The sequence below is a fragment of the Tolypothrix campylonemoides VB511288_2 genome (assembly GCF_045999855.1).
In the GTDB taxonomy this organism is placed as follows: Bacteria; Cyanobacteriota; Cyanobacteriia; order Cyanobacteriales; family Nostocaceae; genus Scytonema; species Scytonema bouteillei_A.
In genome coordinates this window covers 173015-288357 of the sequence record NZ_JBFPMW010000004.1, presented here as the reverse complement: position 1 = coordinate 288357, position 115343 = coordinate 173015, and the positions used below count along the sequence as shown (strand labels likewise).

Below are 115343 nucleotides of genomic sequence, written 5' to 3'. Positions count from 1 at the left end.
GAACGTATGGAAATAAGTTTAAAGAGATTTATAGACGATTTCCCCAAAGAACTTTTGAGCCAAGAACCATTTAGTAAAGTTTTTAAGAAATTAGAATATTATCAACAAGATATGTTCGGCAATCCCCAGCAAGCCATGTTAATTGGAGGATTGCAACCCAATATTGATGAAGTGGTTGGAATTATTAATAAAAACAGTGCGATTTATCAGGAAATTAAGACAATTTTTAAGACTAAAGACGGAGCGGCGTATCAAGAAATTCAGAAATTGATTGAGAACTTACCTCAATCCGTCGTTGATAATATTTCAGTTTTAGCAAAGCGTGCTGGAACAAAAATAGAAAGTACACGCGAAGGCATTGATAGATTGCGACAAGAAATTGAACTAGCTTTTGATAGCTCTATGGAAAGAGCTTCTGGAGTGTACAAGCGCAATGCCAAAGGTGTCGGAATTTTAATTGGCTTGTCACTTGCTGTTGCAGCTAACGCTGATGCATTTCACATGATTAATAGATTATCAAAAGATTCAGCACTCAGAACTATCATTGTTCAAAATGCTGAAAAATTATCAAATCCTAACGTTAATAATTTTTCAACAGTAGGAGATATAAAAAAGCTGACTAATGATGCTGACAGTATTCTTACAGCAGTTTCTCTACCAATTGGTTGGACTTCTGCTAATTTATCACAACAGTTTCGCTTAACATCATCAGAAGAACCCGTTATTACACCTCCTAGAATTTTAAGAATGATTCCTGGATGGATAGTCAGTGGTTTTGCCATTGCAATGGGTGCGCCCTTTTGGTTCGATGTACTCAGTAAATTTATGAATGTACGAAATGCAGGTAAACGTCCGCAATCTGCAAAAAGTGTAAATGATGCTAATGGCTAATGGCTAATGGCTAATTGCTGATTGCTAGTGGTTGATGTAAGCAGCCCTTGGATATAATTTGTATGTTCTAAAATTTGGGAAATTAGTCAAACGCTCCCCTCTCTTCCACTTACCCCTCTTTCTCTCAGTCAACATGAGAAAATAAAAGTCAGCACAACTGATAGATATTGTACTTCATACTTTCTTTTATGTAGTAATGATGTTCCTGCCCGTATGGAATTAGAAAATGCGCGAGGACACGCACCCTACAAGAACTAAATTTACTAAGGCAGTACAATTTCTAAAATTATTAGCTTACTAAATTGACATAATTTCTTAACTATTAGCCATTAACCATTAGCCATTAGCCATTAGCCATGTTAAAAAATAAAAATAACTCGTAATTGCCAATCTCGATCTTCACGAACAATCTCAATTTGCCGAATAAACTCACGAAAGTAAAACCTTCGTTCCGCTTCAGACAAATCCAACCAAAATTGAGGAATAGAAACTGCTTGAGCAACGGAACGTAAATTTACTGGTGGTAGAGTTGCCAACTTCGCTTGAAGTTCCGATATTTCTACACGGAGTTTATATGCTCTTAAGCGACTTGTTTCTGCATCCAAAACACCAGCTTCCACTAAATTAGGTAGCTGTTGGAGTATTTCTTGTTGGCGCAAAATTGCTTCATCTAAATTATTTTTCACTGTGTTTAGCTGAGGAGAATCTATTCGAGCTACCGCAACAGGTAAATCCTGACAGACAATTTTAATAGTCCGATCTAATACCTCTTGATATGGTATTGCACGACACTTGGGACTTTTGGAACAGCTAATTGGGCGTAGATAGAGGTATTCTTTATCTTGGTTGCGTATGGTAACACGGGTAATTGTCATGCGTGACTGACATTCGCTACAAATCGCTAAACCCGCTAAAGAACGTGGTGCGCTAGCTGTTCTTCGGGGTAGACGGTTGTTGCGGCGCAATAGGCGATCGACTTGAGCTGCTTCTTCTCTACTAATGATGGAAGCATGAGTATCGGAAATAATTTCTCCATTGTGATACGCTGTATCGCCACGGTAAACGGGATTTGTTAACCAACGGCGTCCTGTAGTGACAGAGATTTTTTTGCCATATTTTTTTGCTAGGTAACGGACTGCGCCTCGTAGGGAACCGTAAAGTAAGTAGTTATCAAAAAAATCTTTGATCACTGGGGAAGTACTGCGGTCTAAAGTGTATTTTCCTTTTCCTCTCCGGTAGCCGTAGGGCGCTTTTCCGGGAGGGGGTGCGGCTTCTAAACGTTTGCGGGCGTGTCCTTGACGTATGCGGCGGCTCTTTTGCTGATGTTGTATCTCGTAGAGGAGTTTGAGCAAGTCAGCACGGATGTTGGGACTTTTTTGTGAGGAATTATAATTTTGTTCAATTGCAATGAGTGTAACTCCCATTGTTTCTAGTTCTGTAAGGTGGGAAGTCACTTCTTCTATAGTGTCTCCTAATTCTTCTAAGCGGCGAATAAGGAGGTAAGTGGGGGTTTCGGTTTTGCAATCGTTAAGTAGTTTTTGTAGTTCAGTCCTTTTTCCTAGATCTTGGTATATTTGTTCTATCTCCCATCCCCAGGTTGTGGGATCGGGGGTTTGTTCTAGTATGGGATCGCTGTAGGTGTAGGCGAAGGTTTTCATTTATAAACCGCAAAGAAGCAAAGTGCGCGAAGGGAAGATGGAAAGATAAAGTTCTATGGGCTGGGTTGAGGAAGTTTAAAAGGTACTCTTAGCTTTTATTGCTGGCTGAGTTCAATAATGTTACCATCTGGATCTTTGGTAAAGATGGCTGGACGTCCGGAAGCACTGGGTTGAATGGGAAAGCTGTTATCTATAAGTTGCTGTTTTGCTATGTCTAAGTCAGCGACGGAGAAGGCAATATGGGCGTTGCGTCCCCATTTTTCGTTTTGGGCTTCAAATATGGATGGAGCGGCGATGAGGTGAATTTGGTAGTTTCCTATTTGATACCATGCACCTGGAAATTTTAAGGAACGTTCTACTTTGGGTAATCCTAGCACTGTTCCGTAAAAATGCTCGGCTTTTTCTAGATCGGTGACAAGAATGGCTGTATGGAGGTATTGAGTAATCTGCATTGTGGGAGGGTAATAAAACTCGACTATATTGTATCAACATTCATTTTGGGTGTCTGCGAGGCTAACTCGTGCTCCTAGAAGTTGAAGCGAATTCTGTACGCTTGCGAATATCGCTACATCCAGACATCAATCCCAAAAGCTCGTGCATAGCAACTACAAGCCGATCGCATATTCGCTTTCTAGCAATCTATTAAACTCTACAAAAAGTAAATCTATCATTAGATGTATTTTAAAATCTGTCAATATGAGTATTATATAGTTGGGGTTAAAGTCTAACATAACAGTACTAAAGCCTTGAAACGACGTTCATTGTTTGTGAAAGATTGCAGATATAGTGAATGAGAGCCGTAAATACAAGCCCAATTCACTTTATAATTACTAGATGAAGTTGCAACAGCAATCATAGTAAAATCATTAGTGGTGCCAAATTAGGAGTGGGGGTAAGCAATTGTTTGCCCGTATAAGAGGGGCGAATGGTTTTATGCCCAAACGCCCGTACAGGAGTTATTTCTTAAATTACCCGTTAGCCTCTCTGTACGATTTATGAAATACCAGGCACCCAATCAAAGCTTAAAAGACTATAAAACTATAAATCGCAAGTTTGAACGCTTGGATTTAGATCGTCGTTTGTTGATTTTGTATGCATCCAAACAAGTGCAACGGTTTGCTGCTAACCCTAAAGAGGTTATGCCAGGAAAAGATATTCGTTTGGGCTTTCCTGAATTTATAGAGCTTGAAGATATTTTGATTCCTATCTTAAAAGGAGAACAGGAACTCTGTGAATTAAAATCTCTGGTTAGAACATCTAGTAGATCGGGTCATCTATATTTCGACATATATATTCTGCGTCATAGATGTGAAAGTCATAATGAAAATAAGCTAATAGTACTTTTTGAAGATACAACAGAGACAACCATCGCCAAACTACAAAAAAAGAATATAAAAATCTTATATAATGTTCTAGTGTCATATAAAAATTACATGGAAAAAGTTATCGCTGCAATGGCAGAAGCCTTGTTAGTGACAACTAAATCGGGAAAAATTAAGAAAGTCAATCGTGCTGCATTAGAGTTATTTGGCTATAACGAGGAAGAATTAATAAATCAGCCTATCTCTTTATTATTTGATGATAATAAATTATTGCAAAAAGCCATTCAGCAAAGATACTTATTGAAAAATTACTTTCAAAAAATAGAAATTATTTGTCGAAATAAAGAGAAAGAAAAGCTGTTAATAGCGTTTTCTTGCTCGATGATTCATTCTAAAACAGATGGCTTTACAGATATAGTTTATATTGGGAGAGATATTACTGCCCAAAAAAGCAGGCAGCAACGAATTGGTACGCAGTACACTATAACTCGGATTTTGTCAGAATCACAAAGTATCAAACAGGCTATTCCAAAAATTTTACATGCTATATGTGAGTGTTTGGGGTGGGATTTGGGAGAACTTTGGACAGCAAATGAATACATAGCACTAGCGTCACAGCAAGATTGCGTTCATTCAATACTGAGATGTGTAGAAATTTGGTCGAGTCGAACGGTTGCAATCCGAGAGTTTAAAGCAGTGACTTGGCAAACGACTTATACTCCCGGTACTGGTTTTCCCGGTCGAATATGGTCAACTCAATCGCCTCTATGGATCGAGAATATCTCGCAGCCAGAAAATTTTGGTCGGGGGTGCGATACGGCTTCAGTTGATAAGCCTTCGGCGTATCGCAACGCATCTTTGCATGAAATACCAGAGTTTGGTGATGTGCGATCGCAAGCGGCTGTAGAATCGGGATTGCGATCGGCATTTGGCTTTCCCATTTTGGATAATGGAGAAATTTTAGGAGTGATGACTTTCTTTAGTCAGGATATACAGCCAAAAGATACCGAATTATTGCAAATGATGGTTTCAGTCGGTCATCAAATTTCTCAGTTTATTAAAACTAAACTATCTCAGGAAGCACTCATTGAGAGAGAACAACGCTATCGAGATTTATTGGAAAATGCAGATGAATTAATTCAATGCGTCACTCCTTGCGGTCAGTTTGAGTATGTTAACCGTACATGGCTCAAAAGTTTAGGATACTCAGAGTTGGAAGTCAATCAGCTTAATGTGTTAGATATCATTCATCCCGATCATCGAGAACAATACCGACATATTCTTTATGAGGTGATGTCGGGAAAAAAGCTCAACCAAGTGACAATTGCATTTGTCTCTAAAGATGGTAAAAAAATTTTTGTAGAAGGAAATATTAACTGCAAATTTATCAAGGGAAAACCCGTTTTAATGCGCGGTATTTTTCGGAATGTGACTCAACGTGTTGCATTAGAAGAAGCACAGCGCCACCAGCAAGAACAAACCGAGCGTTTGTTACTGAATATTTTGCCAGAAGTCATTTTCAACCGTTTAAAAGAGGAACCCGGTACGATCGCAGAACACTTTACTGATGTGAGTGTTCTGTTTGCCGATATTGTTGGCTTTACCGAAATCGCTTCTCAAATTAGCGCCATTCAGCTTGTTAAGATATTAAACCAAATTTTTTCCGTGTTCGATCGCCTGACCGAACAGTATAGTTTAGAGAAAATCAAGACTATTGGTGATGCTTACATGGTAGTTGGCGGTTTACCAGTGCGCTACCCAAATCACGCCCAAGCCATTGCTTGTATGGCTTTGGATATGCAAACAGCAATTGACGAGTTTAACTCTGAAAACAAGCAAAACTTTAGTATCCGAATTGGAATCCATAGTGGACCTGTGGTAGCAGGAGTAATTGGTATCAAAAAAGTTAGCTACGATCTTTGGGGAGATACTGTAAATATAGCCCATCGCATGGAATCCCAAGGTTTGGCGGGCAAAATTCAAGTGACAGAAGCTACATACCAAAAGTTGCGTAATGAATTTGTGTTTCAAAAACGGGGTGAAATTGAAGTTAAAGGGAAAGGTAAGATGACAACTTATTTGATGATTGGGCGGAAATCAGGCTGAGGGATTGGGGGAGACACGGTAGATGGGGGAGACACGGTAAAAAATTCTGCCTTGTCCCCCTTTTCCTCCTTGTCTCCCTTGTCTTCCTTGTCTCTACTCTCCTCCCCCAGTATTAGGGATCAGCCTTCCGACAGGATAAGTGGCAGATTCTTGAGCACCACTCTGAGTCATAGCAGCTGGTATTTGTTCTGAAGAACGAGTTTTGGCGGCTAAATAATCTGTTCGCAATTGCTCTAGCATTTTTTCTCGCTTGTCATACAGCCGTTTTAAAGTACGGGGCTTACACTGGTTCATGACATAAGCTGTGACTAATGGTAAGGCAATGGTACTGTCAGTGTAACAAACAATTGTACTGGGTAATTCATTGGGGTCAATCTTACCCCAACTGACTGCTTCTGAGGGTGTTGCTCCAGATAAACCGCCAGTGTCTGGACGAGCATCTGTGAACTGTATAAAGAAATCGTGTCCCCGTTCTTCGAGTCCGAGCACTTCATGCAGTTGCGGTTGGGTTTGTAATAAAAAGTTTTTGGGGCTTCCACCACCAATAATGAAAGCTGCGCTTTTCCCTTCAGATCCTCGTGCATAATATGCGATCGCAGCTGTTTCATTCACATCTATTGACGGGTCTAGTACCAGCTCAGAGCCTTCTAACGATAGGGCTGCAACATTCATTCCTATAGAACTATCACCAGGAGAAGACGTATATATTGGTACGCCATACTCATAAGCTGTTGCTAGCAAGCTGGAATTCTTCACTCCAACTTGCTTTTCTACTTCTCGAACATATTTACCAAGTAGATAGTGAAACTCTGCTGTTCCCATCCTTTTTTGAAAAGCTGGTGCTTGTAAAATCTTACGAATGAAAGCGTCTGTTTCTAGTAAGACATCATAGCTAAATATAATGTCATAAATACGGATGGTTCCTTCCTGTCGCAACTTCACGTCATTTAAAAATGGATTACCAGCAAACAGTTCAAAACCCAAGCCGTAGTGCATATCGTGGTAAAGGTTGGCACCAGTACTAATCATCCAATCAATAAATCCATTGCGGATGAGAGGTGCAAGCACGGACACTCCATATCCTGCAGGTGTCATAGCACCGGAAAGGCTAACTCCCACCGTTACGCCTTCTTGCAGTACATCCCGGCTCAGCAAATAGCATATTTCCCGCAATCGTGCCGAGTTATATGCTGTAAAGTAGTTATCAATCAAATCGACGACTCCAATGTCTGTCGGCATTGGTGCAGGTGCAATTTTTTTACCTAGCTGTTTTGACATTCTTGATAGTCCCCTGTAAATCCATACGTGAATGAGCGGACAGGATACAATGTTAAACGTATTTGACTTTTTTCTCATCTTTAGGTAGGGCTAAAGGCTACCGTTCAATGTTGATGGGCTTTAGCTCTTCCTACGCGTACTTAAAATTCAATATTATTTTTATAAAGTTATCTTTAATACTTATGTTATTTTAAGACAGCAGCAAACAGTTTCTGTTGCGACCTTGTTCCTTAGCGGCATACAGTGCTTCATCTGCAAGTTCAATGAGATTTTCAGGTAAGCTTTCTGAGTTTGGTACTATAGTAGCAACTCCCATACTTAAGGTAAGATATCTACCAATTGGAGAACGGTCGTGAGCAATTTGAGCTCGTCTGATGGATAATTGGATTTGTTGGGCGATGGCGATCGCATCATGAGAAGTTGTCTTCGGTAAAATTACGGCTAGTTCTTCTCCTCCATAACGAGCGAGCAAACAAGGGAAACTCTGAACAACGTCTTTGATCGCTTGAGCAACTTGCTTCAAACACTCATCCCCAGCTTGATGACCGTAGTAGTCGTTGTAAAGTTTAAAATGATCGATGTCACACATAATCAAAGATAAGGGTGTTTGCTCTTCTTGGTGTTGTTGCCACTGTTGGTGAAGATACTTATCGAATTGACGGCGATTTGCAACTTTAGTTAAATGATCCTCTGTAGCTAAGTGTTGTAGCTTAGTATTTGCTGTACATAATTGACTGTATTTCTCTACTTGCTGTTTTAACTCTGTATTGAGCCGTTGCAGTGCTTGTTCCGTTTGAGAAAGATGCCAATCCAAATCGTTAAGACGGTAAGCAATCCAACAAACTAATCCTGAAAATACCATGATATTTAAAACACCTTCTATGGTGAATTGTATTTCTAAGGTACAGACAGAGTATCGATAACCAATCGCACATATACCTTTTACTAACACTGGTAAGAAGATCCCTATTGGTAGGAGTTTCCGCGCCATGAGGCTACCCGCACCATTTCCACCGATCAATGCTTTAAGTCTGTACCACAGCCATAATGATGCTCCTGCCATGATACAGCTAATAACAGTGGCTGCTTTAAATGTAGGTATTCCCAAGCTTGTACTCTTCAACTGTAAAATGTTGAATTCCCAGTTCAGCAGAACTAGTCCTCCAATAAAAAAGAAGGCAATCATAGCTTGTTTAACGAGAAACTGGCGAGAACAGCTTCCAGGTAGAAACTGGAAGTTTTCTGAGTTTCCAGGAATACCTATAATTCTCATAACTTTATATTACGTATCAATCGACTAATCTACTTTTGGTATGAATGCTTCTTTGTTTGGAAATGTTTTTGTGTTTTCTCTGACTTCACTCAAACATTAGAAAACTTAGAGCTTTCTACCGTAATAGTTACGATGTCACATCTAGCCTCCGATTCAACATCGTAAAATTACTTAGAACGCATTAAAAAAGACTTAAGAAAAGCTGTGTAAAACCAGTATACTTAGAGATTTTTTGGGTTTTTACAGAATCCACATAAATAAACACAGTAATATTACTGATATCGCTTATCAAAATTTTATATAAATACTAGATTCTTAATAATCTCTTACAAACAAGACAGCCGCAATGAATAAAGACCGGAAAATCAAAATTTATAAAAATGTGTAACAACTTGTAGACAAATTACTTGTTGTGTAGAGATTTTAGAATATGTATAGGACTCACATCAGTTTGTTAAGCAATGAAATAATGCAGCATACAATATTTGTGGGTGTCGGAATGAACAATGCAAATCCTTTCTATATCTGACCAAGTTATTCATCACATACCGTTTATTACCCACTCGCCTAACGGGGTTGGCGTGGTTAATAAAGCGCTACCTGTTTTATTAGCTCATGTTGACTCACTACCGGATGGGTTGGAGGCGATTGTTGCAACGAGCGATTTGCAAGGTATCGATCGAGAAAACCAACGCCTTCTTGGTCATCTTGTCAGTGAAGAATTAGATAAGTTGGCTGATTTGGGAAGAATTCCTTCACTAAAATCAACAGGTATCATCTTGGCGGGAGATTTTTACGCAAAGGTAGATAAGCGTGGTGGTGTAGGTGATGTACGTGATGTGTGGCAAGCATTTCGCCAGCGTTTTCGCTGGACGGCTGGGGTAGGGGGCAATCACGATAGTTTTGGTAGAACACAACAGGAATTTAGAGCCTTTCAGGACGCAAAAGGTATAAATTATTTAGATGGTAATATCACCTGTCTTGATGGATTGCGTATTGCTGGGATTTCTGGTATTATCGGCAAATCAACTAAGCCTTTTCGTCGTTCAGAAAAAGATTTTAGAAAACTGCTCGTACAACTCCTCGATCGCTCGCCGGATATTTTTGTACTGCATGAAGGTCCTAACGACGTGGAAGCTAAGTTAATGGGCAATGAATCTATACGTGCTGAACTGGTTAAGGGAAATGATTTGTTAGTGATTTGCGGTCATTCTCATTGGAAAGTGCCTATGATTGCTTTGTCTAAAGGAATTCAAGTGTTGAATGTGGATACTCGGGTTGTTGTTATGGTAGCAGAGTGAGCGATAGCTAACTCTTGGTGCTGTTGTTGGGCGCGTCTTCCCTTTCCACGATATGTTGCTCCGGATGAATCCTCGCTCGATTCTGCAACAGCGCAAAGAGGGCTCACAGCTAGTACTGCTGTGAGTGCAATTGTCAGGTAAAATTTCATGGGTTAATTCACAGTGCAATAAATAAGCTAGGAGACAAACACCACGGTTGTGCAGTCCGTGACGATCTCTCTTGGCTACTTATTTATTCAGTGATTTTTTTCTCTATCTGGTAATTTTTAATTTACGCAATGACTGCTATGCACTCCATTTCCACTCGTGCATCTAAAATCAGTTTGCTAGCCTCAAAGGCGGTTCTTGCAGGAAGTCGGTCTTTAGAAAAGTAGGTGAGGTAAACTTCATTCACTGCGTTCCATTCTTTTATATCTGCAAGTATCACTGTTACTTTAACGACTTGGTTGAGAGATGACCCATATCTTTCAAGAACGCGTTTGATATTTTCCATAGTTTGCTTTGTTTCGGCTGTGACTCCTCCAGGAACCAGTTCTTTCGCACCGGGGATGTTACCAATAACCCCAGATAGATAAAGCATATTACCAACACGTACCGCTTCAGGAAACGGAAGATTGAGAGATTCTGTCTCTGTAGAAGCTAGATAATGGATAGAATCGGAAAGAGATGTCATGGTTGTTGGGATTAGCTAAGATTTAATCTGAATTCTGCTATTTTCCCTTTGTTAGGAAAATTTTCTAATAAAGTCTACAGATAGTGTACAACTGTGGCTTGTTAAATTAATACACCAAGTCGGTAAAGTCGATGACTTCTTGCTCCTAACGCACCACCTTTGAGTGGTTTGCCCATTTTACTTTTTAACAAACAGCAACTGTCTGATGAAACTGTGGCTTGTCGTACTTCTATTGAACAAACACGAACGCTTGACAGTGTTGCCAAGTTTTCTGTTACAATCGCATCTCTTGCGAACTGAATTAAACTGGCTACGTGCGATCGCATTCGTGAATCTAAGGTAGTGTTGGGGTTGTAATTCACAACTACGGATGCTGCATTACGATTGATACGAATGCTTGTCACTCGGTTATCTGCTGTCAATAATTCTTCTAACTGCTGCGCGTATTGAAAATCTTTCGCTATCAAGGGAATGTTAAATCTGATTCGTCCTGCGATCGCATGAACAACACTGTAAATCACCTTGGAAGGGGGTGATGAATTTTGCTGACCCTGACTGACTCTAGGTTTAGGAGAAATTACTTGACGAGTTGCACCTACTATCATTAACCAGGCTAGAATTGCTACCCAACTATTAATTCTGAGAATCCTCATAACAAGCAGAAACGTTAGGATAGCAAGGAAATCCCATCCTCTTTTTTGGAAAAAACTATCTGATTTTTCAACAGCAACAAGTTCTGCTTGACTCGCTGCTTTGAGCAAATCACTTTGTATCCACTCAGTAATTGATTCAGGAGACTGGTTTAGTTGAGTACTTAAATCGCTCCTTTTGCTGATAGTAATTGTCATTTATGACAAAGTTAATGAAGGTGGGTCATAAGTTAAATATAATTCACCTTGCAAATGGGGGGATCGATCTTTAGACTGAGTATTTTTAACTATGCATGCAATGCTTTTTGTCCTGGTAATTGGAACTCGAGAGGCGTCGATCGCAGACACCTCAAATAAAAAGCCTTTCACACCACTGATAAAAAAAATGTAAAAAATCTTGCTTAAATTTTGGCAATAGATCTCTAAGTATGTTAGGCTTGGCTCATCTTTTGCACAATGAAAGCTTTATTGCTTTTTCTAAATTACCGGAAAGCTTGCCCTATATGCTGTTGCTATGTAAGGCAAGCATCGTTATGGGAGATGAAATTATGAAATGTCCGCTACCAGCCTTACTTGCGCTCGTAAGTGCGATCGCTATAGCTTATCCAGCCCATGCTAATGAAGAAAATGTTTCGACCCAGACAACACCAGGTCAAGCTTCTCTTCTGATTGTCAAACCAGCCACTATAGAAAATCAGATAGGTAATACGCGAATTAACAATCGAAGACCATCTTCTACCTCCATCAAGCTAGTACGTGAGAAAAAATGTAAAGATATCGATCCCCTAGACTTTCTAAAAGATCCCGCAGCTAATCTCAAGCTCTGTTCTAAACTAAAACAGCCGCAAGAGGAAGAATCTAAACCTGTTGAAGCAGCTAATTACTATAAAGTACCTCCCCTTGAATCCGGTATTCGCGTACCAGTTTCCAAGTTTTAAAGTTGTTTGCCAAGCTACTCAGTTCCCTGCTTCTGTTTTCAGTCCAACTTAATTATTCAACACTTAATAACAGATAGCTGTCGTTAAGATTTATGTGCTTGTAATGTGACTGTAAACTCCGAACCCTTATTAGGCGAACTGTCAAATTTTAAAACTCCGCCCAAACCTTCTACTTGGAGTTTAGTCAACCATAATCCCAAACCGATGTTTCCGCGATCGCTTTTGGTTGTAAACCCAAGTTGAAAAATCTCGTTGAACTTCTCTGGTGCGATCCCCAAGCCTGTATCAGAAACTTTGACTTCTACCCAAAGCTTGCCTTCTAATTCTTAATTTGAATCCCCTATATTTTGTTATAAAATGAGCACTGTTCGCATTATGTTGTAAGTAATATTATGGGAGGAAAAAAGTGAGTCGATCGCACTTAGATAGTACTAACTAGTATAAAAAGCATCAAATATTGTAGTCCCTATAAGTTGTTTGTCGATAAACAGACAATCATTCATTCAAAACATTCAATTTGTAATTTTTAATTGAAATTTTAATTTTTAAATTGCCTATGATGAAAGCGTGAATCTAGACTGTCCGGAGCAGCCATGCCAAAACGCCTCATGACAGGATTAAATTATTGGTTTCAGCGAGATAGGATTGTACGTAACTTAGAATTCTTTCAAGATATTATTGTTATTTCTCTCTGCCTTGGTTTATTCTGTGTAATGCTTATACGCTTGGGAGCTATGTTTTTCTCCCTAGTGCATCCTTTGGATTTACGGGAAATAACCTCTGATATCTTGTTTATTTTGATTTTAGTAGAATTGTTTCGCCTGTTAATTGATTACCTTCAAGAACGGAGAATATCTGTAGGTGCAGCCGTAGAAATTACCATTGTTTCTGCATTGCGAGAGGTCATTTTACGTGGCGTTCTGGAGATTCCCCGCGACCAGATTTTTGGAATTTCTGTATTTTTAATCGTGTTAGGGGGAATACTTGCTGCTTTACCATGGATGTCTCGCTTTCTCGAACATGTCAAAGTACCCGATCCTGAAGAACCGGAGGAAAGCACTCAATTGCTAGCTGATTAATACCGGGCTTCAGCCGACACAAATAACATTCCTGGTTTGCAGTTGCAACGTATATGCATACGTCGCAACTACAAACGTCGTATTTTTAGGATTGGTCACTGCTTGCTGATTCCACCAAAACGGTTACAGCAGCAACTGCAATTAACATTTCATCATTTTTGTCCTTCAGTATCGGAATGGCTTTGCCCTGAACAACCATTCCCCCAGATTCTACTGTCAGTGTTTTCCGCCCAAAAGGTAGCACAGCTAAAACTTCTTCTTCTCTCACCTGTTCGGGATAGGGAACAGCAACTTGTACCTCAACTATCATTTCATTGGGATCGCTCAATCCAGCAACTTCCCAAACTCCAGGTAAGGCATTGTGCGCGATCGCATTTCTCACAGCCCTTGCGGCTGCAACAGTTGGTTCTTGTCCGTGTTGGTCAATACCCATCCCCATTTCAATAATTAGGCGTTTGCGTGCCATTGCGACCTACCTTGCAAGTTAAAAAAATGCTGGATTTTTTTCTCCAAACCAGCCTACCATAGCAATCTTCTTTGAGGACACAGGCGATGGATCTGATTTTTCACCGGATGTGGGATAAGATCGGTTCACGGAAAATCGCTGCGAACCATATTCTGAAAAATTTGACCGTTAGAGCTAAGGATGACTGACCGAACCCAACCGATGTATTCATCTTTTTTCCACTCATACATCAAAAAAGAGGCAACTCCAACTGTCCCGGTGAAGTATTGGAGCGCTTACCAGCACGGCTGTGTAAAGCAATATGGCATGGGGCGCATAACGGGATAAGATTTTTTGGGTTGTTATTTTCTGGAGTGAAGTCTGAATGGTGTACTGAGAGCGTCCTCACAGTCCATTCAGAACGTGATAAACTTTTCGGTTTCTCGCCGGGGCGCAAACACTGCTGACCGCAATGCTGACAGCGCCATCCTGCTGCTGTCTTCACTTGTAGCGCGACTTCTTGCCAGTTTTTCCCGTATCTTTGTCTGTCTATTGGCATATTTACTGAGTAGAAATTATGCACCACAACCGAGTTTACACGCTTTCTGAAATGAAGGCGATAAGTTCTCTGGAAAATTCATACCTAACCTTTGACATTGTTTTTCTGTCTGCTTGCTATCGCAACGCCAATTTTATAGCTCTCCAACCCAGTACGTATCAACTTCGGTTGCTATGGGGTATTCCTCCAAATGATGGTGAAATAATGTAATATACGTAGTATCTTGTAAAAACATCTCAATTCCATCTATTTTGCTATGAAAAAGTATCGCTTTCAACACTCTTTTCAGAGCGATCCGACCTTAAGCAAACACCTTTTTAGCTTGCTAGAGATTGTTTTTCCCGGTTTTGGAATTACTGATGCAGCAGAATCCGCTCTCAGGCTCGGTGCTTCTTGGGAATCGGCTTCAACTCCGTTTATGCGCTTTGAGGGGAATCTTGCTGTCACTCATGTTGGTGTTCTGGAAATACCGATGTCTCTGATGGGGGAACTAGTGACAGTGGGAGGAATCCACGGAGTCGCTACCCATCCTGAATTTCGGAGACGGGGTTATTACCGAGATGTGATGGAAGAAGTTTTGGATTACTGCGATCGCCATTATAAAACTTTAGTATTGACTACCTCTGAGCCCGAATTATACGAACCTTTTGGCTTCCGCTATGTTAGAGAACACGTGTTCGTTGCTCAGTGCAATTCAACAGGTGGTACTCATGGCTTCCGATTGCTAGATACTAACAATGATAATGATATCAATCTGTTGAACAGACTTTTAGAGACACGGGAACCTGTGTCTTACATTCTAGGAGTTGTGAAGGCAAAAGCACTTTTCTGTGTGATTGAAAGTCGCAGTCCCCTATTTTATGCAGAAGATCTAGATGTTCTGGTATGCATGAATATAGAAGGTAGCACACTCAAGCTTTTTGATTTGGTGGGAACAAAAGTTTGCTCTCTACAAGCTCTTGTGGACAGGATACCCCATCCTATTGAGGATGTGGAAATTTATTTCAGCCCCGATCGTCTTCATGTTAAGGCTCAAGCACTTCCTCACCAACTCAACGGCGATGACTGTCTTATGGTTCGTGGTGAGTTTGCTCCTGAAAATAGGACATTTATGTTACCGCGTTCAGCACGTTGTTGATCGGCGATCGGCAAGCAATGGCGATCGAGACAAGCAAGCCATTAGTGATTAAAATATATCATACCATTTTGGATTTTCGATTTTGGATTGAGACAGTCCCCCTTAGACTGAACTTCATCCTACTATCTGTCGCATTCTTGTTTCAAATTGGTAATAGGTTAAATGACAATTATTGAATCGCTAATATGTTTGCTAGAATTCGCCGTCTTTTAGGACAATTTTTTACAAGGTCAAGAACAATCAATAATGAACCTTTAAATAAAGTAAGTTTGATTGTCATCATTTTAGTTGATATATTCATATTAATTAATGTTTTTACAGGGCTGGATGATATTAGTAGATGGTATCTCAACCCTTCGCAAGTTTATCCGTGTTATGCCGAGTGGAAGAACTATCGAACACAAACCAATAGAGATAAAGACTATGAAATTATTAAATTGTCATTATCAGAAATATATAATTCTCCATCATTTCAACGCAATTATCAGCAAATCCCAGAAGGGCATTTAGGTAAAGTTTCTGAACTCTGTTTGAACTATGCTGGATACAAAGATAAGATTTATACCTCAGAAAACAGACAAACTATAACAACTATTAACCAAAAACAAGCAAACATCGGTTCACTCGAACGGGCTAATCGTAATATTCGCGCTCAATATGATTCTACACTTTTGGAAAAACTGGCAGGGCAACCTCGCGAACAATCTATCAATCAAATCGCTGCTGAAAAAGCCAAGCAGACTTTAGATCAAAATATTAACAAAATTTCTATACTTGTCAGGGATATTTCTAATTTAAAAAATCAGCTAATTACCAAATCAGAAAGTGTCAACTTTCTAAATTTTCTGAAAGATGAAAGTATCTTTAGTACGGTAGAAAGAGGTTATCAACAAGCATCCTTTTGGTATCCAAGCATTCAATTCGCTTTTCAAGCTATCTTTCTCCTACCACTGATTCTCATCGCCTTATTAGTTCATAGATTTGCGGGAGCGAGAGGATACGGGCTGATCTCGTTAATTAGCTGGCATTTGTTAGTTATCTTTTTTATTCCTCTGATTCTCAAAATCTTTGAATTCTTACAATTTGGTGCTCTATTCCAGTTTCTTTTTGATATTATTGCTGCTATTTTTGGTGGCTTGCTTTTCCTTATCAGTTATATTTATATATTGCTGATACCGTTGATTGGTTTTGGGCTGATCAAATTTTTCCAAAAGGTAATCTTTAATTCCAAACTTCAAGCAGCAAATAGAGTTCAAAAATCACGCTGTATTAAGTGTGCAAAAAAAATCCGTCATAGTGACATTCACTGTTCGCATTGCGGTTACCATCAATATACTGAATGCCCGAACTGTCATAACTTCACATACAAACATTTGCCGTACTGTAGGGAGTGCGGGCATTCTCAAAATTCCTCTCATTTGTAATCGCTCGTTTAATACCTCGCTATGGATCACCGCTCATTGATGACTCGTCATCATTTCTTCTGTGCTACTGGCTGATTTTTACTGCTTCCCTTATTTGTCCCTCTGATACTGTAGAAATAAAAACCGCCTACAGTCAGTAAAAACATAGTATAAAAGAGGGCTTGTATAAAATAGAGATACTGAGTGTAGCCAAATAAAGCATTAAGAATAATACCAGGAAACTGGTCATCAGGCAGGACATTAGAGGTATTCCAAACCATTGGTCCGAGAATACAAGAGTGGATTTTAGTAAACCGTTCATAATAGAAACACAAGCTTTCTGAAGCACGATTGCTCAGGGAAAGGGTTGCAATAGCTTGGTCAAATTTGTCTAAGGCTGTAACAACTAATCCAGCAACAATCAATACTAACAAAATGCCCATGACTTGAAAAAACTGCCGGATGTTGATTTTGATCCCCCATTTAAATAAAAGCAAACCTATTGCAACTGCAGCTAAAATTCCAGCAAGAGCACCGATAGCAGGTACTAGTCCTTGCTGAAAATTAGCAGCAACGAACAGAACAGTTTCAAAACCTTCGCGTACAACAGCAATAAATATCAGAGTAAAAACACCCCAACCCGTGTTTGAATTTTGTTTTAAAGCACCTGTGACTGCTCCTTCAACCTGAGCTTTCATGAATTTGGCTTGTGTCGTCATCCAAAGAAGCATCCAACTCAGCATGAAGATTGCGAGGATGCTAAAAATACCTTCTAGAAGTGGCTCCACTACAGATGAGTATTGAGGATTTAGTGCGCTAACGACTTGGATTATCCAAGTAAACAGAACACCTATTAACGCACTCACAGCAATTCCAACACCAACTCCAGCATATACCCAAATGTTGAAACGGGATTGTTTGGCTTTTTTGAGCAAAGCTAGCACAATACCCACCACAAGAGCAGCTTCTACTCCTTCTCGGAGTGTAATGACAAAAGTAGGAATAGCAGCACTAAAATTCATTGTGATTTGTCATTGGTAATTTGTTATCGGTCTAGAATTATGAGTCAATAATTCTGTTTTTACTTTTGATGTTGAACTATTGACTCTTAAATAAGGCAAAGCTTTTTAATCTAAAATCGATAGAGCTTATCGTTGTGCTTGAGTACTAGAACTATCAACCACTTTTTGGGAATTTTGTTCAATGGTTTTTACTAGCTTGGTAACATCATCAGGCGATTTTACAGGTTTAAGGGGTGGAATGGCAGAGGGCCAAACTTTCACTAGTTCAGTCATATTGGTTTCAATTGCTTTGTGTTCTTGGGGATACTCTTTTGCCATTTGGCTAGAAATCCCTTTGTACAATTCGTTGGCGTAGATGACGAAGCCACGAGAGTCCTGATACTCAATAGCTGCAGAGATTTTTCCATCTGCAATTGCCGCACCATATTCTGAATTGGACGCATCTAATAACCCATTAATGACTTGTAGAACGAAGCGGGGTTGAGTGCGTTGTTCTGCGGGTAAAGCGGCGATCGCAGTATCAATAGATTGCATGGAAGAGGCAAAATCAGTTTTAACTTTGGCGTCTTTTGGCTTGGCTTTTACAAAGTCTTGCAAGCTTATCAAACTTGTCTTAAATTCTTTGACTTTGCGCTCGTTTAATTGGTCTTCTACATCCACGTAAATCTCTTCTACTGGATGTCCAATATGGGGTTCTGCCTGTTTGGGTTCGTTTTTATCTAACAATTCTTTTGCTACCAAAAGATGTCCTTTCATCAACCCTAGCTTGGTCATATAATCAACATCTTTTGCCTCACCACTCAGTACTATTTCCTGGACTGTCACCTGGTCTTTTATTTGGTCAAATTGCTCTTGACTGACAACTTTTTTAGCAACTAAGTCTTCAGGGTTAGCATAGGGGCGATTTGCTTGAATTTTGTGTGATAGAGCGGGAACACCCAGCTGTGCCTCAAACTTATCCAATTCTGAGAGAATAGCATTGTTAATGTTGATTTGCTTTTTGCCACCGTGTCCGCTATGACTGACTCCCTCTGTCTTTTGGGAACTTGTGTTAGTCACTGGTGCTGGTGAAGGATTTTCTGTGGTTTGTGTTGATGTACCGTTACAGGAACTTAATGCGACTATTGCTGCGGCTGCGACAGCTAAACAAACGTATTTATATTTTTTCATTTTTGCTTGTTAGAGGATGTTTTAAGAAGTCAGCTCGGTCAGATTCCCGATTTATAAAAAGTCAGGGTTCTGAATAGCGCAAACTTATCTATGTAATTTCCCATAAATGAAACTTTTTATCAACTAGTTACTGAATTTTTAACCTTTATGTAAAAATTATACTTTTCTTGTTGACAATTGTAGCAATTAGCTTGAATGGAAACTAGTACATGAAGGCAGCCCCGAACGCTCGCTACTGGGGCAGAAGGCGCAAAAGTTTTATTGTCAGCGTTTTGTTTGTGACTTACGTTGCTTTATTTCCGCTATGCTGTACTGGGGAGCGAGGAAGGTGGTACTCCTCTGGGGATAAGGGGTAATGGGGACTGACAAACCAACTGCTAATCGCCAATCCTCATTCCCCAATACCTATGCATTCTTCCCAATGACTTCAAACGATCCCATACAGCCATTTTCTGCAATCCAATCTTGATGGGGGTGAAACATATACTTACCCGGATAGCGAAAGGAAAATTCTAAGATATGCCTTTCTGCAATACCCATCGTAATCACATCAGTTTTCTCACTGGGAGTTCGGCTCATTCCAAATCGGTAGACGTCAAAGAAGTTGGCGTGGAGGTGGAAAGTGACTGCGGGATCGAATTCAATGATGTTGAGAACATAGAGCCGAATTAACTGATTTTGATATATAGGAATAGGAGAATCCATATAGTAGTGAGGCAAACCGTTGAAAGCGTAATACTCGTTACGGTTGTCATCATTCACATCGTACCCAGCCATAACGAGTACAATTTCATCGGCTGGGGGGCGCGGAGTAGGTGGATCGATGATAAACATCCCGTACAACCCTTTAGCAATGTGACGGGTTACTGGCTCAACATGACAGTGGTAAAGGTGAACGCCATAGGGTTCTGCATCAAATTCGTAAATAGTTGCTGAACCGTGACGAACCGGGCGAATACCATCCATATCAGCAGGGTGAGTACCGTGAAAATGCAAAGAGTGAGAATGCCCTGCTTGATTGTAGAACACAACGCGGACGCGATCGCCTTGCTTTGCTCTGAGAGTTGGTCCCGGTATGCGACCATTGAGATCCCAAATATTGAAAGAAACAGCACTACTGAGCTGAATAACAGAGGTATCCGCAGTCAACCGAAATTCTCGTATGGTGCGCCCATTTTCCCGCTTGAGCGTGCCATAATCAAATTCCCGTATCATTTTCATCGGGTTCGCAACCTCCTTAGCAGGCGCTTTTATCTCCAAGGGCGGTACTTTGACAGTAGACTTACCTTGTACATTAAAGCTGTGCCACAGCAACCCTGCACCAGTTAAACCACCACCAGCCAAACCTATTTGTAGCAACCGACGGCGGCTCCACAGTTTTTCTTTCTCGAAAACAAAGTTGTTGGGCATAGCATTAATGAGAGTTAGCAGCAAAAATCAAATTTCTCAAAATTGCAAATATTTTTCGACTAAAGATAACTTTATTGTACTAAATCAATTTATATAAATTAGTAATTATTGTCAATAAGATAATCTTTACTCAATAATGTAGATGTAGGAGCCCGTGTAGGATTTACAAACACCTCTCCCTTTTCTCCGTTGCTCTCCTTGTTCGGATCTCAAATAGGATTGCTATATTAGGAGTTAGAAATTAATGACATAGGAACGAATCCCCATTGCTCCTTATCCTCAGTATTAGCTGAGAAGTAGCCCGGTTGATAATTAAAGATACGCCGTACTTCTAGCAAAATTGATGTAATAATCAATTCAGACTTCGCCTTTTCCGTACTCATGCTAGCAGCTTAAGTCTAGAGTCTGATTGTAAATAATTAAAATGATATTTTTAAAAACCTCCAAAAATCTCCCCATACGACTGCTTCTTTTCTCCACATTACTCCTCATCCTCATTCTCGCCTTTCTACTCGACATAGCCCTTGGTTCAGTTCAAATCCCTCTCAATCAAATCATCAAAATCCTACTAGAACAGCAATCAGAAAAAAACACTTGGACTAACATCATTCTCCAATTTCGCTTACCTAAAGCATTCACTGCAACTCTTGCAGGTGCAGCATTAGGAATCAGTGGCTTGCAAATGCAAACCTTATTTAGAAACCCCTTAGCCGGACCCTTCGTTCTGGGAATTAGTTCTGGAGCAAGTCTGGGAGTCGCATTAGTTGTCCTCACAGCTACCGCTACAGGGACGCCAACGTTATTAAAAGATTTAGGCATAATTGGTGACTTTGGTTTAGCTATATCAGCCAGTCTTGGTGCAGCATCAGTTTTAGGGATAATGTTAATTGTTGCTCGCCGAGTCCGCGATACAATGACACTATTGATTTTAGGTTTATTATTTGGCTACGCTACCAGCGCTATTGTAAGTATCTTACTCAATTTTAGCTCCCAAGAACGAATTCAAACTTACCTCATGTGGACTTTTGGAAGTTTTGCGGGTGTGACTTGGACACAAATGATTATTTTAGCTCCTGTCATCCTTTTGGGTTTATTGATGGCGTTCTTGCTGTCAAAACCACTCAATGCACTGTTACTTGGTGAATCCTATGCGCGTAGTATGGGCTTAACAGTACAAAAAGCCAGATTTTCAATTATTACTAGTGCATCTGTCTTAGCTGGAGCAATAACTGCTTTTTGCGGTCCCATCGCCTTCTTAGGTGTCGCAATTCCCCATCTATGTCGCAGTCTATTTAACACTTCAGATCATCGCGTATTAATTCCAGCAGTCACAATAATGGGTGCTATTCTAGCATTAATTGCAGATTTGATTTCCCAACTTCCAGGAAGTCAAACAGTTTTACCATTAAATGCGATTACTGCTTTAATAGGAACGCCTGTAGTCACCTGGGTCATTCTCAAACGCAACTCGCAAAAATCTTTTCCCACATGAGTGATGCCATTCTCACAACTCACAACCTGACTATTGGTTACAGAACATCGCGAAGAACTTTCCGAAACGTTGCATCTAATATTTCGGTGTCGCTTCAAACAGGAGAACTCGTTTGTTTGCTCGGTCCTAATGGAGCGGGTAAGTCAACCTTACTGCGAACACTTGCGGGAATGCAACCTCCTATTCAAGGGGAAGTGCGATTGCTTGGAGAAAATGTTTATAAATTACCACCGCAAGAATTAGCAAAACGTCTCAGCTTGGTACTGACAGATAAGATAGATGTAGGAATGCTATCATCTGAAACCTTTGTAGCTTTAGGACGCTATCCTTATACTGATTGGTGGGGAAAGCTAACACCGCAAGACGAAACCATTGTTAATTGGGCAATAGAATCTGTAGGTGCAACACATTTATCCCAACGTCATGTTAGCGAACTCAGTGACGGGGAACGGCAAAAAATTGCGATCGCACGAGCCTTAGCACAATCACCTGTTGTCATGCTACTCGATGAACCTACAGCATTTTTAGATTTGCCCAGACGTGTGGAAATTATGCAATTGCTGCGCCAAATTGCTTGGCAAAATCACCAAGCAATTCTTTTATCCACCCACGATCTCAATCTCGCTTTACGCTTAGCAGATAAAGTTTGGTTGCTTGCTAGTAATGGAACTTTGCACGTTGGCGCACCGGAAGATTTGGTTTTGAGCGGTGCGTTTGCCGAAACTTTCCGCACTGAAGGAGTGGAATTTGATATTGCTTCTGGAGAGTTTCATCTCAATTCACCAGTGCGTGGTACGGTCGATTTAATAGGTGAGGGAGTAGAAGCTTTATGGACACAACGCGCCTTGCAACGAGTGGGATTTCTCGTTCAGACTGAGAGCAAATCCTCTCCCATTTGCATAGAAGTGATACCCACTCAAAAACAAGTTGTTTGGCAGGTCATACGCGATCGCGAAATGTTCTTGTACTATGAGGTACAAAAACTTATTCAATTCTTGAATCAACTTTTTCCAATGTAAAGATCTCTACTTTAGTTAGAGGCTTAGTTATACACTTACCTTCAACCACAATCCTAGAAACACTTTACTTTAAATTATTAATTGCGCTCTTCCACGAGAATTGCTCGGACAGAATTCTAATAGAGCTTTCGCCGACCTTTTCGAGCAGCATTACAGCAAGCAGTTTTCATTTCAAAGTCGATACAGCCGATTGCTTCAGGCGAACAAGCTTTTTTAGGATGTACCGGACATTTCAATCGATAGTCATTGGTGAAATACTCACAACCTACACAGGAATTTGATGCAACATCGTAACTACAGTTCAACAGTAGGATTTACAAAGATGCTTTACAAACATCTTTTTACACTTTTTCCTTTAATTTATTCAAACACTAATGAAAATCTATGTCAACTAACTCGAGCAAAATAATTAAACTAGGCAGATATACTAGTACAGATCGGTGGAAATAAGGCAACTATTAGTTACAGGTAAAAAGTTTACAATAAGAGCTTTTGCTCCTTCTGCCATCTAATAAGCATACTTCTGCCTTCACGTACTAAAGTATTGAAGGGTAAAGAGCAAGAGCGCGATCGCTTCAGTACATGAATTAATAACCAAAGACATTTAGGGTAGGCATCAAAAACTAACTAAAGATAAAATAGAAACAAACAGACCAAAGGCGGTGTGTATGGTAACCCAACTTGGTGAAACCAAATTAGCTTATGAACTGGTCATATCGTGGGAAGCCTTGCCCAAAGATTTTCAATTAGAGGATGAACCAGTGGAAAACACAGGTCAGCCATTGTTGGCTGGTGCATTACGTGAAAGTTTAGAAATCGGTGATTTCATCCAACCTCAAATGTTAATTGCGTCCAATTTTGGTCTGTGCGCGACGGTGAACGGGCAATTGATTGTGAAAGCGCCAGATTGGGTTTATGTTCCCTCTGTCAACCAAGTGATAGGAGAACGCAGAAGCTATACACCCAATTTAGAGGGGGATATACCTGCAGTCGTCATGGAATTTTTATCTGAGGAGCAGGGAGAAGAGTATTCGGTAAAGCGAACCTATCCACCAGGAAAATGGTTTTTTTACGAGCAAATTTTACAAGTACCTGTGTATGTTATTTTTGATCCAGATGGTGGGTTGTTAGAATTTTATCAACTGGAAAATAGACGCTACGAATTAAAGCAACCAGATGAAAATGGTCGTCATTGGATTGATTCAGTAGGTTTATACTTAGGGACGTGGCAAGGAACAAAAGAAGCCAGAACTGGATATTGGTTGCGGTGGTGGGATCGGACAGGTAATTTGTTACCTTGGGCAGTGGAAGTGATTGAACAAGAGCGTCAACGCGCCGAACAAGAGCGTCAACGCGCCGAACAAGAGCGTCAGCAAAAAGAACGGCTGCTTGCTTATTTGCAATCTCAAGGTATCGATCCAAATAATTTGCCCACAGATTAAAGATCATTCAAATCCCCTACCTTAAAGTATGGGGATTAACCAAAACGATGCAGTGTCATTAGATTCTATATCTTTAAACTGCTAGACACTGAATTTGATAGGTGTAAAGATTTCCAAAAATGGAGAACTTGCTCTGCCACAAGCTGAGGTTGAAAGAAATGAAAGAAATGCTTTCCTTCTGGGCATTTCCACAAGCGATCGCCCTCTTTCAAATAAAGTTGCCATCCACACAGATCGTCGATTTCTACAACGATGTCGTCTAAACTTCCACAGACCATTAAAGGAACAGGAACAGAACTCCGAGGAACACAAAGTCTTTGAAATAGCGAGTGTGGTGAAAGAGAGGAATTCAAATCTTGCCTTAGTATTTGTGTTAGACGTTTATTGGTAAATTCTGCATGATATCCAAACAAGTTGTAAGCCATGGATCTAAGAATTTGCTGGCGACTAGAGAATGGGAGATGAGCATAGTAATGAACGTGCCAATTAACAGCTGCATCAACGCCTACAGCCAATAGAGTGAGAGATTTTACTTTTTCAGGATATCGATCTGCATAAAACAGTCCTAACAATCCTCCCGTACTATGACCGATCAGATGTACGGGTTGAGTGCAAGATTGGAGATAATCATGCAACAACATCACTGCAAATGAAAGTGGGCTTGCTTCGTCCTCAGTTTGAGAGTAATCCCAACTAGCAATTGTCATGTGATGTGACAAATAAGATAGCAGTGGCTGAGAAAAGCATTGCAAACTAGGGCTTGTATTTAACCAAACGACATCGGGCGATTGAAACATGAGATTTGCCTGCAAGTAAATTATCACAAGAATTGTGAGTGGTTAGTTGTTGATTGCTCGTTCTTCCACTAACCACTGACCCTTCAGGTATCTCCTGTGTCCCCTATGTCCTATGCCCTTCGGATACACTACGCGATGCGAAGCTTTGCCCGCAGGACTATACGCCAGTTGGGCACAGGAGAAAAACGCTCCTATGGCAATGAGGGTGCCACGTGCTATCAGCACTGGTCTCACTACCTACTTTCTTTGGACTCACCACTCACTACTAACCACTATCCATGACACACCACACTCTTTCTTCAGTTGACTGAGCAAACTTTAATGCGCTGGTCTGTCATGTTAGAGTGATTATCTTCATCAAGAGCTAAACGTACACCTTCGCCTTGCCACGGGGAGGGTTGGAGAAGGTGTACTTCATTGAAAGGCAAAGCGCTGTGTGCTGCATCTTCAATTAAATTGAAGTATTAGCTTGCAGCTAAAGTATTCAGCCTATTCAACACTAGATAGGCAAAGATAGCTCTACCAATTTCATCAATCAAAAAGCCTCCGGTAAATTGGCTCTATCTTTGGGTAGTTCGGAGAGTCTCTAGCACTCCAAAAACTACTTCCACTAAAGTGAATTGCGTAGTTATTTGCGTTTGCTTTTGATAAGAAGCACTACTGTCAATCGATAAGCTCATGGTCAATTTAATAATTTACCCGTTAGGTTGGCTGAGCGGTTGACTGAGCGAAAATTGCCAGCCCACCAAGGAGTGCCAGCAAAGCCATGCTTCACGGACAGCAAACTCGTAGAAACAATTGCCATTTTACTTAAAATACCTTTCTTGAGAATTTTATTCAACAACTATAAGTGACAGTTTACTATAAAATCTCTATTAATGAAAGATATTTTCATTAATATTTCCTCATGCTGAGCTATTCTTGCGTTGAGTTAGCAGTTAGTTGTGTCAAAACCTTCCTCAGTATTCCGCAATGGGTTATGACACTCTAGAACAAGTTCTAAATTTAGAAGTTTGACCGTAAATTAGGTTGAAAGTAGTGCAAAAGGGCGATCGCCTGACTATTGAAGTGCAATCACAAAGTAGCAACACCTTTGCGCTATCAGCACAAGTAGCAAGAATTAGGCGATCGCCAACCTATACTAAAAATTACCTGGGATAAATGTGCTGTCTGGGTGCTATTCCTGGATTGACGATCGCAGCCAACTCTTCTTCAGACAACTTGCTTAGCTCATTTTCCAATTCTTCCACTGTGAAGTCATAGCCACGCTCTTTAGCAATTTTAATAAAAACTGCTGGCTCAGATGCGGCTTTGATTCTTTCCTTTAACGCTCGATCTTGTTTGACGATACTTAAAAATCGGGTTGCATTGTTCTGTGACATGACAGTCCATCCCCTGGTTTCAATTTCAGATTTCCGTGTAATTAATTTAGCGTTTTTTGTTTCGGCAAATTTTAGCTAACCCGTCAAAAGCCCCCCACTTACTCCGAAACAAAAGTGTGTGGAGTCGTCACTTGAATTGAACGACTAGCTTATACGTGTACTTTCATCTTTAACCAAAAAAGAGAATGTACGATCGATGTGTGACAAAAGTTCACCTATTTTCGGTAGGAGGCGTTGGCTGTTATTTGGAAGCAAAAACACTAACGAGCTTTTATTACTTCAATTTTAGACTATAAGTTCTTTCTTGCTTAGGTCATGTTCCTCTAAAGCTGTCATTGACTGTGCCTGAGTTGAAAACATTTTCGCTAATTCTAACAAGGAGCATCTTAAAAGTGCAAAAACTCGACTGACCTCTTGCCCCTAGAGCGATCGCTCCTCACAGTGCTCGAGATCCACTACCACGAACTTTGCCATCATTGCAGTATGTGGAAGTCCAAGGGTTCTGCTAGTTACTATTTTTACTCCATCCACTCCGTGACTGCGGGTGTTGTACGAGATAATAATTTTCCTTTAGAAATAACATAGCGAGGAAAAGAGCGACAGCGAATAGCATCATAACGATCGCTAGCCTCTAAAACTATCAGTGAAGCTTTTTTGCCAACTTCTATCCCATACTCACTTTCTAAGTGGAGTGTTTTTGCTCCATTTACAGTAACCATATCGTAACAAGCATTAATTTCAGGCGCTCCTGTCATTTGACAAACATGTACCCCCATGTGAGCCACATCCAACATACTACCCGTACCCAAGCTGTACCAAGGGTCTTGAACGCAATCATGTCCAAAACTGACGTTAAGCTTTTGCTGCCAAAGTTCTTTCACTCTGGTGACTCCTCTCCGTTTTGGATAGGTATCAGTTCGACCTTGGAGTGTAATATTAATGAGGGGGTTGGCAATAAAGTTTATTTGGGCTTGTTGGAGAAAACCCATTAATTTGAAAGCATAGGCATTGTTGTAAGAACCAAAAGCTGTTGTATGGCTGGCGGTAACTCGCGCACCTATGCCTGTGCGAATGGCACAAGCAGCAACAACTTCTAAAAATCTCGATTGGTCATCATCAATTTCATCACAGTGAATGTCAATCAAGCGATCGTACTGCTGCGCTAACTCAAATATACGATTTACCGATCGCACTCCGTCTTCTCGCGTGAGTTCATAATGAGGTATTCCACCAACAGCATCAGCACCCATTTTTAAAGCCTCTTCCAAAAGGGCTTCGTTTTCTGGTTTGGAATAAATGCCATCTTGGGGAAATGCCACTACCTGTAGAGTCATCCAATCTTTGACTTCCTCTCTGACTTCTAAAAGCGCTTGTAGGGCAATCAGTTGTGGTTCGCTAACATCAGCATGAGTACGGACATATAAAATTCCCCGTGCTGCTTGTTGTTTGAGCATGGCAACTGCACGAGTTTTAACATCTTCTAAGGAAAGATTTTGCTTGCGTTCTCCCCAAATTTGGATACCTTCAAATAAAGTACCGCTTTCATTCCAACGCGGTTCCCCTGCAGTCAGTACTGAGTCTAAATGAATGTGGGACTCTACAAATGGAGGTGAAGTCATTTGCTCAAGAGCATCAAGTTCTACTTGCGCCGAACCGCTTAGATGAGATGCGATCGCGCTAATGTGACCGTCTTTAATCCCAATATCGACGAGTTCTTCAGCTAACCCAACTAATTTACAGCGACGCACTAATAAATCGTAAGTTTTGTTTGTCATTGGTAAGCGTGTCATTTGTTATTTACTTCGTTCCCAGGCTGAGCTTGGCAATGCCTTTACAAGAAGTTCCGCTTCCAGTATAGACTCGCTATCCAAAGCAGTGTCTTTGGATTTTTTTCTTGGCGTTTATGTTCGGTTTTTCTTATCAAGAACTTAGATAACAATGACAGTGTGGTTTTTCAATAAGTGACTCAACCAAAGCATTTAAAGCAGTCGCAGCTAACAAACCACCTCCTAATGTCCCTTCAATAGCGATCGCACCCACAGATAATTGCATCAATTGCCTTTTAGCCGCTGGAGCGTGACTAAAACCAATGGGCATACCGATGACTGAGGCAGGGTGAATTTTCTGCTTTTGTATAGCTTCACAAACAGATAAGAGTACACTGGGGGCGTAACCAACTACAATGATGCAACCATCAGACACTTGCAGTAATTTTTCTTGCCATTTCTGGTGTTGCCAAAATTCTTTCTCCGCCTCTATTGCAGAGGTCACATGAGCATTATCGATAAGTATTTCAACGTCACAACCCAAATGCACTAAGCGTGTTTTATCCAAAGCAGCAGCTACTGTTGGGATATCTACAACAATTTTACAGCCACACTTTAAGGCATCACGGCTAGACGCGATGGCTTGTTGATTCAACCTCACAAATGATGCCAAGCTAACATCTCCGCAAGCTAAAATAAGTTTAGAAATTAAGTCTTGTTCTATTTCAGATCTGTTGGACAGATCGGGGAGTAAGTGTTGTAGCGATTCTTGAAAAGCTTCCGGATGAGCATGAACCCGAGCATCTAATCCACTCCAAAGTTTTTCGAGTCCAGACAAGCCCGTCTTTGTTTCCACCTCCAGTAACTTTAGTTGTGCTAAAACCTCAGCTTGCATAATTTGGCAATTGCGATCGCGTCCCAATAGTCCCTCCAATGCAGACGCCGTTTGTCGCAGTTGAGAAATTTGTTGCATCACTGACTGATATTGCTGCTGGAGTTGCGCCATAAAGCTAGCAGTCATGTCCATTTCTGGTTCCACTTCCAAAATGTGACGGATGTGGTTGAGTTGGAATCCTTGCTGCTTGAGTGCTACAATGCGTTGCAGTCTGATAACATCTTTATCCGTGTAAAGACGATAATTGCTCGAAGAACGCTTTGGTTGTGGCAATAATCCCAATTGATGATAGTGACGTACCATCCGTGGAGTGATTTTGCCACCAACTGCATCGGTCAGTTCTTTAATGGTTAAACAAGATGTTTTCATATTTGCGGTAGCAAGTTTTGCACGCGAATGTCACCGCTCGATAAAGTCTACTCAGATCTACTCACAAGTGAGCCAATCTCTTCAACCGGAAAGATAGCGGTCAATCAAACCTACCTTAAAGGGTTTACGCCTTCACAGATTTGTAAGTAGAGACAGAGGTTTTTAACTTTATTGTAGCTCTTTCCAGGTTACTATCGCTTTTGTATAGTTGAAATTCAACGTAATATTGATATTTTATGTCTGCTGAAACTACCGCTCGTATCATTCAAACCATCATTGCTCCTACGGTACTGATTACAGCTTGCGCGATTATCCTTAATGGAATCATAGGACAGTACAATACCATTGGGAGTCGTTTAAGTTCGTTGGCACACGAGCGCCTGGAATTGTTGCAAAAAAATGCATTTGAAGATTTCCTGGGACGCGAGCGCTTGCAAGAAATTGATATTCAATTACCAACTTTAGGTCACCGATATCGATTGCTACAATATACAGCGCTGATTATTCACGCTTCAGTCATGATTTTTCTCTTGACAATGGTTGCGATCGCTATATCTGTGTCTCTCAGTTCTCAATGGTTTGCATCAAGCGCTGTCATACTGTTTTTCTCTGGTATTTTAGTTCTCATTTTGGGGTTATTGTTGATTGCTATAGAAATTCGTATTTCCCATAAAGCGGTTTGTTACGAAGTCAAAAGAATTTCAGCACTGTGTAATTCAATGAATTGGGATTCGAGCTATTCAGCTAAGGAATGAATTTGAGGGACAGGGGAGATAAGGGGGACAGGAAGTTTTTTGTCTAATTACCTGTAGAAGGGTTGACATTGACATTAATGTTAAGGTTTAGCGTGAGAGAGTATATGTGGATTTCACTCTCATGCTTTACCAACAGCGTTTAACCGAACTCACCAGGGAACACGCAGATACCCTACCTGCAATCTTTTGCGGAGTCTTATTACTTTTCGGATGGTTCGCCCTGCATCTCGGCTTTTTGGGATGGGCGTTGTTGCTGTTACCTGCAGCATATGTCATTGGTGGTTATGAAAGTGCGAAGGAAGGACTGACAACTCTTGTTAAAGAGAAGGAACTAGATGTCGATTTACTGATGATTGTGGCAGCATTAGGGGCTGCTGCTCTGGGATTGTGGCAAAGAGAGTACCACTTAATTATTGATGGCGCTGTCTTAATCCTGATTTTTGCCATTAGTGGTGCTTTGGAAAGCTATGCTATGCGCCGAACAGAACGAAGCATTCAAAGTTTGATGAAGCTCACGCAAGACACAGCAACTGTTTTGCGTTTTGGCAAAGAAGAAGTGGTTTCCATCAGCCAACTTAAGGTGGGAGATGAAATTATTGTCAAACCAGGAGAGATTGTTCCGACTGACGCAATGATTGTTTCTGGTTACAGTACTCTCAATCAAGCAGCTATTACGGGAGAGTCTATACCTATAGAGAAAACAGTAGGAGATGAAGTCTTTGCAGGTACGCTCAACGGCTATGGTGCGCTGAAACTCCAAGTCCACCAACCACCTGAAAGTAGTTTAATTCAACGCGTGATTCGTTTGGTAGAACAAGCACAAGATTCAGCCCCTCCATCCCAACAGTTTGTCGAGCGATTTGAACGGGGATATGCAAAGTTGATTGTTATCGCTGGATTGTTGCTAGCTATTTTGCCACCCTTTATCTGGGGCTGGAATTGGGAAGTTACAATTTATCGTGCTCTGACTTTCCTCGTTGTCGCTTCTCCTTGTGCATTGATGGCAGCAATTATGCCTACTTTACTTTCTGGAATCGCTCATGGTGCAAGACAGGGGATTTTGTTTAAAAATGGTGCTCAATTAGAAACGATCGCTAAAGTCAAAGCCATCGCTTTTGACAAAACTGGTACGCTGACAACAGGACAAGTACAAGTTTCTCGGGTTATTCCTGCTAGTGGATACTCGGAATTGGATGTATTAAAAATAGCTGCTTCTGTAGAAGCATATTCGGAACATCCTATTGGCAGAGCGATCGTTCTAGCAGCAAAAGAGTTAGATTGGATACGTGCAATTGAGGTAAGAGCTATTCCCGGACAGGGAATAGAGGGAAGAGTGGAACCCTCAAGTGGAAATGAGTTGGAATCTCAAGTCATAGTGGGTAAAGAAAATTTTATACATCAGTATGTATCTGAGTTACCCAATGAATTGAAACAATTAGCTCGCATCTTAGAGGAAAAGGGAAACACTGTTGTTTGGGTAGCAACAGTTTCTCAGATAAGTGTTTCCCCGACTTCCTCCCAACCTAACATTATTGGTGCGATCGCAATTGCAGATGAAGTCAGGTTGGATGCAGCAATAGCAATTTCCCGTTTGAAAAAGCTGGGAGTTGAACAAATCGTCATGTTAACTGGCGACAACGAAGCAACTGCACGCAGTGTTGCTCAAGCAGTTGGACTTGACCAAATCCATGCAGAATTACTCCCTGAAGATAAGCTTCACATTATTCGCCGTCTGCAACAAGAGTATCAAACAGTAGCAATGGTAGGGGATGGCATCAATGATGCACCAGCCCTAGCTCAAGCATCTGTAGGTATTGCCATGGGAAAAGTAGGTACAGATGTAGCTTTAGAAACCGCAGATATTGTCTTGATGGCAGATAAGTTGGAGAAGATTGAAGTCGCAATCCGTTTGGGTAAAAGAGCGCAGGTCATCGTCAGACAGAATATTGCGATCGCTCTAACTTCCATTGCTTTGCTCTTAATTGCTAACTTTGTGGGAAGCATCAACTTACCCACGGGCGTGATCGGACATGAAGGGTCTACTGTAATTGTTACCTTAAGTGGTCTGCGGTTGCTGAGAAAATTATGAATTATGAATTATGAATTATGAAATTTTATCATTCATAATTCATAATTCTGAACTTAAGTTTCTTTACTACTAGATTGGTAGCGATGACGCCGACGGCGTTGATTGCGTAAAGCTTCAGCTTTGCGTCTCCGCTTTTCGATAGGTGTTTCAAAATGTCTCTTTTTGCGTAAATCCGGCAAAATTCCTGCTTTAGAAACTTGCCGTTTAAAACGACGTAGGGCTGAATCGATCCCTTCCGTTTCTCCCAAGATGACTTGAGTCATTGGTTCTCCTGTACCATTGTCTAACTGCGCGGTTTGTGTGTGGCGAGTTACTTAGTTCGCCAGATCTTAGAGCTAAGTTGGTGTTGAGTTGACCCCCTCAGCCCCAATCTATAATAATAAAATTTTTTATGACCAGTCACGTATACAGTAATTCCACCATTATTATATTTAATGAAAAAAAGAAGTTAATTCATTATTCACCAATCACTGGTCACTGGTCACTGATTACTGGTCACTAGTTATTATTTAATAACGGTTGCGGAAGTTGTTCCGGTTACCACCGAAAGGTTTCTTATCTTCACGTGGTCGAGCTTTATTAACTTTCAGGTCACGTCCCATCCATTCAGCGCCGTCTAGACCTTCGATGGCTGCTGTTTCTTCAGCTTCGCTTGACATTTCTACAAAACCAAAGCCACGTCGCCGACCGGTTTCGCGATCGGTAGGAATCTGAACGTCTTTGACTGTTCCGTATTCTGCAAACACCTCTCTCAAGTCATCTGGTGTAACTTCGTAGGAAAGGTTGCCTACATAAATTGACATGATTGTCTCCAAAATCATCAAGTTGTAGAGAGCAATATTTCGGAGACAAGGCTGTAAAGTCGAGAAGGCGAAGCCTGTAAATTCTAATAACAAACATTGCAACCGAAATGGCACTCACTTATTAGCCTAGCATAACTAAAACTGACAAGGGTTACATTGAGTGCTAAAATCAGAGCAAAAATCAGACCCCCCAAACCCAACATCCTCTCAAAATGTTTGGGGGATCGTCCTTTCTCTGTTTCATGACAACACTAGAATGTTTGTCCGGCATAAATTGAGCGAACTTCACCGTTACGGCGAATCACAGCTTCTCCATTAGTGACTTCCACAAGTGTCCAACCACTATAACCGATTGCTTCACCGACTTCAACGCGTTTAGTCACACCGTTAATTTTAAATAAAGCAGCAGATTTGTTGCCTAATTCCATCAAACCTTCCAAGGTATGAGCGCTCACAGGACGATTTGGAGCCGAGACAGTTGCTACAATTTCTTGCTCTGCAATTGGAGTAGTCGATGTGGGTGCTGTTGCTGTCGGTGATTTTGGTGGTGCAGAGTTAGAGGAAGTGACAGATAATATGGGTAAAGCAGCCTTTGAAACTGGATATACTGTAACTGGCTTTGTTTGCATTGCTACAGGTTTAATATCATTGCGTACAGCAGCAAGAGCAGTGACAGTCATGGGCTTGGTAGCTAGCTGCGTTTTGATTGCAGCTGTTTTCACGGGTGCGAGTTTAGAAGTATAACCTAAATTCTTTTTAGGAGATGCTGCAACTGGCACTTGGGGCAAAGCTCTCAAATTGGCGAGCATGGGTGGAGGTGCGTAACGCATGGGTTGTGGTGCTTGGTACACCGGAATGTAAATTCGTCGTTCGACAACAGTGGTTGAGCGACCGGGGGCTAGAGAAGTGTTATTAGCAGCAGGTATTAGCAAATTACCAGCAGGGGGTTGATAAGCAATATTCGCTTGGTTAGATGGAACACTCGCTACTGTTGCTGGTTTAGTAGATCTAAGGTGCTGTGTTGTTTCCTGTCTGTCGATCGCGGACAGCGCACCGAGCATATAGCGAACCAAATCTTCTTCAACTTGTGCTTTTGTTGGTAACTTTGGCTGAACTTGCTGTGGCAATAAATTTTTCTGTAATGATGTGGAAGCCAAACGGTTGACTAACCCAGAGTTTGAGAGCCAAGCCAAACATGCCATTGCAGCACCTACACCAACTCCCAACCACAGCACGCTGCTGAGGAAGGAACGGGATTTTTGTTTGCTGGGTTTGGGAGGTGGTTGGTTTGTCGCTGTAGCACCCACAACTACAGTACTGAGTGGGTTGTGTCTTACTTTAGGAATAGGCTGTGTCTGTGGAATTTGTCTGTCTTGGAAGACAATTTGCGGTATTGTAATTGTTTGAACGCGGTGGAAATGTCCGCCGTGCTGAACCGTTTGGCTGGGTAGGGTTTCTTGTCCATCCAAAATGTCGTCAATTTCAGCAAAGAGTTCATCCATTAAGCCATCAGCGTAGGTTTCGATAGACCAGGGTTGTTCGCTGACTATTAGATCTTCTGATGGTTCTGAAAGTATGAGATAAGTACTAGCTTTTTCTGACATGGCTATTTTAAATAGTAGCGGTTAGCTGTTAGTGGTTAGTGGTTAGCGGTTAGGGATTAGGGGTTAGGGGTTAGGGGTTAGTGGTGAATACTTTGACTTATCAGCATTTTCCTACTATCAACTAACGACTATCAACTAACGACTAACTACCATCGACTAACTACCAAGTACTAACGACTTAACTTTAATCTGGAATTGATGATGCCTATTAAATCATGCCGTCTGTCATATCAACCTCCATAATTTCACCAAAGTTTTCAGAATTTCTGAACGATGAAGGATGAAATAGGCGCAACCTGTCATTTTCTGCTTGATACTTTATAGTTCATACTTCATCCTCTAATTCGTTAGTACTGACAAATCAATTTGGTTTTTATTTTTACGTACTTCCAGGTAGATTAGCAAGGCATTGATATCTGCTGGATTAACTCCACCGATACGTGCTGCTTGACCGATACTCAGAGGTCTGACTTTGCTAAGTTTTTCCCGTGCTTCTTTGGAAAGCGTGTCAATAGCATAGTAATCCAAATCCGCAGGTAATTGGCGATGCGCCTGACGGGCAATTTGATCGATCTGAGTTTGCTGTCTGTGCAGGTAACCAGAATACTTGATGTCTATCTCCACCCCTTCTTGTTCGCTGCGATCGAGACTGGTGTTTGCCAAAGAGTGCTTGTTAAGATCTACGTAGTGAAATCCCGGACGCCGCAACAAATCGGCGAGGGTTATGGAACCTTTGATTGCTTGTCCGGTGCTCAGCGCGATCGCCCGCCCGATTTCATCGTGTTCTTTCACCCGTGTTGAATACAACCGTTCTTTTTCTGCTGCTATATTCGCTTGCTTGCGAGTAAACAAATCCCAACGACGGTCATCAATCAAACCAATCTCACGCCCCAAGGGAGTCAACCTCTGGTCGGCATTATCAGACCGCAGTACCAGTCTATACTCCGAACGACTCGTCAGCATCCGGTACGGTTCCCGTAAATCCTTAGTACAAAGATCGTCAACGAGGGTACCGATGTAACTTTCTTCTCGCGGGAAAACAATCATTTCCTGAGAGCGAACAAAACGAGCCGCATTAATTCCTGCGACTAATCCCTGAGCTGCTGCTTCTTCGTAACCCGTTGTTCCGTTCACTTGTCCGGCGCAAAACAGTCCTTCTATCTTCTTTGTCATCAAAGTAGGAAAACACTGGGTAGCAGGTAAATAATCGTACTCAACTGCATAAGCTGGGCGCAGCATGGTACAGTTCTCCAAACCGGGAAGACTGCGTAACATTTGCAGTTGCAAATTTTCCGGTAGCCCTGTGGAAAATCCTTGAATGTATAGTTCGGGAATATCGCGCCCTTCTGGTTCAATAAAGATTTGATGGCTTTCTTTGTCAGCAAAGCGCACAATTTTATCTTCAATACTGGGACAATAACGAGGTCCCTTGGCATCTACCCAACCCCCATAAACGGGTGACAGGTGCAAATTTTCCCGAATTAAGCGATGGGTTTCGGCTGTAGTGCGGGTAATATAACAAGGTATCTGGTCCCTTTCTACCCATGCTTGTGGGTCAAAGCTGAACCACCGCACGTCTTCATCTCCAGGTTGGGGTGCCATCTTATTAAAATCGACTGACCGTTTATCGACTCGTGCAGGAGTTCCTGTTTTCAATCGTCCTGTTTCAAATCCCAGGCGATTCAGGGTTTCTGTCAAACCTTCCGCTGCAAATTCGCCCGCACGTCCGGCTGCCATTGATTTGTTGCCAACCCAAATCTTTCCTCCCAAAAAGGTACCTGTCGTTAAAATCACCGCTTTGCACCCGAAGGCAACACCAAAGTAAGTTTGAACGCCCGTAACTTCATCATTAGCACCCAACACTAAATCCGTAACCATACCTTCGCGAATCGTTAAGTTCTCCTGGTTTTCAACGATTCCCTTCATAACTGCTGCGTATTCTCTTTTATCTGTCTGAGCGCGTAATGCCCAAACTGCGGGTCCTCGCGAAGAGTTGAGAATGCGCTTTTGCAGGTACGTTCTATCTGCCATTTTGCCAAGTTCCCCGCCTAGGGCATCCACCTCATGAGTGAGTTGAGATTTTGCCGGACCGCCAACTGCAGGATTGCAGGGTTGCCAAGCAATTTTATCTAAGTTGAGGGTTAACAGCAGGGTACGACAGCCAAGGCGTGCTGTCGCAAGGGCTGCTTCACAACCGGAGTGACCGGCACCGACAACGATAACGTCAAAAGCGTCTTGGAATTCAATGGAAGTGAGCGGGATCATGGACTTAAACAGAGCAGCAAGAACTCATACTTATTCTAACTGTTGTTAACACTTCTGTTGATTATTGGTATTTGAGTTTCAAAGGTTTTAAATTCCGCTCTGTACTCTTTGGTAATGTATACAAGCATGAGTTGCAAGACAAGAGCGTTTTTTTCTGATACGATTGTCTTCTTGATGAAGCTTGTGAAATAATTAGTGATTATTCTAAATATATATTAAAATAATATATACAGTTTCAACGATATTTAATTGTTAATTGGAAAACAAGTATGCTGAAAATAATCAAGAGTAATGCTCGGTATCAAAATCTATTAAAATCTGAAATCAAGTCAATATTTTAACTGTTCTTTAAAAAAAATGAAAATTAATTATTTTAGATATTGCAACCGTCAATATGAATGGAAATTAGAACCAGTATTTTTATCTGATTTAACTCTTTTAGTTGGTGCTTCAGGAGTAGGTAAAACTCAGATCCTAGAAGCTATTATGAATTTACAAAAAATCACTAAAGGAGCTTCGTTAAATGGTATCCAATGGGAGATTGAATTTGTTGCAAAAAATAATAATTACAAATGGAGAGGAGAATTTGAAAAACAAGCAATGTCTTCATTTCTAGAAGAAATTGAAAACCCAGGGAAAAACAGATATAGAGTTTTTGTTGAAGAACTTTATTGTAATGAAAAGCTTCTAGTAAAAAGAAGACTTAACGAAATTATATTCAACCATAACAGATTGCCAAAACTATCCCCTTATCAAAGTATTATAGAAATTTTGAGAGAAGAAGAAGATATTGGACCTGTTAGAGATGGGTTTAGTAAAATTATTTATAATAATCGCTTGACAGAAAGTTCTGAAAATGATTTTGCTTCTTTGTTTATTGCGTCTATTCTAAGTAGAAACTTGTTTTCATTGGAGGAAATACAAAAAAGCGATTTCCCGATTCAAATAAAGTTAGCGTTAGCTTATAAATATGTACCAAATATTTTTAACACAATCAAAGAAAGGTTTATAAATATATTTACATCAGTAGAAGATCTAAAAATAAATTTGATAGAAATTGAGCCTGATAAGGATATATCTGAAAATTGGGTGAAAAATGTGTTGGAAAGAAAAAATCATCAATCTTTTATTTATATAAAGGAAAAAGGAGTAAGTCATTGGATTCATCAAGGGCAAATATCTTCTGGAATGTTAAAAACTTTGTTACATATTAGCGAACTATATTTATCTACTCAAGATACTGTCATTTTGATTGATGAATTTGAAAATAGTTTGGGTATTAATTGTATTGATGTTGTTACCGAACTATTACTAGAAAATAGAAATATGCAGTTTATAATCACCAGCCACCATCCATATATTATTAATAACATTCCAATGGAGTACTGGAAGATAGTAACTCGTCGGGGGGGTGTAGTAACTGCCACTGATGCCAAGGAATTTAATTTAGGAAAATCCAGACATCAAGCTTTTATGCAATTAATTAATCTTGATGTTTATAAGGAAGGTATTACAGTAGGATGAACATCTACTTTCTTGTGGAAGGCAAAAGAACTGAAAGAAAAGTTTATCCTGCTTGGCTTAGTTATATATTGCCAGAACTCAAACAAGTTCAAAGAGGAATACTATTTGGAAGAACTCTTGAAAAGAATTCAGTATAAAAGTGAGGATTTGCCTAGTTTTCAAGAATTTATAAAATTTTGTAATTCAATTAAATTGGAAATATCGAGATAAGTTATAAATTCACCCATTGAGTAGCAGGAAGTCTTATACATATTATAATTGATATCTAAGAAAAAATATTTCAAATAGCACAAACTTTCAGCATATTCTCGTTCCCAGGCAGAGCCTGGGAATGCCTTTTTAGAGGCTTTGCCTCCAGTGGCACTGTCGAGGCAGAGCCTCGAACTATGCATTACCAGGCTGAGCCTGGTAACGAGTAACGAGACTAGTTAACTTTATGGATGGCGCAGGTTCAGCGTTATTATTCTAAATGAAGCGAAATATAAAGAATTTAGCCTTTATTGCTATAATTACCTTTCTAGCTTGTACTCTGGTTGCAAGTCATGGAATTAACCGATATCAGTTGCGTGCAAGCCGTCAGTCTGTAGAAAATTGCGCGAGCGCACCTTCAAGCAATCCCGGAGAGCAAAAGCCATCTTGTACAAATGCGCCTCCACTCAAGATCGTTCCTACCATCGCTCCTCCGCCCACACCCAATCTCAGTTTGCCTGAAAAAGATCGTTTTTTAGCGTTAGTCACATATAAGTTACCTACACTTCCGACACCCAATACTTATGAATACACCTTATTACGTGCTTATGGTGCTGCATTTATAATTCAAGAAGCAGGGATTAAACTACCGCCAAAAGTGGTCTTTACTAGCGAGCAAGAAACAAAACAGTTTCAATCGAGCTTGAACATGAGTAAGGTCAATAACACTAACGACTGTTATTTACAAAAATCAGCTGCAGATGCTTTAAATAGAGCAAAAGCACAAGTGAAGATTCCTTTAAAATCTGGTTACGGCGCGAGTGACTGTACTCGCAGTTTTGCTACCAATCTCAGATTTTGGAATAAATATGCAACTGCTACGACTTTACAACGAGTGCGACAGGGTGAAGAAACAAATATTCTTGGTGTTGTTGCGCCACCGGGAGCGTCACAACATCTTTGGGGACTGGCAATTGACTTAGGTGTTAGTAATGCCTCTCAGGAATATACTTTAAATCAAAATGGCTGGTTTCGGACAGTAGAAAGAGATTCACCTCATTGGACTTATCTTGGTTTACCTCCAGAAAGGCTAGCCGATTTTGGTTTTACGAACAAATTGGTTGGGGGTGTAGCTTATTGGTTAACACCCCTCTAGCCAGATTCAGTTTGTGAGGGGTGTTTTGACTCCAAACTTTGCTGTAGAATCTGATTCTCCATCCACTTTAACTCAGATTGGAGCCAATCAATAATTCTTGGCAAATCTATCAGTAGAGTATTTAAATTAATTTCTTCAATAAATTGCTGAACTGTTGGAACTGGATTTGGATAATTTTGATTGTAAATTTGTACGAGATGAATTAAATTTTGGCAATATTTGCGGGTTAAGGATAGATGTTCGAAAAAATATTGAAAATTATGAATTTTGGGATGCAGGTCTTCTGCTATCAATTGCTCAAAAGTAGATTGCGTTTTTAGTTGTAATAATTCCGATTGAGTGCTTTTTAATTGCTCAATAAGGATCTCTAGTTCTCGTATTTTTTCGCTTTCTCTTGCTTCAGACTCTTGCCGTTCGCGAATTTCTTTTTGCAGCAATGCATTCTGTTTTTTCAATTGTTGTGCAAGCGATCGCAAAGTCAATTGATTGTTCACTCGAACTAAAATTTCTTCAGCTTGAAAAGGCTTGATAATGTAATCTACACCACCCACTTCAAAAGCTTTAACTTTATCAGTCACATTATCAGAAGCACTAATAAATATAACAGGAATGTCCTTTGTTTCCGACATGGATTTTAATTTTTGACAGACATCATAGCCATTCATTTCCGGCATATAGACATCCAGTAAAATCAAATCTGGTTGTGCCAGCTTCACCCCTTGTAAAGCAAATTGACCACTAATTGCTTTCTTCACTTGATACCCTTGAGACTCAAGCATAACAGATAAAACCTGTAAATTATGTGGGGTATCATCAACAATCAGAATAGTGGCTAATTTTTTTGAATTCATACGTATTTGTTGGAATTGGGAATAGGGTAAGGTAGGAGTTAGCTTTGGGGATAAGGAGAATTGGGAATTGTGAACTGGTCTTTATGTAGTGGGAATTGATTGTTCTCCTCTAACCCCCAACACCTCCTAATATCAGGTTCGCCTAAGTAATTACGATAAGAATGACGCGGAGAAGCAAAGACGCGGCGACACGCTTAATTTTGAATCTTAAGCCATTATCCGAACACCATATAACCCTTAACTCCCGAGCCTTTCCCCCTAACCGTCGTTACAATCTTCCCCAACATAAGCTGGAGTGACATTGGCAATTATATCTAAACGAAAGCTTTCCACCAATCTGCTTAAAGTTTGAGCAAGAGACGAATGTTCTGCCGGAATTTCTTTAATCAGATTCAAAACAATAGCATCATCTACTGCCATTGCTGCCCAATGCAGCCTTTTCACCCATTCTATAGGCATGACCTGAAGAGCATCTGGTGCTAAATGCAAAGGCTGTGCTAGTAACTGAGGCGAATCCAGTTGATTCTCTTGTGCATAAACATATTTCACACCTAAATATGTTGCCATCTTTTCAAAAAGTATCTCCTCTCGCAAAGGTTTGGGTATAAAATCATCACAACCTGCTTCTAATACCGCCGATCTTTCCTCAGAAAAAGCATGAGCAGTAAGAGCAATAATGACAGTTGCTTGACCTTTTAATGTGGCTTTAATTCTTTTGGTAGCATCATATCCATCCATCACTGGCATAAGCATATCCATACAAATCAGATGTGGTTTCCATTGTTGCCAGACAGCAACAGCTTCTGCTCCATTCACTGCTGAACGAACTTCAAAACCAACTGACTCTAAAAGCCGCTCAAGTAATAAGCGATTTTCTTCTACATCTTCCACCACTAAAATACGATACTGTGGTTGATTGGGCTGCAAACTTATAACTCGTTTGGGTTTTGATAATTTCAAGTCATCCGTTTTCTTTGGAAAGCTGACTCGAATATCAAACCGAAAAATAGACCCTTCACCTGGAATACTCGTAACTGAAATATCTCCCCCCATCAGACGCACAAATTGCCGACTGATTGGTAAACCCAAACCAGTCCCTTCCATTGATTGACGACCTGTAGATGCTTGAACAAAAGGATCGAATATGGTTTGAAGTTCATCGGTCGCCATTCCATCACCCGTATCACGAATTTCAAAAATGAGGGATTGGTGATTGGCAATTGAGGGAAACATTCCCAGTACTTCCCTCCTGTCCTCCTCGTCTCCCTTGTCCCCCATATCGCCCTTATCCTCAGTCTCTTGTTCCCACTCCCCTGTCCCCAGTTTCACACATAACTTTACATTACCGAATTGCGTAAATTTAATCGCATTTTCCAGCAAATTAATTAAAACTTGACGTAATTTGCCTTCATCAGCAATAACATATCGAGGAACATCTGACACACCTTCAAAGACAAGTTTTAATCCTTTCGCAGAAGCTTTAAGTTGCAGCATTTCTTTGATTGATTCAACGACCCAGTGTAAATCAAATCTGTGTTCGTTGAGAGTAACTTTACCTGCTTCAATTTTGGACATTTCTAAAACATCATTAATGAGTGCTAGCAAATGTTCTCCACTGCGATTAATAATTTCTAAATTTTTGAGCTGATGTGAAGGTAACGTATTTTCCCGAAGCATGATCTGCGTAAAGCCGAGAATAGCATTCAGAGGAGTTCGCAGTTCATGGCTCATTTTTGCTAAGAATTGACTTTTTGCACGGTTGGCAACTTCAGCTTGTTTTGCTGCTGCTTCTAGCGCTGAGTGAGAAAACTCTAACACTGCCAGCATCAGTGTATTTTTGAGTTCCCGTGCAGCATCAATTTCAACTTGTTGCCAGGGTAATGACTTCTCTCGTACAGTTTCTTTCCACAGTTCAAAAGATTTACGCGGTGATAGTTTGACACTTCCATTACTTTCAACGACTACAGGTTTATTGGGATTTCCTCCCCATTGAACTGTGTGAATAACTTCTGGTCTAAACCAGAGTATGTGATAAGAAGTTTGGTAAAGCACAATAGAAATAGCAAGCAGACCGCTCGCAGAGTCTGTAAACTCCTTTGCTAGTGGATAAATCTTAGAGAGATTGTTGGTAATAAAAGTTTCTTCTCCATAAGTCTTTTTAAGCCAAATTAATAAATTTTGTACAACTTCTTTGGGTGGAGTCTGAGCAATTAAAATTAATTCTTGTCCCAAAGAAATAGCGGCTCCTGAAGCTCTAACTAGATCTAATAAATTTTGACTATTCTTTTCTAAAGTTTGACCGATTTGCTGATGATTGCTCGATAATTCTTGTCTTATTGTTTGTTGAAAATTTTGATTCTTTTGATGATATAATTCGTATATGTGATTTTGTTGTTTAACTAAATAAACAGACATTAATTGTCCAATAAATTCACAATATTGACGTGTTTTATAATCAATATATTTGGGTGAGTAGTGATGCCCTACTATCATACCCCAAAGGTGTTTTTCATCGACTAATGAAATGCATATAGAAGCCCTAACACCCATATTTCTACAGTATTCTCTATGTATGGGGGAGACACTTCTTAATAAAGAAAAACTTAAGTCTAGAGGAGCATTTGTCAGAGGATTAAGAGCAGGTATAATTTCAACTGGTTGATAGTCCATATCAACAATCAGCCGCAACCAGTTATCATAATAAAGTTTTCTTGCTTGTTTGGGAACATCTGAAGCCGGATAGTGCAAATCCAAGTAAGGTTCTAGCCCTTCTTGTTTGTCTTCAGCAATCACAACTCCACTTCCATCAGGTTCAAACCGATAAATCATGACTCTGTCATACCCGGTGATTCTCCTGATTTCTTTCACAATAAATTCTGTAGCTTGTTGGAAATCAGTAGCTTTTTTAATTCGTGAAATTGATGCTTTGACTTGATGGTAAAAACTGAGTTCCCCTGTTTCTATAGAAGACAAAGGTGGTTCAAGTTCTAAGATTAAAACACCATCAGTACGTTGAAGCATCCCATCAAACACTAAAAGGTTATTCTCAACCTGAACTGATAATCTTAAAGGATTAAAGACTTCTGCTTCTTCTTGAGCGATGCAAACTTTTAAAATTTCTATCTGAGCAGCAGGAAATAAAACAGATAAATTTTGGTTAATTAACGTTTCAGCAGGAATGTGGAAAAAGTTAGCTATATTATAACTAACCTGTAAAATCTTCAGATCTGGTTCTTGTAAAACAAGCAGAATACCGTGAGGCTGAATGGAGCCAGGAATGTGAATAGCTTCGCGATCGCAGTTTGTTATATCTACTTCTTGTGTATTGGCAAAATTTTTTATATTCATATTCTCATATCTTAAGTTACATTGAAACATCAGGGGTTGGAAATTACAGAGTGAATTCTTCAAAATTAAGATTTTGAAAATATGAGAACCATAAGTCAGCAATGCTAGTGGAATTACTGTGATGTAGAGTATTTATTAATACAATATAATGATATTAATAAATCTTAGTAATCTAGAATTGCAGTCTCTGAGGAGAATTGTCATCTACTTATAGAAGTATATTTTAACGCCATAGCAAGACGGATATAACCTGCTGTTCGTGCCGAACAATAATTACTACAATAGAGAAATAACTAACCTCTGGAGTTCTAGCAGTGGGCTTATTTGATGACCTAAGTAGGTTTCTAGAAAACCGTTTAGAAGAATTCTTGCGTAACAATCCGCATTTGGAGTTAGAAGCGCTACTCGAGCAACTGCGGCAGCAAGAGGAAGATACGTTAAAATTAATTGCAGATTTGCAATTGCAAGAAAAGCGATCGCAAGACGATGTGTTGTCCACTGCTCAAGAAATTCAAAAGTGGCATATTCGGGTAGAAAAGGCAAAAACTGCCAACAGACAAGATTTGATAGCTGCAGCACAACAACGAGAAGCCGCCTTACTGCGTGAGGGAAACCAGCTTTGGGGACAAATGCAAGGGGTAAAGGAACGGATTAACCAAGCCAAGGAACTACTGAGAAAAATTCAGCAGAGAAGACAGGAAGTGCAAGCCAAAGCCAGAGAAGCACAAACAGCACGCGCTCAAAGCCAGCAGAGGTTGGAAACCGCAGGTTGGAATTCTACTAGCAGTTATTCCAGTGGTTATGACGATCTAGAAGAAAAATTCCGCCGTTGGGAAACCCAAGACGAACTCGAACAGATGAAACGGAATATGGGAAAGTAACGAGTATGAAGGGTAAAGGATGAAGACTTTCATCACGCTAAGCGTGTAAGTGTTCATCCGAACATGATATTATTTGCGAGCAAGTCTTTTCTTTTATTGACCAGCTTGAAAAATTTGTTCGGCAGTTAAATTTAACTCGGGAAAAGTTGGAGATACAATTTTATCGCTACCTCGAAACAAAGTCACTTGATATTCCCCATCAATCAATTGATAAAGTGAAAAAGTCGATTGTTTGGGATTCCCAATAAACTTCCTAGCGCCCAATGCTGCATAGTCCACAACCCAATATTCACGAATACCCATTTCCTCATAATCAGCCAGTTTTATATAGTAATCATCACGCCAATTCGTACTAACAACCTCGACCACTAAAGGAATGGATGCACCAAAAATAACAGTAGAAGATTTTTCCCAAAGAGGTTCTGAAGCTAAAGCAGCGTCATTAAGTATTAATATATCTGGAAAATAACCTGATTCCTTGTTAGGTGGTTTGACGATTGCTTGATTGGGGATAAAGTAGGGGAGATTCAATCGGTCAAACTCCACAGATAGCTTTCTAACCAAAAAACCTTTTACTTTTTCATGTTTGCCTGCAGGCTGCGACATTTCAACAATTTCTCCATTATGTAGTTCGTATCGTATTCCTAAGTTTTTTGGATACCAGGCAATAAACTCATCAAAAGTAACTATTTTTGTTAAGGCTTGTGTCATAACGTCTTCATTGTGTGGCGGTTACTGCCGACCCTACAGTACTTTTATCAAGAAAGGCAGAGGGCAGCTTTGCAGGAGGCATTCGAGAATACTGGCTCCGCTCTCTGCGAGTGACCAAAGGGAACAAGGGTTTAAGACCCCGACTGAACTCCGTTCAGTCGCTACCATTTAGGAGGGGTCTGAATCCCCTTCTAAATGCATTGGTGAACCTTCTGCCCTCTGCCTTCGTACTTCTGCCTTCTTCAATAATTATATGTGCCGTATTTCATCCTTGATGCTTTATCCTTTTAAAACCGTTTTTGATACTCAACGACAGCGCGATTGTCATCAGAAAAATTAGTTGTACCACGGAGACGAATTGAGTCGTTCAGTCGGTAGTTGACACCCCACTGTACGGGGTCGCCAGTTGTTAAAATCTTTAGCCCGGAAACAGAGATTCTGCGGGTAATATCGATTCCAGCTTCTGCTGCTAGCTCCAAACTAGAACTGTTACGACCTGCTTCTGGATTATCCGAAAGAATTGTTGGGAATACACGCAGTTCGCTTAACCCCAGTGCGGTTCCCAACTGGTTTAGAGGTCCCTGTAAATTATTCAACACGGCTGAACCTGCTATATTAATCAGCCCTAATGTACTATCACCGCCACGTCCTTGAGTATCGATAAATCCACCACCCAATAGAGCAACGATTTCTGTTTGACTGCGTGCGGGAGAACTTACCAATTCAAGATTTTTATCAAGTTGGCTCGCAGGTCCTTCTACCCTAGCTTCAACACGCACTGTCTCTAAAGACGCTAATCCTGTAATATTTGCTTTATTTAAATCGGTACCTTGAGTCGTATCCAACACTTTGGCAAACAACTGAATATCTAAATCCGGGTCCCTTGGCTGATTCTCTCTAAAGATAGCCTTATGAGAGTAACCACGCACGAGATTAAATCTTGTTGTAAATAAATTGACACTTCCTTCTTTGAGTGTAATTGTTCCTTCCGGAACTGGCTGACTCAACAGACCATTGACATTGAGGCTACCAGTCGCCCGAAAACTAAGAATCGGTTGGCGAGTAATTTTGACATTTTTACCAAGTGTTATCTGTAGATTGTTCAGTCTGGTTTCATTACTTTCAACGGTAGGAGTTGTTTGCTTGTTTTGTTTGAGCCGCATATCGCTGACACTACCGATCCCACTACCCGTCCCAGGAGTTGTTGTACCCTCAGCTGCTTCTGCTAGCAATACCTCACCGTTATCTAATGCCATTTGACCGCTAATGACAGGGCTAAGAGCAGATCCTGCAATCTCTAGCTTACCGTCCACTCCTCCTTGATACAGCCCTTTCAAATTGACTGCTAATTGTTGCAAACTCACAGTCAGAGGGTTTTCCAGTTTTTCTTTGCTGGAAATGGGAATCTGCCCTTTGGCTTCGATCGCACCTTTATTATTGTATTGACCTTGAAGATTCTCCACAATAACGCGGTCAAAATCAAAATTTACCTTTCCGATAACATCTGTAATCTTTCCTGGTAGCGATTGGGATGTAAAAATCCCTTGACTAATTTTCGCAATTCCATTGAGAGTTGGTTTCTGTAAGTTTCCCCGCACTTTTAGGTCAATTTCTCCCTCACCGCTTTCATAGGCAACTTGGTTATTTAACAAGTTTAAGATTGCCAATCCTTCATTTTTTACCTTCACATCTAAACTAATTGTATTGCTATTTGGTGCTGTGGTTGCAAAAGGTAATTTGTAAGGGATGCTACCACTAATATTCACCGGCTCATCACCCGAAACCCCCACAACGCTGCCAAAATCCAAGCGACCGTTGTTATAGCTAAAGCTTGCATTCGCTGAATCAACACCTTTTTGATTGAGAGTTCCTTCTCGGATTTCTAATTCCCCTTTGGCTTGTGGATTGTTAATGCTACCTGCTAAAGCGGCTGTTGCGTTAAGATTACCCGTTAAACCAACTGGTAATTTCACAAAATTATTTAAAACTTGTATCGGGAAATTTGTGACACGCAATTGACCGGACTGTTCTTTTCCACCAATATTGCCTGTAAAAGCAATCAGCCTGTTTTCCGATTCTAGCCGTAAAGGTAGAAGTGTCAAAACTCCATTTTCAAATTTCCCTTGAGCAACGATCTGCTCGGCTTTATAGTAACGATTGGGTTCGTTTCCTCTTCCCCAAGCAAAGTTTTGACCGTTTAAATTAAAGTTTGCATTTAACCCGGTTGCAGTTGCTGTATCTACGCTCACTTCACCGCTAAAAGTTCCACTTAAATCTGCTAAGTCTGGGATAGGAGAAGCATCGCGCCGTTGTTGCTGCTGCTGCGAGAGCAAATAATCAATTTCAGCCAAGCGCTGCATTTGCGTAATTAATGGCTTGTCGGGTAAACCCACTGGCTTGATGCTGGCTAAATCTGCTGCTTTACCATAAGTTGGTTCTGCCATACCGCGTTGGACATCTTGTAATTCGTATAACTGCAGTACAGCCAGAACATCCTGAATTTCACCTTTTGTGACGTTTAGCTTACCTTGTATTTGCGGACCTTTGGCAGTTTGGGCAAAAGTACCTGCTAGAGCATAACGACTTGCACCTTTTGCAAATTCACTGTTTGTAATGGTTGCTTTGCCATTACTGTACCGAAATTGCGTGCTGAGCCGATCGCCTGCAATCCTTCCAAATTGCGGTTTTTCAATGGTAATATTCCCTAAAGTTGCAAATGTCTTTTGATTGAACTCAGCACTTCCCGTTAACAATCCAGCGATCGCACTCGTCCCAAGGCGAGCAGTCGCCGGAGGAGCTATATTTAATATTTGTAGGGGGAAGTTTTCCACCTTCATTGCCAAAACATCCCCTTTTGATTGACCGGAAGCCATAGCATTTTGCCACCGGACATCAAAGGTAGAGACGCTCCATGATGCATCTTTACCTACAGCACCTGCATTTAAAGCAATACGATCTCGTTTTCCTGCTACATTTAAATTAAAACCCTGTCCTCGTACCAGCTGAATATTTCCAGTTAACACAGATTCAAAAGCTATCTGATTGACTGCCAAATCTCGCAACCTCAATTGTCCTTGAATATCTGGAACTGGCAATTGACCTGAAATTCTTCCGCCAAAGTCAGCTTTACCTGCTAAAACTGCAGGATTGGGAAGAGATAAGGGTAACTTTTGCAGATTGACATTTTGGGCTTGGACATTAAGATTTAATCCCGTAATTTCCGGGACTCCGACTCGATTCGTTTTGGCAAAAATGTAACCATTGGCATTTAAATCGGCAGAAGTTGCTCTCTCAACTATGACTTGTTTTCCGTCCCAACCAATAGAAGCTGTCAGTGGTTGCTCGATAACAGAAATTCCTTGAGAAAACCTGACCTCTCCTACAGCACGGACGGATGCTATGTCAAAAGCCCCCACCCGACCTGCTACTTGCATCTTTGCACCAAACCGTCCGCGTAAATCTGGTGAAAACCGAGTTAAGTCTACACCTGATGCATCTACCACAGCTTGATAATTACCATTACCTACGCGGATATTAGAAGCTGCGATCGCACCACCTGCAACATTCAGTTTTGCTTGACCCGTGGCTCGAATGGCTTGCAATTGTGTAGGCTCTAGAGAACCAGCAACATTAAACTGACCCGTTAAGTTTCCGTAAAACTGCTGAGGCACTTGTGCCAATCGCTGCAAGAGTATATTCTGAGCTTGAAGTTGTACTTGATAGCGACCGTTAGCCACTTGAATATTTGAAGCTGTGACTGAGCCTCTACCAAAATTAACTCTTGCTTGACCGATCGCTTGGATAGCTTGCGGGCTAAATGACTCTATCCCACCCGCCACATTAAACAAACCAGTCAGCCTACCTTGAAACTGTGGAGGTAACTGCGGTACCAATCGCTGCAACGCCACATCATTTGCTTGGAGTTGTGCTCTATACCGACCGTTTGCAAGTTGAATATTATTTGCAATAACCGTGCCATCTGCTATCTTAACCCGTGCTTGACCGATCGCTTGAAGTGCTTGTGGTTGGAATGATTCTACAGACCCAGCAACATTAAATTGACCGGTTAATTTTCCACGATACTCCTTAGGGAGTTGTGCGACTTCCTGCAGTGCTATATCATTCGCCTGAAGTTGCATCTGATACACGCCGTTACCCACTTGGATATTGGAAGCCGTAACTGTACCGTTCCCAATCCCTATGCGTCCTTCCCCACTAGCACGGAAAGTTTTGAGGCTAAAATCACTTGTATTACCCGATACTTGTACTTTACCCGCCAACGGTCCGGTTAAAGCTGGGGGTATCTGAGTTTTTAACAAACGTCCCAATCTTATATCACTGGCAACGAGTTGTGCGGAAAAGCTTTGCTCGTTAAATTGGAGGTTGGAAACTGCAACTGTACCGCCAGCAATTTGAACTCTGGCATTTTCCGGACGAATTGTGGCAATCTGAAATGGTGCGGAGGTTCCCGACAGGATGAAACGACCATTAAATCGCGCATCGTTTAGAGAGACGTTTTGGATTTGCGCCGGATTGACAAAGCGTTGGACTTCAATTTGAGATGCGTCAGCAACGGCTTGCCATTGCTGTTCGTTCCAAGTTCCATATGCCCGTACTGTACCACCAGCAACACGAAGCGCAACATTGCGGAATGAAACAGTTTTATTCGGTGCGACGGTAACTTCACCCGTTGCGGGGTAGGTGGCTTGGGGTGCTTGCCATTGCACTGATGTTTGAATTGTCTCAGGAGTTCCTGTTAATTTGCCAACAGCCGCAACTTGACCGATTTGAATCGGGGGTTTTGTGCCGTAGAGTAATGCGATATCATCTCCTGAAATATTTTGTGCCTTAAAATTAAAGTTAAGTTGAGTAAGCTGGGGATTGGCATTGAGTTGAATTTTGCCATTCCCTGTAATGTCACCACCAACTGCAGCTTTCCCTTTAATATTTTTAAAAGTCATAACGGAAGCAACAGGAGAAAACTCAAACTGTGCGCCAACGCTATCAAAATCGACTTTGTCAATTCTGGCAGTTTTGATAGTGGCAACTTTACCCAAAAGGATGGGTTTCTCTGTTGTTCCCAGAACTTGTAAGTCAGCTTTTACTTCCCCAAGGGTAGGGAAGGGAAGTTGGATGTTAAGAGTTTCTCTGGCTAGGGCAATATTAACAGCATTGACACGTGCTGCTAACTGAAAGCCTGTTTCGGTATCAAGAAAACCACTAGCAATGAGGGGAATTTTGCCATAGTGAGTTCTCACATTATCTAAGTGAATTCGGCTACCATCAAATCGCAAGTTACCTTGAGAATTGATAAACGGTTGTGGCATCTTGGGAACCTGAAGCGTCACTCCTTGCGCGGTAGCCGTTCCATAAATCCAAGGGCTTTTTGGTTTTTCAGATTGTTGCTTGAGTAGCAGCTTGGGGATCTTTAAATCGGCTTGAACTCGACCGTTGAGTAAAAAGATGGGCAATTTAATCAAACGAGTGACTTCTGTGGCGTTTAAGTCCCCTTTCAAATGTAAGTTAGTTTCAAACGCCAATGTCTTCGGGTGAGTTTCTCCCTGAATGGATATGTTACCACCGGTCTTTGGCACACCATTGATATCATATTTTATCAGTTCGTTATTTTCTAAAAACTGAGCAGTTCCATTGAGTTGGGAAAATTCTACTGGCGATTGGGTATTGGTAACTGGGGTTTGGGGGGATGAAGGGGAGGGGGGAGAGGGAGATGAAAAGGTGGGAGTGTTGGAAATTGTTTCTGGGGGAGAGATTTGTGACAGATTCCCACCCCTCATAGGTGCTAGGACTAACCGAGCATTGCGAACCCGCAGTTTATCTAAATCGGTTTTAATTGGTCCTTCTTTACCTGGAGGTGCAATGGTGGCAGTAATCCAGTTCCCTTGTTCATCTTGTTCTATATAGATATCGGGATTGACTAGGGTAACATCTAGCTTGAGATGTCGGTTCAACAGTAACCCTAATGGGTCAAAACTGACTTCGACTGCTTCCACAGTCGCTTTGTCTCGATCTGTCGGTGTTGCAGGTAGTGCTGAAGCACCAAACTTTACTCCAGTGAGAGAAAATTCTTTGACATCTCCCAACTCTACGGGGCGGTTGAGCGTGGTCGTGAGGCTTGTTTCCGCCAGTGGTACTAGCTCTGTACGTATAAAATTCCACAATCGCCATGCGCCGCCTGCAAGTCCAATCAGCAGAAATCCACCCAAGGCAATGCCACCTCTACTCAAAACGAGCAACCAAGTAGCTTTTTTGACAGAGTTGTTAGAACGGGTGGGTTTTGAGGGATGTTCTGGATTACAAGCGTTCGTCATGTCGTTTCACTGTTGACTTACCGAATGTATCTGCTACAGCCAAAAATGACAATCAACTGGCAGAATCATGGCTATGCCTACTCAAGGATAACCGGCGATACCAAATACGGAACTAGCAATCCTACTTAACAATAAACAATAAAGTGATAACTTAACCGGAGTCTTCACTTTTTCTAGGTACGAACAGCAACGTTCTTGTTAAGTTCTTGCCAAATTGGTAATTGCTAAGGGGCTCTCAATTCCGTTATCAGGATTAACCATTTTCATTCGACTTTCATCCACTTGAGAGAAAATCCGTAGGAAAGCGACAATTTTTTGAATAACTAATTAGCAAATATGCATATTTTTGCAAGATGTGACAAATACCTGCACATTATCAGTTCTTAATGTCTCTAGGGTCAAGTTAGATGCAAGCACTATCAACAGGGAGGTCGTTGAGATAGGGTTAATTCATTTTGTCCTTGTTTAAGTATTATGGAATTCAAGATACAAAACTAAAAGACTACATCCATGCGTGTTTTTGTACTACTGTTTAACGCCAGAACAGAAAATGAGGGAATTCATACGATTCAAGTGGGCGATCGCAATAAAGTTCTGATGTTTGAGTCGGAAGACGATGCCACACGCTTTGCCCTTATGTTGGAAGCTCAAGATTTTCTCTCACCTACGGTAGAGGCAATTGATTCAGAGGAAGTGGAAGAATTTTGTGCTAGCGCAGACTATGATTGGGAAATCATCCCAAGTGACGGCAGTATTTTGATCGTTCCGCCTGAGGTGAATGTTGATGAAACCGATTGGGACCCAAACTCAAAAGAAGATGCGGGGGAGGGAACTTTAGATCGCACTCAAGAGTCGAAGGACGATTCAGAGTTATCTCAGTCAGAGCTAGAGAGTATTCGTCGCAAACTAGAAGGATTATTGTAGTTAATGGCAAATTTGCAGGAGCGCGGACATCTTTTAACTGAGCAAATCAATCCAGATAGTCTTAACTTAGACCAGCTCGGTACTTTGGAATTCGTAGAATTGTTTAATCGTGAAGATGCAAAGGCAGTAGCTGCAGTAGCTGCAGCTAAAAACCAGTTGGCAGAAGCGATTGAACTTTGTGCAGAACGAATGCGTCACGGAGGACGCCTGTTTTACATTGGTGCGGGAACAAGTGGTAGATTGGGGGTATTGGATGCCGCAGAATGTCCACCGACGTTTTGTACCTCCCCGGAAATGGTACAAGGTATTATTGCAGGGGGTGCAGGCGCACTCCTTCGCAGTTCCGAAGATTTAGAGGATCGCGTCCAAGATGGAGAAACTGCGATCGCTCAGCGTCAGATTACGCAACTTGATATTGTGGTTGGTATTACAGCAGGCGGAACCACACCGTTTGTTCATGGTGCATTAAGTGCAGCCCGACAGCGGGGGGCTAAGACTATATTTATAGCCTGTGTTCCGGCTGAGCAAGTTACTAGTGACGCTGATATCGATATTCGCCTTTTGACCGGACCGGAGGTTCTCGCGGGTTCAACTCGTTTAAAAGCGGGGACGGCGACAAAGCTGGCTTTAAATATCCTTTCTACAGGGATTATGGTCAAGTTGGGCAAAGTTTATGGCAATCGCATGGTCGATGTGGCGGTGACAAATCAAAAGTTACGCGATCGCGCTTTGCGAATATTACAAGACTTAACAGGCTTAAGTCGAGATGCAGCTGGTTTTTTGTTAGAACGGAGTGGTAAATGGGTCAAGTTAGCACTTTTGATGCATTGGACTGGATTGGAACAAGAGGAAGGTTTAAAGCTTTTATCAGAACACCAGGGTAATCTCAGAGCAGCAGTTGCAAGTTATAAAAGTCAGTAAAGGGATATGACTCAACATTCTTACTTCCTTTCTGCGCTCAAATGACAGATTCTTGTACGGTAATGCTGCAAGCGCAGAAGGGTCAAGTGGGAGTACCAAGTTGTTGAGATCGAGAGAATATCCCCTACATCAGCAGAATTTTCTCTACGTAAAACTTGGCGAGAACAGGACTATTCTAGGCCACAGTGCAAAGAAATTTTGGTACGCGCTCGGTATCGTCCGAAAGGATTTTGGCAAAATACGTAGAGTAAATATGTTTCTGAACAAACACAAGAGCGATCTCTTGACGTACTTGAACAAGCATTTCAACAGAAAAAGCTCATAAGGTTTGGTAATCTATTTGTCCAAATCGGGTTATGTTTTATAACTTTAGTACTTAAGTACACATAAAGTTTTTAACTCTGACTTTTAAACTTTCGATCGCTAATATCAATAGCGCTCAATCACAGTCGGTTTCAGTATATATAGCTAACATGATGTTAATTATTTTACATAATATTTTAACAAAAGTTAAAGGAAGTACATAAAATTATACTTAATTTAAGGAAACATACAGATGTCAAATAGCAATTGAATTGGTTAAGCTCAATATCTGTTAGTTTATATCTTATACCATTATCTTTTGGTAAAAAACACAGGTTGCAAAGTCGGTTATTGCGTATGTTTGCCAGTATCGACCCGATCCTTTTGAGAAGCAGCAAGATGTAAATTAGCAAAAAAACATACTTAGGATACTGAGAAAGAAGAAATTCAAGAGGTCAAGTCAGTGTTTTCTGATAATTTCTTATGTAATAACGCTAAGAAATCAGGTTAAAACTTTATAAGAAAAATTCATCTTTTTACTATAAAAATGTGATGTTTTATCAATTGAATATTGCAACGAATATCTTATCTTCACAAAGATAATTATAATTTTCATAAATTAAAGAATTGGAAGCCAATTAATGCCAAACTTGCCGATTGTACGTTTGGCTTAAGAGGTTTAGAAATCAGAATTTATACTGATTTAATATAGTTTTCTAATATGTATGATAATTTATTAAGGCTGATTATATTTTACTTTTGGGCTATAGCAATTTTATCTGTCTAAGAGACCTCCAAATTTAAAAAATCCAAGTTGTTCTTATGAATGAAGAGCGGCGCTTTGCGGTGAGTTGAGCCTTAATACTGCTTTGATAACCCGGAACAGAAACCTGGTTTCTCAAGAGCGCAAATAATTTTTAACCGAGCAGTCTTGAGTCTATTTCTTTCAGCAGTGCGATCGGCTTAACTTTCAGAAAAATCTAACATTTAAAATGGTATAACAACTTTTACAGTTACAGTACAGGGAGAAAGCATGAACCATTTAAAAGAGATTGTACCCAGCAATCTATTTGATGCATTTATCACGTGTTCTCAATTACAGTACAGCGGTAAATTGGACATAAAAAACGCTCGGGGAAAAGCATGGACCTTTTACTACCGTCTGGGGCGGATCGTCTGGGCGACAGGTGGGACTCATCCTTGGCGACGCTGGCGCAGACATATGGTTCAGCACTGTCCTGAGATGGATCTTGAAAAGATGCGGTTTCGCATAGAAGATACATTACTTGAATATTGGGATTATCGTATCTTAGGAATTTTACATCAAAGACAAAAACTAAAACGAGAACAAATCAAAATGATTGTGGATAACACAATCTTTGAACTATTATTTGATGTAGTACAGCAAGCCAATCTTGATACCGTACATTTTAATGATGGCAATACCGAACTTCGCGCAGAACGCAATCAAGAAGTTGTTTTAGAAGCTCCTGTTAGTTTCACAAGTGCCGATCTATCTTTAAAGCAAGTAGAAGATTCGTGGAAACTGTGGTTAGAATCTAGTTTAGGAAACATTTTTCCGGATTCAGCACCCGTACTGCGTAAACCAGATCGACTCGAACAACAAGTCAATTCATCTGTTTACAAAAATTTTGTGACTCTGCTCAACGGTAAATACACCCTGCGGGATTTAGCTGTCAAAATGAATCACAATCCTTTGTCAGTTATCCGTTCTTTGCTTCCTTACGTTCAAAAAGGAATTATTGAATTGGTTGACGTTCCCGATTTACCTTTGATCGCAGAAACTCAAAATAACTCTACCTCTAGTAAAGCTGTAGACGCAACAACTCCATTGGTAGTTTGTGTAGATGATAGTCTCCAAGTTTGCCAAATGTTGGAGAAAATTGTAACTTCTAATGGACTGAGGTTTATTAAGGTTCAAGATTCAGTACAGGCATTGCCAACCATAATTCAGCATAAGCCAGACTTAATTTTTTTGGATCTCATTATGCCAGTTGTTAACGGTTATGAGTTGTGTTCTCAACTGCGACGAATTTCTGCTTTTGCTGATACCCCTGTTATTATCATAACAGGTAATGATGGGCTGATGGATAGGGTTCGGGCTAAGGTAGTTCATTCGACAGAATTTATCACTAAACCAATAGCTGCTGATAAAGTTACAGTGATTTTGCGTAAGTATTTAAAAGCTCCGAAGTCATCAGATAAACATATTTCTAGCTCACAAGCATTACCCTTGACTGGTTCATGATTTTTGCTGCTTAATTGTAAAAATTCATAACAAACACTGTTTGTCAAAACTCATGAGAGCAGATTTTAAAACTTTCTCTAGAACATAGTTCTTTACTATTCAAATGAAGTTTTTTTACAGACTAAAACTAAAAAACCACTTGAGTGGTTTTTTTTGTTAGCTGCTAAATAACTGTGATAGGAATGATGCCTATTTTCTCAAATCATTCATGAGGAAAGATTTCCTGTTTTGTGCATGTTCAAAATCAACAATTAATTCTATATCACTACTTATAAAGAATCCATGTAAAGTTATGTAATAGTGCGTAATTATACTGAAGTAAGTTGAGAAAAGATCAATCACTATAGAAGAAAGCTAAAAATATTTTTGACTCATTCAATGAATTGAGTATTATTCAATTCAACTCTGTCTTGTTTCTAATTTAATTTAAGTAGTAATTCTTATGACTACAGTTTTAGTTGTTGAAGATGCCTTAACTGATATGCAAGTTCTTACAAGTTACTTACAGTCTGCAGGTTACTCTGTAGTAAGTGCCACCAATAGTGAGGAACTTCAGGAAAAACTAGAGAAAAACAAACCTGATGTTATCTTTTTGGATGTCATTTTGCCTGGTAAAAGTGGTTTTGAAATTTGTAGGGAATTGAAAAATAATCCAAGTACTAGTAAAATTCCGGTTGTCATTTGTTCGACTAAAAATACGGACGTTGATAAAATGTGGGGTTCTATGCTGGGGGCTGATGGTTACATCTCTAAACCCGTAAATCAAGAAGACTTGTTAAAGACTTTAAGGCATTTAAAATAAAAAAACAACGCTCGTTGAGTGTTATGAAAATAGTAAATAAAAATGAGGTAAATGCTTTGGAAACACGGCAAAAATTTTTAAGTTTTTATTTAGGTTTAAAAGATACAGCTGTTATTTCTTTAGAACATATTATAGAAGTCTTTCAAATTTCATTAATGGAAATATGTGCTGTTCCTCAGATGCCCAGTTGTGTTCTGGGAACGTATAACTGGCGAGGCGAGATGCTTTGGGTAGTGGATCTCGAAGAAATGTTGGGCTATGCACCACTTTCTGATGAAACGAATTTATTTTCAAAACTCATGGCAATTGTTCTGCATAGTGAAGGAAAATCTCTTGGGCTTTTGGTACGACAACTTATGGACATTGAGTTATTAGATACCACCCAGGTAAAATATCCAGAATCTCAATTATTTTCATCAGAGATTTCACAATTTTTACAAGGCTATTTTATAAATGATTCAGAAGATATGGCGATTTCTTTAGATGCATCTGCTATCGTACATTCTCCTAGTTGGAAAATCTACAATTGAATCAGATTAAAAGAAATATCTGGCTAATAGCGAAGAATTCTATAAATAGCTAAAGCCGTATCGCGATCGAGACATGAAATTTGAGGTTTAAATTATGACAGCTGTATATCAAGTCAATCAGGGTTCGGAACACTTAGAATATGCAAATAGTTCGTCTGGCGAAATATTAATTTTAAATGCAGTTTCTGAAAACTTAAAAATTTGGCGAAGACAAGTACAAGACATCATACTGAAAATGCGCCAAGCATCAGATTTTGATGCCTTAGTGAAAGTCATGGTGAAAGAAATAAGGGAGAAAACATCTAGCGATCGCGTTTTAATTTATCGCTTTCATTCTCCCGAGTCTGGTGTTGTCATAGAAGAAACAAGAGTTACTAGTTGGACACCAACTTTAGCAGAGAATCTCCCACCTATCGTTTTTGGCGTAAATCGAAGTGAAGATTCTGGGGAACCTGTTACTATAGATGATATTAACCAGGTCGATCTCACCCCTTATCAAAAACAATTACTTGAGAAATTCCAAATAAAATCCAGTTTAAGCGTACCTATTATCGTAGAAGAGAAAACTTGGGGTTTGCTAGTAGCTAACTTTTGTGCAACACCTCATGAATGGCAAGAGGTAGAAATTGGTCTATTAGTTCAAATTGCCACAGAATTTACTTATAGATTACAGCAGATTCAAGCTCAAAAACAACAACAAGAACAAACACAAGCTAGAAAATCTGTTGCCAAAGTTATCGACAAAGTTTTACGGATATCAGATATTGATAAAGTTTTCCAAGCGACAACTCAAGAAGTGCGTCATTTATTGCGATGCGATCGCGTTGGAGTTTATCGGTTCAATCCTGACTGGAGTGGTGAATTTGTAGCAGAGTCAGTGGGAAGTGGTTGGGTAAAACTTGTAGGACCGGATATCAAAACAGTGTGGGAAGATACCCACCTGCAAGAGACACAGGGCGGTCGCTATGCTAAAGGCGAAAGCTTCGTCGTGAATGACATATATAAAGCAGGGCATTTTCCCTGCCATGTTGAGATTTTAGAACAATTTGAAGTCAAAGCTTATATTATTGTTCCTGTGTTCTCTGGAGCAAAATTGTGGGGATTGCTAGGTGCTTATCAAAATTCTGCCACTCGTGAATGGGAAGCTTGGGAAGCGAGTTTTTTAACTCAGATAGGGATGCAGTTTGGTGTAGCGGTCGCACAAGCAGAGTATCTCGAACAAGTGCGGGTGAAATCAGAAAAGCTTTCTCAGATAGCTGAACAAGAAAAAGCTTTAACTAAAGTCGTCAACCGCATCCGACAATCTTCAAACGTAGATGTGATTTTTAAGACAGCAACTCAAGAAGTGCGGCAATTGCTGCGATGCGATCGCGTAGGAATTTATCGTTTTAACCCTGATTGGAGTGGCGAGTTCATTACAGAGTCTGTAGCGAGTGGTTGGGTAAGACTCGTAGGACCGGATATTAAAACTGTCTGGGAAGATACTCACATACAAGATACAAAAGGGGGTCGATATGCTAGAGGAGAAAGCTTTGCTGTTAATGATATTTACAAAGCAGGTCATGCTCCCTGCCATATTGAAGTTCTAGAACAGTTTGAAGTCAAAGCTTATGTGATTGTCCCTGTCTTTTTTGGTTCTAAATTGTGGGGTTTACTAGGAGCTTACCAAAATTCAGAGACTCGTAATTGGGAAGAATCAGAAGTCAGTTTGTTAGCCCGTATTGGTGACCAATTAGGTTTGGCTCTTCAACAAGCAGAATATCTGCAACAATTGCAAACGCAGTCAATACAACTAGCAGAAGCCGCAGAACGAGAAAAAGCAGCTAAAGAATCCATACAACAAGGAGCTATCCAACTTCTTACAGCAGTTAGACCCGCTCTGAATGGTGACTTAACAGTACGCGCACCTATTACAGAAGATATCCTCGGTACAATAGCCGATGCTTACAATGGTACACTGCAAGCCCTCAGACAGATTGTCATTCATTTGCAAAATGCTGCTCAACAAGTAGTACAAACTTCCAGTAGTAGCAATCTTGCACTCGGAGGATTAACAAATTTGGCACAGAGACAATCAGAAGAAATTACAGTCGCTTTAAACGAGTTACAACAGATGTTGAACTCTACTCAAGCAGTTGCAGGAAGTGCTGAATTGGTGAATGTTGCAGTACAAAGAGCAAATCAGACAGTAGAGTCAGGCGATCGCGCAATGAACTTGACTGTAGAGGCTATTCAAGCCATTCGAGAAACTGTTGCTCAAACCAGTAAAAAGATTAAACGTTTAAGTGAATCCTCACAAAAAATCTCCAAAGTCGTAAATTTGATTAGTAATTTTGCGACTCAAACGAACGTCCTAGCATTAAATGCTGCTATAGAAGCAACTCGTGCGGGTGAATACGGGAAAGGTTTTGCAGTCGTAGCAGATGAAGTCCGTTCGCTATCACGCCAGTCTGCAGCAGCCACTATAGAAATTGAGAAATTAGTCCAAGAAATTCAACAAGAAACGGGTGAAGTTGCAGTTGCAATGGAAACAGGTATTCAACAAGTTTTAGAAGGTACAGGTTTGGTCAATGAAACCAGACAAAATCTCAATGCTATTGTTGCTGCTACTACAGAAATTAGCCTACTTCTAAAACAAATTACAGAAGCAACACAAACACAAATAACCCAATCTGTCTCCGTTACAACATCCATAAAAGATGTTGCTGACATTTCTCACAGAACTTTTGCTGAATCTAATGAAATAGCTGCAGTTTTCCAACAGCTATCACAGATGGCGCAAGAGTTATTAACGACTGCAAGTAAATTCAAAGTCAATTAAATTTAACATTGTAACCGCAGAAGAACGCAGATAAACGCGGATAAATTTTTTATCATCAATCTGCGTATCTCTGCGTCATTCAGCGTTTCAAAATCAAAAATCAAAACGATGATTACCGATTCATTCATTCGCGAACAAAGTCATACCTACTTTCTCAGTGAAGCTCCAGAATTATTACACACTATCGAGCAAGAGCTTTTCAGCTTACCACACAATTACAGTATCGCTAAAGTCCATAACTTAATGCGCTCTGCTCATACGATTAAAGGGGGATCTGCTATTGTTGACTTAAAAACCGTTAACAAAATTGCCCATTCTTTAGAAGATGTTATTAGGGCTCTCTACAATCCCGATGTAGTCATAGATACTGAATTGCAAACACTTTTGCTACAAGCTTACGAGTGTCTTCGTCTTCCCATAACTGCAGAAATAACAGGTAGCAGTATTAACGATGAGGAAATTCTGCAACGAGCCACTTCAGTCTTTGCACAGTTACATGAAAAATTAGGCGATGCTCTAGACGCTGACACTCATATTCCCACTTCGGTAGAACTGGGGTTTGATATTGTACAGTCTATATTTGAAACTGGAGTGACGCAACGTCTGGAAAGTATTGCGAAAGCTATTCAAGATTTACAGGATACAGATGAACTCAATCAATTTTTACGCTCTCAAGCTGAGGTATTTCTTGGTTTAGCAGAATCTTTAAACTTACCAGGATTTGGAGAAATCGCTAAAATCACTCTAGCTGCGCTAGAAGCAAATCCAACTCGTACAGTTGAAATTGCAGAACTGGCTTTGGCAGATTTTCAAAAAGGACAACATGCTATATTGGCGGGCGATCGCACGAGTAGCTATCAACCTTCAGAAGCTTTCCAAGAACTCTCTCAACCAAGAGTGAAGAATTTTGGTTCTCTCTTGTTACAGGAAGAACAAGAGATAAAGACAAATGTAGAAAATAGTTTAACTGTTTATTTCACCGACTATTCTACCGATACACCTCCTAATGCGATAAACTTAAGAAGTGAAATAGTTGATTTTTATAATTTTTTAATCAACAATAGTGGCTTCAATAGAAAAAAATTAAAGCCTGTAGAAGCTAAATTTTATTTAAAAGTAGTTCGTTATATATTAGGTTGGTTTAATCATCATTTAGAAGTCCCTTATCAAGAACTGAGCCTAGATCTACTTGTTCCCTATTTGCAAGCAGAAAATCCTATTGAAAAAATAGAAAATTGGCTATCTCAGTGCTTGCAATTCCTAAGTGATAAAGAGGACAGTGATAGCCTTTGTCTGTATCGTCAAGGTATTATCTTAAAAATTTTATTTGCTCTTGCTCAGTTTAAATATAGAACATTTAATAGCGATACCCCAATTTTAAAAACAATAAAAAACAAAATTATTCAGACTGCCAAAGAATATAAAAACTACCCGTCTGTTACAGAACAAGAAAAAAATTGGCTGGCTAAACCAAAATTACAAAATCTTTTAGAAATCAGAAAGATACACCCTGAACCATATCAACAAAGTGATTCTTTAGTAGATACAATTTGGGGACAAGAAGTTATAACGACTGCTAGTTATGAGTTACCCACCACTCAAGATAACTCCGATACAACGGAACAGACACCAGATGTTTTGCAGCGCGAACAAACTTTAACAGAGCCCTATTGGAACTTAACTCCAGAGCCAGAAATCACTCACAATAATTCAGCAACAATTTCCCAACCGTTAGCGATTAGAGAAGCAGCAACGTTGGATACAGTTCTCACAACCAATGAAGTCATTTCTCCTGACTCCAATGCAACAATCGACCGAGAAGTTGAAGAAAAAAAGACACGACAAAATTCATTTATTAGAGTCGATGTAGAGAGTCTGAATACGTTAAATTATCAAGCCGGGGAATTACTGATTTATCAAAAACGCCGGAATCTTTATGATGAACAATTTAAAGAAATTATTGAGCAACTCTTTTTTCAACTCCAAAGACATCAAAAAACTTTAAATCAACTTCGTGAATTACCACTTCAAGTACAGAATTTTACGTCAAAGTACAAGCAAAACTTTGCTACTGTGGACTTTGATACTTTGGAAATGGATGAGTATACAGAATTTAATGTAGCCTTATACTCAGCGCTAGAAGAGACGTTACAGCTACAAGAAACAACAGAATCCCTCGATTTACTGATCGAACAATCCACACAGATTCAAGAAAAAACACAGCGATTAACACTTAATATCATTGACAACTTAGTAGAAACACGAATGGTTCCTGTGGGAGATATTCTCAATCGTTTTCCCCAAATGGTACAAAACTTAGGGAACGTATATGGCAAAATGGTAGAGATGAAACTAACAGGTACGCAGGTACTGATAGAGAAATCAATAGCAGAAAAGTTATACGATCCTTTGTTGCAATTAGTTCGTAATGCTTTCGATCACGGTATTGAATCACCTGAAATTCGTCGAGAGTTTGGAAAATCAGAACGAGGTTTAATTGAAATTATTGCCTATCACCAAGGTAGTCAAACTATTATTGAAATTCACGATGACGGACAAGGATTGCACGTAGAGAAAATTTGTGAGAAAGCTGTTGAACTTGATTTGTTATCAGCAGAAGAAACCAGAGGATTGATTTCTAAAGCAACTGAAGACAAACTTTTAGATCTCATATTTTTACCTAGATTTTCTACAGCTGCTAAAGTGAGTGAAATTTCAGGACGCGGTATGGGTTTAGATATTGTGCGTTCTCAATTGCATTCTCTCAATGGCTCTATAGCAGTTCAATCCTTACCGAAGCAAGGAACAAAATTTATACTTAAAATTCCCTTTTCTATGACTACCGATAAATTGATGCTAGTGCAAGCTGGAGGCATTGTTTATGCCTTACTATTGAACAGTATTGAAAAAATCCTTCTCTCTTCTACTCATACAATTAAGGAATTTGAAGGCAAAAAAATCTTGCACTGGAATAAAGACAAAGATGAACGCATGATTAGCATATGTCATCTTTCAGAGTTAATTAATTATAACAGTCATTATATCTGTCACAGACATTTACAAAATAAACAAATAAATGATGGTACAGAAACTATGAAAAACCCTGTACTATTACTGAAACGCAATCAAGAACTTTTTGGTTTAGAAGTGGATCAAATCATTGGGGAACAGGAACTCGTTATTAGACCTTTAAGTCAAACTATATCTCCACCAAAATATATTTATGGGTGTAGTAGTCTCGCAAATGGAAATATGATTTTGGTTATTGATGCAGCACTGCTATTAGAACCACTCAACGCAATGCAAGCAGAACTAGATGTCATGGCATTACCACCAGCCACGGCTCAAATGAGGGCTTTACCCATTTCAGCTTCAGTAACACAATCCATACCCCTACTAGCTTCATCAACGACCAAATTAGAATTGAGCCCTTATCAAGAACAAACTCATAAAACATCAAAAGTGGTTTTGGTGATCGATGATGCTCTTAGTTTACGTCAAACCCTTTCTCTAACTTTACAAAAGTTTGGCTATCAAGTATTGCAAGCCCAAAATGGTGTAGAAGCTTTAGAACAGCTACAAGCCCATCCTGAAATTCAAATTTTGATATCTGATTTAGAGATGCCTCGCATGAATGGTTTTGAGCTTTTATCCCATCTTCAGCAGAACTCAAAGTTAGCAACTATACCTGTAGTCGTTTTAACATCCCGCAGTGCGGAAAAGCATCGGCGACTTGCTCAAGAACTAGGAGCAAAAGCATATATAACTAAACCTTACTTGGAGCATGAATTTATTTCAACAATTGAGACTGTGTTAACCATGACTCGCGAGTGACCAACTGATATCAAAGTGTTGTGAGGTCGGTAAAACAAGGGAGAAAGTACGATTTACCAAGAGAATGGGTCTAAAGCCTCGCCCTTCTAGGGCGACTTTATATGTGTTATAATATTTTGCGCAGAAGTTTTCCACGGAAAATGATTGTTTTAGAATTCAAAGCCAAAGGGAAAACGACTCAATATACTGCCATTGATGAGGCGATTAGGACGGCTCAATTTGTTCGCAATAAGAGTATCCGTTTTTGGATGGATAATCGAGGCGTGGGACAAAAACAAATGTATCGCCTTAGTAAGTCATTGAGAAGCGAATTCCCGTTTGTAAAAGCTTTGAATTCTAGTGCTTGCCAAGCTTCTATTGAACGGGCTTATAGTTCTATTGCTCGTTTTTACGACAACTGCAAAAAGTCTGTTCCGGGTAAAAAGGGATATCCAAAGTTCAAGAAAAATTCTCGCTCAGTGGAGTATAAAACCTCTGGGTGGTCACTTTCCGAGACTAGGAAACAAATAACCTTCACCGACAAAAAAGGTATTGGTACGCTCAAGCTGAAAGGAACATGGGATTTAAACTTCTACCAATTAGAACAGGTAAAACGAGTTAGATTAGTTCGTCGTGCTGATGGGTATTATGTTCAATTTCTGATTAGTGTAGACAACAAATTAGAAACACAACCCACAGGGAAAACCATTGGTTTGGATGTAGGACTTAAAGAATTCTATACCGACAGCAATGGACATAGTGAACCTAACCCAAGGTTTTATCGCACAGGAGAGAAACGTCTAAAATTTAGACAAAAGCGCGTTTCTCGTAAAAAGAAAGGCTCTGCCAACCGTAAGAAAGCTATTAATAAATTAGGGCGAGTACACCTCAAAATAAGTAGGCAACGTGAAGAACACGCCAAGAGACTGGCGCGTTGCGTAATCCAATCTCACGATTTGGTATCCTATGAAGATTTGAGGATTAAAAATTTAGTGAAAAATCACTGTCTCGCTAAATCTATTAATGATGCTGGTTGGTATAAATTCAGAAAATGGTTGGAGTATTTTGGGGTGAAGTTTGGCAGGATAACTGTTGCGGTTAACCCCGCCTACACTTCTCAAGAATGCTTCAGTTGTGGCGCAATAGTCAAAAAATCTCTATCTACAAGAACCCATGTTTGCGAATGCGGCTTTGTAATAGATAGAGACTGGAATGCCGCTATCAATATTCTGAAATTAGCCTTGAGTACCGTAGGGCATACGGGAACTTGGATCTACTATCCGAACGCTTCAGGAGATTCGACCTCTACTCATACTGGAGAAATCCTGTATCAGCAAGTTGGGTCTGTGATTGAAGAATCTTCGCCCTTATAGGGCGGAGAGTGTCAAGAATGCAACATTGGTAAGCAGTACGCTCTAATTCACCTAGCACCTCATCCCGGTGACTCCGCCTCCCGCTCGGGCATTCCCAGGGGGCATCCCAATTTGGAAAAAACACCGGGCGATTAAAATCGCGTCTGTACAAATGCTCGTCCCTTCGGGTTCGCCCTCCCTTGTTCGCCAGTCGCCAGGGCGTGGGAAACCCCTCCCTTGTTCGCCAGTTGCCAGGGCGTGGGAAACCCGCCTTCAGCACTGGTCTCACCGCCTGCAGCGCTCGACTCACCACCTACGTGGACTTTCTATCAAGTCCGCGTTCGCGTAGCGTGCGCTTTGCGCTTGGGCGGACTTCGTTTGTGTAGCCCCAGAATTTTATTCTGAGAGTAACGCGCTAAATTGGGATGCTCCCCATTCGCAAGCAGAAAGAGCCACCGGAAAGAGATGATAGCAAGTCTCTACAGCCCTTAAAATTAATATGGTGGACTGCGAATTTATTCCTGACAGTTACAGAATTCTGTGGCACCTTGTTTAACTAAAAGTACTGAAACTGCGAAGGTTGGAACTCCAGAAATTTTAGAAGCCAGAACATAGCTGAGATCTACTACAAAATCTATCTCACTTTTGTACAATTTTATCTTTTCACAAAATTTCCACTCTTTACAAACAAAATAGCTGATTTTACTTTGAATACTTTTTAAGTATGTTTTTCCTTTCTTATAACTAATAAGATTACTGGTATCAAAAGGATTTACACTTATCTTATCCGATCTTTGAACTGAAGATAAGTTAGATAGCAAAGAGTTTCCTAAAGCGCAATATAACTCATTTTTACTTCTTGATAAATAATAATTTGCATACTCCACAAAAGAATCAACTGGAGCTAAAGAAATCATACAATCATCAGAAAAATTAGCTGAACTATTGTATATATCAAACATAAATACTTTTCAAACACCCGTAACTTAGTTTTTCTCTATATTTATAGAAATGTAAACTTATGTAAATAGGTAATATTACGTAACTTTACCTGCAAGGTAGTAAGAGCGTAAATTCTGTACTTTCTCCTGGTACAGAATGACAAATCAAACGACCTCCATGCTTTTCGACAACAATTTGATAACTGATAGACAAACCCAAGCCATTTCCCTTCCCAACTGGTTTTGTTGTAAAAAATGGGTCACACATTTTATTTTGCACCTGTGCTGTCATACCTATACCATTATCTTTTATAGAAATAGCAACTTGATTGTGCTGTCTCAACTCTGTGCGAATCCTAATCTCTCCTTTCTCATTTCTTAATAAGTTACGATCGAGAACAGAGGACTCTTCAATAGCATCCACTGCATTAGTCAGTAAATGCATAAAAACTTGATTAAGTTCCGCAGCATAGCAATTTACAAGGGGTAAATTAGCATACTCCTTAATCACTTTAATGCCTTCAAGTTTTGAACTAAGAATCATTAAGGTATTGTCAATTCCTTGATGAACATCAACAGCTTTAATAGCTGCTTCATCCAAACGAGAGAAATTTCGCAATGATTGGACAATATCTCTAATACGAGAAGCACCTGTTTGTAATGAATTTAACAGTTTAGGTAGATCGGCTCGAATATATTCTAAATCTATCTCCTCTGCTTTCTCAAGAATTGCTGATAAAGATATGGAAGGATTTTCTAGATAAATATCTACTAGTGTCAGTAAAGATTGAGTATAGTTTGAGATATGAGTTAAATTTCCATAAATAAAGTTAATAGGATTGTTAATTTCATGAGCAATTCCAGCAACTAATTGTCCTAAACTAGACATCTTTTCATTTTGGATCATCTGTAGTTGCGTCCGCTGCAGTTCTTCTAATGTGTTCTGCAACTCCTGAGTTCTTTGAGCGACTCTTGTTTCCAATGTGTTATAAAAATTTGCATTTTCTAGAGAAATGGCAGCTTGTGCTGCTAGGATCTGTAAAACTTCTACTCTATCATGCGTAAAAGCACCTTTGGTAAGATTATTTTCTAAGTATAAAATCCCTACAATATTACTTTGATAGAAAATTGGTAAAACAAGAATAGATTTTGGTTGATGTGTGATTATATATGGATCGGAATTAAATTGTTGATTGTGACTGGCATTATCTAAAACCAGGGGTTCATGGGTACGTTGAACGTAGGTAATTAGGGTCTTTGGTAAAAGTGTAAGAGAATTTATGCTTTGTGATTGGCAAACCATCGCCTCACCGTCTTCGCTTAAATAACCCTCTACAAGCAATTTATTATCCTTCTCGATCGCAAACACGACTTTTTGAGCGCCTGCATTTTCCCTCACTAAATGCATAAGTTTTTTTAGCAACCGCTCTAGAACAATTTCTCCAGATAACGCCTGGGAAGCTTTAACTACTGTTAAAATATCAAAAGTTAAAGAAGCGTTAATCTTACTAGAAGTCGTGGTAATCGTATTCTCTTTAGAAATTATCTTTGGAGTTTTAATACTTAGATAAGAATATTGGGCTTCTAATTGTTTAACTTTAGCTGTAGCTCCCCATTTTATGTAAGCCTGGTAAGCTTTAGTCATATAGAGTTTACCAATCTCTTGTTTACCTCTAATTAACCAAAACTTTGCCGTCAGTTCTAGAGCCAAAGCTTCATTCTGGATAAAATCTTGCTCTCTAGCTGATTCAATAGCGCGATCGTATAAATCCATTGCTTCTAAATCTTTTCCAGTCATGCGAGCTATTTCTGCTTCTACCAAAAGATACTTGTGTAGGAAGTTCTCCGGACAGTTATCCGCCCAAATTTTCATTTGCTGCTGATTTTTTTGTAATTGCTCCAAAAATTGGATTTTTTCCCCATTCTCGACTGTAGAGAAGAAACTAGCTAAAATGAGAGAGAAATAAAAATAATATTCAGAATATATTGTGAAGCCTGTCATTGATAGAAGCGATTTTTTAGATAGGTTCACATAATTGAGAGCATCTTCAAAGCTATTTGTTAAATAACAAGTTTGAGCTTGGCAAATAGAATAAACACCAATAGCAAATAAATTTTGATTTTGTTCGCATTGTTCCAAGAATTCATTGTCTGAAATCAGAATATATTTTTGTTCTAATTCATCATTAAATAAATCAAGTATTGCTAATTTAATAGCTAGTACTACCTCAGTAGCAAAAGTATTTTTTATTTGTTTTGTGAGATGCAAACAGATTGATATTTCCTCAAGCAGCGACTTGAGGTCTAAACCCTGAAAAAATAAATTACAAACTTTACTAAAAAGATTATATCCTCCAAATAAAAGCTCTCCCGATTCTAAACCTGCTTCATAACCTTTCTGATTAATATTGGATGCTCCTTTAATATGTCTTGACCAACAGTGTATAAAACTTCCTAGCGTAAAACTTGCTTTACAAATCTGAGATCTATCATTAAATTTTGCTGCTAGTTCTAATGCGTGTATACCAAATTCATAACCCAAGCTATAATCTTTAAAGAAACTTCCAAGAATCATGCCATAAGTAGAGTAAGCTTTTACAGATTCAGGAATATTACCGTATCTTAAAGAAAGATTGACTGATTTTAAACAGATAATGACAAACAAATCAATATTGGATTTGATAATAGTAGCTGCTTCCACCGCCATAAGCAGTTTTATGGCTACTTTTTTTTCTTCTAATAATATGCATGGTTTGTTAATTATTGATGCAATTTCTTGATTGTCTAAATTTTTTTTAACTTCTGCCATTTCATCGCTAACAACTGCTGCTAAATTATCTTCAGGCAAAATCACGCCTAGTAAATCAAGCCCTTCTTTTGCTGCTTCCAAGGCTGCATCATATTTTGATTGTAAAGTATATTGGAAAACCAAAATATTATATAAATCTGATTTAGGAATGCTGGCTTCTGTTTGCTCAAGAGCTTTATAGATTAGACTTTGTGCTTTTTCAAAATCACCAACAATAAATTCAACTTCAGATCGTTCTTTATATAAATCTAAGGTTAAATCAGGGTGGATTTGCCAACTATCTACTGTCAATAATTCCATAGCTGTTCGTAAGTATTTAAGTGCAGGTTCATAAGCAGCAGAAGTTTTTGCTTTCCGTCCAGCTATTAAGTTCAATTGCGCTAATTCATATTGTTCGACTTCATCGCTAAAAGTAGTTATTCCAACATTCAGTTGGTTAACAATATCAAAAATATTTTCTTGTAATTGTTCTTTTGGGATTTTAGACAGCAGCAATTGACCGATTTTGCGATGAGTGATTTGCTTTTGGCGATCGGGAATCAAGGAATAAGCTGCTTGTTGTACTCGGTCATGTAGGAAACAATACTCTAACCGCGACTCATCACAGCCAAATTGTTGAAGATCATTGTCTTCAAAAAGTAAAGCCACTTTATAATCTTTATTTAATGGTAATATAAAGCCTTGCTGGAGTGCTATCCACAAATTTTCGGCTACTTCATTAATAGATTTTTGAGTGACGATCGCCAGTACATCTAGTTTAAAACGAGTGCCGATACAAGCAGCATAAGTTAACATATCTTGTGTTACTTGAGGTAACTGACTCACGTTGCGTGCTATAAGTTCTACAACACCTAAGTCAGTAATTCCCACTGTTTGAATCCGTTCAATACTCCACTGCCATTGCTTTTGAGATAGATGAAATACCAGTAATCTTTCTTGTTCTAATGTCTTCAAGATTTGAGTTAGAAAAAAAGGATTACCAGCAGTTTTGTTAAATAGTAAAGAAGCGAGTTCTTGTATTTGAGATGTTTCTTTGCAAGTGAAAGTATCGCATAGCAGTTGATTGACACAAGCTAGGCTTAAAGGCTTCACAGCTATTTGAGAAATTCTCACCCCTGTCTTCTGTATTTCGTCAACTGTTTGCATTAAAGGATGGTAGGGGTTAACCTCGTTATCTCGATAGGCACCAATTAACAGTAAATATTGGCTTGCTGGATCGGTTATCAAAAACTGTATCAATTTCAGTGAAGCAATATCTGCCCATTGCAAATCATCTAGAAAGATAACTAATGGATGTTCTTTCTGAGTAAAGACATGAATAAATTTTTGAAAAACGAGATGAAAGCGATTTTGCGCTTCAGTGAGTCCTAGCTGTTGTACTGGTAGTTGTTTTCCAATAATTAACTCTACTTCTGGAATGAGATCGGCAATAACCTGTCCGTTATCACCTAAAGCCGATTGCAGTTTTTCTCGCCAGCTTTGTAATGATACAGTATCTTCTGCTAATAAAAATTTTATTAAAGATTTGAAGGCTTGTATAATAGCATCATAAGGAATATTGCGCTTAAATTGGTCAAATTTTCCTGATATAAAATACCCTCTTTGCCGGACTATTGGTTTTTGTACTTCATTGACAAGAGATGATTTGCCAATACCAGAGTAACCAGATACTAGCATCATTGCAACTGTAAATTTGGAATTCTGGATTTTGAGTTGGTCTTCATCTTCTTTGGCTTCCCCTGTTATATGATTGAATGCTGCTAATATCTTTAAAACTTCCTCTTCCCGTCCGTAAAGTTTTTGAGGAATGAGAAGATTGGGAGCGCGATCGCATTCGCCCGGTATAAAGTTGGGAATGACTTCAATCCTATAAAGATGTGCGGCGGTAAATTCCAAATCAGCTTTAAGTCCCAAAGCACTTTGATATCTGTCTTCAGCATTTTTTGCCATCAGTTTCATCACGATCGCAGCGATGGCTGATGGTATCTGTGGGTTGAGTTGTTCGATAGCAGGAGGAAGTTTTGCAATATGGCAGTATACTAACTCCAAGGGATCGTTACTTTTAAAAGGCAATTCACCCACAATCATTTCATATAAGGTTACACCTAAAGAATAAAAATCAGTGCGATAGTCTATGGCGCGATTCATTCTCCCAGTTTGTTCTGGAGACATATATGCTAAAGTACCTTCCAGTTGGTTGGTATTCATCGCTCGGGGTATTTCACTATCCAATTGACTGGCAATACTAAAATCAGTCAGCTTGACAATTCCAGTCGTAGGGTTGATGATAATATTTCCAGGTTTCACATCTTTATGGATAATATGATGTGAATGCAAGTCCGCTAGCGTTTGTGCTAGTTTTACCGCAATATTTAGAGATGTAACTAAATCTAATTTTGTTGTATTTAACAGTTGCTTGAGTGATTGTCCGCCAAAATCTTCAAATACAATTGCCAAACGATTTTTATAAGTTTCTTTTTTTAAAACTTTGACAACTCCAGGTAAATCTAAATGAGCAATAGTTTTGTATTCGTGCAAGAGACGGGCGATTTCCTCTACAGAAGGATCGCCGGCTTTGAGAATTTTGAGAATAACTCGCTGCTGGTTATGTAAAGATAGACCCCGATAAATAACAGTATGGATTCCCTCGTGAATAATTTCGGTTAAATCATAACCTGGAATAAATGGGGACGCGAGCATTTTGTAACCTTCTCGATAGACTTCAAAGTATTGCCTAAATTTAGGATTCCCAAAATTTGCTCGCTCTTACACTTTTGTTAATGCTAATTCCTATCTGTACTTATATAGCTGACTGTTTGGGTAGCAAGCCATATTTCGGACAGGCAAAGCTACGAATTTTTATCAACGCTATGTTCGATACATTTGCATCTATTAACACTCGCTTTTGGAATCCGCGCATCCATCAGAACAAAGCACAAATAGACTGGCAGTTTGATACAGTTTCTTATAATGGTATTAAAGTTACCTTTCAAGGTATTGAAGAGTTTGTCTTTAACGAAAATGGTAAAATTTTTACTGCGATCGCTCATTGGGAGCCAAATGATGTAGCAAAACAACTTTGGCCCAGACAATTTCGTCAGAGAATGGCTACAAGAGGTTATCCGTTCATCAAACCCAATCGAACCTAAGATTGGGTAAAAATATAACTAAGTAAAAACACCAAGGTTTTGTATTTACTTCAAGATAAAAACCAGTTTCCCAACAAAACTCAAGCAATTACAAGTTGCTTGATTTGCAAGAAAACCTGGTTTTTGAAGTTGGTGCTGTATATTGGCTCATCTATTCTGTGTAAAATGATTACTCTTCGAGCACTTGGCTTTGGACTTCAACTGCTGTCGCTGTAACGTCTATTGTGCCATCTGGTGTAAAACGTCGAAAATGGCTGTTTTGAACCAATAACTGTTCCCCACAGTTGGGACACTGTAACTGAGTTTTATTTAAACCTGTAAATTCATATTGACAAACAGGACAGCGATCGCTTACCAAGTTACGTTGCAACCAAAAGCGAAATCCCAAAAATGCAAGAATGGGCACCAGCAATAGTAGCCCAACAATAATGAGTAAGGAATTTACTAACCAGCCCAAGCCTAACGAGGCAAGCAACCACATAAAGACTAGGAAAGTTAGCCAAGGGCGAAGATTAGACAGATTGACCTGAAAAGTTTTAAGGCTCATTTTAAAAAAACGTCTTGCTCTTCCTCTAGAATAGCGAGTTTCTCCGTTAGTTAAGTAAGTCAGCACAATTAAAGCCCGCTACTTACTTGTCACCGGTGACTGGTTACTGATGACTTTAACTGCTCTTTCAACCGTCTTTGAAAAGCGTTGAAATCAAATAGAGCAAGTACTTGCTGTCGCAGCCATTGCCCGTTACAACGCTGGTCTTCTCCTTTCAGTATTTCTATACACGCTGCCGCTACCGCATTTGGATCGCGGTGCGGTACTCGCCATCCGAGTTTACCATCTTGTAATGGGTCAGCAGACCCATCATCATCACCCGATAGCACGGGTACGCCACAAGCCATGGCTTCTAAATAGACAATGCCAAAACCCTCTTGAGAAGGCATCACGTAGGCATCAGCGAGGCGATAGTGTTCTATCAATTCTTCTGTAGGCACAAATCCAGCAAAGATAACGCGATCGCTAACACCCACATCTTGAGCTAATTGTGCTAATCTTGGCTGGTCATCGCCGCGACCGATTGCTAAATACTTAACTTCTGGGAAAACACGCGCTATCTGCGGCAATGCTTGAATAGTAATATCTACACCTTTATATATATCCCCCGACCACAGCCTAGCGACAGTCATAAGTACTTTAGCTCCTGTCAAACTATAGCGTTCGATCAGTGCAGGGGATTTTGTTCCTGGAGTAAAGCGATTCCCGTTCACCGCACAAGGCATAACGATCGTTTTACTGGGGTCTAAATCATTGACTGCACAAGCCACTTTACGTGTATAATTGCTAACTGTCCAAATCCAAGCTGCTTTTTGCAGGCTAGATTTCATTGCAGGCGGTAACGGTTGCCAAACCTCTTTGCCATGGGTCATCACCGTATAGGGAATTCCCAGGGGATTGCACAACATACCCACTAGAGGAGCAAGGTTAATATGACCGCAAAAAACATGTTGGGGACGGGACTTTAGCAGACAAAAGAGTAACGCTATCGAAATTTTCAGGCGTTCGAGTTGTGGCGATTGAGATTTAAAGTAGTGAAATTTTAACCGTTCCGATTCAAAGGGATTTGAGTCGCTAGGACGATCTCTCAGCAAGAAAACTTCTGCATAATAAGGTTCGTTAAACGCCTGATACGCTCTAAAAATATCTTTTACATAAGATTGAATGCCACCTTCTCGTTCAAAAATTTCTATAAAGACGAACACATGATTGTTTTTTGGCATTTGTCAAGTATCAATTATTATTGCTTCATTTCCCCTTGTCCCCCTTATCCCCCTTGCCACTATATCCTCGATTCGTGCAAAGAGAGGGAAGCCTTCCAACAGACCACTCCCCCAATGCGTGAAAATCTTTGAGGTATTTTCTACTCATCAGATTTTTCTTGTCCTTATTGTTGCCCCTGTAGACCGTACTTGACGATGAGCAAGCAGTTTCTTCCGTCTGTACCCCGTTCGTAGATCACTTTATCTGCCAAGCGCCTCAGAAGAAACCATCCATATCCCCCTACTTGAAGAGTTCCTGGTTCTGGTTCTGCGATCGCATCTGGATTAAAAGGATTCCCCTGGTCCCAAATTCTTATTTCCAAGCGATCCATCCATAGAGAAACATCAATCTCTATAGTTGTTTCCGGCGGTAAGGAATGATGAGCGTGACGAACGGCATTGGTAAAGCCTTCTGCTAATGCCAGGTTTAGGCGATACAGTTGGCTTTCTGACCAACCAAGCGGTGGCAAGTTTTGCAAACAAAATTGCTCAAACCACTGCTGCACTTGGTTAAGAAGCTTGAGTTCGCTCTTCACCGTCAGATGGTCTTGCTGCACTATGCTAAGCATTGACCTTGACTTAAACGTAAATGAGTTAAAAATGTGTGTACCTCTTGTATATCCCAGATTTGTGATTTTGTAATTACATGCTGCAACCAAAAAATAAAAATCCTATGATACACCCTAATTTATTACAATGGACGCCTGCTACTTTTTCTCAAAAGTACATATTTTGCACTTATTGAAAAATTCACAGGCGTCTGTATCGATGTGCTATGTGGCGACTAATTTAGAATAGTCCAAAAGTGAAGGACTTATCAATTGGGAAAGTCGCGCCAATTCCCAACCACAGAGTCACCAAAGTGCCAACTAAGAACACTGTTGTTGCTACTGGGCGGCGGAAGGGATTTTGGAACTTATTCACATTCTCAATAAAAGGAACGAGAATTAGCCCCAGGGGTACGGAAGCCATCAACAACACCCCTAAAAGTTTGTTAGGAACTGAACGGAGAATCTGGAACACAGGATACAAGTACCACTCTGGCAAAATTTCCAGTGGTGTAGCGAAGGGATTGGCTGGTTCTCCAACCATTGCCGGGTCAAGTACAGACAAAGCCACTATAGCAGCAAACGATCCCATAATAACAACTGGGAACACGTAAAGTAAGTCATTAGGCCAAGCGGGTTCGCCGTAGTAATTGTGACCCATGCCCAGTGCTAGTTTGGCTCTTAACTTTGGATCGCTGAGATCTGGTTTTTTGACTGTAGCCATTTTTTAATGTGCTCTCCTAACTTAAATTGTGAATTGCTAATAGCTAATAGCTAATTGCTAATTGTAAGAAGTGCGATCGACCATTAGCCATTAGCCCTTCGGGTTTGCCCTTCGGGTTCGCCAGTCCCCTACGGCGGGAAACCCGCCTGCAGGGCTGGTCTCACCAGTCGCCTAGGGCGGGAAACCCGCCTGCAGGACTGGTCTCACCATTAGCCATTAGCCATTAGCCATTAGCTATTAGCCATTAGCCATTAGCTAAATTACAACGGACCCGAAATACCTTGCTTGCGAATCATCAAGAAGTGCAACAGCATGAAGACTGCAATCAACCAGGGCAACACAAAAGTGTGTGCGCTGTAATAACGGGTCAATGTAGCCTGACCAACGCTAGAACCACCACGCAGGAGGTCAGCTATGAGGGTACCAACTACAGGAATTGCTTCTGGTACACCACTAACGATTTTCACAGCCCAGTAACCAACTTGGTCCCAAGGTAGAGAGTAACCAGTCACACCAAAGGAAACGGTAATCACTGCGAGGATGACACCACTAACCCAAGTCAGCTCGCGGGGCTTTTTGAAGCCTCCAGTTAGGTAAACTCGGAAGACGTGCAAAATCATCATCAGCACCATCATGCTGGCAGACCAGCGATGGACGGAGCGAATCAGCCAGCCGAAGTTTACACCATTCATGATGTACTGTACGGAAGAATAAGCTTCCGCAACAGTTGGCTTATAGTAGAATGTCATGGCAAATCCAGTGGCAAACTGGATGAGAAAGCACGTCAATGTGATTCCACCCAAGCAGTAGAAGATGTTGACGTGGGGAGGGACGTACTTGCTGGTTACGTCGTCAGCCAGCGCCTGAATTTCCAGACGCTCCTCAAACCAGTCGTAAACGTTGGCCATACAATCTCAAATTCCTAAAATTGACTCGCGGTTGATAAATCTATTAAAGTTCTGAACTTGACATTGCTTATAAGCTATGCTTGGCTCAGACTTTTCCCCTAGTTCCGACTTTGGGATTTGAGCAACGAGTATTTATCCTCGTTTGCTTTTTCAATTGTCATAGTGTTAATAGTTTAAAAAAAACTTTACACTCTGACTAGAGGGAATGTATTGCGTTCTGTCTGCTGCCAAGCACCATCAGGTGATGGACGCAAATCAGAGTTGGGGGTTGGCGATAGTGACTGCGTGCTGAATCTAACGGTTAGAAAGGTTGATGACAGCGATGCATCACTTCTATAAAAAAAGTAACATAGTCGAGAGATAGATTTCACAAATGCAAACTAGCTGAGCTAACTCTGGCAATTTGGGTTGAAGTGATAGTGAATATGGGGTTCATGCACAAACAAGTTTTTCGAGTAGGATTGTCATTCCTCGTCGCTTTTTGGTTGGGCTTTTGCAGCTTTTGTCAACCTGCGACAGCTTTGACAGAACAACAAAAGTTGATATCAGAAGCGTGGCGAATTGTTAATCGTACATACTTGGATGAGACGTTTAATCATCAGAACTGGGCAGTGGTACGGCAGAAGGCTTTGGAAAAGCCAATAAAAGACGACCAAACGGCTTACACGGTCATTCAGAAAATGCTTAAGAGCCTTGATGACCCTTTTACCCGGTTTCTTAACCCGGAACAGTACCGCAGTTTGCAGGTAAATACTTCTGGGGAACTGACGGGAGTGGGATTGCAAATTGCTCTCAATCCCGAAACAGGTAAGTTGGAAGTGGTCGCTCCCATATCCGGTTCCCCTGCAGAAAAAGCTGGGATTAGACCGCGCGATCGCATTCTAAAAATCGAAGGGTTTTCCACAGAGAATTTAACCCTTGACGAAGCAGCAACCAGAATGCGGGGACCAATTGGAAGTGCCGTTACACTGCTGATAGAACGAGATGCGGGGAAAGAGTTAGAAGTTCAGCTAGTGCGCGATCGCATTTCGCTCAACCCTGTGATTGCGGAATTACGCACTTCTCCCCAAGGAACGTCTATCGGTTACATTCGCCTCACACAGTTTAATGCCAATGCTCCAATGGAGTTGGCACACGCTATTTCTAGTCTAGAAAAAAAAGGCGCTAATGCCTACATTTTGGATTTGAGAAATAATCCTGGTGGACTCTTACAAGCAGGAATTGAGATAGCCCGTTTGTGGTTGAACTCCGGGACCGTTGTCTACACGGTAAATCGCCAAGGGGTGCAGGGTAGTTTTGACGCCTTTGGTCCGGCTTTAACCGATGACCCCCTAGTGGTTTTAGTGAATCAAGGAACCGCGAGTGCCAGTGAAATTCTAGCAGGAGCATTACAAGATAACAAACGCGCCCTGCTAGTGGGAGAAACTACCTTCGGAAAAGGTTTAATCCAGTCCTTATTTGAGCTATCAAATGGTGCTGGCTTAGCTGTAACCATCGCTAAATATGAAACTCCCAATCATCACGACATCAACAAACTGGGAATTAAGCCCGATATGCAAATTCCTACAGAATCCATCACTCGCGAACAAGTTGGTACAGAAGCAGATACTCAGTATCAAGCAGCCGTACAACTGTTGAAAAAAAATGCGGTAGTGGCTAGGGGTTAGGGACAAGGAGGACAAGGGGGACAAGGGGGACACGGGAGAAGTATCGATCGCTAGGCTCCAATCTCTACACCCTAACCCCTATCCCCTAGCTCCTACCTCCCCAATCCCCAATCCATCCCAAGAAGCAAGGCGTTCATAGGCATTGTCGATAAAGCGCTGTCCCCGAAGAAAGCCAGTATTGGCACCAGGGCAAATGTAGTGGAGTGTTTCTCTTGTAAAGTTTTTTAGCAGCAATTTGGTACTCTCAATTTGTCGCCACCAGTGAAAGGTTTTAGCAGTCTGTAATGGCATTGGATTGCCCTGTAAGTTAGGCAGAAGATGACGACCGGAAAACAACACACCTTTAGAGCTTCCATAGTAAAGACAGGAGGAACCGGGAGAGTGACCGGGTGTCCAAATCATCTTTACTGTTGAATCTAAGGTCAATTCCCGACCAAAAGCAGTCACTGTTAAACTTGGTAACAAATAAGCTTCTTGCTCTTGAATCAAGATCTTACAGTTAAAAATTTGCTGAATTTCTTCTGTCTTACCAATTGCCCCTCGATGGGTGAGAAAGAAATAACTGACACCCCCATAGGAATGTAAAAAATCCTGATTTATTGTATCAACTGCCGGACAATCGATCAGGATATTGCCTTCGTTTCTTACAATAAAATAAGCAGTCCCCCCCAATGTGTCTCTATTTGGTGGAAATGCAAAAATTTTTGTACCTGGCGAGAGGTCTGAACCGAGACTTCCTGGGTCTGGAATTTCATTGGAGAAAATTGCTCGTGGTGATTTGGCTGTAATGCTTGACTCTTGAGGCAAGGGACACATGAGGAAAACTGTTATTGTGGAGGAGTTGTAAAAAATTGCACTTACAGTATACGCCACTGGTCATTTTTCTGACCGCGAGCAAGAATTAACTTAATTTTATTAAAACAACCGAAGATAACATGACTTTTTGGTTTCTTCTTCTACTGGGACTCATTACATACTTAATGGTTCAACGTAGTGTGTCTAAAATTACCAGGACACCTGTCTGGTTGTTATGGTTGGTTTTAATGACACCAGCTTTCCTGTGGACTGCTTGGACTGCAATATATGGAGGACAGCAACCACCTCCAAGAGCGCTGATGGTGTGGCCGCTCATTGTATGTCCGATATTATACTGGATTTTATTTCAGTGGGGGCGTCGTTCACTGAAAGAAACACAGGTTGAAGCAGAAACCCAAAAAACTTCAGAGCCCCGAGAGCTACAATTGAATGTAGATCCTATCGCAGAACCAGTGCCAGTGCGTCCCATTGAACCATCGGAAGAAACCCAACTGCGAAATTGTTTTCCTTGGTCTGTATACTACATTCAAAACATTGAGTATCGACCCCAGGCTGTTGTTTGTCGCGGTCAGTTAAGAACCGCACCAACTAACGCCTATCAAAGAATTAAGGCAAATATTGAAGCACAATTTGGCGATCGCTTCTTAATCGTTTTTCAAGAAGGTCTCAATGGCAAACCTTTCTTTGTTCTTGTTCCCAATACCCAATCTGCTAAAAGCACATCCAATACAGGTAGTGAAAAACTGACACGACCCGTGTTAGCCTCCATGCTGTTAGCTGTCACGTTGCTATCTACAACTTTAGTAGGAACCACAATAGCTGGTGTCGATACTACAACATGGCAAGCTAACCCTGCTGAGTTATTAAAAGGTTTACCCTATGCAGTGGCGCTGATAACTATTCTAGGTATCCACGAATTGGGTCACTATCTCACAGCACGGTATTACAAAATTCGTGCTACTCTCCCTTACTTTATCCCCATGCCTTTTTTTCTGGGAACCTTTGGAGCATTTATTCAAATGCGGAGTCCAATTCCCAATCGTAAAGCTTTATTTGATGTAAGTATCGCAGGACCCATAGCAGGTTTTTTAGCAACCTTACCTTTACTGTATTGGGGTTTGGCAAATTCTCAAGTTGTACCGATGTCAGAAAAAACCGGGATTATGAACCCAGATGCACTAAATCCCAATTACTCCATACTACTAGCGGTAATTTCAAAATTAGCCTTAGGGAGCCAGTTAACAGCAAAATCAGCGATAGATTTGCATCCAGTTGCCGTTGCAGGGTTTTTGGGATTGATAGTCACGGCATTGAATTTAATGCCAGTGGGACAACTTGATGGGGGTCACATTGTTCACGCCATATTTGGGCAAAGAACAGCAGTTGTCATCGGTCAAATTGCTCGCTTGTTACTGCTGCTACTTTCTTTAGTTCAACAAGAGTTTTTCTTGTGGGCAGTTATTTTGTTGTTCTTACCTCTGATTGATGAACCTGCTCTCAATGATGTTAGCGATTTGGATAACAAACGCGATATAGGAGGACTCATTGCAATGGTTTTATTAATTGCGATCGTCCTTCCATTACCACAGTCCCTTGCTCGGTTATTACAAATTTAATTTGATGTTATCTAAAGTCTGAAACTTTGGCACCCTTAACAGATACTAATGAACCAGCACCACCTTTATCTGAAGCTAATGCTAAGTGGGCAAATGACTTACTGAAACAACAAGGTTTGAGGTAAAGTTTGTAACTAAAAAATTCTGCTACAAACGTCCCCTGTAATCTAAGTTTCATACCTCCGATTCTTTGTAGATAGTCATTAAATGTCAAATTTAACAGAAGCTTTAAATAGAATTTTAAACTGGTTGCAGCAAAACCAGTGGATTCGCTTTAAGGAGACTCAAAACTCAGCTTCTTTACTCAAACCTGGATTATCTCGTGCTGCAATTGATTCTTTAAGTAGAAATTCAAATCTTGAATTACCAGAAGAAATTTATGAACTTTATCAGTGGAGAAATGGGGACTTAATAGATGAATGGGACTGTATAGGATTGTTTGACATTTATCATGATTTTCATGGCTTTGGACCTTGGGGTTTTATTCCTTTTCAAGGCTTAGTTAACGTCTACATGAAAAAAAGCCAATACTATGCACATATGGAGCCAGAAACATTTTCTTGGATTTCAGATTTTCAGAGTCCCACAGCTTTGGAAATATTTTGCTGTATGTCAGACGGATGTTTAACTGGTTACGTGTATCAAGATGAAACTTATAAATCTTTTCCGGTAGTCTTTAGAGATTATAAGGGAGGAAGTGATACAGTTCTGAGACTTTACGCCAGCCTCACGGATATGATGGTGACTTTAGCTGAGAGTTATGAAACAGCTTACTATATAGGAGAAGATGGCTATTTAAAAAAAGATACAAATAAAGTTTTAGAGATTTGGCAAAAATATAATTCTAACCAATTAGTTGAAGGAGTACTGAATAAAATAGAGCAGTTAGAACCAACATTTCCACAACTTGAGAGGGGGCATGAGTTACTGAAAGAAGTCGCAGATATTTTAAAATTTTCTCAAGATAGAAGGTTAATAGAACCTTTAATTCGAGTTTTAAGAAGACCACCAACTAATACACAATTAGATAAAAATTTAGATTATTTTCGCCAAATGTCATCATTATACTTAGGCTGGTTCGGCGGCACTGATGCAGTAGAACCACTGATTGATGCTTTATTAGATGAATATTGGTTAACCCGGTACTGGGTAGCAATAACACTAGGTACGCTTAAAGATTCTAGAGCAGTAATCCCTTTAATTGAAATTTTGCAGGATAGCCAAGAAATGGTTCGGCAAGCAGCTTCTGAAGCACTATCCAAGATAACTAATCCACAATCTGTAACTAATCCTATTTATACCAATCCAGCAATAGCAAACCTAGACGCAGCGGCAGCTCTATACGGAATGACTTTATCGGATATCATTTTACCTCCAGATGAGGAGACATCTTGACGAGTTCTAGTTAATAAATACTTTGCTTTTTCTGGGGCTTGTTCTTCAGTGACGGTAATGAAAGATGGGTAGGATATTGACCCCACCCAATAAGATAGTTAGTTTTTGGCAGTTTTCTAACAACAGGATTAGGTTAACCGGGCTTTCTTACTTATGAAACATTGCCTAACCAAACCTGCAAATCAGCCAAACTGGTAAAATCTAACAGTGCTTCGCTCAAATCTTCTAAAGCAGGTAATGGCAAACCGGAAATTTGCAAAGCTATTTCCTCAGAAGGTTTTTGCCCAATGCGTTTAGTTAGGAGTCGAATAATGAGGTTAGCTGCTTCTTCAACACGTCCTTCTTCCTTAATTTCCATGTACACTCGCGTCTGCTGTAGTGTAATCCCTAACATTGACTCTACCTCCACTCGGCTTAACTGTTCAAATTTATAAACCATTATTGTCGTCACTATATCTATTATCACCTGACTCAATGGTGGAGAAATTTCTTGACGAGTTCTGGTTAATAAATACCTTGCTTCTTCTGGTGCTTGTTCTTCGCTGACAGTCGTGAGTACCATCAGTGCTACATGAATTATTCTACTTATTCTACTTAATTGAATGCAGAAAATTGGCAATAGATTTCATCTTACATCCCCCGCTATTTATTTCTTTAACAAGATATGCAATTTTCCTTTTTGGTTACTTTTTGCAGAGAAAAATCATCGCCTCTTGCATGTAAGAAGGATTTTGATAAACTACCAGTAGAGCGGGCACTGTTTACCAAATTATTCTATTTTCGCTAATACATGACTTGGTGTCTTTGTATGACCAGCCAGATATCTGGCAGCACCAAATTGAGAGAGCCTTTCTAAAATATATGATGGCGTATCGAGGTAATGCGATCGCGCAATAAGATCGTGGGCTGCTTGTGGGGAGCTAGCCATAATTTATCTTTTCCATTCCACTGGCTCAAATTGACTGAAAATTTAAGTTTTTGGGAATCCTAATCAATATGGCAATGTTCAGGGAGAGAGGCGAAATTCCGCATCTCGAAAACATAGCTCAAAGGGGGATAGAATATGGAACGAGAAACACCACCAAAGTTAGAAATTACACGCTCTCTCAATTTAAATCCTGAAGATTGGTTAAGGGCAACCTGGCGACCTAGAAACCCCTTACCGCGTCCGGAAGTGAAACCTTTTGACAAAATAAAAGCTTTAAAAAAACTAGCAAAAGTTTGGGAGAACATTAATCTAGATAATAGCAAAGCTAGATACATATTTGAAGCTTGGAAAAAAGCGGATATTCCTCATACTATGTCTCGTCAAGAAGCTAACTTTTGGCTAACAGCCATCACTACAAACGAGAGACCTACCAACATAGATTTGTGTGAAAGCGATGTGACTCTTCAGGATGCTCGGCGTAGGGTAATTGAGTGGTGTGGAAAGGGTCTGGGAATCCCTCCAGAAATTATGATACCTATTGCCAGTTTGTTTTCGGTGATTGAATTTATCGTTGCTTTATTCGAGATTAAACCTTTAGAAGATTGGGAGAAGAAACTGGTTAGTGCAGGTGTTACGCTACGCGATCGCGGAACCGATCTTGCATCAAGAGGTATTATTGAAGGATTCAGAATTTATATTTTGCCATATTTAACTGATGCAGAAATACAGGAAATGAGGCAGTATTTGCGACCTTTTTTAGATACTCAACAACATAAATACTGGCTTAATTTATATGATATAGCTGCAATGTTAGGTATGCATGAGGAATTACTGACTTTGCAGGAAACTTGGAAAAATGGTGGCTACAAAGCCTATCAATACTGTATTCAAGCTTATTCCAATCACGTATTTGGTTTTAAATCTGCTCAAGCAGTTGAAAGTTGGATGAGGGAAAACAAATTTTTACTATGCTCCTCTACTGATGTTCGTGCTTGGTTAGCCCATACTGAATACTCGGCATTAGATTTTATTCGTGATAGTATTTTGCTTTCAAATAATAAAAAGATAGGAGCCGAATTATTAGAAGCTTTTACATTAGTGGAAGCACCAGAAGCCGCACCATATATGTTAGAATTAATACTGGCTTCAAAAACTCCAAAAATAGCACAACAATGGTTAAACGATCGCCCCAACCATGCTATTTTTGGACTGATTTCAATGTTATGTCATAAAAATTATTCACCAGCTAATGTCAGTCAAAAACAATTATCTGATGCAGCTATTACGTTTCTCCAAAGTATGGTTAAAAAAGGACACCAATCCTTAATTGAAGCAGTTCTGGAGCAAGAAACAGGAGCAAATACAACTCGATTGAGAGAAATATTATTACCAGCAACAAGTGGAGTTATTTATTTGGATGCAGAAAGTACACCAACATGGTGCCAAACCGCTTTGGTAAAAAGCTCGGATCTAAAACATATCCAACTTCCCAAGTGGGCAATTTCTCACAATTTGCCTTCAATTACAACAGGCAATAAATGTTTGAACACAGAGCAAATAGAAATCTGCTTGCGCTCTTTAAAAGAAAGTACCTTAAATAGTCCTCATCCATTAGTGGCAGCGTTAAAAAATAATTGCAATTCAGCTTCTTTAGATGCTTTTGTCTGGCGCTTATTTGAAGTTTGGCTCGAACAAGGTGGACCAGCTAAGGAAAAATGGGCAATGGCAGCTTTGGGTTTGCTAGGCTCTGATGCGATCGCTCTCAAACTTGCTCCTTTAATTCGGAAAATGCCGGGAGAAAATTATCACCAACGAGCAGTTTTTGGTTTGGAGTGCTTGCGTGCAATCGGTTCAGACACCGCCATTATGGTGATTCATAGTATTGCAGAAAAGGTCAAGTTTAGAGGACTCAAGGATGAAGCAAATAAGTGCATACAAGCGATTGCCAAAGAACGAAAACTAACCGCCAAACAACTAGAAGACCGGATTATTCCAGATTGTGGTTTAGATGAGCGAGGTACAAAAGTCTTTGATTTTGGTTCGCGCCAGTTTTATTTTGTATTGGGTGCAGGGCTAAAACCAATGGTAAGGGATGCAGATGGCAGGCGTCGTGCTAATTTACCCGAACCAGGCAAGCAAGACGATCCGGAAAAAGCACAACAAGCAATAACTGATTGGAAGCTACTGAAAAAGCTCCTTACCCAAGTGGTGAAAACTCAAGCTACGCGCTTGGAATTAGCAATGTGTAACGAACGACGTTGGAAAACTTGTGAATTTCAGAAGCTCTTAGTCGAACACCCATTAATGACTCATTTAGTACAACAGTTAGTATGGGGTTGTTACGATCGCAGCGTTCCATTAGTCACAACCTTTCGGGTTGCTGAAGACCGTACTTTCACCGATTGTAAAGACAATACGGTAATCTTGAACGATATGGCTAGCGTAGGTGTTGTACATCCCTGCGATCTAGATGAGGAAACACGAGCTGCATGGAGACAAATTTTGAGCGATTATGAAATTATTCCAGCATTTTCACAAATAAACAGAGAAATTTACACTTTAAAACCAGAAGAAACAGATAAATATGCCCTAACTCGGTTTAATGATATCAATTTAACTTATCTCGCTGATAAACCAGGTTGGGTGAGGAGTTACGAAGGAGTAGATAACGGTTATCTCTGTTGGTATTCTCGTCAGTTTCCAGCAGCTAACATTGGAGTGAGAATTGGAGGGGACATTGATGGTTGTTGTTTTTATCCAATTCACACATCTGACTTACCTGTAAATGATAAATTTAGCGATCGCATAAATTCTCTAGGTGCAGTACGCCTGGGAGATGTTAGTCCAATTGTTGTTAGTGAAGTCATTAGAGATTTAAGTTCTTTAAGTTTTGACAAGCAGTAGAACAATAATTTCCCAGTCTACCCGCGTTTTTGGTAGTTTCATCCCCAACATCTAATCTATCTCCTTTCGGCTTAAGTGTTCAAAACCTTCGGGTTCGCCAGTCCCCAGGGCGCGGGAAACCCGCCTCCAGGGCTGGACTTACTCATACACTATAATTGTCGTCACTATCTCTATTATCACCTGGCTCAATGGTGGAGAAACTTCTTAACGAGTTCTGGTTAATAAATACCTTGCTTCTTCTGGTGCTTGTTCTTCACTGACAGTGGTGAGTACCATCAGTGCTACCCATAAGGGTAAGGAACGGATATCCCCCAACTCGTTCAAATACACCCGATTTACTTGCTCGTCGTGGAGTAAGGTGCGATAAGCATAAACATCGCTTTATTTAAGACTGCGCGTTGGGTAAATTATCACTGCTTGCCAGTCGCTAAATCTAGGGCGTTGGCGATAAAAATATAACGCTGGTTCAGCAAATAACCTTTCATATTTATTTGAGTTTTTGGGAATCCTAATCAATATGGCAACAGCGAGGGAGAGAGGCAAAATTCCGCATCTCGAAAACATAGCTGAAAGGGGATAGAACATGGAAAGAAAAACACTACAAAAGTTAGAAATTACACGCTCTCTCAATCTCAATCTTAATGTTGAAGACTGGCAATGGGTAAATAGTCAATCGAGAAATCCTCTAACGAGACCGCAAGTAAAGCCTTTTGATAGACAAGATGCCCTAGAACGCCTTTCCAAAGTTTCGGGCGAATTAGAGTGGAATAGAGCACAGATATCTATTTCCCTTTCCCGTGAAGAATCTGTCTTTTGGTTTAAGGCAATGAGCCTTGGGAATTCTTCTGTAGTAATAAACAAACAAAATTTTCAGAAATTGGTTACACAAATGTCTTTGGAGTCGGTGACTGAGGAGTTAACGATAGAAAGTCTTTTTCCTATTCTACTCGATTTTAGATGGTATAGGTTATCACAATTTTTCTTTCTGCCTTTATCTAACTTATTTCCTTTACGTGATTTAATGCTTGCTGCAGAAAAAATTTACTTTTTAGAAACTTATAGCGCTATTGAATATATAAATTCTGCCGCCTCTCAAGAGTGTGTAAATTGGTATTTTAAATCTTTTGATTCCAATCAGCTTAAAGAAAAAGCAACAAATATAATCTATCATAAGGAAAGCCAAACCAGCCAAATATTGGATTTATTATTACAAGGATTTAAAAAATTTGTTTACCCTTATTTAACCGATACAGAAATTCTAATTTTACGCCAAGACCTATCTCCTGTTCTCAATCCTAGTAGCCCTTGCTGGAAACATTTTTACTCTTTAGCAACATACTTAGGTATGCGTGATGAAATAAAAGTCTTGATAGAAAGTTGGCCAGAAAAATCTAATTCAAAGTATCTGCAATTAGAGATACACGATTACCGTCTGCGTACTATTGACATTATATTTGGGTTGGGAAATGCTCAGCTTGTAGAACAACATATACGTCGCCAAAACATAGGTTTAGCCAGAGCAAGTGATATTAGAATTTGGCTGGCATACACTGAATACAGCGCTTTAGATTGGGTGTGTCGCAGTATTATTCAATCTCCTGACTTGCTAGAAAGTTTTACAGAAGCTATCAAAGCCCCAGAAGCGGCTCCTTATATGTTGGAGTTATGGCTTTCTCTCAAAACACCTCAATTAGCCCGTCAATGGCTGGAAGATAATCCGGTTGAAGCAATTGTGGGTTTGATTCCAGTGGCTGCAGGAAATGTACATCCTCCTATCAATGTCAAACCAAGCGAAATGTCTCGTGGAGCACTGGATTTCCTAAAAAGTATGAAGCGGAAGGGTTTTGATAGCATCATTCAAGCAGCTTTAGAGAGAGAATCACCGGAAATTGCCGAGCGCATTCGTGTCAAAATTTTTAACAGTGAAGATTTAAGTTACATCCCTTTTGATAGTCACAACACCCCAAAATGGTTAACTCTTCAAGTCAATGAATTCCGTAAATTCAATTCTACAAAAGTCTGTACTTGGGTTGCTCCTGCTGACTTACCTCTATTAATTGTGGAAGAAAACAGCTTAAATACCGAACAGGTTGCTATGTGTTTGTTTGCCTTGAAACAAAGTACTTTAGATAGCCCCCATCCTCTAATTCCAAATTTAAAAAAACACTGCAACCAACACTCACTTGATGCCTTCGCTTGGAGCCTATTTCAGCGCTGGTTAACAGAAGGTGCGCCATCAAAGGAAAAATGGGCAATGGCTGCATTAGGGCTACTAGGGTCTGATAGTATTGCTCTCAAACTCACACCATTAATCCGCCAATACCCAGCAGAAAACCAGCATCTTCGTGCTGTATTTGGTCTGGAATGCTTACGTGCTATCGGTTCGGATACTGCCTTAATGCAGATTCACGGTATAGCTCAAAAGGTAAAATACCAAGGACTCAAGAAAAGAGCCAACGAGTGTTTGCAGGCGATCGCACGAGAACGAAAACTCACAAAAGAACAATTGGAAGACCGTATAATTCCAGACCTCGGTTTAGATGCACGCGGTCAACGAGTGTTTGACTTTGGCGCTCGTCAGTTTCAGTTTATACTGGGAGACGATTTAAAGCCCAGAGTACGGGACGAAAAAGGAAAACTCTCCACCAATTTACCCAAACCAGGAGCTAAAGATAATCCAGAATTAGCCCATCAAGCCATAGCCGATTGGAAACTGCTCAAAAAACAAATTGAACAAGTTGTGAAAATTCAAAGCCTGCGTTTGGAAAAAGCAATGATTGTAGAAAGACACTGGCAATGGCTTGAATTTGAAAGCTTATTAGTACGCCATCCTTTGATGACCAACTTAGTCCAAAGATTGGTATGGGGCGGGTATAATTCTTCTGGAGAAATGCTCGGAACATTTCGCGTAGCAGAAGACCAAACTTACGCCAATGAAAGCGATGAAGAGTTTATCCCAGAAGGAATGATGACGGTTGTTGTTGTTCATCCTCTCAAATTAACAGACTCAGAGCGTGCTGCTTGGACTCAAGCTTTTAGCGATTACGAAATTATTCCGCCGTTTCCACAAATCAACCGCGAAATCTACACCTTACAACCACAAGAGAGCCAAGAAAAAGAAATTACCCGCTTTAAAGATATTTTAATTCCCGGTCTTACCCTAGCAAGAAAAATGGAACACCTTGGCTGGGTGCGCGGTCGATTGCACGACCACGGGGATTATAGAGTTCATTATAAATATTTTGCCAAAGCAAATGTGACCGCAATTATTGGCGATTACGAAAACCAGCACGTCGAGCAAAGCAGTATTTGGGGGGATGATGCGATTGATGGTTGCTGCTTTTTTACTGGAGACTTTTCACCCTACGAGTACCCAGAGCCCGGTTCTTGGTATCACCGTCAAACTCAGAAAGAACACTTGCTGTTAGGTGAAATCGATCCTCTAGTGATGAGCGAGGTTTTGAGAGATTTATATACAGTGACCGCTAAAGCAAAGTGATAGCTACCTTGTGTGTAAAAGCCGACAATCTTTCCTTAAGCATAGCTGTGAGAGAAGCTACCCTGCCTTTAAAGTAACGAACAGACACAAATTTTTTGAAAATAAGTACATCAATACTATACTGAAGTGCGATCGCGTAATAGCACGGCGATCTGCTTGTCGGGAGCTAGCCATAATTAACAGCCGATTTCAACTTGGTGAGGTACAAAATTACCCTTCTCTGTCACCTCCAAGGTATCGGGGGATAAAAGGGGGGTGTACTCCATTTAAATGCAAAGCGCTGTATTTTTCCCATTCCGCTTGCTCAAATTAACTGAAAATTTATTTGAGTTTTTGGGAATCCTAATCAATATGGCAACGGTAAAGGGCTAATAGAAGCAACTTTTCCCCATAAACTCTACAGAAAATCAAATGCCAACCAAAAAAAACAAACCTCCAGAACTTCAACGCCCAGCCGCCGAAACCCTCTACGCCGACGAACTCAAACGCCTTGCTGAAGCCGATGGCGATACACCCCGTCCGGGCGGGTGGAAACTCACACCCCGCTCCGTTTTAAAATTTCTTCTTGGCGATAAACAACTGCATATCAAAACCAAATTTGTAGGTAACCGCAGCTTGATAGAACGCTGTATAGTCGCATTAGCCACCCATCGCGGTTTAATGCTCATTGGCGAACCCGGTACAGCCAAAAGCTATCTGAGCGAACTGCTTGCAGCTGCAATTAGCCAAGATTCTACCCTAACTATCCAAGGGAGTGCGGGTACAACGGAGGATAGTATCAAATATTCGTGGAACTATGCTTTGTTATTAGCTGAAGGACCGAACGAACGCTCTCTAGTGGCTGCACCTTTGTACCGGGGAATGCAAGAAGGAAAAATTGTACGGTTTGAAGAGATTACCCGTTGTCCTCTGGAAATTCAAGATACCCTGCTGTCGATTTTAAGCGATCGCGTGATGACCATACCCGAACTTCCCGACGAACAATCCCGCACGCTCTACAGTCGCCTTGGTTTTAACGTGATCGCCACCGCCAATACCAGAGATAGGGGAGTGAATGAAATGAGTGCAGCACTCAAACGCCGATTTAATTTTGAAACCGTCCATCCGATCACCGATTTAAGACAAGAGATGGAGTTAGTGCAACAGGAAACGGATCGGCTTTTGCGTCAGGCTGGGATTCCTTTGAATTTACCATCAGATTTAACTGAAGTCTTAGTCACGACTTTCCGCGAATTAAGAACGGGAAAAACTAACGATGGTAGAACGTTTGAGGCTTTAAGTACGGTGATGAGTACGGCTGAGGCGATATCTGTCGGTTATGCTGCTGGTATTCATGCATACTATTACGGTGAGGGGCGATTAAATGCTAGTTATATCTTACAAAGTTTGGTAGGGTCGGCAATAAAAGATTCTTCTGAAGATTTTAAAAGACTGCGTCATTATTTTAACCATGTTGTTAAAGACCGCAAACAAAAAGTTTGGCAGGAGTATTATGAGTCTCAAAAATACTTATTTTGAGGTGTGATGACTTATTTAAATGAACCGCAGAGGCGCAGAGGACGCAGAGGTAAGAGATAGGACTGGCGGTGGTGTACATACACCACCGCAGCCTTATAAAGGGGGGAAACAGACAATTCAGTTCGCTCCCCTTGAAAAGGCGAGGGCTAGGGTGGGGTAAAACTTAAGGCAAAAGGAAATGGAATGTGCAAACTCAACACGATATAGAATTCGATGCAGAAATTCTCAACCTAAATTCACCTGTGGTGTTTTTCCCGGTACGCCACCACAGTCCTGCTTGTTCTCGTATTTTAAAACAACTTGCTGCCGAACTGTGCCCTGTAGCGATTGTTATAGAGGGTCCTTCAGACTTTAATTCTCAAATTTCTGAGTTATTTTTACCTCATGAATTACCTATTGCTATTTACAGCTACACTTGCTTGAGTGATGGAACGAGGCGGGGTGCTTTTTACCCTTTTTGCGTATATTCACCAGAATGGCAGGTACTTCAGGTAGCGAAAAGCTTAGATATTCCTGCCCAATTTATTGACCTTCCTTGGGCTGAAATTGCTAGCTTTGCACAGAACAGCCATCGCTATGCAGATACGGAATTTCAGCGTAGTGGATATGTTGAAACTCTCTGTGAAAATTTGGAAGTCGAAGGGCTTAATGACGTTTGGGACTTGCTATTTGAAATCGATCCCCACCTTAACCCACAGGAATATTTGAAGCGCTGTCACCAATTTTGCTTTCATGCTCGTCTGAGTGATGGTTGTTCTTCTGCTATTGACTTGTTACGGGAAGATTTTATGGCAAGTCAAATTATCAAAGCACGCTCCACACACTCAGGTCAAATTTTAGTTGTCACTGGTGGTTTTCACAGTTACGCACTTTATGCTAAGGTGTTTGACCGACCTTTTCCCATTTCCCCCACTTCTCCACCAATCTCCACTTCCCAATCTCCAAACACGGGAATCGCTTTAACGCCTTTTAGCTACGATCGCTTGGATAGTTTGATCGGTTATGATGCAGGAATGTCCAGTCCTGGCTTTTACCATCAAGTTTGGGATGATAGGTTATTGGGAGAAACGGATACTTACCGCAAGGTATTAACCAAAGTTGTCAAAGATTTACCAAGAGAATGGGTCTAAAGCCTCGCCCTTCTAGGGCGACTTTATATGTGTTATAATATTTTGCGTAGAAGTTTTCCACGGAAAATGATTGTTTTAGAATTCAAAGCCAAAGGGAAAACGACTCAATATACTGCCATTGATGAGGCGATTAGGACGGCTCAATTTGTTCGCAATAAGAGTATCCGTTTTTGGATGGATAATCGAGGCGTGGGACAAAAACAAATGTATCGCCTTAGTAAGTCATTGAGAAGCGAATTCCCGTTTGTAAAAGCTTTGAATTCTAGTGCTTGCCAAGCTTCTATTGAACGGGCTTATAGTTCTATTGCTCGTTTTTACGACAACTGCAAAAAGTCTGTTCCGGGTAAAAAGGGATATCCAAAGTTCAAGAAAAATTCTCGCTCAGTGGAGTATAAAACCTCTGGGTGGTCACTTTCCGAGACTAGGAAACAAATAACCTTCACCGACAAAAAAGGTATTGGTACGCTCAAGCTGAAAGGAACATGGGATTTAAACTTCTACCAATTAGAACAGGTAAAACGAGTTAGATTAGTTCGTCGTGCTGATGGGTATTATGTTCAATTTCTGATTAGTGTAGACAACAAATTAGAAACACAACCCACAGGGAAAACCATTGGTTTGGATGTAGGACTTAAAGAATTCTATACCGACAGCAATGGACATAGTGAACCTAACCCAAGGTTTTATCGCACAGGAGAGAAACGTCTAAAATTTAGACAAAAGCGCGTTTCTCGTAAAAAGAAAGGCTCTGCCAACCGTAAGAAAGCTATTAATAAATTAGGGCGAGTACACCTCAAAATAAGTAGGCAACGTGAAGAACACGCCAAGAGACTGGCGCGTTGCGTAATCCAATCTCACGATCTGGTATCCTATGAAGATTTGAGGATTAAAAATTTAGTGAAAAATCACTGTCTCGCTAAATCTATTAATGATGCTGGTTGGTATAAATTCAGAAAATGGTTGGAGTATTTTGGGGTGAAGTTTGGCAGGATAACTGTTGCGGTTAACCCCGCCTACACTTCTCAAGAATGCTTCAGTTGTGGCGCAATAGTCAAAAAATCTCTATCTACAAGAACCCATGTTTGCGAATGCGGCTTTGTCATAGATAGAGACTGGAATGCCGCTATCAATATTCTGAAATTAGCCTTGAGTACCGTAGGGCATACGGGAACTTGGATCTACTATCCGAACGCTTCAGGAGATTCGACCTCTACTCATACTGGAGAAATCCTGTATCAGCAAGTTGGGTCTGTGATTGAAGAATCTTCGCCCTTATAGGGCGGAGAGTGTCAAGCAAGCGAAATCAATTATTTAGCTCGGCTGATTTGATTGCGGTGGAAACAACAGCACAAGGATTGGCTGCTTTAAGAGGTCATGTGGTTGTATGGCGACAAGATTTAATTGATGGTATTATCGCGTCTTTAATTAAAGAAGAATTGAGTGCTCAAAGAAGCCATCCTTTCTTGGCTGCTGTGTATGATGTTTTACGAGGTCATGCTAGGGGACGCTTGGCTGATGGAACTTCCTTACCGCCTTTAGTACGGAACATTCAACAACTTTTGCAGCAAAATGGTTTGGAACCCAGAACTAAAGCACGAGCAATCGATTTCAATCTACATTTATCCTTAGATTTGCAAAAATCGCATATTCTCCACCAATTAAAATTATTAGGTATTCCTGGATATACAGTCACTGGTGGTAGCGATTGGGTCAGCCGTCAGGATTTGTCATACGTTTGGGAGCAATGGACGATTAGTTGGAGCCAGCATTACGAAGCCAGTTGTATTGAAAATGCCATCTACGGGTCTACTCTTGCAGAAGCGGCTGAGGCAAAATTATTGGAGCTAGCAGCACAAATAGAGCGAGATGCAGCAAAAGCCGCATTACTGTTACTTGATTCTTGCTTGATGGGATTGCGACACCTCAGCGAACTTTTTTATCAAAAGTTGTTGTTCCTCATTCGCTCTGACAGTCAGTTTTTATCGCTTGCAGAAGCTTTAGGGCACATACTTTATCTGTATTGCTACGATGAAGTTTTGGGAACCACCCATCAAGATGAAATTGGCAACCTTTTGGTTGAAACATTTCAACGCGGGTTGTGGCTTCTAGAAAGTCTCGGTCAGATGCAGGGGAACGACCAGCAATTACTGCAAGGCATAAAAGTTTTGTTGGAGACTTTAGAAAGATGCGAGCGATCGCTAGATTTAAATCGCAATGCATTTATCGATGTCTTCCGGCGTCTTAATGCTGATGTCACTCAGGCTCCTTTAGTGCGAGGTGCGGCTTGTGGCGTTCTCTGGACTCTAGAAACTTCACCAACCCAGCAGGTGCTTTTAGATTTGCGTTCTTGCTCGCAAGCCAACCAAATAGGGGATTTTCTCACTGGGTTGTTTTATTTAGCTAGAGAGGTCGTACAGCGCCATCCGGATCTACTGCTGAGTATTGATGAACTCGTTAGCAGCTTTGATGACAACACATTTTTAGAAGCTTTACCTGCATTGCATTTAGCATTTACATACTTTACACCCCGCGAGAAACACAAGATCGCTTCCACCCTTATAAAAGCGTGGGGGGAAGATGGCTGCGAAACAGAATCGCTTGCAGAGTTAGAAGTGAGCGTTGAAGTTGCAGCCCAAGTGTTAGCTTTCGAGACAAAGCTGTTTGCAGCCGTTAAGCGTTACGGTTTGAGGGGAGGGGACAAGCAATGAGTGATGAAAATACCAAACGTCGAACCCGTTGGCGATTGATTTTAGAAGCTGGTAGCGAATCTGTTTTGGGTGGAACTTTAGATGATGTTTCGCAAGCCAGAGCTCGAGCGATCGCATTTCTCTATGACCGGGAGTATAATTCCCAAGAAAACCGCTCGCGCAACATTCGTCCGGGAACGGGAGTACAAAAGACAGCCGCGCAAACAGGGCAAAAATCTCAGGGAGCGCGGGGAAATGGTTCCCAGAGTGGAGAGACGCCATCTCAACAAGACTCAAAAAACGGAGAACCGAGCGCTTCTGGTGAATCGCCAGCAGAATCGGGACAAGAAGATACTACCAGTAGCGGAAACAAACCGGAACAAAGCGAACGGGGAAATACACAAGGACAACCCGAACAAAGTGGGGGTGAAAGTTGGGTTCCACCGCTTGACCGTCAGGGGGGATTGGGACCCTCTCAACTAACAATACCTGAGTGGATCGATGCAATACACGAGCTATTTCCGCAAAAAACCATAGAACGTTTGGAAAAAGATGCTTTGGAGCGCTACCAGCTGGAAGAAATGGTGACCAATCCAGACTTATTAAGCCGCGCCCAACCCAGCCAAACATTGTTAAAAGCCGTACTTCGGACCAAGCACCTGATGAATCAGGAGGTGTTAGCGATGGCGCGACATTTGGTCAGGAAAGTCATTGAGGAACTGCTCGAAAAACTAGCGCAAAAAGTGAAATCGCCGTTTTTAGGTGCGGTAGACCGACGACAAAGGTCATTTTTAAAAGTAGCAAAGAATTTTGATGCGGAAACAACTATCCGCCGTAATTTGCAGCACTACGATCCAAAAACCAAGCGTCTTTACATCCAAAAACCTTACTTTTTCTCGCGTATCCGCCGCCACGTAGAACGCTGGCAAATTATTATTTTAGTTGACGAGTCTGGTAGCATGCTCGACAGCGTCATTCACGCTGCGGTCACTGCGGCGATTTTCTTTGGTTTAAAGCAAGTGCGTACCCACCTCTGTTTGTTTGATACGTCAGTGGTAGATGTCACAGAAGAATGTTCCGACCCAGTGGAAACTATTATGAAAGTTCAGCTAGGAGGAGGAACGGATATCGGTCAAGCTTTAACTTATGCTGCATCTCTCGTCGATAATCCCCGCAATACAATTGTTATTCTCATTACAGACTTCTATGAAGGAGCGCCAGTACAGCAATTGCTAACCACTACCAAGAATTTGATTGAAAGTGGCGTAACGCTATTGGGTTTAGCAGCTTTGGACGAACAAGCAAATCCCAATTATGACCGAAATATTGCCCAGCAAATGGTTAACCTTGGTGCTCATGTAGCAGCCATGACTCCAGGAGAATTAGCCCAGTGGGTAGCTCAAAAAATACGCTAAATAAACTATGCTACGTTCAGATTTACTTGCACTGACTGCAGATGATTTAACGGTTCTGAGCAACCGGGGTTTGGTGAAACGCGCTCTTAAAGAAATAGAAGAAGGACGAGTGTCATCTACCATAACAGAAGATGGGAGAGGAAATGTTACTGTAAGTTGGTCGGATGATGTGGAATGTGTTTTGCCAGCAGGGGAAGAATTGAGCGATAAGCACTGTAGTTGTTCTGCGATCGCTATTTGCCGTCATCTTATACGTTCTATCCTGATCTATCAGCGTACAGCAGTTCCCAAGCAAGAGCTATCCGATTCCCAAGAGAACAGCCCTCCGACTCCCTCCCACTCTGCTTGGAATCCAGGTGAAATTGACGACGCACAACTAGCCCAGTACTTTAACAAAGCTACTGTCAGCCGAGCGCTCCGGGAATTTAACTCAGGTCATGTTATTGAGTTAATCAAAAGCAGCAAACCCATTGCTCGCATTCACACCCTAGCTTATACTGTCAAATTTTTAGTTCCAGGCGATATCCGCTACACTTATTGCGACTGTTCCGAACCCAGTCCCTGTCGTCATACTCTGTTTGGGGTATGGGCTTTTCGCCAACTCAGCAGCGAGCAAATGAGCGGAATAATTTCTACTCAAAAAGAAGCCACACCAATTCCTGTCGATGTCTTAGATGAGATTGAAAATAACTTGCGATCGCTACTTTTTGTTGGAATTAGGGGACTGTCCGCGACTGCAATTGGGCGTTTGCGTCGTTTGGAACAAACTTGTCGCAATTCAGGGCTGATATGGAATGCAGAAATTTTGGCGGAACTGGTGCAAGAAAAAGAACGCTACGATTCACGCGATGCTCGTTTTTCACCCACAAAGGTGGTGGAACTCATAGGGGAACTTTGCATTCGCTGCGATGCAATTCGTAACGATACCGGGGTTGTTCCTCAATTATTTATTCGTGGCTCTCAAGCAGACAAACTCACGGAAATTGGTGCAGCCAGATTGCTCGGTTTGGGGTGTGGCGTGCAAGTACAAAGGCAAAACGTGCGTTTCATTGCTTACTTTCAAGATACAGATTTAGGAACGGTTGTTGCTGTGTGTCAGGATTTTGCCGAATCTCCACAAGAAGCCAATATAGAACCTCCCGAATTTTGGAAAATGGCTGAGAAACCAGCTTTCAAACAAGTGAGTTTTACCACTTTGGGTGCAGGAGAGATGTTGGTAAAAGGAGGAAAGCGAACGCCCAATTATCAATTTTTGCCAAGCCGCACTCAGGTCATAGTGAATCCTCAGTCCTTTCAGTGGGAGTCATTGCGATCGCCCTTATTAGTGGAAGATTTTCACTCACTGCGATCGCATTTGCAGCTACAATCTCCGAGTTCCCTTCGTCCAAGACGGCTCACTGAAAATTTTCATGTTTTCTGGGTTCATCAAGTAGAAAATATTGAATTTTCCAGCATTGAACAAGCTGTTATTGCAGTGCTTTATGACTGCGATCGCAACCGATCCATTCTCAAGTTTCCTTACACTTATCGCAATAGAGTAGGTACTGAATCCCTGTTAGGACATCTCTTAAATAAGCGATTGCTATTTGTAGCAGGGCATATCTACTTAAGTACGGAGGGATTAGTCATTACACCAGTTTCTTTGATTTTCCAAACAGGTGAAAGTCGCACCATGCTGCAACCCTGGATTTGTCAAAATCTAGAAATTGATGGCGATCTAAATTTATCAAAGATAGAAAAAATCTTTTTAAGTGAAGATTTATTAAATGATTCCAATTGCCATCCGGTAGCCTTATTTTTAGAACAGTTACAGCAGGCGATGAGCGATTTAACAGTTATGGGATTAGAAAGAATTGACTCTCAAATTTTAAGCCATTGCCAAAAAATTTGTGATTGTGGCAAAGCTATGGGTTTTGTTGATTCTATAAAACGGATGACTCAATTAATTGAAATTTTAGAACAAAAGAACAATAGTCTGGATTGGGATTGGCAACCCGCCACACAAATTATTTTAGAATTGTCTCTTTTAATAAAACTCTCTCAGGATATAATGTAACGCTATTGATGACTAAAGCAGATGGGGAATTGAGGGAAAGAATGAGAGACGGATCGTTCGTATCAAGTATTTCGTGAAATGGTATAAGTCGGCGTAAACGAGCGTTATTTGTTTGTAGATGCGATGCACGTGTATGCATCGCATCTACGAAAGATTTTCAACCATCTTGTACGATAATTAACAGTGATTCTGTGAAGTGAGACCGGGGATAGTATTGGGTCAAAGTATGGCTACATGGAGTTTACAGCGTTTCAGCATCACCAACACGACTGGCATTACACCTCCGGCTTAAGTACTTGTTGTCAAGACAGAATCGGGTTCCGCGAGCCTTCTTACTTATGAAACATTGTCTAACCAAGCCTGCAAATCAGCCAAACTGGTAAAATCTAACAGTGCTTCGCTTAAATCTTCCAGAACAGGCAATGGCAAACCAGAAATTTGCCGAACCACTTCCTCAGAAAGTTTCTGCCCAATGCGTTTAGTTAGGAGTCGAAGAATGAGGTTAGCAGCCTCTTCTTTTCGTCCTTCAACACGTCCCTCAACACGTCCTTCAACACGTCCTTCAACACGTCCTTCAACACGTCCTTCTTCCTTAATTTCTTGGTATACTCGCGTTTGCTGTAGTGTAATCCCTAACATCGATTCTACCTCCACTCGGCTCAACTGTTCAAATCTGTAAACCATAATTGTCGTCACTATATCTATTATCACCTGGTTCAATGGTGGGGAGACTTCTTGACGAGTTCTGGTTAATAAATACCTTGCTTCTTCTGGTGCTTGTTCTTCGCTGACAGTAGTCAGTACCATCAGTGCTACCCATAAAGGCAAGGAACGGATATCCCCCAACTCGTTCAAGTACACCCGATGTACTTGCTCGCCGTTGAGTAAGGTGCGATGTGGATAAACATCGCTTTGTTCGATACTGCGTGTTGGGTAAATTATTACTGCTTGCCAATCGTTAAATCTCCCTCGTTGGCGATAGAAATATAACGCTGATTCAGCAAATAACCTTTCGTAAAGTTGTTCGTCTTTTTGAAATTGTACTTCACAAAAATAAACAATTCCCGCACTTTCATTTTCTGGTGGGAGAAATACTCCATCAATCTCAAATTTAGGTTCTTTGACTGCTACCGAATCAAATCGGTATGCACTCGCATTGTTTGGGGCATTTGCCAAAAGTTCAAACAGCAGTGAGGGAGATTGTTGAAACAGTTTGTAAAAGATTGAGTCGCGGCGCATGAAGCATTCTACTTAATTTATTAAGGAAAATTTGCAATAAATTTCATCTTACATTCCCCGCGCATTTATTTTTCTAACATTCTACCCAATTTCCCTTTTTGGTTCCTTTTGTTAGAGAAAAATCAAATCCTCCTTAATGTTAAGAAATTATCGCTCTTCCAACCGCAGAACATCAAATTTTAACAGATACATCAGGGTGCGAAATAACTCTGTTGGAGGAATATGCGGATGTTTGTTGAGAATTGTTTCAAGAGATTGGGAGCCATCTTTAAAAAATGTGGCTAATATAGTGTCTGTAGTTTTTGTGTTTCTTCTTTCTGCACCAAAGCCAGTCATCCAATTTTTCTGAAGTTCGCTTAAACCTTCTGAAGTTGCCATAGAACCAAGCCCTAAAACTAATTCACCAGTTAACTTTGGATTTGGATAATGAGCAAATAACGCGAATGGATCGTCACACAAAGGATAAGGTGGCTGACTGGGCTGCATGGGAACAGAAAGTGTCGCTGTAGAACGAATCTCTGCTAGTTCCCGCCATAAATTCTCATAAGCAGCAATAACGACTTTCCAGTCATATACCTCTCTAGCACGTTGCTTTCCATTTTCCCCAATGCGCTTTCTGAGTTCGGGATTTGTAATTAATGTTGCGATCGCATTTGCCGCTGCTTCAATATCTACAGCTGTTACCATTGAAGTATGAGCAATATAAGAACTGTAATTCAAGCTTTCATTAAGATATGCAAATGCTAAATCCCGTGCCGCACCGGGAGGTGGTATGAGAGTAGGAATCTTCCAACCATCAATTTCATGACGCACGGATTCTTGATATCCATCCCAATCAGAAACAACGACAGGTAAACCAGCCGCCATTGCTTCTATAGGTGTCAGTCCAAAAGTTTCTTGAATGTTATCCACTAGAGAAATAAAAATATCAGCAGCAGACCAAATTCCCGAACGGATTTCTGGTTTGCGTCCATCTACAAAAATACAATTGACTGAAGGACAAAAAACTTGATGGCTGCTTTTAAAACTAGCTTCTTCTTTTTCATCTTCAAACCAGCCTGCTTGTACAAAATGAATTTTAGTCTTAGTAGCTTGTGCTGCTTTTTCCAAAGCTAAATACATTGGTACGGGATGGGCTTTTGCATAGAAACAAAGCCGTCCAACAAACAAAACAACAATTTCATCTTGGGGAATACCAAGCACTTGACGCAAACGATTGCGAGTGGAAACAGCAGCAGTTCCCTGTGGAAAAGCATCGCAATCTACACCTAGAGGAATCACTGGTAGTTGAAACTCAATTTTAGGTCTGCCACCCGTCCTTTGTGCCAAATAATCAGCCCAAGTATTTAGAAGACGTTCAACAGCAGTTTTCACTGCAACAGATGGGCAAATCAAAGCATCCCAAGGCTGAAGAGGGGCAATAAGGAAATCCCCAATCCCTTCCATGACCCCAATACTTGCAATAGTATGAGTCACGCCACAAATACTGTATGCATTTTGGTCAGTAAATCGTCGTTGCCATGCCTGTTTGGAAAGTAACGGATCGGGACGGTAAATTGTACCCGCTTGTGATAAAAGTTGAGGATTGTGAGATGTAAGCCACTGCACTTTCCGCTGAGATTTCATCCATGGTTGGATGCGCTGACAAAATTCTGAAAACTCATTTGAACTTCCCGTATAACAGAACAAAGACTCCGCAGTGCCATGCTGGACTAAGGCTTTGAGAAAACCTTCACCTGCAGCTTGACGACCGAGGAGTCTTTTTCCACGAGTTTCAAACCCGTCTGCTTTATAAAAAATTGCTGCCGTATTAGTCATAGCTCAGTCACCAGTTATCAGTAGCCATGATAACTGGTCACCGATTACTGGTCATTAGTCACTGAACTCGTTGCATCCGCCGCTTTCGCAGCTTGACCACCACCCATGCGAATTTCAGTTGTCAGGGTAGCCATACTAAAACCGCCGAACCGCTTCAAAACGCCAACTCTCATCCGCAAATTGGGACTGGCAAACCAAAGGCGTTCTTCAGACCACATCGTTTCGTACTCTGTTGTGAGAGTTAAGGTATCATCACTACCCATCTTATAACGTCCGGCAACTGGAGCTTTCTCAGCGTAGCCCATTTCCCGCAATAACTTACCTTCATTGGGATTATCTTCATCTGGTACCACAACTAACACTGTGGAACCAGTATGCTTTTCTTCATCCCATTCCATCGTGCCATTCCAAGTCACCCTGGCACCACAGGAAGCAAGGTTGGGATCGATTTCGTTATGCTGGCAAAGTTTGATGACTTCAGGATGATCTTTTGCCAAAGATTCAATCGAAATATCTGATTTGCCATCTTCTGATTGCTTAAATGCCAAATGATGACTGGTACGATGGGAAAACCATTTCCCACCACTTAGTTCAAAAAACTCTTTTATATCCATAGAAAGAATCTACCTTTCTTCAAAATCCTTCTATTTTCCCACTTATCTTAAAGGTAGCAGGAGGTGTGCAAGTTAATCGATTTTGGATCTGAGAGCGTACCTCTAACACAGACAAACGCAAATAAATTTCTCTTCTATTTGCGCCTGAAGGTACATTGAGAGTGCGAAGCCCACTAAGCTCGATCACCTGCTTCCTCAAGTCGCTTTAAAGAAATTCTTGATGCTTCAGAAACGTGTGGATGGTTATCTTTTTCTAAATATTTTAGAGCAGAGACGCTCTTGGGAGTGGGAAGATGTCCTAAAGCTTCTGCGAGCCGTTGCCGTACCAACCAATCTTCTGATTGGGCAAAGCGTAGAATTAAATCTACAGACTCCACATCTTTAATTTCTCCAATCGCTGCGATCGCTGCTTGTTGTAAAACCACTTCTTTGCTGTCCAAAGCCTGAATGAGTATATCGCGAGCGCGTTTGTCTTTGAGATTGCCAAGAGAGACCGCAGCACTAAAGCGTACCAACCAATCGGTATCTTCGTAAAATGCCCGCATCAAAGGTTCAACAGCTCTTGTATCTCCTAAGTAACCAAGAGCACCAGCAGCATCAGCCCGCATACCATAGTCCGGATCTGTTTCCAGAATTTTAATCAGAAGGGGGTAGCTTTCTTCTGTTTGCTTAATGCCTAAAGCAAAGATTGCCATGGATCTCAGTTGGATAGATTCGTCGTCCAACACTTTCTTAATCAAAGGAACCGCATCTTCTGCAGGAACTTCCCTTAAAGATGCAAGGGCTACCATGCGATCGCGTAAATTCTCGCTTTCCAATTGGGTGGAAAGTTCCTGTATTGTTGGAGTTTTCATTCAGTGTATGATATCTTCTTAGCTGCTATGTATATTAAGTATTATTACAAATTCTCAGACAAATGCGATCGTCCCAGCAGTGTGCATATCCGTACTGGAATTTGGGTACTAGAGACAAGGGGAATAAGGGAGACAAGGAAGAATTGAATGACTATTACAATCCAAATTCCAAAAACCTCTTATTGGTTTTGCCGTTCTTTGAGTTGCAGTACGATTTGCGCGTGTAGCTCGCGGGTAAGGGGATAAAAGTAAGCTAAAACTAAGCCAAAAATTAAAGCGAGTGCTGGTATGGGACCAATAGAGAAGCGAATGACTTCTAATACAGAATCAGGTTGATTTGGTAACGGGATTTCTGTTGTAGGTTTAATATACCCAGCTGTACCCAGCCTTTGCAGAACTATATTCACAGCCAATCCCAAACAAATTTTTTGCACGAACACTATGAAACTGTAAAAAATACCTTCCCGCCGTTGTCCCGTGTTTAATTCATCCAGTTCAATCACATCGGGTAGCATCGACCAGGGAACAAGATAAGCCGTAGATACTCCAAAACCCGCCATAACTGCTAAAAAGTACATCAACACAATTTGACCGGGTTGTACGAAAAAAAGTCCAGTCTGGGCGATAAGCCACAAACTCATTCCCATAAAGTACACCGCTCGTTTGCCATAACGTCTGCTGATACCACTCCAAACAAATAGCATGGACATAGCGGTTCCCTGTACTGCCAAGAGTACTAAGCTAATATGCCATTGCGGAAGGCGCATCCAACTAGTGACAAAGTAGGGGATAATACCTGCTGTTAGCTGAACCGCCAACCAAGAACACAAATAAATCCCTACTACAAATAAGAAAGGGCGATTTGTAAAAGCAATTTTGAGTTGCTGTAGAAAAGGAATTGAAACTGTTTGCTCTAATTGTGGATGTTGCTTTGCTACAGCTTGAGCGCGACCTTTTGTTCCCCAAACACACCAGTACAAAGGCAACACGGAGATAATGGCACAGATAGCTCCTAAAAGTAAATATTGTGTACTTTTGTTATTGGGAACGACTATGGAAATACCCAAACCAATTATGAGAGCAAGAATGCTACCGCCAATAGAAAAGCTAAAGCGAAAACTGTTCAGACTGGTGCGTTCGTCATAGTCTTGAGTTAATTCTGCTGTTAAAGCAGTGTATGGTAAGTTAACAACCGTATAAAAAGCATTAAACAAAATTGAAATAGCAGTGTAATACCAAAATAACCCCCACTGATTTGCATTTTCGTTATTACTAAAATGAGGGACAATCCACTGCAAAAAAAAGAAGACTCCAAAAGGAATTGCTCCCCAGATCATCCAGGGATAACGCCTTCCTTGCTGACTTTGAGTGCGATCGCTTAACACCCCAACCATAGGATCGTTGATAGCATCCCACACTTTACCAATAAGCTGAGTTTGCCCTGCTAATTGGGGTTTCAAACCTGCGACATCTGTCAGAAAAGGCGACAAATAAGAAATCCCAATCATAGCAGTAATTGCCGTACCCAAATCTCCAGCACCAAAAGCTATTTTGGTACTCAAGTCTAACTTGTCACTTTCTGGAGTTTGTTGGGCGCAGTCATCAGAGTCAGAATTGTTCATAAAACTTTATACTTGTAATAACATCAACTATGTTGCATATTGTCCACTGTCATCTGTCATGTTCCACTAACCACTAACAATGACAGTCAAGACACCTGTCCTACACCGCTAACTACTAATTACCAACCACTAACCAATATGCAAGACCTTTACGTTTCTTGGTCAGATTATCATCGAAAAATTGAGCACCTGGCGGCTAAAATCTATCAATCTGGGTGGGAATTTAACCAGATTGTTTGTCTTGCGAGAGGAGGACTGAGGGTTGGAGATATTCTTTCCCGTATTTATAACCAGCCTTTGGCAATTTTAGCAACATCATCTTACACTGGATCGGGAAAGCAAGAGAGAGGAAATCTCATCTTTTCACGCCACTTAACTATGACCACCGAACATTTGGGGTCGCGCATTCTTTTAGTGGATGATTTGGTAGATTCTGGCATTACTCTTCAACAATGTATTCCATGGCTACAAGACAATAGCCAATCTACTATAGAAGATATTCGGACAGCTGTCCTCTGGTACAAAGCTTGCTCTGTTATAGTACCGGATTACTACATCGATTACCTACCAGACAATCCCTGGATACATCAACCTTTTGAACCATATGAATTAATGAATCCGGCGGATTTGGTGGAAATGGTTAGTAGTTAGTTGTTAGTGGTTAGCGATCGACGACTAACCACTAACGACCAACCACAATGGCAAAGTGAACAAAAGTAACATGGTTCCCATTGCCAATGCAGTGACTGCGAGATCTCGATCGAGGTTGAAGGTTTCGGCAAGAACCAATGTGGCAAAGGCTGGGGGCATTGCCATTTGTAGCAAAATAACTTGTGCCACTGCTCCAGTGAGACCAAACAAGGGTAGAATGCTGCTAACTAATAAGGGAACAACTAACATTTTGATGCCCACACTTATGGTAGCTTTTGGAAAACTGTGCCAAGAATTGAGTTTACTCAGTCGCATCCCAATTAAGACAAGGGATAAGGCAACGGAACACCATGCTACTATTTCCAGACAAAAATCTATGGTTTGGGGGATTTGAATCTGTCGGAGGAGGAAACCAAATCCAAAACTCCATAAGGCTGGATTGATGAAAATGGCTTGAAGCACTTGCGCGTGATTCCGGGCATTATCGCCAAAACGAGCTGCTAGAGCAACACCCAATCCATAAGCCGCTAATGTTGTTCCAAGCAAATCATAAAACAATGCCCATGCAAAATACTGAGTGCCAACTATTGACAGGGTGACAGGATAGCCAATATAACCTGTGTTACCCACCATTGCCGCTAAGAGAAAACTACCTTGAGTTGATTTCTGGGGTGTTGTGTTGGTCCAATGGGTTAGTCCTTTAATTCCTAGCCAAGCTAAAAACGCCCCTAGTAAAATAGCTAAGAAGGCGATCGCTGGTGCAATCCAAATCGGTCCCGACAAGTCAGCTTTTCGTAGAAAAATTACAATGCTTATCGGTACTCCTACCCAAAAAAGGAATCGACCTACTAGGGTAGGCACTGTCTCGGGTGACTTGCGTCCCAGGATATATCCTAAAAGGACTAGACCCACTAAAAAAAGGTACAGTTCTAAGAGTTTACGCAAAACTGGGACTTATATAAGTAGATGTAAAATATTACCTAATTTTGTGTCCTTCTATCTAGTTTACAATTTTTATGGTTATTTATAAAAAGCAGGAGTGGGCTTGTGAGTAATGCTGGTTTTCCCGAACAACCACAGGACACACCAACTAGTAAAAGTGAAGATATCCCGGCAGCTTTACGCGATACTCCTGATGCAGAAACTAAGGTCCGCTTCCGATGGTTCATTTGGTTGGGTGGAGGAGTGGCTGGATTTGTCCTGCTGGCTTTGTTGAGTGGTTTGTTTTTCCTGTTTGTGGAATCTAAAAAACCAAATAATTCCAAACCTTCTCCTACGACTTCAAATCCTGCAACTCCGCAGAAAGCTGGAAATTCTGCCAAAGTGAATGAAGATTTAGTTTTGGGGCATTTTTCCTACTCGGAAGCCCCTTCGACCGAACTTCAACCAATTACTCGTGATGGACGTATCAAATTGAGAGCAACTGCTGCTCAAAAATATCAAGAGATGGTAGCAGCTGCTAGAAGCGCGGGGGTTATTTTAGTTCCAATTTCCGGTTTTCGTTCCATACAAGAACAAGAACAATTATTTTTTGTGGTTGGTGCTCAGCGAAACCAGACACCCGCACAGCGGGCGGCTGTCAGCGCACCTCCCGGTCATAGCGAACATCACACGGGTTATGCTGTAGATGTCGGAGATGGAAACGCACCATCAACCAATCTCAATACTAATTTTGAAAAAACAAAAGCTTTTCAGTGGTTGCAAGCAAACGCAGCTCGTTTTAGTTTTGAGCTGTCATTCCCTAAAGGCAATCTTCAAGGAGTGAGTTATGAGCCATGGCACTGGCGTTTTGTGGGCGATCGCGGTAGCTTGGAAACATTTTACCGAGCTAAGAATTACAAACCGGTCACCCAAGCAAAATAATAAAGGAACTGGGGACTGGGGATTGGAGAGAACCATATGGTTTGTAAGGCGCAATGCCTTGCGCCCCTACATCATTTATCGTCGTCTTTTTCAATTTCCTGCTTTTTGAGACTTAGCAGGAGCCTTGTGCCGGAAGTATTCTTCGATAACTTGCAGTACCATAGGAGCAGAAACGCTACCACCGCCACCGCCAGAGTGTTCGGCAAATGCTAAAACCACAATTTCTGGCTTATCGTAGGGAGCATACGCACCAAACCAAGCGTGATTTGCTTTGACTCTATGCTTCCATGCTTCAGCAGTACCGCTTTTACCAGCAGCGGGAGGAATGGTTGTAACATTGAGTGCTTTCCCCGTACCCTCGGATACAACTTTCCGCAAGCCTTCGCGTAAAACTTTCACGGTACTTGGCTTCATATTTAGCGATTCCCGCCAATTTTTCGATTCTTCATTGTCTTTCAGTAGGTGCGGTTTGACTCGATAGCCACCGTTGGCTGGAACAGCAAACATGACCGCAACTTGTAGCGGTGTCGTTTGTAAAGCGCCTTGACCGATAGACATATTAATACTATCTCCGACAGTCCACGGCATTTTCCACACTTTTTGCTTCCATGCTTCGTCTGGAACGTTTCCTTTGGTTTCTTCAGAGACAAATTCTATTCCCGTTTTCTTTCCAAACCCATATTTTCGCGTCCAATCAATTAAAGTAGGACCGCCAACGCCCCGACCAATTTGGTAGAAAAATGTATCGCTACTCCATGCCATAGCTCCTGGAAATCCCAGAGGACCGAATCCTGCATGATTCCATTCTGCAAATGTCACCCCACCAACTGTTAGAGAACCGTAGGTCTGCAGTACCGTGTTGGGAGAAAACTTGCCTGATTCCAATCCAGCTGTTGTGGTGACGATTTTGAAAGTACTCGCGGGTGGATAGGCACTGCTAACAGCCCGATTGAGCAAAGGATGGTTTTCTCCTTGTACGGTCTGCCAATCCTTTGTCGAAAGTTTTTGCTTCGAGAAGATATTTGGGTCAAAGGTGGGGTGAGATACCATTGCTAAAACAGCACCGTTACGCGGATCTAGGGCAACAATAGAACCGTCACGACCATTTAAAGCTTTTTCCGCTGCTTTTTGCAGGTTTAAATCTAAAGTTAGGTGGATATCATTCCCTGCTTTTGCTTGTTTTTCTCCCAGGACTCGAATTGGGCGACCTTTACCATCCACTTCCACCTGCTGACCGCCCCACTCACCCCGCAATGTTTTTTCATATGCCTTTTCTACACCCATTTGACCGATGACATCACCAAGTCGGTAACCGTCTTTTTTCTTTTCTCTCAACTGTTGCGATGTCAATTCTCGCGTGTAACCCAATACGTGAGCTAGAGCTTGTCCGTGAGGATAATAGCGCACTGCTTCGGTATGAATTTCCACAGTTTGCAGTTCACTAGCATACTCTTTTAGGGCCGTAATTTCCGCTTCGTTGAGGTTGCGGGCAATCCTCACAAGAGCCATGTTTGGACCTGCTTCTTCTAACTTCTTGATAATGTCGTCTTCAGGTATATCAAGAATTTTAGACAAACGCGGACCGACAACCGACCATGATGGTTTTGTATGTGCCATAGGCCACAAATACACGGAACGGGGATAGCGAGTTGTCGCTAGCAGTTTGCCATTGCGATCGAAGATATTGCCTCGTTCAGGTTGTTTGGGGATCGTGCGAATCCGATTGGACTCTGCTCTTTCTCGGAGCTTTGCTCCTTCAACAATTTGTAAGTAGGCTAAACGAGTGCCAATCCCCGCAGTCAGTAGTAAGGTAAATATGATTAAAAATAAGGGCTGAGAACCGCGTCCAACGGTACGTGTTTCTCTTTTTTTAACTAGGGGTTGAGGTGATTGCAGTAGCGCCATATAACAAGCAGGAATTGCGAGAAAAAGAGTAATTGTATAGGATTACACTAAGATTTTACCTAGTTTTTAGGAAAGCAACTAGAGTAGTGCAGTCTTATTGCAAAATGTTTTAGCTATATAGAATAAACCAAAGTGTTACCTGTAATCTGCTTGGCAGAATACACATACAGGCATCTTTCTGGCAAAATTGTAAACTTTACCAAAAATTAACCCAACTGCAATGCCTGCTCGGTAAACTATGATGACGCCTTGTTAATTTTATACTACTTCTTTCTGCTATCTACGGCAATAGTTGTTTGTCAGTCGAGCCTTTTTTCCTCCCCTGCGTCTGATGCTTATCTCAATGGAAAATCTTTTCAGTCTTTTGGAATTCCTATGGTTCAGATTTTTTGTATTTACTTGGATGTTTCTTATGGAAGTACTTTTCTAACACTTGTAAAACCATAGGTCCACAATCGCTCCCTCCATGTCCGCCAGAATTTTCACCAAACGCCACCACCACAATTTCTGGCTTATCAGCTGGAGCATATGCTCCAAACCAAGTATGATTGGGACGACCAACGCCAGCCTCAGCAGTACCGCTTTTTCCAGACGTTGGAGCAACGGATGGTACGTTCAAACGCTTACCGGTTCCTTCAGTCACCACCTTCCGCAGTCCATCGCGAAGTACTCTGATAGTACTGGGCTTCATGTTTAAGGATTCCCTCCATTTTTTTGATTCTTCGTGGTCTTTGAGCAAATGGGGTTTGATTCGATAACCACCGTTAGCTGGAACAGAGAACATAATCGCTGATTGCAGTGGCGTGACTTGTAGCGCACCTTGTCCGATGGACATATTAATGGTGTCCCCTACAGTCCAAGGAATTTTCCACGCTTTCCGCTTCCATTTCTCATCTGGAACTAATCCTTTTGATTCCTCGTCTATCAACTCAATTCCAGTTTTATGACCAAAGCCATACTTACGAGTCCATTCAATTAAGGTCGGACCGCCAACTCCCTTACCAATTTGGTAAAAGAACGTGTCGCTACTCATTGCCATTGCCTTTGGAAACCCCAACGGTCCGAATCCAGCATGGTTCCACTCTCCAAAGGTGACTCCACCAATGGTTAAGGAACCGTAAGTTTGCAGCACTGTACCGGGAGAAAATTTTCCTGATTCCAATCCCGCACTTGTGGTGATGATTTTAAAGGTACTCGCAGGAGGGAAAGCACTCAGAGCGCGATTGACGAGGGGATGGTTTTTCCCTTGTACGCTTTCCCAGTCTTTTTGAGTCAGCTGTCGTTTGGAAAAAATATTGGGATCGAAGGTGGGATGAGACACCAGTGCTAAGACAGCACCATTGTTTGGATCGATTGCAACAAGAGCACCCTTGGGAAATGTTAAAGCTTCTTCAGCAGCTTTTTGTAAATCTAAATCTATGGTCAGGTGAATATCATTGCCTGCACGAGCTTGTTTTTCTCCCAATACGCGAATTGGACGACCTTTGCTATCTACTTCTACCTGCTGACCGCCCCATTCTCCTCGCAACAAATTTTCATACGCTTTTTCTACCCCCATTTGACCAATAACATCTCCAAGTCGATAACCTTCTTTTTGCTTTTTTTTCAGCTGCTCTGGGGTTAACTCACGGGTATAACCAATGATATGGGCTATGGCTTTACCGTTAGGGTAATAGCGTACTGCTTCTGTATGAATTTCAACGCCTTGAAGTTCGTTTTCATACTCTTTTATAGCTGTGACTTCGGCTTCATTCAGGTCGCGTGCTATCCGTACAAGGGTTGTTGCATTCGGACCTGCAGTGTCTAATTTTTTTTCCATCTCCTCTCTGGAGATTTTCAAAACTTGTTCGAGACGCGAACTCACAACTGACCATGATGGTTTTGTATGTGCCATAGGCCATAAGTACACTGAACGGGGATAGCGTGTTGTTGCTAACAGTTTGCCATTGCGATCGAAAATGTTGCCTCGTTCGGGTTGTTTGCTGATTGTCCGCATCCGGTTTGCTTCTGCTTTTTGTCGTAGCTTTGGACCTTCAACAATTTGCAAATACACTAAACGAGCATTAATACCAGCCATCATCGCAATGGTAATAATGATAAAAAATATAGATTGGTAATTTTTTCCAACAGTTCGTAAACCTTTATTTCCAAGAAATCCGCTAAATCCAGATGTTTTTAAGGAAGCCATAAAGCAATACCTCAGGGAGCAATAATTCTTTTTGATATAAAAACTATGAAGGAGGAAGGATAAAGGATGAAGGATGACGTAAAATTTAGATTTAAAACCAACGAAATACTTATCAGCAGATTGCTCCTCGAGCTACCTTTATTTTGAAATTCTCGTTTTAGCCATATAGACTTGCATCATATTTCATCCTTAATACTTCCTCCAGTCTTAAGTGTATTTACGGGCAAATTAAACTTAACAGTATATTTTTCTGTAAGTTATCTTTGACCGATAGAATAAACCAAAGTGTAACTTCTCATTTGCCTCATCGACTACATTGATTAACAAAAACACTTATACTCTCAGGATGAAATCAAGTACTATGGCTCAGACTCTAATTCAGAATCAAGGGGGAACAGCAGGTTTTGAACCACTAGACGTGGAATTACTTAGCGTTTTTAAGTTTTTTAACCAAGAACCTGCTGTCCACGGAGTAGACTTGGATATCAGACAAGGAGAATTTTTTAGTATCCTTGGTCCTTCGGGTTGTGGAAAAACAACTACACTCAGGCTTATTGCAGGGTTTGAAAGAGCAGATGCAGGTCAAGTGTTGATTCGCGGTCAGTCTATGACTAGTGTTCCCCCATATCGCCGCCCTGTTAACACTGTGTTTCAAAGTTATGCTCTGTTTAACCATTTAAATATCTGGGAGAACGTGGCTTTTGGACTGCGTCTTAAAAATCTCCGTAAAAAGGAAATAGAAAGCAGAGTCAAACAAGCTCTAGAATTGGTAAAGCTCGAGGGTTTACGATCGCGTTTTCCCAATCAACTCTCAGGGGGACAACAGCAAAGGATAGCCTTGGCAAGAGCGATCGTCAATCGCCCTGCAGTCTTGCTTTTAGATGAACCCCTTGGGGCGCTTGATTTAAAATTGAGAAAAGAAATGAGGGTTGAACTGTCCAATTTACATAAAGAATTGGGATTGACTTTCATCATGGTGACTCACGATCAAGAAGAGGCGCTATCTTTATCGGATCGGGTTGCTGTCATGAATCAAGGTAAACTCGAACAAGTCGGGACTCCCAGCGAAATTTACGAACAACCTCAAACAGTATTCGTTGCTAATTTTATTGGCGATACCAATTTATTACCAGGTGAAATAACTGGCGCTGATGCTTCTCACGTTAAAATTTTAACAAAAACAGGGCTTTCCATTATTGTGACTCGTGAAGAAAATACACCAACAGAAATATCACAATCTATCGTTGTTAGCGTGCGCCCGGAAAAAATACAGCTATCTCTTTACAAACCCAGCGTAGAAAATAACTGCTTTGAAGGACGGTTGGTTAATATTATGTATTTGGGAACGCACATCAATTATGTTGTGCAATTAATAAACGGGTTACAGATTAATGTTTTACAACCCAACACATTTGTTAATTTGCCAGATCGTGAAACTCCTATCTATGCTTGGTGGACAGAAGGTGATTGTTTGGCTTTAGTGAGTCATGACTAACAGAAGAGAATTTATTACAGGAATAGCAGCGCTCTCTAGCTTGTCTCTAGCAGGGTGCGGTTGGCGACTTGGAAACGTCCGTGCATCCGCTACCACTGGTTCCCGCGACCAAATGTACATCTACACGTGGGAACAATACACGAATAAGGATTTACTAAAAACTTTTAGCGCTCAAACGGGGATCAAAGTATTGGCAGATTTGTTTGATTCCAATGAAGCCATGCTCAGTAAAATCCAAGCGGGAGGTGGTAGTGCTTATAGCGTGATTTACCCGAGCGATTATATGGTACGGAAAATGGTGGACTTGGGATTGCTGATTAGATTGGAGCGCGATCGCATAATCGGCTTAGACAATTTATTTCCCAGGTTTCAAAATCCTATCTACGATCCCAATAACCGTCATAGTATTCCTTTTAGTTGGGGAACCACAGGTTTTATTTACAATTCCGAAAAGCTAACAACTCCACCTGAAAACTGGGACTATCTTTGGGAAAACAAACAAGTTCTGTCAAAGCGGATGGCGTTAATGAACGATTTCCGAGAAGTCATAGGTGCAGTTTTAAAGATGCTCGGTTATTCTTACAACTCAACCAATGAAAATGAAATTAAACAAGCTGTTGACACGTTAAAGGTTCTCATACCGGATGTAGCAGCTTTTACAACTGATGCATGGCGCAATCAAATCATTGCAGGAGATTTGCTCTTAGCAATGTGTTATTCATCCGATGCTGTGAAAATTGTTAGAGAAAATCCTAAACTGAAATACGTCATTCCCAAAAGTGGTTCTTCTTTGTGGACTGATACCGTCGTCATTCCCAAGACAGCCCCCAATATTGAAGCAGGTTATGCTTGGATTAACTTAATTTTACGACCGGAAGTGGCATCTGAAATGAGCCAAATATTAGTTCTTTCCACTCCCAACCGTGCTGGATTTGAGCAATTGCCAAAGAAAATCCAAAATAATCCCAATTTGTTTCCTTCAGAGGCAATTTTAACAAAGTGCGAACGTTTAGCTCCTTTGGGTCAAGAAGTTGAAGCATTGTACGAACGATACTGGATTGAGTTAACGAGTAGTTAATTGGCAAAAGAGAAGCGGGCGTTCGGTGATTCTCCCCGGTCTTCCTTGTCCCCATACCTTAATCCCCACTTCGTCGGGGCTCTGAGTTCCCCAGTCCCGACGGGCAAATGACTATAAAAAAAATTAATTATACCCTTGCTCAACTTAGGCATAGAAAACGGTACTATAACTTTATAATAATGTGCGTTCCGTGGTTGTGGTCGAGATTAATTATCTCGGGCAGTAGGAAGGGGTTTAGACAAAAGTTTCTATAATCATTATCGCTAAGATTGTTGAAAGCGAAGCCGTGAATTTAATTCATCGGCAGGAAAATAGTACCCAATTTCTCATGACTCTTGATTCTCTACTTGCAATTGTCAATCACAAGCTATTGGAAACCCAAAATCGCCCTCTGAATGATACAGAGACATTAATACTGCGCGGTATTTGGCAGAGTCAAACTTACGGTCAAATGGCTCAAGCAGGGGGATACAGTCCCGGTTACTTAACTAATGTTGTTGCTCCGGGGTTATGCCAAAAACTATCTTTAATTATTGGCAGGCGCGTGACCAAAAAAAACTGTCGGGCGCTGTTAGAATTTTATGCAGCACAGGCTTTGCCAGCGATCGCTACACCGTCAAGACAGCTTTCCACTCACTTTTTGACAAATAAACAAAAATCCCCCCGCTTTCCGAGTGGTTCGGTTCCTCTAGATTCAATCTATTATATTCAGAACACTGCTATCCAGGAGCAAGCTTTTGCGGAAATCAGCAAACCAGGAGCATTGATTCGGCTGAAAGCACCGAAAGAGATGGGTAAAACCTCTGTACTGTTAAGAATTATAGAATACGCGAAAAATCTTGGTTATCGTACCGTTAGCCTGAATTTAGAGGAGCATCTTGAAGGAGAGATCATAACCGACCTCAAGCGATTTTTGCGGTGCCTGTGTGCTAACATTTCTTTGCAATTGGGACTTGAGCCAAAACTAGACGATTACTGGGATTGGGATCTCGGTAGTAAGGTCAGTTGCTCTCTTTTCTTGCGGAATTACGTGCTCGAGCAGATTGACTCTCCAATAGTTCTAGCCCTAGATGATGTCGATCGGATTTTTGAAAGTCCCCAAGTGGCCAAAGAGTTTTTCCCTTTGTTGCGATCGTGGTACGAAGAAGCTAAAAGACAGCCCATTTGGCAAAAGTTGCGTTTGATTGTCGTACATTCCACAGAAGTCTATGTGCCTTTACAGCTTCATCAATCGCCTTTTAATGTGGGATTGCCAATTCAGTTAAGGCACTTTAATCTATCTCAAGTACAGGAGTTATCCCAATACTATGGGATTGATTGGGTAGATGATAATGAGGTAACATTTCTAACAGATGTAGTTGGGGGACATCCAGCACTCGTCCATCTGGCAGTTTATCACCTAAGTGATGGTGAAATCACTCTAACGCAACTTCTTGAAGATGCTTCTACGCCAGGTGGGATTTACTACCATCACTTGCAGCGTCATTGGTCTACTTTACAAGCACAGCCAGAACTCGCATCTGCTTTTGAAAGGGTTATGCAAACGACTATCCCCGTATTGCTAGAACCTGTAATTGCTTACAAGCTAAATAGTATGGGATTAATTAAGTTGGAAAACGATCGCGCAGTTCCCAGTTGCGAGTTGTATCGGCAGTATTTTCAACGAAAGTTTTCCTCTCCTATTTTGAAAAAGCTAGTATAATTTTCAGTAAATACAACAATGAAAAAGTCCGCATTAAAAATTTTTGTGGTCATTAGGGAGTCGTTAAAAAAAATTGG

The 115343-nt window shown here is 40.8% G+C and carries 83 protein-coding genes and 3 pseudogenes (1 of these 86 cut by a window edge); 42 read left to right on the top strand and 44 right to left on the bottom strand.

The genetic code is table 11. The annotated features are described in order from the left end of the window. Positions 1-891 carry the 3' portion of a hypothetical protein gene (locus tag AB0756_RS14000; protein ID WP_038076688.1) on the top strand. 666 nt of this gene lie to the left of the window's left edge, so the window shows 891 of its 1557 coding nt (coding positions 667-1557); its start codon lies beyond the left edge, outside the window; the stop codon is at positions 889-891. Positions 892-1250: 359 nt separating this feature from the next. Here the strand turns inward: AB0756_RS14000 and AB0756_RS13995 are convergent, their stop codons facing one another. Both AB0756_RS13995 and AB0756_RS13990 read right to left on the bottom strand, forming a co-directional pair. Further along, the gene (locus AB0756_RS13995) at positions 1251-2549 is read right to left on the bottom strand and encodes a recombinase family protein (RefSeq protein WP_038076682.1); all 1299 of its coding nucleotides are present in this window, start codon (positions 2547-2549) and stop codon (positions 1251-1253) included. Between the two features lie 95 nt (positions 2550-2644). Further along, the gene (locus AB0756_RS13990) at positions 2645-3001 is read right to left on the bottom strand and encodes a VOC family protein (protein ID WP_038076680.1); all 357 of its coding nucleotides are present in this window, start codon (positions 2999-3001) and stop codon (positions 2645-2647) included. Positions 3002-3544: 543 nt separating this feature from the next. On the opposite strand from AB0756_RS13990, the gene AB0756_RS13985 reads away from it, so the two are divergent. Beyond that, positions 3545-5977, top strand: a complete 2433-nt coding sequence (locus AB0756_RS13985) for an adenylate/guanylate cyclase domain-containing protein (RefSeq protein WP_038076678.1) — start codon at positions 3545-3547, stop codon at positions 5975-5977. A gap of 93 nt (positions 5978-6070) precedes the next feature. Here the strand turns inward: AB0756_RS13985 and AB0756_RS13980 are convergent, their stop codons facing one another. Together AB0756_RS13980 and AB0756_RS13975 are read right to left on the bottom strand one after the other, a co-directional pair. Then, entirely contained in the window at positions 6071-7255 is a 1185-nt protein-coding gene (locus AB0756_RS13980) for a homospermidine biosynthesis protein (protein ID WP_038076676.1), read from the bottom strand. Between the two features lie 190 nt (positions 7256-7445). Next, positions 7446-8528, bottom strand: coding sequence for a diguanylate cyclase (locus tag AB0756_RS13975; RefSeq protein WP_167844888.1), 1083 nt, complete (start codon positions 8526-8528; stop codon positions 7446-7448). Between the two features lie 506 nt (positions 8529-9034). On the opposite strand from AB0756_RS13975, the gene AB0756_RS13970 reads away from it, so the two are divergent. Further along, complete coding sequence (locus AB0756_RS13970) at positions 9035-9829, top strand: metallophosphoesterase family protein (protein ID WP_038076673.1); 795 nt, start codon at positions 9035-9037, stop codon at positions 9827-9829. A 271-nt stretch (positions 9830-10100) separates the two neighbouring features. On the opposite strand, the gene AB0756_RS13965 is transcribed toward AB0756_RS13970, so the two are convergent. Beyond that, on the bottom strand, positions 10101-10502 hold the full coding sequence (locus AB0756_RS13965) for a RidA family protein (protein WP_038076667.1): 402 nt from the start codon (positions 10500-10502) through the stop codon (positions 10101-10103). Between the two features lie 101 nt (positions 10503-10603). Then, positions 10604-11350 (bottom strand): HMA2 domain-containing protein, encoded by a 747-nt coding sequence (locus AB0756_RS13960; protein ID WP_050046233.1) that lies wholly within the window; start codon positions 11348-11350, stop codon positions 10604-10606. A 230-nt stretch (positions 11351-11580) separates the two neighbouring features. On the opposite strand from AB0756_RS13960, the gene AB0756_RS13955 reads away from it, so the two are divergent. Continuing rightward, positions 11581-12090, top strand: a complete 510-nt coding sequence (locus tag AB0756_RS13955) for a hypothetical protein (protein ID WP_038076664.1) — start codon at positions 11581-11583, stop codon at positions 12088-12090. An 83-nt stretch (positions 12091-12173) separates the two neighbouring features. Here AB0756_RS13955 and AB0756_RS13950 read toward each other — a convergent pair. Beyond that, positions 12174-12386: pseudogene (locus AB0756_RS13950) on the bottom strand (sensor histidine kinase); the annotation flags it as partial. A gap of 297 nt (positions 12387-12683) precedes the next feature. Here AB0756_RS13950 and AB0756_RS13945 point away from each other — a divergent pair. Beyond that, the gene (locus AB0756_RS13945; protein ID WP_038076661.1) at positions 12684-13169 is read left to right on the top strand and encodes a phosphate-starvation-inducible PsiE family protein; all 486 of its coding nucleotides are present in this window, start codon (positions 12684-12686) and stop codon (positions 13167-13169) included. Between the two features lie 85 nt (positions 13170-13254). On the opposite strand, the gene AB0756_RS13940 is transcribed toward AB0756_RS13945, so the two are convergent. Continuing rightward, positions 13255-13635, bottom strand: coding sequence for a Lin0512 family protein (locus AB0756_RS13940; protein ID WP_038076659.1), 381 nt, complete (start codon positions 13633-13635; stop codon positions 13255-13257). Positions 13636-13864: 229 nt separating this feature from the next. Then, positions 13865-14173 carry an HNH endonuclease gene (locus tag AB0756_RS13935; protein WP_072040790.1) on the bottom strand — a complete coding sequence of 103 codons (309 nt, stop codon included), beginning with the start codon at positions 14171-14173 and terminating at the stop codon, positions 13865-13867. Positions 14174-14191: 18 nt separating this feature from the next. Between AB0756_RS13935 and AB0756_RS13930 the strand changes: the two genes are divergently transcribed. The 3 genes from AB0756_RS13930 to AB0756_RS13920 all read left to right on the top strand — a co-directional run bounded on the left by AB0756_RS13930 (position 14192) and on the right by AB0756_RS13920 (position 16735). After that, a complete protein-coding gene (locus AB0756_RS13930) occupies positions 14192-14383 on the top strand; it encodes a hypothetical protein (protein WP_137986447.1) in 192 nt (63 codons plus the stop codon). Between the two features lie 46 nt (positions 14384-14429). Then, positions 14430-15311, top strand: a complete 882-nt coding sequence (locus AB0756_RS13925) for a GNAT family N-acetyltransferase (RefSeq protein ID WP_202048758.1) — start codon at positions 14430-14432, stop codon at positions 15309-15311. Positions 15312-15496: 185 nt separating this feature from the next. After that, positions 15497-16735: a membrane protein gene (locus tag AB0756_RS13920; protein WP_038076657.1), complete on the top strand. Its 1239-nt coding sequence runs from the start codon at positions 15497-15499 to the stop codon at positions 16733-16735. Between the two features lie 50 nt (positions 16736-16785). On the opposite strand, the gene AB0756_RS13915 is transcribed toward AB0756_RS13920, so the two are convergent. From AB0756_RS13915 to AB0756_RS13905, 3 genes are all read right to left on the bottom strand, one after another. After that, positions 16786-17736: an FTR1 family iron permease gene (locus AB0756_RS13915; protein WP_038076654.1), complete on the bottom strand. Its 951-nt coding sequence runs from the start codon at positions 17734-17736 to the stop codon at positions 16786-16788. Positions 17737-17862: 126 nt separating this feature from the next. Further along, on the bottom strand, positions 17863-18906 hold the full coding sequence (locus AB0756_RS13910) for a helix-hairpin-helix domain-containing protein (protein ID WP_038076652.1): 1044 nt from the start codon (positions 18904-18906) through the stop codon (positions 17863-17865). Between the two features lie 405 nt (positions 18907-19311). After that, positions 19312-20316: a multicopper oxidase domain-containing protein gene (locus AB0756_RS13905; protein ID WP_038076639.1), complete on the bottom strand. Its 1005-nt coding sequence runs from the start codon at positions 20314-20316 to the stop codon at positions 19312-19314. A gap of 424 nt (positions 20317-20740) precedes the next feature. Here AB0756_RS13905 and AB0756_RS13900 point away from each other — a divergent pair, with 424 nt between their 5' ends. The 3 genes from AB0756_RS13900 (at position 20741) to AB0756_RS13890 (ending at position 24269) form a co-directional block, all read left to right on the top strand. Next, positions 20741-21808, top strand: a complete 1068-nt coding sequence (locus AB0756_RS13900) for an iron ABC transporter permease (protein WP_038076637.1) — start codon at positions 20741-20743, stop codon at positions 21806-21808. Next, complete coding sequence (locus AB0756_RS13895) at positions 21805-22827, top strand: ABC transporter ATP-binding protein (RefSeq protein ID WP_038076635.1); 1023 nt, start codon at positions 21805-21807, stop codon at positions 22825-22827. Before AB0756_RS13900 ends, AB0756_RS13895 begins: the two co-directional genes overlap by 4 nt. Positions 22828-23495: 668 nt before the next feature. Further along, positions 23496-24269: a Uma2 family endonuclease gene (locus tag AB0756_RS13890; RefSeq protein WP_038076634.1), complete on the top strand. Its 774-nt coding sequence runs from the start codon at positions 23496-23498 to the stop codon at positions 24267-24269. Positions 24270-24334: 65 nt separating this feature from the next. On the opposite strand, the gene AB0756_RS13885 is transcribed toward AB0756_RS13890, so the two are convergent. Then, the gene (locus tag AB0756_RS13885; RefSeq protein ID WP_038076632.1) at positions 24335-25066 is read right to left on the bottom strand and encodes an alpha/beta fold hydrolase; all 732 of its coding nucleotides are present in this window, start codon (positions 25064-25066) and stop codon (positions 24335-24337) included. 682 nt (positions 25067-25748) lie between these two features. Further along, a complete protein-coding gene (locus tag AB0756_RS13880; protein WP_272900287.1) occupies positions 25749-25871 on the bottom strand; it encodes a hypothetical protein in 123 nt (40 codons plus the stop codon). Between the two features lie 224 nt (positions 25872-26095). On the opposite strand from AB0756_RS13880, the gene AB0756_RS13875 reads away from it, so the two are divergent. Then, complete coding sequence (locus AB0756_RS13875; protein ID WP_272900288.1) at positions 26096-26227, top strand: hypothetical protein; 132 nt, start codon at positions 26096-26098, stop codon at positions 26225-26227. On the opposite strand, the gene AB0756_RS13870 is transcribed toward AB0756_RS13875, so the two are convergent. From AB0756_RS13870 to AB0756_RS13860, 3 genes are all read right to left on the bottom strand, one after another. Further along, positions 26215-26448, bottom strand: coding sequence for a Nif11-like leader peptide family natural product precursor (locus AB0756_RS13870; RefSeq protein WP_038076629.1), 234 nt, complete (start codon positions 26446-26448; stop codon positions 26215-26217). The two genes, AB0756_RS13875 and AB0756_RS13870, sit on opposite strands and share 13 nt — an antisense overlap. 518 nt (positions 26449-26966) lie before the next feature. Continuing rightward, positions 26967-28238, bottom strand: coding sequence for a cytosine deaminase (codA, locus tag AB0756_RS13865; RefSeq protein WP_237266113.1), 1272 nt, complete (start codon positions 28236-28238; stop codon positions 26967-26969). Positions 28239-28368: 130 nt separating this feature from the next. Next, entirely contained in the window at positions 28369-29478 is a 1110-nt protein-coding gene (locus AB0756_RS13860; protein ID WP_038076624.1) for a precorrin-8X methylmutase, read from the bottom strand. A 236-nt stretch (positions 29479-29714) separates the two neighbouring features. On the opposite strand from AB0756_RS13860, the gene AB0756_RS13855 reads away from it, so the two are divergent. Then, positions 29715-30233 carry a DUF2721 domain-containing protein gene (locus AB0756_RS13855; protein ID WP_038076621.1) on the top strand — a complete coding sequence of 173 codons (519 nt, stop codon included), beginning with the start codon at positions 29715-29717 and terminating at the stop codon, positions 30231-30233. A gap of 121 nt (positions 30234-30354) precedes the next feature. Then, positions 30355-32322: a heavy metal translocating P-type ATPase gene (locus tag AB0756_RS13850; protein ID WP_038076619.1), complete on the top strand. Its 1968-nt coding sequence runs from the start codon at positions 30355-30357 to the stop codon at positions 32320-32322. Between the two features lie 53 nt (positions 32323-32375). Here the strand turns inward: AB0756_RS13850 and rpsU are convergent, their stop codons facing one another. The 4 genes from rpsU to mnmG all read right to left on the bottom strand — a co-directional run bounded on the left by rpsU (position 32376) and on the right by mnmG (position 36994). Further along, positions 32376-32585, bottom strand: coding sequence for a 30S ribosomal protein S21 (gene rpsU, locus AB0756_RS13845; protein WP_038076618.1), 210 nt, complete (start codon positions 32583-32585; stop codon positions 32376-32378). 246 nt (positions 32586-32831) lie between these two features. After that, the gene (locus tag AB0756_RS13840; RefSeq protein WP_038076734.1) at positions 32832-33125 is read right to left on the bottom strand and encodes an RNA recognition motif domain-containing protein; all 294 of its coding nucleotides are present in this window, start codon (positions 33123-33125) and stop codon (positions 32832-32834) included. Between the two features lie 251 nt (positions 33126-33376). After that, positions 33377-34729, bottom strand: coding sequence for a hypothetical protein (locus AB0756_RS13835; RefSeq protein ID WP_038076614.1), 1353 nt, complete (start codon positions 34727-34729; stop codon positions 33377-33379). A 339-nt stretch (positions 34730-35068) separates the two neighbouring features. Beyond that, positions 35069-36994 (bottom strand): tRNA uridine-5-carboxymethylaminomethyl(34) synthesis enzyme MnmG, encoded by a 1926-nt coding sequence (gene mnmG / locus AB0756_RS13830; protein WP_038076609.1) that lies wholly within the window; start codon positions 36992-36994, stop codon positions 35069-35071. A gap of 357 nt (positions 36995-37351) precedes the next feature. Here mnmG and AB0756_RS13825 point away from each other — a divergent pair, with 357 nt between their 5' ends. Further along, a complete protein-coding gene (locus AB0756_RS13825) occupies positions 37352-38518 on the top strand; it encodes an ATP-binding protein (RefSeq protein ID WP_038076606.1) in 1167 nt (388 codons plus the stop codon). 469 nt (positions 38519-38987) lie between these two features. Beyond that, positions 38988-39863 carry a D-alanyl-D-alanine carboxypeptidase family protein gene (locus AB0756_RS13820; RefSeq protein ID WP_038076600.1) on the top strand — a complete coding sequence of 292 codons (876 nt, stop codon included), beginning with the start codon at positions 38988-38990 and terminating at the stop codon, positions 39861-39863. On the opposite strand, the gene AB0756_RS13815 is transcribed toward AB0756_RS13820, so the two are convergent. After that, a complete protein-coding gene (locus AB0756_RS13815) occupies positions 39860-40714 on the bottom strand; it encodes a response regulator (RefSeq protein ID WP_050046234.1) in 855 nt (284 codons plus the stop codon). The two genes, AB0756_RS13820 and AB0756_RS13815, sit on opposite strands and share 4 nt — an antisense overlap. Positions 40715-40972: 258 nt before the next feature. Beyond that, positions 40973-44062 carry a response regulator gene (locus AB0756_RS13810; protein ID WP_038076599.1) on the bottom strand — a complete coding sequence of 1030 codons (3090 nt, stop codon included), beginning with the start codon at positions 44060-44062 and terminating at the stop codon, positions 40973-40975. A gap of 314 nt (positions 44063-44376) precedes the next feature. On the opposite strand from AB0756_RS13810, the gene AB0756_RS13805 reads away from it, so the two are divergent. Next, positions 44377-44943 (top strand): TIGR04376 family protein, encoded by a 567-nt coding sequence (locus tag AB0756_RS13805; RefSeq protein ID WP_038076598.1) that lies wholly within the window; start codon positions 44377-44379, stop codon positions 44941-44943. A 93-nt stretch (positions 44944-45036) separates the two neighbouring features. Here AB0756_RS13805 and AB0756_RS13800 read toward each other — a convergent pair whose 3' ends face one another. Both AB0756_RS13800 and AB0756_RS13795 read right to left on the bottom strand, forming a co-directional pair. After that, positions 45037-45654 carry a Uma2 family endonuclease gene (locus tag AB0756_RS13800; protein ID WP_038076596.1) on the bottom strand — a complete coding sequence of 206 codons (618 nt, stop codon included), beginning with the start codon at positions 45652-45654 and terminating at the stop codon, positions 45037-45039. 287 nt (positions 45655-45941) lie between these two features. Beyond that, the gene (locus tag AB0756_RS13795) at positions 45942-51983 is read right to left on the bottom strand and encodes a translocation/assembly module TamB (RefSeq protein ID WP_038076589.1); all 6042 of its coding nucleotides are present in this window, start codon (positions 51981-51983) and stop codon (positions 45942-45944) included. Positions 51984-52493: 510 nt separating this feature from the next. On the opposite strand from AB0756_RS13795, the gene AB0756_RS13790 reads away from it, so the two are divergent. The 8 genes from AB0756_RS13790 to AB0756_RS13755 all read left to right on the top strand — a co-directional run bounded on the left by AB0756_RS13790 (position 52494) and on the right by AB0756_RS13755 (position 65739). After that, positions 52494-52907, top strand: a complete 414-nt coding sequence (locus tag AB0756_RS13790) for a DUF3110 domain-containing protein (protein ID WP_038076586.1) — start codon at positions 52494-52496, stop codon at positions 52905-52907. Between the two features lie 3 nt (positions 52908-52910). Then, on the top strand, positions 52911-53828 hold the full coding sequence (murQ, locus tag AB0756_RS13785) for an N-acetylmuramic acid 6-phosphate etherase (RefSeq protein ID WP_038076582.1): 918 nt from the start codon (positions 52911-52913) through the stop codon (positions 53826-53828). A 1336-nt stretch (positions 53829-55164) separates the two neighbouring features. Next, positions 55165-56400 (top strand): response regulator, encoded by a 1236-nt coding sequence (locus tag AB0756_RS13780; RefSeq protein WP_038076580.1) that lies wholly within the window; start codon positions 55165-55167, stop codon positions 56398-56400. Between the two features lie 442 nt (positions 56401-56842). Beyond that, positions 56843-57202: a response regulator transcription factor gene (locus AB0756_RS13775; RefSeq protein WP_038076578.1), complete on the top strand. Its 360-nt coding sequence runs from the start codon at positions 56843-56845 to the stop codon at positions 57200-57202. Between the two features lie 23 nt (positions 57203-57225). Then, positions 57226-57732 carry a chemotaxis protein CheW gene (locus tag AB0756_RS13770; RefSeq protein ID WP_237265860.1) on the top strand — a complete coding sequence of 169 codons (507 nt, stop codon included), beginning with the start codon at positions 57226-57228 and terminating at the stop codon, positions 57730-57732. A 94-nt stretch (positions 57733-57826) separates the two neighbouring features. Continuing rightward, the gene (locus AB0756_RS13765; RefSeq protein ID WP_038076572.1) at positions 57827-60553 is read left to right on the top strand and encodes a GAF domain-containing protein; all 2727 of its coding nucleotides are present in this window, start codon (positions 57827-57829) and stop codon (positions 60551-60553) included. Between the two features lie 108 nt (positions 60554-60661). Further along, positions 60662-64387 carry a hybrid sensor histidine kinase/response regulator gene (locus AB0756_RS13760; RefSeq protein WP_038076569.1) on the top strand — a complete coding sequence of 1242 codons (3726 nt, stop codon included), beginning with the start codon at positions 60662-60664 and terminating at the stop codon, positions 64385-64387. 140 nt (positions 64388-64527) lie between these two features. Continuing rightward, on the top strand, positions 64528-65739 hold the full coding sequence (locus tag AB0756_RS13755; RefSeq protein WP_167844644.1) for an RNA-guided endonuclease InsQ/TnpB family protein: 1212 nt from the start codon (positions 64528-64530) through the stop codon (positions 65737-65739). A gap of 494 nt (positions 65740-66233) precedes the next feature. On the opposite strand, the gene AB0756_RS13750 is transcribed toward AB0756_RS13755, so the two are convergent. Both AB0756_RS13750 and AB0756_RS13745 read right to left on the bottom strand, forming a co-directional pair. Continuing rightward, entirely contained in the window at positions 66234-66680 is a 447-nt protein-coding gene (locus AB0756_RS13750; protein ID WP_038081974.1) for a hypothetical protein, read from the bottom strand. Between the two features lie 85 nt (positions 66681-66765). Continuing rightward, the gene (locus AB0756_RS13745) at positions 66766-72168 is read right to left on the bottom strand and encodes a trifunctional serine/threonine-protein kinase/ATP-binding protein/sensor histidine kinase (protein WP_038081970.1); all 5403 of its coding nucleotides are present in this window, start codon (positions 72166-72168) and stop codon (positions 66766-66768) included. A gap of 56 nt (positions 72169-72224) precedes the next feature. On the opposite strand from AB0756_RS13745, the gene AB0756_RS13740 reads away from it, so the two are divergent. Beyond that, a complete protein-coding gene (locus AB0756_RS13740; RefSeq protein WP_137986449.1) occupies positions 72225-72617 on the top strand; it encodes a hypothetical protein in 393 nt (130 codons plus the stop codon). Between the two features lie 169 nt (positions 72618-72786). On the opposite strand, the gene AB0756_RS13735 is transcribed toward AB0756_RS13740, so the two are convergent. The 5 genes from AB0756_RS13735 to petB form a co-directional block, all read right to left on the bottom strand. Next, positions 72787-73164 (bottom strand): hypothetical protein, encoded by a 378-nt coding sequence (locus AB0756_RS13735; RefSeq protein ID WP_038081966.1) that lies wholly within the window; start codon positions 73162-73164, stop codon positions 72787-72789. 89 nt (positions 73165-73253) lie between these two features. Continuing rightward, a complete protein-coding gene (locus AB0756_RS13730; RefSeq protein ID WP_050046240.1) occupies positions 73254-74387 on the bottom strand; it encodes a glycosyltransferase family 4 protein in 1134 nt (377 codons plus the stop codon). Between the two features lie 164 nt (positions 74388-74551). Next, complete coding sequence (locus tag AB0756_RS13725; RefSeq protein WP_038081964.1) at positions 74552-74995, bottom strand: ATP-binding protein; 444 nt, start codon at positions 74993-74995, stop codon at positions 74552-74554. Positions 74996-75215: 220 nt separating this feature from the next. Beyond that, a complete protein-coding gene (gene petD / locus AB0756_RS13720) occupies positions 75216-75698 on the bottom strand; it encodes a cytochrome b6-f complex subunit IV (protein ID WP_038081961.1) in 483 nt (160 codons plus the stop codon). A 260-nt stretch (positions 75699-75958) separates the two neighbouring features. Beyond that, positions 75959-76606, bottom strand: a complete 648-nt coding sequence (gene petB, locus AB0756_RS13715; protein WP_038084233.1) for a cytochrome b6 — start codon at positions 76604-76606, stop codon at positions 75959-75961. 425 nt (positions 76607-77031) lie between these two features. On the opposite strand from petB, the gene ctpA reads away from it, so the two are divergent. Further along, positions 77032-78273 (top strand): carboxyl-terminal processing protease CtpA, encoded by a 1242-nt coding sequence (gene ctpA / locus AB0756_RS13710; protein ID WP_038084231.1) that lies wholly within the window; start codon positions 77032-77034, stop codon positions 78271-78273. A gap of 78 nt (positions 78274-78351) precedes the next feature. Here ctpA and AB0756_RS13705 read toward each other — a convergent pair whose 3' ends face one another. Further along, the gene (locus tag AB0756_RS13705) at positions 78352-79089 is read right to left on the bottom strand and encodes an MBL fold metallo-hydrolase (protein ID WP_038084229.1); all 738 of its coding nucleotides are present in this window, start codon (positions 79087-79089) and stop codon (positions 78352-78354) included. Positions 79090-79208: 119 nt separating this feature from the next. Here AB0756_RS13705 and AB0756_RS13700 point away from each other — a divergent pair, with 119 nt between their 5' ends. Both AB0756_RS13700 and AB0756_RS13695 read left to right on the top strand, forming a co-directional pair. Continuing rightward, positions 79209-80705, top strand: coding sequence for a site-2 protease family protein (locus AB0756_RS13700; protein WP_038084227.1), 1497 nt, complete (start codon positions 79209-79211; stop codon positions 80703-80705). A 207-nt stretch (positions 80706-80912) separates the two neighbouring features. Further along, a complete protein-coding gene (locus AB0756_RS13695) occupies positions 80913-82100 on the top strand; it encodes a HEAT repeat domain-containing protein (RefSeq protein ID WP_050046241.1) in 1188 nt (395 codons plus the stop codon). A 151-nt stretch (positions 82101-82251) separates the two neighbouring features. Here the strand turns inward: AB0756_RS13695 and AB0756_RS13690 are convergent. After that, positions 82252-82671 (bottom strand): annotated as a pseudogene (locus AB0756_RS13690) (DUF4351 domain-containing protein); the annotation flags it as partial. 198 nt (positions 82672-82869) lie between these two features. After that, positions 82870-83028, bottom strand: coding sequence for a hypothetical protein (locus tag AB0756_RS13685; RefSeq protein ID WP_153021513.1), 159 nt, complete (start codon positions 83026-83028; stop codon positions 82870-82872). A gap of 135 nt (positions 83029-83163) precedes the next feature. Here AB0756_RS13685 and AB0756_RS13680 point away from each other — a divergent pair, with 135 nt between their 5' ends. Continuing rightward, positions 83164-85932, top strand: a complete 2769-nt coding sequence (locus AB0756_RS13680) for a DUF4132 domain-containing protein (RefSeq protein ID WP_038084225.1) — start codon at positions 83164-83166, stop codon at positions 85930-85932. Positions 85933-86073: 141 nt separating this feature from the next. Here the strand turns inward: AB0756_RS13680 and AB0756_RS13675 are convergent. Further along, positions 86074-86424, bottom strand: a pseudogene (locus AB0756_RS13675) (DUF2887 domain-containing protein); the annotation flags it as partial. 91 nt (positions 86425-86515) lie between these two features. Here AB0756_RS13675 and AB0756_RS13670 point away from each other — a divergent pair. The 7 genes from AB0756_RS13670 (at position 86516) to AB0756_RS13640 (ending at position 98237) form a co-directional block, all read left to right on the top strand. After that, complete coding sequence (locus AB0756_RS13670; RefSeq protein WP_038084223.1) at positions 86516-89431, top strand: DUF4132 domain-containing protein; 2916 nt, start codon at positions 86516-86518, stop codon at positions 89429-89431. Between the two features lie 411 nt (positions 89432-89842). Next, a complete protein-coding gene (locus tag AB0756_RS13665) occupies positions 89843-90949 on the top strand; it encodes an ATP-binding protein (protein ID WP_038084221.1) in 1107 nt (368 codons plus the stop codon). Positions 90950-91134: 185 nt separating this feature from the next. After that, positions 91135-92079: a DUF5682 family protein gene (locus AB0756_RS13660; RefSeq protein WP_050046242.1), complete on the top strand. Its 945-nt coding sequence runs from the start codon at positions 91135-91137 to the stop codon at positions 92077-92079. A 66-nt stretch (positions 92080-92145) separates the two neighbouring features. Beyond that, positions 92146-93357, top strand: a complete 1212-nt coding sequence (locus AB0756_RS13655) for an RNA-guided endonuclease InsQ/TnpB family protein (protein ID WP_167844644.1) — start codon at positions 92146-92148, stop codon at positions 93355-93357. 8 nt (positions 93358-93365) lie between these two features. Further along, entirely contained in the window at positions 93366-94787 is a 1422-nt protein-coding gene (locus tag AB0756_RS13650) for a DUF5682 family protein (RefSeq protein ID WP_050046243.1), read from the top strand. Then, complete coding sequence (locus AB0756_RS13645; RefSeq protein ID WP_038080763.1) at positions 94784-96181, top strand: VWA domain-containing protein; 1398 nt, start codon at positions 94784-94786, stop codon at positions 96179-96181. Before AB0756_RS13650 ends, AB0756_RS13645 begins: the two co-directional genes overlap by 4 nt. Before the next feature lie 7 nt (positions 96182-96188). Further along, the gene (locus tag AB0756_RS13640) at positions 96189-98237 is read left to right on the top strand and encodes a hypothetical protein (protein WP_038080762.1); all 2049 of its coding nucleotides are present in this window, start codon (positions 96189-96191) and stop codon (positions 98235-98237) included. Between the two features lie 336 nt (positions 98238-98573). On the opposite strand, the gene AB0756_RS13635 is transcribed toward AB0756_RS13640, so the two are convergent. The 5 genes from AB0756_RS13635 to AB0756_RS13615 all read right to left on the bottom strand — a co-directional run bounded on the left by AB0756_RS13635 (position 98574) and on the right by AB0756_RS13615 (position 104384). Continuing rightward, complete coding sequence (locus AB0756_RS13635) at positions 98574-99476, bottom strand: Rpn family recombination-promoting nuclease/putative transposase (RefSeq protein WP_038080760.1); 903 nt, start codon at positions 99474-99476, stop codon at positions 98574-98576. A 147-nt stretch (positions 99477-99623) separates the two neighbouring features. Then, the gene (locus AB0756_RS13630) at positions 99624-101294 is read right to left on the bottom strand and encodes a glycosyltransferase family 4 protein (RefSeq protein ID WP_038080758.1); all 1671 of its coding nucleotides are present in this window, start codon (positions 101292-101294) and stop codon (positions 99624-99626) included. Positions 101295-101338: 44 nt separating this feature from the next. Further along, positions 101339-101908 (bottom strand): phycobiliprotein lyase, encoded by a 570-nt coding sequence (locus AB0756_RS13625; protein WP_038080756.1) that lies wholly within the window; start codon positions 101906-101908, stop codon positions 101339-101341. Between the two features lie 173 nt (positions 101909-102081). Next, positions 102082-102762, bottom strand: a complete 681-nt coding sequence (locus AB0756_RS13620) for a HEAT repeat domain-containing protein (protein ID WP_038080755.1) — start codon at positions 102760-102762, stop codon at positions 102082-102084. Positions 102763-102941: 179 nt separating this feature from the next. Then, a complete protein-coding gene (locus AB0756_RS13615; protein ID WP_038080754.1) occupies positions 102942-104384 on the bottom strand; it encodes an MFS transporter in 1443 nt (480 codons plus the stop codon). 138 nt (positions 104385-104522) lie between these two features. On the opposite strand from AB0756_RS13615, the gene AB0756_RS13610 reads away from it, so the two are divergent. After that, positions 104523-105035, top strand: coding sequence for a phosphoribosyltransferase (locus AB0756_RS13610; protein ID WP_038080753.1), 513 nt, complete (start codon positions 104523-104525; stop codon positions 105033-105035). 24 nt (positions 105036-105059) lie between these two features. Here the strand turns inward: AB0756_RS13610 and AB0756_RS13605 are convergent, their stop codons facing one another. Beyond that, a complete protein-coding gene (locus tag AB0756_RS13605; RefSeq protein ID WP_038080752.1) occupies positions 105060-105980 on the bottom strand; it encodes an AEC family transporter in 921 nt (306 codons plus the stop codon). A gap of 102 nt (positions 105981-106082) precedes the next feature. Between AB0756_RS13605 and AB0756_RS13600 the strand changes: the two genes are divergently transcribed. Further along, entirely contained in the window at positions 106083-106898 is an 816-nt protein-coding gene (locus AB0756_RS13600) for a M15 family metallopeptidase (RefSeq protein ID WP_038080750.1), read from the top strand. Between the two features lie 90 nt (positions 106899-106988). Here AB0756_RS13600 and mrdA (AB0756_RS13595) read toward each other — a convergent pair whose 3' ends face one another. Both mrdA (AB0756_RS13595) and mrdA (AB0756_RS13590) read right to left on the bottom strand, forming a co-directional pair. Then, entirely contained in the window at positions 106989-108803 is a 1815-nt protein-coding gene (gene mrdA, locus AB0756_RS13595; RefSeq protein ID WP_038080748.1) for a penicillin-binding protein 2, read from the bottom strand. A 373-nt stretch (positions 108804-109176) separates the two neighbouring features. Continuing rightward, entirely contained in the window at positions 109177-110991 is a 1815-nt protein-coding gene (mrdA, locus tag AB0756_RS13590) for a penicillin-binding protein 2 (protein WP_038080746.1), read from the bottom strand. 361 nt (positions 110992-111352) lie between these two features. Here mrdA (AB0756_RS13590) and AB0756_RS13585 point away from each other — a divergent pair, with 361 nt between their 5' ends. From AB0756_RS13585 to AB0756_RS13575, 3 genes are all read left to right on the top strand, one after another. Continuing rightward, entirely contained in the window at positions 111353-112486 is a 1134-nt protein-coding gene (locus tag AB0756_RS13585) for an ABC transporter ATP-binding protein (RefSeq protein WP_038080744.1), read from the top strand. Next, positions 112479-113564 (top strand): ABC transporter substrate-binding protein, encoded by a 1086-nt coding sequence (locus AB0756_RS13580; RefSeq protein ID WP_038080742.1) that lies wholly within the window; start codon positions 112479-112481, stop codon positions 113562-113564. Before AB0756_RS13585 ends, AB0756_RS13580 begins: the two co-directional genes overlap by 8 nt. Positions 113565-113850: 286 nt before the next feature. Next, on the top strand, positions 113851-115266 hold the full coding sequence (locus AB0756_RS13575; RefSeq protein WP_408103995.1) for an AAA-like domain-containing protein: 1416 nt from the start codon (positions 113851-113853) through the stop codon (positions 115264-115266). Positions 115267-115343 lie beyond the last annotated feature (77 nt).

Bases quoted from the DNA above. Each gene is read 5' to 3' on its own strand.
- AB0756_RS13970 (WP_038076673.1), top strand. From the start codon at position 9,035: ATGCAAATCCTTTCTATATCTGACCAAGTTATTCATCACATACCGTTT.
- AB0756_RS13700 (WP_038084227.1), top strand. From the start codon at position 79,209: ATGACTTTTTGGTTTCTTCTTCTACTGGGACTCATTACATACTTAATG.
- AB0756_RS13995 (WP_038076682.1), bottom strand. From the start codon at position 2,549: ATGAAAACCTTCGCCTACACCTACAGCGATCCCATACTAGAACAAACC.
- AB0756_RS13665 (WP_038084221.1), top strand. From the start codon at position 89,843: ATGCCAACCAAAAAAAACAAACCTCCAGAACTTCAACGCCCAGCCGCC.
- AB0756_RS13980 (WP_038076676.1), bottom strand. From the start codon at position 7,255: ATGTCAAAACAGCTAGGTAAAAAAATTGCACCTGCACCAATGCCGACA.
- AB0756_RS13870 (WP_038076629.1), bottom strand. From the start codon at position 26,448: ATGTCACAGAACAATGCAACCCGATTTTTAAGTATCGTCAAACAAGAT.
- AB0756_RS13615 (WP_038080754.1), bottom strand. From the start codon at position 104,384: ATGAACAATTCTGACTCTGATGACTGCGCCCAACAAACTCCAGAAAGT.
- AB0756_RS13955 (WP_038076664.1), top strand. From the start codon at position 11,581: ATGTTAGGCTTGGCTCATCTTTTGCACAATGAAAGCTTTATTGCTTTT.
- AB0756_RS13860 (WP_038076624.1), bottom strand. From the start codon at position 29,478: ATGAAAACATCTTGTTTAACCATTAAAGAACTGACCGATGCAGTTGGT.
- AB0756_RS13610 (WP_038080753.1), top strand. From the start codon at position 104,523: ATGCAAGACCTTTACGTTTCTTGGTCAGATTATCATCGAAAAATTGAG.
- codA (WP_237266113.1), bottom strand. From the start codon at position 28,238: ATGACACGCTTACCAATGACAAACAAAACTTACGATTTATTAGTGCGT.
- mrdA (WP_038080748.1), bottom strand. From the start codon at position 108,803: ATGGCGCTACTGCAATCACCTCAACCCCTAGTTAAAAAAAGAGAAACA.
- AB0756_RS13945 (WP_038076661.1), top strand. From the start codon at position 12,684: ATGCCAAAACGCCTCATGACAGGATTAAATTATTGGTTTCAGCGAGAT.
- AB0756_RS13940 (WP_038076659.1), bottom strand. From the start codon at position 13,635: ATGGCACGCAAACGCCTAATTATTGAAATGGGGATGGGTATTGACCAA.
- mrdA (WP_038080746.1), bottom strand. From the start codon at position 110,991: ATGGCTTCCTTAAAAACATCTGGATTTAGCGGATTTCTTGGAAATAAA.
- AB0756_RS13795 (WP_038076589.1), bottom strand. From the start codon at position 51,983: ATGACGAACGCTTGTAATCCAGAACATCCCTCAAAACCCACCCGTTCT.
- AB0756_RS13725 (WP_038081964.1), bottom strand. From the start codon at position 74,995: ATGCTTAGCATAGTGCAGCAAGACCATCTGACGGTGAAGAGCGAACTC.
- AB0756_RS13885 (WP_038076632.1), bottom strand. From the start codon at position 25,066: ATGTTTCAATCGCCCGATGTCGTTTGGTTAAATACAAGCCCTAGTTTG.
- AB0756_RS13670 (WP_038084223.1), top strand. From the start codon at position 86,516: ATGGAAAGAAAAACACTACAAAAGTTAGAAATTACACGCTCTCTCAAT.
- AB0756_RS13790 (WP_038076586.1), top strand. From the start codon at position 52,494: ATGCGTGTTTTTGTACTACTGTTTAACGCCAGAACAGAAAATGAGGGA.
- AB0756_RS13680 (WP_038084225.1), top strand. From the start codon at position 83,164: ATGGAACGAGAAACACCACCAAAGTTAGAAATTACACGCTCTCTCAAT.
- AB0756_RS13975 (WP_167844888.1), bottom strand. From the start codon at position 8,528: ATGAGAATTATAGGTATTCCTGGAAACTCAGAAAACTTCCAGTTTCTA.
- murQ (WP_038076582.1), top strand. From the start codon at position 52,911: ATGGCAAATTTGCAGGAGCGCGGACATCTTTTAACTGAGCAAATCAAT.
- AB0756_RS13920 (WP_038076657.1), top strand. From the start codon at position 15,497: ATGTTTGCTAGAATTCGCCGTCTTTTAGGACAATTTTTTACAAGGTCA.
- AB0756_RS13960 (WP_050046233.1), bottom strand. From the start codon at position 11,350: ATGACAATTACTATCAGCAAAAGGAGCGATTTAAGTACTCAACTAAAC.
- AB0756_RS13760 (WP_038076569.1), top strand. From the start codon at position 60,662: ATGATTACCGATTCATTCATTCGCGAACAAAGTCATACCTACTTTCTC.
- AB0756_RS13810 (WP_038076599.1), bottom strand. From the start codon at position 44,062: ATGAATATAAAAAATTTTGCCAATACACAAGAAGTAGATATAACAAAC.
- AB0756_RS13630 (WP_038080758.1), bottom strand. From the start codon at position 101,294: ATGACTAATACGGCAGCAATTTTTTATAAAGCAGACGGGTTTGAAACT.
- AB0756_RS13705 (WP_038084229.1), bottom strand. From the start codon at position 79,089: ATGTGTCCCTTGCCTCAAGAGTCAAGCATTACAGCCAAATCACCACGA.
- AB0756_RS13800 (WP_038076596.1), bottom strand. From the start codon at position 45,654: ATGACACAAGCCTTAACAAAAATAGTTACTTTTGATGAGTTTATTGCC.
- AB0756_RS13835 (WP_038076614.1), bottom strand. From the start codon at position 34,729: ATGTCAGAAAAAGCTAGTACTTATCTCATACTTTCAGAACCATCAGAA.
- AB0756_RS13765 (WP_038076572.1), top strand. From the start codon at position 57,827: ATGACAGCTGTATATCAAGTCAATCAGGGTTCGGAACACTTAGAATAT.
- AB0756_RS13695 (WP_050046241.1), top strand. From the start codon at position 80,913: ATGTCAAATTTAACAGAAGCTTTAAATAGAATTTTAAACTGGTTGCAG.
- AB0756_RS13815 (WP_050046234.1), bottom strand. From the start codon at position 40,714: ATGAATTCAAAAAAATTAGCCACTATTCTGATTGTTGATGATACCCCA.
- AB0756_RS13990 (WP_038076680.1), bottom strand. From the start codon at position 3,001: ATGCAGATTACTCAATACCTCCATACAGCCATTCTTGTCACCGATCTA.
- AB0756_RS13855 (WP_038076621.1), top strand. From the start codon at position 29,715: ATGTCTGCTGAAACTACCGCTCGTATCATTCAAACCATCATTGCTCCT.
- AB0756_RS13635 (WP_038080760.1), bottom strand. From the start codon at position 99,476: ATGCGCCGCGACTCAATCTTTTACAAACTGTTTCAACAATCTCCCTCA.
- AB0756_RS13915 (WP_038076654.1), bottom strand. From the start codon at position 17,736: ATGAATTTTAGTGCTGCTATTCCTACTTTTGTCATTACACTCCGAGAA.
- AB0756_RS13645 (WP_038080763.1), top strand. From the start codon at position 94,784: ATGAGTGATGAAAATACCAAACGTCGAACCCGTTGGCGATTGATTTTA.
- AB0756_RS13730 (WP_050046240.1), bottom strand. From the start codon at position 74,387: ATGCCAAAAAACAATCATGTGTTCGTCTTTATAGAAATTTTTGAACGA.
- petB (WP_038084233.1), bottom strand. From the start codon at position 76,606: ATGGCCAACGTTTACGACTGGTTTGAGGAGCGTCTGGAAATTCAGGCG.
- AB0756_RS13985 (WP_038076678.1), top strand. From the start codon at position 3,545: ATGAAATACCAGGCACCCAATCAAAGCTTAAAAGACTATAAAACTATA.
- AB0756_RS13840 (WP_038076734.1), bottom strand. From the start codon at position 33,125: ATGTCAATTTATGTAGGCAACCTTTCCTACGAAGTTACACCAGATGAC.
- AB0756_RS13820 (WP_038076600.1), top strand. From the start codon at position 38,988: ATGAAGCGAAATATAAAGAATTTAGCCTTTATTGCTATAATTACCTTT.
- AB0756_RS13745 (WP_038081970.1), bottom strand. From the start codon at position 72,168: ATGCTCGCGTCCCCATTTATTCCAGGTTATGATTTAACCGAAATTATT.
- AB0756_RS13895 (WP_038076635.1), top strand. From the start codon at position 21,805: ATGAGTGATGCCATTCTCACAACTCACAACCTGACTATTGGTTACAGA.
- AB0756_RS13775 (WP_038076578.1), top strand. From the start codon at position 56,843: ATGACTACAGTTTTAGTTGTTGAAGATGCCTTAACTGATATGCAAGTT.
- AB0756_RS13910 (WP_038076652.1), bottom strand. From the start codon at position 18,906: ATGAAAAAATATAAATACGTTTGTTTAGCTGTCGCAGCCGCAGCAATA.
- AB0756_RS13620 (WP_038080755.1), bottom strand. From the start codon at position 102,762: ATGAAAACTCCAACAATACAGGAACTTTCCACCCAATTGGAAAGCGAG.
- AB0756_RS13925 (WP_202048758.1), top strand. From the start codon at position 14,430: ATGAAAAAGTATCGCTTTCAACACTCTTTTCAGAGCGATCCGACCTTA.
- AB0756_RS13655 (WP_167844644.1), top strand. From the start codon at position 92,146: ATGATTGTTTTAGAATTCAAAGCCAAAGGGAAAACGACTCAATATACT.
- AB0756_RS13850 (WP_038076619.1), top strand. From the start codon at position 30,355: ATGCTTTACCAACAGCGTTTAACCGAACTCACCAGGGAACACGCAGAT.
- petD (WP_038081961.1), bottom strand. From the start codon at position 75,698: ATGGCTACAGTCAAAAAACCAGATCTCAGCGATCCAAAGTTAAGAGCC.
- AB0756_RS13585 (WP_038080744.1), top strand. From the start codon at position 111,353: ATGGCTCAGACTCTAATTCAGAATCAAGGGGGAACAGCAGGTTTTGAA.
- AB0756_RS13640 (WP_038080762.1), top strand. From the start codon at position 96,189: ATGCTACGTTCAGATTTACTTGCACTGACTGCAGATGATTTAACGGTT.
- AB0756_RS13755 (WP_167844644.1), top strand. From the start codon at position 64,528: ATGATTGTTTTAGAATTCAAAGCCAAAGGGAAAACGACTCAATATACT.
- AB0756_RS13625 (WP_038080756.1), bottom strand. From the start codon at position 101,908: ATGGATATAAAAGAGTTTTTTGAACTAAGTGGTGGGAAATGGTTTTCC.
- ctpA (WP_038084231.1), top strand. From the start codon at position 77,032: ATGGGGTTCATGCACAAACAAGTTTTTCGAGTAGGATTGTCATTCCTC.
- AB0756_RS13965 (WP_038076667.1), bottom strand. From the start codon at position 10,502: ATGACATCTCTTTCCGATTCTATCCATTATCTAGCTTCTACAGAGACA.
- AB0756_RS13880 (WP_272900287.1), bottom strand. From the start codon at position 25,871: ATGGCAATTGTTTCTACGAGTTTGCTGTCCGTGAAGCATGGCTTTGCT.
- AB0756_RS13825 (WP_038076606.1), top strand. From the start codon at position 37,352: ATGAAAATTAATTATTTTAGATATTGCAACCGTCAATATGAATGGAAA.
- AB0756_RS13770 (WP_237265860.1), top strand. From the start codon at position 57,226: ATGAAAATAGTAAATAAAAATGAGGTAAATGCTTTGGAAACACGGCAA.
- AB0756_RS13890 (WP_038076634.1), top strand. From the start codon at position 23,496: ATGGTAACCCAACTTGGTGAAACCAAATTAGCTTATGAACTGGTCATA.
- AB0756_RS13930 (WP_137986447.1), top strand. From the start codon at position 14,192: ATGCACCACAACCGAGTTTACACGCTTTCTGAAATGAAGGCGATAAGT.
- rpsU (WP_038076618.1), bottom strand. From the start codon at position 32,585: ATGACTCAAGTCATCTTGGGAGAAACGGAAGGGATCGATTCAGCCCTA.
- AB0756_RS13580 (WP_038080742.1), top strand. From the start codon at position 112,479: ATGACTAACAGAAGAGAATTTATTACAGGAATAGCAGCGCTCTCTAGC.
- AB0756_RS13935 (WP_072040790.1), bottom strand. From the start codon at position 14,173: ATGCCAATAGACAGACAAAGATACGGGAAAAACTGGCAAGAAGTCGCG.
- AB0756_RS13905 (WP_038076639.1), bottom strand. From the start codon at position 20,316: ATGCCCAACAACTTTGTTTTCGAGAAAGAAAAACTGTGGAGCCGCCGT.
- AB0756_RS13780 (WP_038076580.1), top strand. From the start codon at position 55,165: ATGAACCATTTAAAAGAGATTGTACCCAGCAATCTATTTGATGCATTT.
- mnmG (WP_038076609.1), bottom strand. From the start codon at position 36,994: ATGATCCCGCTCACTTCCATTGAATTCCAAGACGCTTTTGACGTTATC.
- AB0756_RS13900 (WP_038076637.1), top strand. From the start codon at position 20,741: ATGATATTTTTAAAAACCTCCAAAAATCTCCCCATACGACTGCTTCTT.
- AB0756_RS13750 (WP_038081974.1), bottom strand. From the start codon at position 66,680: ATGTTTGATATATACAATAGTTCAGCTAATTTTTCTGATGATTGTATG.
- AB0756_RS13685 (WP_153021513.1), bottom strand. From the start codon at position 83,028: ATGGCTAGCTCCCCACAAGCAGCCCACGATCTTATTGCGCGATCGCAT.
- AB0756_RS13735 (WP_038081966.1), bottom strand. From the start codon at position 73,164: ATGAGCCTTAAAACTTTTCAGGTCAATCTGTCTAATCTTCGCCCTTGG.